At 53.3% G+C, this 115,343-nt stretch carries 106 protein-coding genes, 1 tRNA gene and 2 pseudogenes (2 of these 109 cut by a window edge); 40 read left to right on the forward strand and 69 right to left on the reverse strand.

The annotated features are described in order from the left end of the window. The 3 genes from aceE to ATG98_RS10515 form a co-directional block, all read left to right on the forward strand. Positions 1 to 1,842, forward strand: the 3' portion of a protein-coding gene (gene aceE, locus ATG98_RS10505; RefSeq protein ID WP_098422898.1) for a pyruvate dehydrogenase (acetyl-transferring), homodimeric type. It extends 825 nt beyond the left edge of the window; the window shows 1,842 of its 2,667 coding nt (coding positions 826-2,667); its start codon lies off the left edge, out of view; its stop codon occupies positions 1,840 to 1,842. Positions 1,843 to 1,855: 13 nt separating this feature from the next. Continuing rightward, positions 1,856 to 3,571: a dihydrolipoyllysine-residue acetyltransferase gene (gene aceF / locus ATG98_RS10510; RefSeq protein ID WP_098422900.1), complete on the forward strand. Its 1,716-nt coding sequence runs from the start codon at positions 1,856 to 1,858 to the stop codon at positions 3,569 to 3,571. 180 nt (positions 3,572 to 3,751) lie between these two features. Next, positions 3,752 to 4,273, forward strand: a complete 522-nt coding sequence (locus ATG98_RS10515; protein WP_098422902.1) for a DUF2478 domain-containing protein — start codon at positions 3,752 to 3,754, stop codon at positions 4,271 to 4,273. Between the two features lie 72 nt (positions 4,274 to 4,345). On the opposite strand, the gene ATG98_RS10520 is transcribed toward ATG98_RS10515, so the two are convergent. Further along, positions 4,346 to 5,563, reverse strand: coding sequence for a DcaP family trimeric outer membrane transporter (locus ATG98_RS10520; RefSeq protein ID WP_098422904.1), 1,218 nt, complete (start codon positions 5,561 to 5,563; stop codon positions 4,346 to 4,348). 265 nt (positions 5,564 to 5,828) lie between these two features. Here ATG98_RS10520 and ATG98_RS10525 point away from each other — a divergent pair, with 265 nt between their 5' ends. The 8 genes from ATG98_RS10525 to ATG98_RS10560 all read left to right on the forward strand — a co-directional run bounded on the left by ATG98_RS10525 (position 5,829) and on the right by ATG98_RS10560 (position 17,898). Then, a complete protein-coding gene (locus ATG98_RS10525; RefSeq protein ID WP_098422906.1) occupies positions 5,829 to 7,280 on the forward strand; it encodes an exonuclease domain-containing protein in 1,452 nt (483 codons plus the stop codon). 77 nt (positions 7,281 to 7,357) lie between these two features. Further along, positions 7,358 to 8,572, forward strand: a complete 1,215-nt coding sequence (locus ATG98_RS10530) for an aspartate aminotransferase family protein (protein WP_098422908.1) — start codon at positions 7,358 to 7,360, stop codon at positions 8,570 to 8,572. A 20-nt stretch (positions 8,573 to 8,592) separates the two neighbouring features. Beyond that, entirely contained in the window at positions 8,593 to 9,615 is a 1,023-nt protein-coding gene (locus ATG98_RS10535) for an arginine N-succinyltransferase (protein ID WP_098422910.1), read from the forward strand. 52 nt (positions 9,616 to 9,667) lie between these two features. Continuing rightward, entirely contained in the window at positions 9,668 to 10,741 is a 1,074-nt protein-coding gene (astA, locus tag ATG98_RS10540; RefSeq protein ID WP_098422912.1) for an arginine N-succinyltransferase, read from the forward strand. 33 nt (positions 10,742 to 10,774) lie between these two features. After that, entirely contained in the window at positions 10,775 to 12,250 is a 1,476-nt protein-coding gene (gene astD / locus ATG98_RS10545) for a succinylglutamate-semialdehyde dehydrogenase (RefSeq protein WP_098422914.1), read from the forward strand. Between the two features lie 64 nt (positions 12,251 to 12,314). Then, positions 12,315 to 13,658: an N-succinylarginine dihydrolase gene (astB, locus tag ATG98_RS10550; protein WP_098422916.1), complete on the forward strand. Its 1,344-nt coding sequence runs from the start codon at positions 12,315 to 12,317 to the stop codon at positions 13,656 to 13,658. A gap of 138 nt (positions 13,659 to 13,796) precedes the next feature. Next, positions 13,797 to 14,861: an efflux RND transporter periplasmic adaptor subunit gene (locus ATG98_RS10555; protein ID WP_098424423.1), complete on the forward strand. Its 1,065-nt coding sequence runs from the start codon at positions 13,797 to 13,799 to the stop codon at positions 14,859 to 14,861. A gap of 10 nt (positions 14,862 to 14,871) precedes the next feature. Then, positions 14,872 to 17,898 carry an efflux RND transporter permease subunit gene (locus ATG98_RS10560; protein WP_098424424.1) on the forward strand — a complete coding sequence of 1,009 codons (3,027 nt, stop codon included), beginning with the start codon at positions 14,872 to 14,874 and terminating at the stop codon, positions 17,896 to 17,898. A 38-nt stretch (positions 17,899 to 17,936) separates the two neighbouring features. Here the strand turns inward: ATG98_RS10560 and astE are convergent, their stop codons facing one another. The 5 genes from astE to ATG98_RS10585 form a co-directional block, all read right to left on the reverse strand. Beyond that, positions 17,937 to 18,992, reverse strand: a complete 1,056-nt coding sequence (gene astE, locus ATG98_RS10565) for a succinylglutamate desuccinylase (RefSeq protein WP_098422918.1) — start codon at positions 18,990 to 18,992, stop codon at positions 17,937 to 17,939. Between the two features lie 27 nt (positions 18,993 to 19,019). Then, positions 19,020 to 19,742: an ABC transporter permease gene (locus tag ATG98_RS10570; protein ID WP_098422920.1), complete on the reverse strand. Its 723-nt coding sequence runs from the start codon at positions 19,740 to 19,742 to the stop codon at positions 19,020 to 19,022. Between the two features lie 3 nt (positions 19,743 to 19,745). Then, complete coding sequence (locus ATG98_RS10575; protein WP_098421090.1) at positions 19,746 to 20,450, reverse strand: ABC transporter permease; 705 nt, start codon at positions 20,448 to 20,450, stop codon at positions 19,746 to 19,748. A gap of 51 nt (positions 20,451 to 20,501) precedes the next feature. After that, positions 20,502 to 21,251 (reverse strand): transporter substrate-binding domain-containing protein, encoded by a 750-nt coding sequence (locus tag ATG98_RS10580; protein ID WP_098422922.1) that lies wholly within the window; start codon positions 21,249 to 21,251, stop codon positions 20,502 to 20,504. Between the two features lie 142 nt (positions 21,252 to 21,393). Beyond that, positions 21,394 to 22,167 carry an ABC transporter ATP-binding protein gene (locus ATG98_RS10585; protein ID WP_098421092.1) on the reverse strand — a complete coding sequence of 258 codons (774 nt, stop codon included), beginning with the start codon at positions 22,165 to 22,167 and terminating at the stop codon, positions 21,394 to 21,396. A gap of 307 nt (positions 22,168 to 22,474) precedes the next feature. Between ATG98_RS10585 and ATG98_RS10590 the strand changes: the two genes are divergently transcribed. Continuing rightward, entirely contained in the window at positions 22,475 to 23,713 is a 1,239-nt protein-coding gene (locus tag ATG98_RS10590; RefSeq protein ID WP_098421093.1) for a multidrug effflux MFS transporter, read from the forward strand. A 107-nt stretch (positions 23,714 to 23,820) separates the two neighbouring features. On the opposite strand, the gene ATG98_RS10595 is transcribed toward ATG98_RS10590, so the two are convergent. Beyond that, a complete protein-coding gene (locus ATG98_RS10595; protein ID WP_098421094.1) occupies positions 23,821 to 24,078 on the reverse strand; it encodes a YdcH family protein in 258 nt (85 codons plus the stop codon). A gap of 133 nt (positions 24,079 to 24,211) precedes the next feature. Next, positions 24,212 to 25,414, reverse strand: coding sequence for a M24 family metallopeptidase (locus ATG98_RS10600; RefSeq protein WP_098422924.1), 1,203 nt, complete (start codon positions 25,412 to 25,414; stop codon positions 24,212 to 24,214). 203 nt (positions 25,415 to 25,617) lie between these two features. Here ATG98_RS10600 and ATG98_RS21850 point away from each other — a divergent pair, with 203 nt between their 5' ends. The 6 genes from ATG98_RS21850 (at position 25,618) to ATG98_RS10625 (ending at position 31,794) form a co-directional block, all read left to right on the forward strand. Then, positions 25,618 to 25,773: a hypothetical protein gene (locus ATG98_RS21850; protein ID WP_179888116.1), complete on the forward strand. Its 156-nt coding sequence runs from the start codon at positions 25,618 to 25,620 to the stop codon at positions 25,771 to 25,773. A gap of 115 nt (positions 25,774 to 25,888) precedes the next feature. Beyond that, positions 25,889 to 27,436 (forward strand): FAD-binding domain-containing protein, encoded by a 1,548-nt coding sequence (locus ATG98_RS10605; RefSeq protein WP_098422926.1) that lies wholly within the window; start codon positions 25,889 to 25,891, stop codon positions 27,434 to 27,436. A gap of 62 nt (positions 27,437 to 27,498) precedes the next feature. Beyond that, positions 27,499 to 28,704, forward strand: coding sequence for a chromate efflux transporter (chrA, locus tag ATG98_RS10610; RefSeq protein ID WP_098422928.1), 1,206 nt, complete (start codon positions 27,499 to 27,501; stop codon positions 28,702 to 28,704). An 88-nt stretch (positions 28,705 to 28,792) separates the two neighbouring features. Further along, entirely contained in the window at positions 28,793 to 29,221 is a 429-nt protein-coding gene (locus ATG98_RS10615) for a PAS domain-containing protein (RefSeq protein ID WP_098422930.1), read from the forward strand. Between the two features lie 165 nt (positions 29,222 to 29,386). Further along, positions 29,387 to 31,081, forward strand: coding sequence for a methyl-accepting chemotaxis protein (locus tag ATG98_RS10620; RefSeq protein ID WP_098422932.1), 1,695 nt, complete (start codon positions 29,387 to 29,389; stop codon positions 31,079 to 31,081). A gap of 83 nt (positions 31,082 to 31,164) precedes the next feature. Next, entirely contained in the window at positions 31,165 to 31,794 is a 630-nt protein-coding gene (locus ATG98_RS10625) for a shikimate kinase (RefSeq protein ID WP_098421099.1), read from the forward strand. A 10-nt stretch (positions 31,795 to 31,804) separates the two neighbouring features. On the opposite strand, the gene ATG98_RS10630 is transcribed toward ATG98_RS10625, so the two are convergent. From ATG98_RS10630 to hsdR, 10 genes and pseudogenes are all read right to left on the reverse strand, one after another. Next, positions 31,805 to 32,341 carry a shikimate kinase gene (locus ATG98_RS10630; RefSeq protein ID WP_098422934.1) on the reverse strand — a complete coding sequence of 179 codons (537 nt, stop codon included), beginning with the start codon at positions 32,339 to 32,341 and terminating at the stop codon, positions 31,805 to 31,807. 48 nt (positions 32,342 to 32,389) lie between these two features. Beyond that, positions 32,390 to 33,616: a serine/threonine transporter SstT gene (gene sstT / locus ATG98_RS10635; protein ID WP_098421815.1), complete on the reverse strand. Its 1,227-nt coding sequence runs from the start codon at positions 33,614 to 33,616 to the stop codon at positions 32,390 to 32,392. 119 nt (positions 33,617 to 33,735) lie between these two features. After that, positions 33,736 to 33,990, reverse strand: a complete 255-nt coding sequence (locus ATG98_RS10640; protein ID WP_098421101.1) for an Abi family protein — start codon at positions 33,988 to 33,990, stop codon at positions 33,736 to 33,738. Beyond that, a complete protein-coding gene (rhuM, locus tag ATG98_RS10645) occupies positions 33,983 to 34,996 on the reverse strand; it encodes a virulence protein RhuM/Fic/DOC family protein (RefSeq protein ID WP_098421102.1) in 1,014 nt (337 codons plus the stop codon). Before rhuM ends, ATG98_RS10640 begins: the two co-directional genes overlap by 8 nt. A 116-nt stretch (positions 34,997 to 35,112) precedes the next feature. Continuing rightward, a complete protein-coding gene (locus ATG98_RS10650) occupies positions 35,113 to 35,331 on the reverse strand; it encodes a DUF4268 domain-containing protein (RefSeq protein ID WP_143751186.1) in 219 nt (72 codons plus the stop codon). Between the two features lie 22 nt (positions 35,332 to 35,353). Continuing rightward, entirely contained in the window at positions 35,354 to 36,310 is a 957-nt protein-coding gene (locus ATG98_RS10655) for a restriction endonuclease (RefSeq protein WP_098421103.1), read from the reverse strand. 227 nt (positions 36,311 to 36,537) lie between these two features. Beyond that, entirely contained in the window at positions 36,538 to 37,554 is a 1,017-nt protein-coding gene (locus ATG98_RS10660; protein WP_098422936.1) for an Abi family protein, read from the reverse strand. A gap of 21 nt (positions 37,555 to 37,575) precedes the next feature. Then, the gene (locus tag ATG98_RS10665) at positions 37,576 to 39,339 is read right to left on the reverse strand and encodes a restriction endonuclease subunit S (RefSeq protein WP_098421105.1); all 1,764 of its coding nucleotides are present in this window, start codon (positions 39,337 to 39,339) and stop codon (positions 37,576 to 37,578) included. After that, positions 39,336 to 40,820: pseudogene (locus tag ATG98_RS10670) on the reverse strand (N-6 DNA methylase). Before ATG98_RS10670 ends, ATG98_RS10665 begins: the two are co-directional and overlap by 4 nt. A 52-nt stretch (positions 40,821 to 40,872) precedes the next feature. Continuing rightward, positions 40,873 to 43,286, reverse strand: a pseudogene (gene hsdR, locus ATG98_RS10675) (EcoAI/FtnUII family type I restriction enzme subunit R). 316 nt (positions 43,287 to 43,602) lie between these two features. On the opposite strand from hsdR, the gene ATG98_RS10680 reads away from it, so the two are divergent. After that, entirely contained in the window at positions 43,603 to 44,400 is a 798-nt protein-coding gene (locus tag ATG98_RS10680; protein WP_179888118.1) for an integrase arm-type DNA-binding domain-containing protein, read from the forward strand. Between the two features lie 9 nt (positions 44,401 to 44,409). Beyond that, a complete protein-coding gene (locus tag ATG98_RS10685) occupies positions 44,410 to 44,991 on the forward strand; it encodes a tyrosine-type recombinase/integrase (protein ID WP_098422940.1) in 582 nt (193 codons plus the stop codon). Positions 44,992 to 45,590: 599 nt separating this feature from the next. Here ATG98_RS10685 and ATG98_RS10690 read toward each other — a convergent pair. The 3 genes from ATG98_RS10690 to ATG98_RS10700 form a co-directional block, all read right to left on the reverse strand. Next, complete coding sequence (locus ATG98_RS10690) at positions 45,591 to 46,838, reverse strand: hypothetical protein (protein ID WP_098422942.1); 1,248 nt, start codon at positions 46,836 to 46,838, stop codon at positions 45,591 to 45,593. A gap of 41 nt (positions 46,839 to 46,879) precedes the next feature. Next, a complete protein-coding gene (locus tag ATG98_RS10695; protein WP_143751451.1) occupies positions 46,880 to 47,887 on the reverse strand; it encodes a hypothetical protein in 1,008 nt (335 codons plus the stop codon). Positions 47,888 to 48,328: 441 nt separating this feature from the next. After that, positions 48,329 to 48,814 (reverse strand): DUF2846 domain-containing protein, encoded by a 486-nt coding sequence (locus tag ATG98_RS10700; protein WP_098422946.1) that lies wholly within the window; start codon positions 48,812 to 48,814, stop codon positions 48,329 to 48,331. A gap of 516 nt (positions 48,815 to 49,330) precedes the next feature. Between ATG98_RS10700 and ATG98_RS10705 the strand changes: the two genes are divergently transcribed. Next, on the forward strand, positions 49,331 to 49,498 hold the full coding sequence (locus ATG98_RS10705; RefSeq protein WP_098422947.1) for a helix-turn-helix transcriptional regulator: 168 nt from the start codon (positions 49,331 to 49,333) through the stop codon (positions 49,496 to 49,498). 536 nt (positions 49,499 to 50,034) lie between these two features. Here the strand turns inward: ATG98_RS10705 and ATG98_RS10715 are convergent. The 4 genes from ATG98_RS10715 to ATG98_RS10730 all read right to left on the reverse strand — a co-directional run bounded on the left by ATG98_RS10715 (position 50,035) and on the right by ATG98_RS10730 (position 55,667). After that, on the reverse strand, positions 50,035 to 50,568 hold the full coding sequence (locus ATG98_RS10715) for a hypothetical protein (protein WP_143751457.1): 534 nt from the start codon (positions 50,566 to 50,568) through the stop codon (positions 50,035 to 50,037). A gap of 75 nt (positions 50,569 to 50,643) precedes the next feature. Further along, positions 50,644 to 51,426 carry a hypothetical protein gene (locus ATG98_RS10720; RefSeq protein ID WP_098422952.1) on the reverse strand — a complete coding sequence of 261 codons (783 nt, stop codon included), beginning with the start codon at positions 51,424 to 51,426 and terminating at the stop codon, positions 50,644 to 50,646. 346 nt (positions 51,427 to 51,772) lie between these two features. Then, the gene (locus ATG98_RS10725; RefSeq protein WP_098422954.1) at positions 51,773 to 52,498 is read right to left on the reverse strand and encodes a M48 family metallopeptidase; all 726 of its coding nucleotides are present in this window, start codon (positions 52,496 to 52,498) and stop codon (positions 51,773 to 51,775) included. Between the two features lie 4 nt (positions 52,499 to 52,502). Then, complete coding sequence (locus ATG98_RS10730; protein ID WP_098422956.1) at positions 52,503 to 55,667, reverse strand: type I restriction endonuclease subunit R; 3,165 nt, start codon at positions 55,665 to 55,667, stop codon at positions 52,503 to 52,505. Between the two features lie 363 nt (positions 55,668 to 56,030). On the opposite strand from ATG98_RS10730, the gene ATG98_RS10735 reads away from it, so the two are divergent. Continuing rightward, on the forward strand, positions 56,031 to 57,422 hold the full coding sequence (locus ATG98_RS10735; protein ID WP_098422957.1) for an IS4 family transposase: 1,392 nt from the start codon (positions 56,031 to 56,033) through the stop codon (positions 57,420 to 57,422). On the opposite strand, the gene ATG98_RS10740 is transcribed toward ATG98_RS10735, so the two are convergent. The 3 genes from ATG98_RS10740 to ATG98_RS10750 all read right to left on the reverse strand — a co-directional run bounded on the left by ATG98_RS10740 (position 57,344) and on the right by ATG98_RS10750 (position 61,693). Beyond that, complete coding sequence (locus tag ATG98_RS10740; protein ID WP_098422960.1) at positions 57,344 to 58,486, reverse strand: Fic family protein; 1,143 nt, start codon at positions 58,484 to 58,486, stop codon at positions 57,344 to 57,346. The two genes, ATG98_RS10735 and ATG98_RS10740, sit on opposite strands and share 79 nt — an antisense overlap. A gap of 161 nt (positions 58,487 to 58,647) precedes the next feature. Continuing rightward, entirely contained in the window at positions 58,648 to 59,958 is a 1,311-nt protein-coding gene (locus tag ATG98_RS10745; protein ID WP_098422962.1) for a restriction endonuclease subunit S, read from the reverse strand. Next, positions 59,951 to 61,693, reverse strand: a complete 1,743-nt coding sequence (locus ATG98_RS10750) for a type I restriction-modification system subunit M (RefSeq protein ID WP_098422964.1) — start codon at positions 61,691 to 61,693, stop codon at positions 59,951 to 59,953. The genes ATG98_RS10745 and ATG98_RS10750 overlap by 8 nt, the downstream gene beginning before the upstream one ends. 955 nt (positions 61,694 to 62,648) lie before the next feature. On the opposite strand from ATG98_RS10750, the gene ATG98_RS10755 reads away from it, so the two are divergent. Both ATG98_RS10755 and ATG98_RS10760 read left to right on the forward strand, forming a co-directional pair. Continuing rightward, positions 62,649 to 63,677 (forward strand): integrase domain-containing protein, encoded by a 1,029-nt coding sequence (locus ATG98_RS10755; RefSeq protein WP_098422965.1) that lies wholly within the window; start codon positions 62,649 to 62,651, stop codon positions 63,675 to 63,677. Between the two features lie 67 nt (positions 63,678 to 63,744). Then, positions 63,745 to 64,026 carry a hypothetical protein gene (locus ATG98_RS10760; protein ID WP_143751459.1) on the forward strand — a complete coding sequence of 94 codons (282 nt, stop codon included), beginning with the start codon at positions 63,745 to 63,747 and terminating at the stop codon, positions 64,024 to 64,026. 189 nt (positions 64,027 to 64,215) lie between these two features. Here ATG98_RS10760 and ATG98_RS10765 read toward each other — a convergent pair whose 3' ends face one another. The 3 genes from ATG98_RS10765 to ATG98_RS10775 form a co-directional block, all read right to left on the reverse strand. After that, complete coding sequence (locus tag ATG98_RS10765) at positions 64,216 to 64,434, reverse strand: MbcA/ParS/Xre antitoxin family protein (protein ID WP_098422967.1); 219 nt, start codon at positions 64,432 to 64,434, stop codon at positions 64,216 to 64,218. A gap of 116 nt (positions 64,435 to 64,550) precedes the next feature. Continuing rightward, complete coding sequence (locus ATG98_RS10770; RefSeq protein WP_098422968.1) at positions 64,551 to 64,766, reverse strand: hypothetical protein; 216 nt, start codon at positions 64,764 to 64,766, stop codon at positions 64,551 to 64,553. A gap of 11 nt (positions 64,767 to 64,777) precedes the next feature. Continuing rightward, positions 64,778 to 65,032, reverse strand: coding sequence for a hypothetical protein (locus ATG98_RS10775; RefSeq protein ID WP_098422970.1), 255 nt, complete (start codon positions 65,030 to 65,032; stop codon positions 64,778 to 64,780). Between the two features lie 1,151 nt (positions 65,033 to 66,183). Here ATG98_RS10775 and ATG98_RS10780 point away from each other — a divergent pair. Next, positions 66,184 to 67,467 carry a DUF3426 domain-containing protein gene (locus ATG98_RS10780; protein ID WP_228706091.1) on the forward strand — a complete coding sequence of 428 codons (1,284 nt, stop codon included), beginning with the start codon at positions 66,184 to 66,186 and terminating at the stop codon, positions 67,465 to 67,467. A gap of 378 nt (positions 67,468 to 67,845) precedes the next feature. Here ATG98_RS10780 and ATG98_RS21855 read toward each other — a convergent pair whose 3' ends face one another. Next, entirely contained in the window at positions 67,846 to 67,998 is a 153-nt protein-coding gene (locus ATG98_RS21855; RefSeq protein WP_179888120.1) for a hypothetical protein, read from the reverse strand. A gap of 835 nt (positions 67,999 to 68,833) precedes the next feature. Between ATG98_RS21855 and ATG98_RS10785 the strand changes: the two genes are divergently transcribed. Then, positions 68,834 to 69,691: a hypothetical protein gene (locus ATG98_RS10785; RefSeq protein WP_143751461.1), complete on the forward strand. Its 858-nt coding sequence runs from the start codon at positions 68,834 to 68,836 to the stop codon at positions 69,689 to 69,691. 20 nt (positions 69,692 to 69,711) lie between these two features. Continuing rightward, entirely contained in the window at positions 69,712 to 69,900 is a 189-nt protein-coding gene (locus ATG98_RS10790) for a hypothetical protein (protein ID WP_098422974.1), read from the forward strand. Positions 69,901 to 70,140: 240 nt separating this feature from the next. Here the strand turns inward: ATG98_RS10790 and ATG98_RS10795 are convergent, their stop codons facing one another. From ATG98_RS10795 to ATG98_RS10810, 5 genes are all read right to left on the reverse strand, one after another. Continuing rightward, positions 70,141 to 71,040, reverse strand: a complete 900-nt coding sequence (locus ATG98_RS10795) for a hypothetical protein (protein ID WP_098422975.1) — start codon at positions 71,038 to 71,040, stop codon at positions 70,141 to 70,143. Between the two features lie 151 nt (positions 71,041 to 71,191). Next, positions 71,192 to 71,839 (reverse strand): hypothetical protein, encoded by a 648-nt coding sequence (locus ATG98_RS10800; RefSeq protein ID WP_098422977.1) that lies wholly within the window; start codon positions 71,837 to 71,839, stop codon positions 71,192 to 71,194. Between the two features lie 962 nt (positions 71,840 to 72,801). Then, positions 72,802 to 73,014 (reverse strand): hypothetical protein, encoded by a 213-nt coding sequence (locus tag ATG98_RS21525; RefSeq protein ID WP_143751463.1) that lies wholly within the window; start codon positions 73,012 to 73,014, stop codon positions 72,802 to 72,804. A gap of 548 nt (positions 73,015 to 73,562) precedes the next feature. Continuing rightward, positions 73,563 to 73,895: a hypothetical protein gene (locus ATG98_RS10805; RefSeq protein ID WP_098422979.1), complete on the reverse strand. Its 333-nt coding sequence runs from the start codon at positions 73,893 to 73,895 to the stop codon at positions 73,563 to 73,565. A gap of 80 nt (positions 73,896 to 73,975) precedes the next feature. After that, on the reverse strand, positions 73,976 to 74,446 hold the full coding sequence (locus ATG98_RS10810; RefSeq protein ID WP_098422981.1) for a DUF2628 domain-containing protein: 471 nt from the start codon (positions 74,444 to 74,446) through the stop codon (positions 73,976 to 73,978). Between the two features lie 457 nt (positions 74,447 to 74,903). Here ATG98_RS10810 and ATG98_RS10815 point away from each other — a divergent pair, with 457 nt between their 5' ends. Together ATG98_RS10815 and ATG98_RS10820 are read left to right on the forward strand one after the other, a co-directional pair. Then, entirely contained in the window at positions 74,904 to 75,728 is an 825-nt protein-coding gene (locus ATG98_RS10815; RefSeq protein WP_098422983.1) for a hypothetical protein, read from the forward strand. 20 nt (positions 75,729 to 75,748) lie between these two features. Further along, positions 75,749 to 75,937, forward strand: a complete 189-nt coding sequence (locus ATG98_RS10820; protein WP_098422974.1) for a hypothetical protein — start codon at positions 75,749 to 75,751, stop codon at positions 75,935 to 75,937. Between the two features lie 157 nt (positions 75,938 to 76,094). Here ATG98_RS10820 and ATG98_RS10825 read toward each other — a convergent pair whose 3' ends face one another. From ATG98_RS10825 to ATG98_RS10890, 13 genes are all read right to left on the reverse strand, one after another. Continuing rightward, on the reverse strand, positions 76,095 to 76,565 hold the full coding sequence (locus ATG98_RS10825) for a hypothetical protein (RefSeq protein WP_098422985.1): 471 nt from the start codon (positions 76,563 to 76,565) through the stop codon (positions 76,095 to 76,097). Next, positions 76,562 to 76,870: a hypothetical protein gene (locus ATG98_RS10830; RefSeq protein ID WP_098422987.1), complete on the reverse strand. Its 309-nt coding sequence runs from the start codon at positions 76,868 to 76,870 to the stop codon at positions 76,562 to 76,564. Before ATG98_RS10830 ends, ATG98_RS10825 begins: the two co-directional genes overlap by 4 nt. A 449-nt stretch (positions 76,871 to 77,319) precedes the next feature. Further along, a complete protein-coding gene (locus ATG98_RS10835) occupies positions 77,320 to 77,874 on the reverse strand; it encodes an outer membrane beta-barrel protein (RefSeq protein WP_098422988.1) in 555 nt (184 codons plus the stop codon). 621 nt (positions 77,875 to 78,495) lie between these two features. After that, a complete protein-coding gene (locus tag ATG98_RS10840) occupies positions 78,496 to 78,705 on the reverse strand; it encodes a hypothetical protein (protein WP_098422990.1) in 210 nt (69 codons plus the stop codon). A 33-nt stretch (positions 78,706 to 78,738) separates the two neighbouring features. Next, positions 78,739 to 79,326, reverse strand: a complete 588-nt coding sequence (locus ATG98_RS10845; protein WP_098422992.1) for a hypothetical protein — start codon at positions 79,324 to 79,326, stop codon at positions 78,739 to 78,741. Then, complete coding sequence (locus ATG98_RS10850) at positions 79,326 to 81,575, reverse strand: hypothetical protein (RefSeq protein WP_098422994.1); 2,250 nt, start codon at positions 81,573 to 81,575, stop codon at positions 79,326 to 79,328. The genes ATG98_RS10845 and ATG98_RS10850 overlap by 1 nt, the downstream gene beginning before the upstream one ends. Continuing rightward, entirely contained in the window at positions 81,572 to 81,898 is a 327-nt protein-coding gene (locus ATG98_RS21990; protein ID WP_218925856.1) for a helix-turn-helix transcriptional regulator, read from the reverse strand. Before ATG98_RS21990 ends, ATG98_RS10850 begins: the two co-directional genes overlap by 4 nt. A 364-nt stretch (positions 81,899 to 82,262) precedes the next feature. Then, positions 82,263 to 82,919 (reverse strand): hypothetical protein, encoded by a 657-nt coding sequence (locus tag ATG98_RS10865; RefSeq protein ID WP_098422998.1) that lies wholly within the window; start codon positions 82,917 to 82,919, stop codon positions 82,263 to 82,265. A 2-nt stretch (positions 82,920 to 82,921) separates the two neighbouring features. Beyond that, the gene (locus ATG98_RS10870; protein ID WP_098423000.1) at positions 82,922 to 84,001 is read right to left on the reverse strand and encodes a tyrosine-type recombinase/integrase; all 1,080 of its coding nucleotides are present in this window, start codon (positions 83,999 to 84,001) and stop codon (positions 82,922 to 82,924) included. 431 nt (positions 84,002 to 84,432) lie between these two features. Continuing rightward, a tRNA-Phe gene (locus ATG98_RS10875) sits at positions 84,433 to 84,508 on the reverse strand. Positions 84,509 to 84,627: 119 nt separating this feature from the next. After that, positions 84,628 to 84,900 (reverse strand): oxidative damage protection protein, encoded by a 273-nt coding sequence (locus tag ATG98_RS10880; protein ID WP_098423002.1) that lies wholly within the window; start codon positions 84,898 to 84,900, stop codon positions 84,628 to 84,630. Between the two features lie 81 nt (positions 84,901 to 84,981). Then, the gene (gene mutY / locus ATG98_RS10885; RefSeq protein ID WP_098423004.1) at positions 84,982 to 86,043 is read right to left on the reverse strand and encodes an A/G-specific adenine glycosylase; all 1,062 of its coding nucleotides are present in this window, start codon (positions 86,041 to 86,043) and stop codon (positions 84,982 to 84,984) included. Continuing rightward, on the reverse strand, positions 86,043 to 88,169 hold the full coding sequence (locus tag ATG98_RS10890) for an AsmA family protein (RefSeq protein WP_098423006.1): 2,127 nt from the start codon (positions 88,167 to 88,169) through the stop codon (positions 86,043 to 86,045). The genes mutY and ATG98_RS10890 overlap by 1 nt, the downstream gene beginning before the upstream one ends. Before the next feature lie 187 nt (positions 88,170 to 88,356). Between ATG98_RS10890 and ATG98_RS10895 the strand changes: the two genes are divergently transcribed. The 5 genes from ATG98_RS10895 to hisF all read left to right on the forward strand — a co-directional run bounded on the left by ATG98_RS10895 (position 88,357) and on the right by hisF (position 91,825). After that, complete coding sequence (locus ATG98_RS10895) at positions 88,357 to 88,821, forward strand: SRPBCC family protein (protein ID WP_098421119.1); 465 nt, start codon at positions 88,357 to 88,359, stop codon at positions 88,819 to 88,821. 138 nt (positions 88,822 to 88,959) lie between these two features. Next, complete coding sequence (gene hisB, locus ATG98_RS10900) at positions 88,960 to 89,553, forward strand: imidazoleglycerol-phosphate dehydratase HisB (protein ID WP_098421120.1); 594 nt, start codon at positions 88,960 to 88,962, stop codon at positions 89,551 to 89,553. A 45-nt stretch (positions 89,554 to 89,598) separates the two neighbouring features. Further along, complete coding sequence (hisH, locus tag ATG98_RS10905; protein ID WP_098423008.1) at positions 89,599 to 90,237, forward strand: imidazole glycerol phosphate synthase subunit HisH; 639 nt, start codon at positions 89,599 to 89,601, stop codon at positions 90,235 to 90,237. Between the two features lie 28 nt (positions 90,238 to 90,265). Further along, complete coding sequence (gene hisA / locus ATG98_RS10910; protein WP_098421122.1) at positions 90,266 to 91,003, forward strand: 1-(5-phosphoribosyl)-5-[(5-phosphoribosylamino)methylideneamino]imidazole-4-carboxamide isomerase; 738 nt, start codon at positions 90,266 to 90,268, stop codon at positions 91,001 to 91,003. 48 nt (positions 91,004 to 91,051) lie between these two features. After that, positions 91,052 to 91,825: an imidazole glycerol phosphate synthase subunit HisF gene (hisF, locus tag ATG98_RS10915; RefSeq protein ID WP_098421123.1), complete on the forward strand. Its 774-nt coding sequence runs from the start codon at positions 91,052 to 91,054 to the stop codon at positions 91,823 to 91,825. 12 nt (positions 91,826 to 91,837) lie between these two features. Here the strand turns inward: hisF and ATG98_RS10920 are convergent, their stop codons facing one another. The 4 genes from ATG98_RS10920 to gpmM form a co-directional block, all read right to left on the reverse strand. After that, positions 91,838 to 92,695 (reverse strand): divergent polysaccharide deacetylase family protein, encoded by an 858-nt coding sequence (locus tag ATG98_RS10920; protein ID WP_179888122.1) that lies wholly within the window; start codon positions 92,693 to 92,695, stop codon positions 91,838 to 91,840. A gap of 36 nt (positions 92,696 to 92,731) precedes the next feature. Further along, positions 92,732 to 94,135 carry a S41 family peptidase gene (locus tag ATG98_RS10925; protein ID WP_098421124.1) on the reverse strand — a complete coding sequence of 468 codons (1,404 nt, stop codon included), beginning with the start codon at positions 94,133 to 94,135 and terminating at the stop codon, positions 92,732 to 92,734. A 78-nt stretch (positions 94,136 to 94,213) separates the two neighbouring features. Then, positions 94,214 to 95,407 carry a murein hydrolase activator EnvC family protein gene (locus ATG98_RS10930; protein ID WP_098423010.1) on the reverse strand — a complete coding sequence of 398 codons (1,194 nt, stop codon included), beginning with the start codon at positions 95,405 to 95,407 and terminating at the stop codon, positions 94,214 to 94,216. Between the two features lie 20 nt (positions 95,408 to 95,427). Continuing rightward, positions 95,428 to 96,975, reverse strand: coding sequence for a 2,3-bisphosphoglycerate-independent phosphoglycerate mutase (gene gpmM / locus ATG98_RS10935; RefSeq protein WP_098423012.1), 1,548 nt, complete (start codon positions 96,973 to 96,975; stop codon positions 95,428 to 95,430). A gap of 151 nt (positions 96,976 to 97,126) precedes the next feature. Between gpmM and ATG98_RS10940 the strand changes: the two genes are divergently transcribed. Further along, positions 97,127 to 97,543 (forward strand): rhodanese-like domain-containing protein, encoded by a 417-nt coding sequence (locus tag ATG98_RS10940; RefSeq protein WP_098421127.1) that lies wholly within the window; start codon positions 97,127 to 97,129, stop codon positions 97,541 to 97,543. Between the two features lie 85 nt (positions 97,544 to 97,628). Beyond that, a complete protein-coding gene (gene secB / locus ATG98_RS10945; protein ID WP_098421128.1) occupies positions 97,629 to 98,135 on the forward strand; it encodes a protein-export chaperone SecB in 507 nt (168 codons plus the stop codon). Positions 98,136 to 98,180: 45 nt separating this feature from the next. On the opposite strand, the gene trmL is transcribed toward secB, so the two are convergent. From trmL to ATG98_RS10960, 3 genes are all read right to left on the reverse strand, one after another. Beyond that, a complete protein-coding gene (gene trmL, locus ATG98_RS10950; protein ID WP_098421129.1) occupies positions 98,181 to 98,645 on the reverse strand; it encodes a tRNA (uridine(34)/cytosine(34)/5-carboxymethylaminomethyluridine(34)-2'-O)-methyltransferase TrmL in 465 nt (154 codons plus the stop codon). Positions 98,646 to 98,651: 6 nt separating this feature from the next. Further along, complete coding sequence (locus ATG98_RS10955; RefSeq protein ID WP_098421130.1) at positions 98,652 to 99,830, reverse strand: acetyl-CoA C-acetyltransferase; 1,179 nt, start codon at positions 99,828 to 99,830, stop codon at positions 98,652 to 98,654. A gap of 111 nt (positions 99,831 to 99,941) precedes the next feature. Then, positions 99,942 to 101,090 carry a multifunctional CCA tRNA nucleotidyl transferase/2'3'-cyclic phosphodiesterase/2'nucleotidase/phosphatase gene (locus tag ATG98_RS10960; RefSeq protein ID WP_228706092.1) on the reverse strand — a complete coding sequence of 383 codons (1,149 nt, stop codon included), beginning with the start codon at positions 101,088 to 101,090 and terminating at the stop codon, positions 99,942 to 99,944. 214 nt (positions 101,091 to 101,304) lie between these two features. On the opposite strand from ATG98_RS10960, the gene ATG98_RS10965 reads away from it, so the two are divergent. After that, complete coding sequence (locus ATG98_RS10965; protein ID WP_098423014.1) at positions 101,305 to 101,838, forward strand: LPP20 family lipoprotein; 534 nt, start codon at positions 101,305 to 101,307, stop codon at positions 101,836 to 101,838. 3 nt (positions 101,839 to 101,841) lie between these two features. Then, complete coding sequence (locus ATG98_RS10970) at positions 101,842 to 103,071, forward strand: flagellar assembly protein FlgT (protein ID WP_098423016.1); 1,230 nt, start codon at positions 101,842 to 101,844, stop codon at positions 103,069 to 103,071. A 6-nt stretch (positions 103,072 to 103,077) separates the two neighbouring features. On the opposite strand, the gene ATG98_RS10975 is transcribed toward ATG98_RS10970, so the two are convergent. From ATG98_RS10975 to yegQ, 8 genes are all read right to left on the reverse strand, one after another. Next, entirely contained in the window at positions 103,078 to 103,536 is a 459-nt protein-coding gene (locus tag ATG98_RS10975; protein WP_098421133.1) for a SufE family protein, read from the reverse strand. Then, positions 103,536 to 104,078, reverse strand: coding sequence for a putative Fe-S cluster assembly protein SufT (sufT, locus tag ATG98_RS10980; RefSeq protein WP_098421134.1), 543 nt, complete (start codon positions 104,076 to 104,078; stop codon positions 103,536 to 103,538). The genes ATG98_RS10975 and sufT overlap by 1 nt, the downstream gene beginning before the upstream one ends. 11 nt (positions 104,079 to 104,089) lie before the next feature. Further along, positions 104,090 to 104,443, reverse strand: coding sequence for a HesB/IscA family protein (locus tag ATG98_RS10985; protein WP_098423018.1), 354 nt, complete (start codon positions 104,441 to 104,443; stop codon positions 104,090 to 104,092). Positions 104,444 to 104,456: 13 nt separating this feature from the next. Then, on the reverse strand, positions 104,457 to 105,707 hold the full coding sequence (locus ATG98_RS10990) for an aminotransferase class V-fold PLP-dependent enzyme (protein WP_098423020.1): 1,251 nt from the start codon (positions 105,705 to 105,707) through the stop codon (positions 104,457 to 104,459). Positions 105,708 to 105,713: 6 nt separating this feature from the next. Beyond that, complete coding sequence (sufD, locus tag ATG98_RS10995; protein WP_098423022.1) at positions 105,714 to 107,015, reverse strand: Fe-S cluster assembly protein SufD; 1,302 nt, start codon at positions 107,013 to 107,015, stop codon at positions 105,714 to 105,716. Positions 107,016 to 107,030: 15 nt separating this feature from the next. After that, positions 107,031 to 107,795 carry a Fe-S cluster assembly ATPase SufC gene (sufC, locus tag ATG98_RS11000; RefSeq protein ID WP_098423024.1) on the reverse strand — a complete coding sequence of 255 codons (765 nt, stop codon included), beginning with the start codon at positions 107,793 to 107,795 and terminating at the stop codon, positions 107,031 to 107,033. Between the two features lie 63 nt (positions 107,796 to 107,858). Continuing rightward, positions 107,859 to 109,307 (reverse strand): Fe-S cluster assembly protein SufB, encoded by a 1,449-nt coding sequence (gene sufB, locus ATG98_RS11005; protein ID WP_098423026.1) that lies wholly within the window; start codon positions 109,305 to 109,307, stop codon positions 107,859 to 107,861. A gap of 223 nt (positions 109,308 to 109,530) precedes the next feature. Further along, positions 109,531 to 110,871 carry a tRNA 5-hydroxyuridine modification protein YegQ gene (yegQ, locus tag ATG98_RS11010; RefSeq protein WP_098423028.1) on the reverse strand — a complete coding sequence of 447 codons (1,341 nt, stop codon included), beginning with the start codon at positions 110,869 to 110,871 and terminating at the stop codon, positions 109,531 to 109,533. A gap of 215 nt (positions 110,872 to 111,086) precedes the next feature. Between yegQ and ATG98_RS11015 the strand changes: the two genes are divergently transcribed. After that, positions 111,087 to 111,440 (forward strand): helix-turn-helix transcriptional regulator, encoded by a 354-nt coding sequence (locus tag ATG98_RS11015; protein ID WP_098423030.1) that lies wholly within the window; start codon positions 111,087 to 111,089, stop codon positions 111,438 to 111,440. Positions 111,441 to 111,447: 7 nt separating this feature from the next. On the opposite strand, the gene ATG98_RS11020 is transcribed toward ATG98_RS11015, so the two are convergent. From ATG98_RS11020 to ATG98_RS11030, 3 genes are all read right to left on the reverse strand, one after another. After that, entirely contained in the window at positions 111,448 to 112,659 is a 1,212-nt protein-coding gene (locus tag ATG98_RS11020) for a beta-ketoacyl synthase N-terminal-like domain-containing protein (protein WP_098423032.1), read from the reverse strand. A gap of 11 nt (positions 112,660 to 112,670) precedes the next feature. Continuing rightward, a complete protein-coding gene (gene fabA, locus ATG98_RS11025) occupies positions 112,671 to 113,195 on the reverse strand; it encodes a bifunctional 3-hydroxydecanoyl-ACP dehydratase/trans-2-decenoyl-ACP isomerase (RefSeq protein WP_098423034.1) in 525 nt (174 codons plus the stop codon). A 102-nt stretch (positions 113,196 to 113,297) separates the two neighbouring features. Then, a complete protein-coding gene (locus ATG98_RS11030; protein ID WP_098423036.1) occupies positions 113,298 to 114,476 on the reverse strand; it encodes an NnrS family protein in 1,179 nt (392 codons plus the stop codon). 196 nt (positions 114,477 to 114,672) lie between these two features. On the opposite strand from ATG98_RS11030, the gene ATG98_RS11035 reads away from it, so the two are divergent. Then, positions 114,673 to 115,041: a SirB2 family protein gene (locus tag ATG98_RS11035; protein ID WP_179888288.1), complete on the forward strand. Its 369-nt coding sequence runs from the start codon at positions 114,673 to 114,675 to the stop codon at positions 115,039 to 115,041. Positions 115,042 to 115,056: 15 nt separating this feature from the next. On the opposite strand, the gene ATG98_RS11040 is transcribed toward ATG98_RS11035, so the two are convergent. Beyond that, positions 115,057 to 115,343, reverse strand: partial view of an MFS transporter gene (locus ATG98_RS11040; protein ID WP_098421145.1) — the end only. The gene runs 712 nt beyond the window's last position; 287 of the gene's 999 nt are visible here — the last part of the coding sequence; its start codon lies beyond the right edge, outside the window; its stop codon occupies positions 115,057 to 115,059.

A 115,343-nucleotide genomic window follows, 5' to 3' on the forward strand; every position in this document is an offset into this window, starting at 1 on the left:
GCCTCGTTCCGCGGTGCTGGCTGGAACGTAATCAAAGTGGTTTGGGGTCGCATGTGGGACCCGCTGTTTGAGCAAGACGAAGACGGCACCATGCAGCGCGCCATGGACGAAGTGGTTGACGGCGAACTGCAGGCTTTCACCAACGGTGGCCCGGCGGCAACCCGCAAGCAGTTTTTCGGCAAGTATCCGAAGCTGGCCAAGATGATTGAAAACTGGACCGACGACGACATTCAAACGCTCAATCGCGGCGGCCACGACCCGTACAAAGTGTATGCGGCTTACAAAAAAGCGGCAACCGAAGCCAATGGTAAGCCAACCGTTATTCTGGCCCACACCATCAAAGGTTATGGCTTTGGTGCCGCTGGCGAAGCCACCAACACCGCTCACTCTCTGAAAAAACTTGATGTGGAAACGCTTAAATCATTCCGTGACCGTTTCGCGATTCCGGTGAAAGACGAAGAGCTTGAAGGCGTGCCTTACTATCGCCCGGCGCCCGACAGCCCCGAGCTGGTGTACATGAAGAAGCGCCGGCAGGATCTGGGTGGTTTCCTTCCCAAGCGTCGTAAAGACAGCCAGCCTCTGCAGATTCCTAACCTGGACATCTTCAAGCAGGTGCTGGAAGGCTCCAACGGCCGTGAAATCTCCACCACCATGTCGTTCGTGCGCATTCTGAGCGCGTTGATAAAAGACAAGCGTGTGGGCAAGCGGGTTGTGCCGATTGTTCCTGATGAAGCCCGTACTTTTGGTATGGAAGGCATGTTCCGCCAGCTGGGTATTTATACCTCGGAAGGGCAGAAGTACGTGCCGCCGGATCGCGATCAGATCATGTATTACCGTGAAGACAAAAAGGGTCAGATTCTGCAGGAAGGCATCAACGAAAGCGGCGCCATGGCGGCCTGGATTGCGGCTGCTACATCGTACAGCAACAACAACTTTCCGCTGATTCCGTTCTACGCGTTTTATTCCATGTTCGGTTTCCAGCGCGTTGGCGGCCTGACTTGGGCAGCTGGCGACATTCAGGCTCGCGGCTTCCTGATTGGCGGCACCGCAGGGCGTACCACCCTGAACGGCGAGGGCTTGCAGCACCAAGACGGTGACAGCCATATTCTGGCCAACACCATTCCTAACTGCAAAGCCTACGATCCGGCTTACGCCTATGAAATGGCGGTGGTGATTCATCACGGCATGAAGGAAATGTACGAAAAGAACACCAACGTTTATTACTACATCACCATGGAGAACGAGAACTACGTTCAGCCAGCGATGCCGGAAGGGTGTGCAGATGGCATCATCAAGGGCATGTACAAGTTCAGTTCGGTGGAAGCAAAAGGTAAAGCCAAAACCAAGCTGCGGGTTCAGCTGCTGGGCTCCGGCGCTATCCTGAACGAAGTGAATGCCGCGGCCGAGCTGTTGAAAGACGATTGGGGCGTCAGCTCTGATGTGTGGAGTGTAACCAGCTTTAACGAACTGGCCCGCGACGGCCAGCACGTAGATCGCTGGAACCTGATGCACCCGGATGACAAAGGCCGCAAAGCCTACGTTACCCAGTGCCTGGAAAACCAGACGGGTCCGGTTGTGTCGTCTACCGACTACATCAAGCTGCACTCTGAACAGTTACGGGCGTTTATCCCTAAAACCTTCCTGACCCTGGGTACGGATGGCTTTGGCCGCAGCGACACTCGTGAAAAACTGCGTGATTTCTTTGAAGTTGATCGTTACCACGTTGCCGTAGCGGCGCTGTCTGCTTTGGCGAAAGACGGCGAGATCAAGCACGAGCAGGTTCTTGAAGCCATGCGCAAATACGGAATCGATCGCAACAAACCGAACCCGGCGCACCGCTAAGGAGGAGACCGCTATGAGCGAGCAAGAAATCAGGGTCCCCGATTTAGGCGGGGCAGATGAAGTTGAAGTGATTGAAATACTGATCAGCGCCGGTGACTCGGTGGCTGAAGAAGATCCGATTCTGACGGTTGAAACCGACAAAGCATCGGTCGAGTTGCCGTCACCGGGTGCGGGTAAGATCGTAAAGATCACCGTGAAAGTGGGCGACAAGATCAAAGAAGGCGACGTTGTCGGTATTCTTAGTTCAGACGGCGCGGGCAGTTCTGATGGTGCGAGTGATGACACTTCAGATGGCGCTTCAAATGAACACAGCGCGCCAGAGCCTGAGTCCAAAGCCCAGAGCGATGACGCACCGGCTAAGTCTGACGACAGCGCCAGCAAGCCGGCGCCGCGAAAAAAATCCGGCGGCACGCGCACAGAAATCGTAAAAGTGTCTGGCCTGGATGGTTTTGACAACATCCCGATTATTGAGCTTAACGTGTCTGAAGGCGACGACGTTGACGTCGAAAGCGCGCTGGTTACCGTGGAATCCGACAAGGCGACGATGGAAATTCCATCGCCCTTCGCCGGCAAAATTGGCAAGATTCTGGTCAAAGAAGGTGACAAGATTTCCGAAGGCGACGACCTGCTGGAAATGATCATCACCGACGATGGCGCAGATGACGGCGACGACGCCGACGATTCAGCCCCGGCTGATAGCAGCGATGCTGACAAGAAGCAGCCCGCCGCGCCCGAGCAGCCGGCTGCGGCTAGCGACAACAAGGCCAAGCCTGCAGAAACCGGCTCTGTGACTTATGAGGCGCCCGTCGCTGGCAGCAAAGTGCACGCTGGCCCGGCGGTTCGCAAGCTGGCCCGTGAACTGGGTGCAGACCTGGCTCGTGTGAAAGGCTCTGGCCCGAAAAGCCGTATTGTTAAAGACGACGTGCACGGTTACGTGAAGGCTCAGCTGCAGCAGGCACAGCAGGGCGCCGTAGTGCCTGGTGCCGGCACTAGCGGCATTCCTGGTGTGAAACTGCCAGACTTCAGCCAGTTTGGTGAGGTTGAGCGGGAAGGCATGTCACGCATGATGTCGGTTACGGCGCTGAATATGCACCGCAGCTGGCTGAACGTGCCACACGTCACCCAGTTCGAAGACGCCGACATCAGCGATATGGAAGATTTCCGTAAATCGTTGAAGGCGTTGGGCGAGAAGAAAGGCGTGAAAATGACGCCGCTGCCGTTCATGCTCAAAGCCTGTGCTGCGGCCTTGGCTGAACTGCCCCAGTTCAACGTAGCCCTGGATATGGACCGCAAAGAGGTTGTACACAAGAAGTACATCCACATCGGTATTGCGGTGGATACGCCCCACGGTTTGATGGTTCCAGTGATTCGCAATGTGGACCAGAAAGGCTTGTGGGAGCTGGCGGCAGAAAGCGCAGAACTGGCGGGCAAAGCCCGCGACAAGAAGCTGAAGCCGGCAGAAATGCAGGGCGCCTGTTTCACCATTACCAGCCTTGGCGGTATCGGTGGCACGGCCTTCACGCCGATTGTGAATACGCCGGAAGTGGCAATACTGGGTGTGTCCAAAGCGGCAATGAAGCCGGTTTGGGACGGCAAGGCTTTCCAGCCGCGGCTGATGCTGCCGTTGTCGTTGTCTTACGATCACCGTGCGGTGAACGGGGCAGACGCAGCGCGCTTTACTTCGGCGCTGGCTCGGTTAATGGGTGATATTCGTACCCTGTTGCTCTAAGCGAGAGTGAGGGGACCGGGTGCTTAACCGCTCCGGTCCCTGACATAAAGCAACCGCTTTGGCGGTGCAAGCCAGTACACTGGTGATACGTTGGGGCGCAGAGCAATCTGCGCCCCTTTTGTGTTTTACAACACAGGTGTTGTTGGTAGAAACACCTGTGAACGCCTCAGGACGGTTCCAATGGCACAACAACTTCAGCTGGCGGCGATTATTTATGACAACGACAGTCAGCCGGTAGACGCGCTGCTGCACAGTCTGGCGAATCATTACAACCGTAAAGGCATTCGCGTGGCGGGCCTGGCTATGGCGCTGAACGAGCAGGGCCTGCGCCGCGAGCCTATGGCGGTGCAAGATGTGGAAACCGGCACTGAATACTCTATAGCCCAGAATCTGGGTAAAGAATCGCAATCTTGCTGCCTGGATCCGTCTGGCTTGGCGGACGCAACGGGCGTTTTGCGCGAGGCACTGAATAATCCGCCCAGGCTCGCTATTGTGAACCGCTTCGGGCAGCAGGAAATTGACGGCAAGGGTTGTCGTGCAGAATTACTGCAATTGCTGGAAGCGGGGATACCGGTGCTGACCGTAGTGAAGCGAAAATTTTTGCTTCAGTGGCATGAATTCAACGGCGGTGCGGCGACCGATTTGGTGTTTTCGGAAAGCGAAGTTGAAGAGTGGTGCGACGGGGTGTTTGGTCTGGATTAGGATTTCGCGATCGCTAGAAACAGAAAACCCCGGCCGTAGCCGGGGTGATCGCAGAGCTAACTTCTAAAGAATTTAGAAGTTGTACTGAGCTAGGAACATCACGCGATTTGCATCGCCGTCGTTACCGCCTTGGGTTTCAGTTTTCAGGTTAGCGAACTCTACACCCATTTTGACATCTTTGATGGGCACCCACTGGTAGTTAATGAACATCGTGGAGTTGGTGTCTGTTGTGGTAGTCGCCAGGTTAGTGCTCGGCGCCACTGCGTCGTCCAGATCCACGGTGGCCATGCCATAGCCCAGATTTACAGAGCTTCCGTCACCCAGAGCAAGACTGGCGCCAATAGCGCCGCCGTATGCCTCAACGGTCTCGATATCACCATTTGCGTCGGTATACCCGTCATACTGGCCGAAGTTGCCACCAGCGCGATAGACGTAACCGGTAGCGCCATCAGAATAACCAACGGTGCCGTTAACCGAAAGCATATCGGTTATCATCACTTTGCCGGCTACAAATGCTGCGTAGCCGATTGCGTCGTCATCCGCAGCTGCAGTGTCGTAGGCAGTTTGTTTCGCCATGAGTGCAGCGGAGTAAGTTAGCCCGCCTTGCGAATCTTCAAGCCTTACGGTGAAGGCCGGTGTGCTGTCTTTAGTGCTGCCCGTGCTTACTGTTGGTGTGCTAGCAACAATTACGCCGGCGGAATTCATGGCAAATCCGGAAGCGGCAGCAGGAACATCACGGCCAATTCCGGCGCTCGACGGTTGCTCTACAGAGAAGGACAATGCACCTGTCGTATACCGAATTTGCTCGGTGCGGCCCTGGGTGCCGGCCGAACCCGGAATGCCATCGAAGTCCAAAGTGGAAGGGTTGCCAACGAAGCTGTTGAAGTTGGACCAGTTTCTACCGATCAGAACGCCGTTATACGAGCCGTAAGCGTGGCGAAGACGAGGTTCAAGGCTATCATTGTTGTCGAAGTCAAATTCAACAACCATCTTCACGCCTTGTGGCGTCATTACCTGAACGCCAAGACGGCTGGTATTCGCGTCCGCGCCAAAATGTCCATCAGCAGTCTTACTGCCGTCGGTTGTGATCTTTGAAAAGTTGCCGGCCTGACCGCCGTTGGCAATTTTTTCATCAAAATCATAAGTGGCTACTGCGCGAACAAAGCCATACACATTGGCTTCATACCCGTCAGTATCGATGGTAACGGCAGCGTGTGCTTGCGCAGCCATACCAAATACCGCCACGGCCGCCGTCGCACGGATAGCCATTCTCAATTTGTTGCTTTGCATTATTATTAACTCCACATGGTTATTGTTGTAAGACCCGCGCTTAACTTAGTTACCAAGCGTACATAATTCAATGACTATTTTTTGTTTGTTAGACTATTGTCTAGTTTTTGTAGGTGCTAGCTTTGGCTCCAAGGCCGCGTTTGAGGCCAGCAATAATGTTATTTCTATGTGCACCGCTGACTAAAATTGATGAAAACCGGCCTCAGTTGAGAGTGGGTGCACACAACTTGAAAGACCGGTGAATCCGTAAATAACTCGAGAGCCTATGTCCCAACCATCACAACACCTGAAAACCACCACCTTCGCCTTCCTGGATCTTGAAACCACCGGCGGCAGCGCGGCAACCGATCGCATCACCGAAATCGGCATCCAGTTCTGGCGAGCCGGTGAATCTGTGGGCCAGTGGCAAACCCTGGTCAACCCGCAAACCCGCATCTCACCCTTTATTGAGCAGCTGACCGGCATTTCCAATGCCATGGTGGCTGATGCGCCGCTGTTTTCGGACATTGCTGACGAGCTGGAGCAGCGCCTTGATGACGTGGTGTTTGTGGCCCATAACGCGCGCTTCGATTATGGTTTTGTGAAAGGTGAGTTTCGCCGGCTGGGGCGAATGTTTATGGGCAAGGTGTTGTGTACGGTGAAGCTGTCGCGCCGGCTATACCCGGAGTTTCGGCGCCATAATATGGATGCGCTGATTGAACGCCATGGTTTACAACAGGTGCAGCGCCATCGGGCTATGGGAGACGTTGCCGCCATGCTCGGATTTTTTGAGCATGCTTTGGCGCAGCAGGGCGAAGACACGTTGGAAACCGCCATAGTCGAGCTGTTGCAGCGGCCCAGCATTCCCTCCCATCTGCCATTAGATACCTTGCAGGACTTGCCTCGCGGGCCGGGTGTCTATCGGTTTTACGGTGAGAACGATGCACTGCTGTACGTGGGCAAAAGCACCAACATCGCGCAGCGGGTGGCCTCGCACTTTTCCGGCGACCACAATTCCACCCGTGGTGTACGAATTTCCGAAAGTCTGCGCCGTGTTGACTGGACCGAAACCGCCGGCGAACTGGGCGCGTTGTTGCTGGAACTGAAGCAGATTAAAGGCCTGAAGCCACTCTTTAACCGACGCTCGCGGGCGGCCAAGAATCTGGTGAGCATAGAGCTGACCACAAATGCCCAAGGGTACCTGCAGGCACAGCTGATTCGGGAAATAGACCCTGGCCGGTTAGATAACTATTACGGCTTGTTTCGCAGCAAGCGCGACGCCGAACGGGCGTTGGCCGGCATTGCGGCGAAAAACGAACTGTGCAATCGCCTGTTATGCCTGGAACCCAAGCACAGTGGCCCTTGTTTTCAGCGTGCGCTTGGCCGCTGCCAAGGTGCTTGCGAAGGCTTCGAGGACCCTCTGCGTTATAATTTGCGCATGCAAATTGCGTTTCACAGCCTGCGCCTGCAAACCTGGCCCTGGAAAGGGCCGGTGGCGATCATCGAGCGTAATGACATCAGCGATAAAACCGACGTGCTGGTGGTGTACAACTGGGTGCACGTTGCCACGGTGCACGATGACCATGAACTGGGCTCGCTGTCGCTGGGCGGCCAGGCGGTCAATTTTGATCTGGATTCCTATAAACTTCTGGCCAAAGCCCTGCTTGGCAAAGACAGCGGGCAATTCCGTATTCAACCGCTGCCGGCTTTGGCGCAGCCTGATGTTCTGATGCCGTAACCGGCGTAGTATTATTTCAGCCGTGTATTCGTGCTAACTTATGCGTTGATTAATCGAGAACATAATCGAGAGAACCCATGAACAAAGATCCTGTATCCCGCGAGTTGTTTGACCACGTTATGGTGCCTAATTACGCCCCCGGAACGATTGTGCCGGTGCGCGGGAAAGGGTCTCGAATATGGGATCAGGAAGGTCGCGAATTCATCGACCTGCAAGGCGGTATTGCGGTGAACTGCCTGGGCCATTCGCACCCGGGCCTGTTGAGCGCGTTGCAGGAGCAGAGCCAGAAAATCTGGCATCTGTCTAATGTGATGACCAACGAGCCCGCTTTGCGGCTGGCAAAAACCTTGTGTGATCACACCTTCGCCGAGCGTGTGTTTTTTGCCAACTCCGGCGCCGAAGCCAACGAAGCCGCCTTCAAGCTGGTGCGGCGTTACGCCTGGGAACACACCGGTGCTGAAAAACATGAAATCATCGCGTTCAAAAATGCGTTTCATGGCCGCACCCTGTTTACCGTTAGCGTAGGCGGTCAGCCCAAGTATCTGGAAGGGTTTGAACCCGCACCCGGTGGCATTCACCACGCCGAATTTAACGATCTGGAATCGGTAAAAAAACTGATCTCCAAAGAAAAAACCTGCGCGATTGTGGTTGAGCCCATTCAGGGTGAGGGCGGTGTAATGCCGGCCACCAAAGAGTTTTTGCAAGGCCTGCGGCAGTTGTGCGACGAGAACGACGCGCTGCTGGTGTTTGACGAAGTACAAAGCGGAGCGGGGCGCACCGGCTACGTCTTTGCCTATGAAATGTACGACGTAGTGCCAGACATTCTGACCAGCGCCAAAGGTTTGGGTGGCGGCTTCCCGGTAGCCGCTATGCTGGCCACCGCAAAAGCTGCGGCCAGCCTGTCGGTTGGCACACACGGCAGTACTTATGGTGGTAACGCGCTGGCCTGTGCCGTAGCGCAAAAAGTTATGGACACCATTACCCAGCCGGAAATTCTGAAAGGCGTAAAATTACGGTCTGATCACCTGCGCAAAGGCATGATGGACATCGGCGAGCGTTATGGCGTGTTCAGTGAAGTGCGCGGTGCCGGCTTGTTGCTGGGTTGCGTGTTAACCGAAAAATGGCAGGGCAGAGCAAAAGACTTTCTCAATGCCGGTCTGGACGAAGGTGTGATGGTATTAATAGCCGGTGCTAACGTGGTGCGCTTGGCGCCGTCTCTGATTATTCCGGAAGCCGATATAGACGAAGCCCTGAAGCGCTTTGAAGTTGCGGTACAGAAACTCACCGCCTAATCAAACAATGCGGAGGCCCTATGTGGTTGGTGCGCCCGGTAACAGTGGAAGATATCGAGCCCATACTGGTTTTCGCCGAGACGCATACGCGGGCGCTGCCATCTACGCTGCCCCATGAGCGTGAGGCGCTGGCGGGCCGGATAAAGTATTCCTGCGCAGCGTTTGCCGGTGAACACAGCGCTAAGCGCCCGGCTCGCTTTCTGTTTGTGCTGGAACAGGTCGACAGTCATGAAATAAAAGGCGTTGCCGGTATTGATGCCCGAGCCGGCAACGGCCAGCCTTTTTACAATTACCGCCGTGACGAGTTGATTCACGCCTCCCACGAGCTGGGTATTTCCCGGCGGGTGGAAGCACTCTACCCATCCCACGCCCTGACCGATTGCACTCTGCTGTGTTCTTTGGTGATCGCCGAGGAACTTCGCGGCACCCAGGCATTTGAGCTGCTTTCCCGCGCGCGTATGCTGTTTATAGCGGGCCATAGAGAGTGGTTTGCGGCGCGCACCGTAGTAGAGCTGCAAGGCATACAGCACAGCGACGGCAGTGTGCCATTCTGGGACAGCCTGGGCCGGCACTTTTTCAATATGGATTTTGCCAGCGCCGACGAGCATTCCGCGCAGCTGAGCAAAACGTTTATTGCCGAACTGATGCCGCCCAACCCCATTTACGTAACTCTGCTTAGCGAAGCCGCGCAGCAGGCTCTGGGCGAGGCCCATCCGGCAACGGTCGGCAATCTGGAGTTGTTAAAAAGAGAAGGCTTTGGTGCCGGCCACTACGTGGATATTTTTGACGGTGGCCCGGTGTTGGAAGCGCGCACCGACAGCCTGCACAGTATTGCGGCAAGCCGCCGCAAAATCCTTCGCGGCAGCGCCGATGCCGATGCCGATGGCCCGTTATGGTTATTGGCGGCGGGCGAAGGTCAAAGCTTTTGTTGCACGCTGACCCCGGCTGGGGAAATGCTGGACTCCGCCTTGAAAGTTCCGATAGACACCTGGCGCCGCCTGGGTGGCGACTCCGGCGACAGCGTGCGCGGATTGCCATTATGAACGCCTTTATGAGCGCCGCAATGAGTGCCCTTATTAATGGAGATCTGCGACCATGCTGCTGATACGCCCATTGGCTGATCGCGACCTTGATGCCCTGTACGCCATGGCGGAAAAGGCGGGCAAGGGTCTGACCTCGCTGCCGGCAGACCGTGGCCTGTTACAGAAGAAAATTGATCTGGCGGGAAACAGTTTTAACCAGCGTTGCGCCCCCGAGGCGGCGCTGTATCTGTTCGCTCTTGAAGACACCGCTACCGGCCAGGCGGTTGGAATAAGCGGTATACAGGCCAGAGTTGGCCGCGATGAGGTGTTTTACAACTATCGCCTGAGCGTTACCGTGAATGCCTCACGGGAGCTGGGGGTACACGTGCGAACGCCCACATTGCAACTGTCCAATGACATGACCGACGTCAGCGAAATTTGCTCGCTGTTGTTGGCGGACACCTACAAAGGCGGCGGTAACGGCCTGCTCCTGTCTCGCTGCCGATTTTTGTTTCTGGACGACTTCCGTAAACAGTTCTCTGAAAAAATCTTCGCAGAAATGCGAGGTGTGAGTGACGCCGAAGGCAATAACCCCCTGTGGGACGCTCTGGGCAGCAAGTTTTTTGATATGGCGTTCAGCGAAGCCGACCGCCTGTCGGGCATGGGTAATAAATCTTTTATTGCCGAGCTGATGCCAAAATATCCGATTTACCTGTCGATGCTGCCAAGCACTGCCCGCTCGGTGATTGGCTGCGTGCACGCCAATACGGCGCCGGCGTTGAATATGCTTCAGGCGGAGGGTTTTAACTTTAACGGGCTGGTGGATATTTTTGACGGCGGCCCGGTGGTGGAAACGTTTATCGACAATATCCGTACGGTGCGCGAAGCGGTTGAGCGCACGGTCACCGTTACTGACACACCGGTGGCAACCGATGTGCCTGTTACCGAGCGCGTTATTGTGGCTAACCGTTCGATGCGCCAGTTTCGAGCGACCACGCTTCCGCTTAACTGCGTAAACGCCGACACGATTGCGTTGCCGCAAGACGTTGCTACGGCACTTCAGGTTCAGGCCGGCGACACAGTGCGCCTGGCGCTTCTGAAAGACAGCGGCCCGCTGCCCATCCACTCATTGAAAGCCCCCCAATAGCGAACACACATTGTTTAAGTGAGGTGCAACACCATGATCAAACTGACAGGTAAACTGTTGATTGATGGCCTATGGCTAGTCGGTCACGGAGATGAATTTGAATCTCTGCACCCGGTAACGGACGAAACGATCTGGAACGGCAGCGCCGCTGGTATAGAAGACGTAGACGCAGCCGTGCGCGCCGCCCGCAAGAGTTTTCGCACGTGGCGCAACACCCGCTTTGATGAGCGCCTTGCCATTGTGAAAGCCTTTGGGCAATTGCTTGAAGCCAACAAAGAGGCCCTAACCACATTAATAGGCAGGGAAACCGGCAAGCCGCTGTGGGAGTCGCGCACCGAAGTTGCGGCGATGATCGGTAAAATCGGTATTTCAGAACAGGCCTACAACGAGCGTACCGGCACCCGTGAGTCTGAAGTGACCGCCGGCCATGCGGTGCTGCGCCACCGGCCCCACGGTGTGGTCGCGGTATTTGGCCCCTACAACTTCCCTGGGCATCTGCCTAACGGCCACATTGTGCCCGCTTTGCTGGCGGGTAATACGGTGATTTTCAAACCCAGCGAACTGACCCCGGCGGTGGCCGAACTCACGGTACGCCTGTGGCAAAACGCCGGCCTGCCAGACGGTGTGATCAATCTGGTGCAAGGCGCGGCCGCCACCGGGAAAGTACTGGCTGCACACCCGGGGCTGGATGGCCTGTTCTTTACCGGCAGTTCCGCCGTTGGCCATCGCTTGCACGAACAGCATGGCGGCCAGCCGGAGAAAATTCTGGCGCTGGAAATGGGCGGTAACAATCCTTTGATTGTGCAGGACGTAAGCAATGTAGACGCCGCCGTGCACCACACCATTCACTCGGCATTTATATCCGCCGGCCAGCGTTGCACCTGCGCCCGCCGCCTGCTGGTGCCAAAAGGCAGCAAAGGTGATCTGTTCCTTGAACGTTTGGTGAACGTAAGCAGCCGGCTGACGGTGGCGGAATTTGATGCCGAGCCCCAGCCCTTTATGGGTGCTGTCATCTCGCCCGCGGCTGCAGCGAAACTGCTGGCAGCTCAGGCGCAGATGGTCGAGCAGGGCGCAAAAAGTCTGCTAGAGATGAGGCAGCTTAAAGCCAATACCGGTCTGTTATCGCCGGGCATAATAGATGCCACGGGGTTGGAGTTAGCGGATGGCGAGCACTTTGGGCCGTTATTGACCGTATATCGTTATGCGAGCTTTGACGATGCCCTGGAGCTGGCCAATAACACCCGCTTTGGCTTGGCAGCGGGTATTTTGACGGACGATAAAAAGCTGTATCAGCGCCTGCTGGAAGAAACCCGGGCCGGCATTGTGAACTGGAATAAGCCGTTAACCGGCGCCAGCAGTGCAGCGCCCTTCGGTGGCATTGGAGCCAGTGGCAACCACCGCGCCAGCGCTTATTACGCAGCGGACTATTGCGCCTGGCCCATGGCGTCGCTGGAAGCCAACGCCAGCGAGCTGCCAGGCACTCTGGCACCGGGACTTAACTTCGACTGATCCGGGTAGCATATCCACGTTTATCCAAGGCCCGTTCAGGGCCATCTGCTATGGAATCTTGAAAATGGCAAATCATGCCGTAGAAGCCAACTTTGACGGGCTGGTGGGGCTCACTCACAACTATGCCGGGTTGTCCTGGGGCAACGTGGCATCGAAATCCAACGTCAGTGCGGTGTCTAATCCCAAAGAAGCCGCCCTGCAGGGGCTGGCAAAAATGAAGAAGCTGGCCGATCGGGGCTACGTGCAAGGGGTATTGCCGCCCCACGAGCGCCCGCACTTGCCAACTTTGCGTGCCCTGGGCTTTAGCGGCAGCGACGCAGACGTTCTTGCGCAGGTGCTAAAAAAGTCTCCGGAACTGCTGGCTGCGGTGTCCTCCGCTGCGGCCATGTGGACAGCGAATGCAGCCACGGTTTCGCCCAGCGCAGACACCCGCGACCGGCGGGTGCATTTCACCCCGGCCAATCTGGGCGCCAAGTTTCACCGCTCCATCGAGCACGTGGTCACCGGCCATGCTTTAAAGTCCATATTCAGCGATGAAAGCCATTTTGCCCACCACCCGGCACTGCCAGCGGTGAGCCATTTTGGTGACGAAGGCGCGGCTAACCACACCCGCTTGTGCAGCGAATACGGCGCTCCCGGAGTGGAGTTGTTCGTGTATGGCCAGCGTGCGCTAAACGATAAGGCGAAGGCGCCCAAGCGCTTTCCTGCGCGGCAGACCTTTGAGGCGTCACACGCCATTGCCCGGCTGCACAATTTGCGCGATGAAGGCGTGGTGTTTGCCCAGCAGAACCCAGAGGCGATTGACGCCGGGGTGTTCCACAACGACGTGATTGCGGTGGGTAACGGCAACACCCTGTTTTATCACGAGATGGCGTTTTTGAATGAAAACTCCACGCTCAACGAAATTCGTGAGCGCCTGACCGGATGTGAGCTGCAAGCGGTGCGGGTGAGCGGCAGTGAAGTGCCTCTGGCCGACGCGGTCTCGTCTTACCTGTTTAACAGCCAACTCCTTAACACCGACAACGGCATGTTGCTGGCGGTGCCGGGTGAGTGTCGCGAAGTGGCAAGCGTGAGCCAGTATCTGGACAAACTGGTGGCCAGCGGCGGACCGATTACCGCAGTGGAAGTGTTTGACGTAAAACAGTCTATGCGGAACGGCGGCGGGCCTGCCTGCCTGCGCTTGCGGGTAGTTCTGAATGATGAAGAGCGGGCGGCGATGCATCAGGGTGTAATTCTAACGGATGTTTTATACGATCGTTTGACTCTGTGGGTAGACGCCCATTATCGTGATAGGCTCAGCCAACAGGATCTGGCCGATCCCATGTTGCTGCAGGAAGTACAAAAAGCGCTGGACGAACTTACCGGCATTCTGGGCCTGGGGTCGATTTACGATTTTCAACGGGGATAAAAAATACCCATGGTGCGACCTTATTTGCGCATGGCGTTGCTGGTAGTTGCGGCTTTAACGGCTGTGGCGTGTTCAAAATCGTCAGAAGATAGCGGCGCTGCTGCGTCTGCAACAGCTTCAGGGCCGGCAGTTGTGCATGTGCGCACCGCGGCGGTTGAAGGCGGCGATGCTCGCGCGGTATCCCTGCGCTTTGCCGGCATAGTGCGTGCCAGCCAGCGTGCAACGCTGACCTTTCAGCTCAGCGGAACCCTTACTGAACGTAAGGTGGAGTTGGGCCAAACGGTAGAGGTCGGCGACGTGCTGGCGCGTATTTACAGCCCCGCCCTAGAACCGGCGCGGGATTCTGCCAGCGCTCGCCTGGATGAACTGACCACCAACTACCAACAGTCACAACGTGAATGGCAGCGCGCTAGCAGCCTTCGTGAACGCGGTGTGGTGTCGGAACAGGCGCTGGAACAGATCGCCGCCCGCCGCGACGGGCTCAGGGCCAGCGTTGCCACCGCCCGGGCATCGTTAGCCGAAGCCAGCAAAATGCTGGAAGAAAATACACTGAAAGCGCCATTTGGCGGCCGGGTAGAAGCCTTGTTGGTCGAGCAGAATGAATTTGTGGCCGCCGGTCAGCCGGTTATGCGATTGTCGTCGCCGAAAGGGCGGGAAGTGGAAGTGCGGGTGCCGGTGTATATGCTCAATCACGTTAGCTTGGGCGCGGAACTGCCGGTATGGTCGGTGCAAGACCGAAGCCAGGCCCCGGTGCAGGGCACCGTGGTTGAAATTGCCCAGGCCGGTGCCATTCGTGGCGAGCTGCAACCGCTGCTGGTGAACCTTCCGGCTAACACCCTGAATGCAGGTGTGCCGGTAGAAGTGGGTATTACCCCGCAAACCACCGCGGCCTTAACCGTGCCGCTGCTGGCGGTGATACGTGACGTAAACGCTACTGCCAGCCCTGCTTTTGATCCGACATCCGTCCTTCCCGCGCCCGTCGCCGGTGCCAGTCTGGGCACCAGTGTGTTTCTCGTGCGTGACGGTGTCGCCCGGCGCACGCCGGTCACGGTGTTGCGGATTTTGGGTGAGCGCGTGGCCATTCACGCAGAAATCCTGGTGGCGGGAGATCAGGTGGTGTACGCCGGTATGACCAAACTGGTGGACGGCGATACCGTGATTGAAGCGGCGCAAGCTGTGCGCACTCAGCCTGTAGAAGGATAGCAACGCCTTGATTACTCGCCGCCTGCTGAATTTTCAACGCCTGTTGGGCATGGCTATAACCATGCTGTGCCTGTTGGGCATTGCCGCCTTCAGCACCATGCCGCGTCAGGAAGACCCATCATTTCCCTACAGGGCGGGCCTGGTGTCGGTGGTTTATCCCGGTGCCAGCGCCGCGGATGTAGAGCGCCTGGTGCTGCAGCCGCTGACCGACGAACTGCGGCAAGTGGAGGAGCTGGATTTCAGCCAGGGCATTGCTCGCACCGGCGTGGCGCTGCTGACTTTGCGCCTGAAAGACACGATTTATGAAACCGATCCGGCGTGGGACCGGGTACGGCGGGCGATGGACCGGGCACGCCGGGATTTTCCTGACGATGTTGGGTTGATGACGCTGGACGACCGCGTGATTGATATTCCGGCGATTGTGCTGGCGGTGGCGGGGTCGCCCTCTGTGACAGAGCTGACGGCGGTGGCTGAGAGGCTAAAGCAGAACCTGGGTGACATCAGCGGCTTGTCCCGGGTTGAGCTGGACGGCGACAGCGATGAACAAATAACCCTGGCGCTGGACGACGCTGCGTTATTCCGCCTGGGCATTTCCCCCGCCCAAATGCTGGATACCCTGGCGCAGCGCAACCAGACCACGCCGGGTGGCTTTATAGTGGTCAACGGCCGCCGCCTGTCGATACTGCCCAACAGCGAATTTACCGATATTGAAGCCATACGTGCTACGCCCATTGAGCTGCCAGACGGCTCCCAGGTGCCGCTGGCGGCCGCGGTGGAGGTGTGGCGTGGGCCAGTGGAGCCGCGCCATCCAGAAACCTGGTATGACGGCGAGCGGGTGGTCACGCTGTCGCTGATCATGGAAGAAGACACCACCGATGCTATCCGCTTTGGCCAGCAGGTGCGGGAGCGACTGCAACAGATTGAGGGCGATTTTGCGCCCTATCAGATTCACGAGATGTTCTTTCAGCCAGACAAAGTTCAGGAGCGTTTAATCGGCCTGGCCTGGAGCCTTGTGCTGTCGGTGCTGATTATTGTAGCGGTGGTGTTCACTGGCATGGGCATACGCATGGGTTTGTTGGTGGCGTCCATTTTGCCGATGGTAGCGCTGATCAGCATTGGCCTATACGATCTTGGCGGTGGGGTGCTTCACCAGGTAGCCATTATCGGCATGGTGATTTCCTTGGGCATCCTGATTGATAACGCCATCGTAATTGTGGAAAACATTCAGGGCCATCTGGATGAAGGCATGCGCCGGCTGGATGCCCTACGCAAGGCGGTGGGTGAACTGGCAGGGCCTCTGGGCGCTTCAACCGGCACCACCATCGCGGCGTTTACACCCATGCTGTTGTCGAAAGGCGGTGCCGCCGACTTTACCCGTGGCGTGCCGGTGATGATCATGCTGACGTTGTCGGTCAGCTATCTGCTGGCCATATCCGCGGTGCCCCTGTTGGCGGCGCGATTCCTGAAGGCTCGCCGCGGCGCTCATGAAGACCGGTTGATCGGGCTTGCGCGTTTTCTGGGCGGGCTGGTGTTCCACCATCCCAAGCGCTTGGTGCTGGCAGGCTCGTTATTGGTGGTTGCCAGCCTGGGCATGACGCCGTTTATGGCCCAGCAGTTTTTCCCGAACGCTGACCGGCCGCGGGTGATTGTGGAAATGTATCTGCCCGAGGGTACCGATCAGGCCCAGACATCGGCGGTGGCTGCCCAGCTGGAACACGCGATTCGCAGCCAGCCGGCAGCGCTGGATATACAGCGCTTTGTCGGTTTTGCCGGCCCCAGCTTTTATTACAACCTGCAGCGATCACCCCAAGCGCCCAACCGCGGCCGGCTGGTGATACGCACGCCCACTCTGGCCGATACCACCGACATGATTCGCTGGGTGCGCACCTACGTGGATGAAAATCTGCCCGAGCTGGAGGTGGTGGTCGGTACTCTGGCCCAGGGGCCGCCGCGGGCAGCGCCGGTAGAGGTGCGGGTATACAACGCCAACGCGGAAGATCGCGCCCGTGCCACCGAGCAGGTATTCCGCGCCTTGCGGGCGACTGTTGGCACGGTAGACCTGCGCCACGATTTGGACATTGGCGTGCCGGGCGTTGAAATTAATGTGGACGACGCCACCGCGGCGCGTTTTGGTCTGACCCGTGCCGACGTGGCGAACAGTCTTTACGGCCAGAGTTTTGGCATAGTGGCGGAAACCTATCGCCAAGAAGACGACCCCATACCAATAGTGCTGCGCTCCCGCGAGGGCACGGCCATTTCTCTGGAACGATTGTTGTCGGTGAACATCTACAACAGCCAGGGTGACGCCATTCCGCTGGCGGCGCTGGCGTCGGTGGACACCCAATGGGAAGCGGCGGTAATGTATTCGCGCAATGGTGTGCCAATCAATACGGTTGCAGCAAATCTGGTCACCGGGTTCAGCTTTAGCCAGGCTTTGGACGGCATGAATCGTGCGCTGGAATCCGACCCTTTGCCGCCCGGTACGCGGCTGGAACTGGGCGGTGACGCAGAAGGTTCGGGCGACGCCAACAGCGCCCTGCTAACGGCTGCACCCATTGGTATTTTGCTGCTGTTATTCTTCCTGTTATTACAGTTTAATTCCTTCCGCCGGGTGGGCATTATTCTGCTGACCGTGCCGCTGGCCACGGTGGGCATATTCCCCGGGCTGGTGCTGAGCGGCTCACCTTTCGGTTTTCAGTCATTGTTGGGAGTGGTTGCGCTGGTGGGTATTGTGGTGAACAACGCTATTGTGCTGCTGGATGTGATGGATAGGGAGCTGGATAACGGCCACGACATTTTTAATGCCGTGCGCAAGGCCGTAGAACAACGCACCCGGCCCATTCTGCTGACCACCGCTACCACGGTGGCTGGCTTGCTGCCGCTGGCGTTCAGCAGCTCCACGCTCTGGCCACCCATGGCCTGGGCCATTATTTCCGGCTTGCTGGCGTCTACCGTGTTAACTCTGCTGATGATTCCTGCGGTCTGCTCGCTGCTGATCAAAGTGCCGGTCGCCGAACCGGACAATTCACCGGCCTGACCCGTTTTCCGGCTGGCTCTGTTGAACTTATGAAACGTTCAAACAGTCAGTCGGGACACCAGCAATCCCACACGCTGGCCAACCGGCACATCGCGGTTTGGAAACACAATGGCTTCGGGCTTCTCGCCCACGCAGTAGCGTTGATTGCTGTCTTTCCAAATCACGGTGCCCGGGGTGTATTCAGTGAAGTTGGCCACGTCATCCGGCACGTGAAACTGAAAACCCTCACCGCTGTTCAGAATTTCGTGAACCACCTGAAATATCGCCAGCTCTGGTTGCTCGCTTGCTGTGGGCCTGGAAGCTGGCGCTGGTAATCCGGCCAGGCGCCGTTCCAGTGCGTTATGAAACCCTTGAAAACGGCGCAGATCGTTCTGGCCGAAGGGTTTTACCTGGCCCAGCTCTACCGTGAAGCTTTGAGCTTTCAGCGCGGATGACGAAAATGAGGCAAAAGTGGTGCCGGCTTTGTGTTGCAGCAGCAGGGTGTGCACATCCGCTTCCAGCAAAAAGGCGCACTGCTCAGCCGGTACTTGGCGGCCGGCCACAAACGCATAGAGTGCGAACTTCTCCCGTTGGGAGGAGCGTATGGCGGTGTGCAGATCGTAGTGGCTCAACGCCAGGCCCTGTGCCTGCGTTTTCCCGGCGAAGGTCTGGCACAGCTGTTCCAGCTGCTGTGCCCGCCCGGCTTCCGGTGTTTCGCGGACTTCGTCACGCCGGTGTGCGCCGCTGAACAGTCGGTTCAGGTTGGCGTCAATAAAGCGTTTGCCCGTTACCATGGCCTGCGGGTTGCCCAGTATCAGCAGGGCGGGGCAGGCAGGTTGTAGGGCCCCACTAACCAGTTGGTTCACCAGCTGGTTCAGCACTTCGATAGGCGCGGTTTCATTGCCGTGAACACCGGCAGAAATTATCAACGCTTCCTTATGGTTGTTTTGCCGGCTTGCTGGCGGGCTGACCTGCAGAATGCCCGTGCCCAGTTGCACCAGTTCGCCGCCGCCGGGCAACCCATGGCGGCATTGGGGAAGGGTTTTACCGGCGTTTTCCAGGGTGTGGCTCAACCAGTCTTGTTTGCTAGTGAAAAATGCGCTGCTGGCGGTCATCGATTTCTCTTTGTCAGGAGTTCGTCGTCAGGAGTTCACCGGGCGCTGATGGCGTAGCAGGTGATTTTCCAGTTTGCGGAACACAAACACCAGTATAAACGTGAGCATCAGATAAATCAGCGCAACGAATATGAAGGCGTCAAAGGGCGCGTAGGTGCGTGCGTATATATTGCGCGCGGCGCCGGTCAAATCCATTAGGGTAACCACGCTGGCAATCGCGCTGGCGTGCAGCATGAAAATCACTTCGTTCGAGTAAGCCTGAACCGCACGGCGTGCCGCGTTGGGCAGAATAATGCGGCGCATACGCAGCATCCAGCTCATACCGTAGGCTTTGGCCGCTTCAATTTCACCCACCGGCGTGGCGATAATGGCACCGCGGATAATTTCGGTGGTGTAAGCGGCTGTGTTAAGGGTGAATGCCAACAGGGCCGGGTAGAAAGGCTCGCGGAAGATGAGCCACCAGAAAGTTTCCTGAATACCGGGAATCTGGGCAATGCCGTAGTAAATTATGTACAGCTGAATCAGCAGCGGTGTGCCGCGAAACAGGTAGGTGAACACCCAGATCGGGCCAGACACAAACGGATTGCGCACGGTGCGCAGAATGGCCAGGGGTAATGCAATGACAAGGCCGATCAACAGCGATAAAAATACCAGGTGCACGGTGGTTACCAAGCCATTCCAATATTCCAGCAGAGTCATGACGGTGAAGATATCGTTCTGGTTCAGCCACTGGCTGATAAAGTCTGGCATAAATCAGCTCCTCTGCACCACGCCAACATTGGCGCGAATGTCCAGCCACTTGATGAACAGCTCGGAAACCGCTGTCAGCGACAGATAAACAAAGGCCACGGGGATGAAAAAGTGAAACGGCATGCGCTCGGCTTTGGCGGCTTCCTCAGCCACTCGCACCATGTCGGTCAGGCCGATAATGGACACCAGAGCGGTGGTTTTCAGCAAAACCTGCCAGTTGTTGCCAATGCCGGGCAGGGCATGACGCAGCATTTGCGGAAAAATAATGCGGCGAAAGGTATGCCAGCGTGAAAACCCGTAAGCCCGGGCGGCTTCAATCTGGCCGGTGTCTACAGCCAGAAATGCACCGCGGAAGGTTTCGGTCATATAGGCACCAAAAATCAAGCCGATGGTGACCACGCCTGAAATAAACGGGTCGAATTGAAAAAAGAAGTCGATTTCGTAGGCTTCCCACAGCACATCAGACAGGCTGTTTACCGCCAGCTGGCCGCCGTAATAGAACAGCATCATCATCACTATGTCTGGGACGCCACGAATGCAGGTGGTGTAGGTGGTCGCTATGGCTCGCAATGGTCGGTTATCCGACAGCTTGGCAGAGGCTCCAAGCAGGCCGAGAATTAACGCAAGAGCCAGCGACAGGAACGCCAATTCCATGGTCACAAAAGCGCCTTTCAGAAGTTCAGGGCCGTAACCTTTCAGATCAAGCATGACATATTCCGGTAATCCGGGATGGCCAGAGCGGCCACCCCGAAGGCATGATTAAACCTTGATGTCGTAAGCGAAGTATTTCTTCATGATGGCATCGTAGGTGCCGTTTTCTTTGAGGGTGTCCAGCGCTTTGTTAACACGCTCGGCTAGCTCTGTGTCGCGCTTGCGCATGGCAACGCCTACGCCTTCACCCAGCTTCACTGACTCGCCAACTTCAATAAAACCGTCTTTGTTTTTGATGGTCTGCTCGCCCACCGGGTAGTCTACAAATACGGCGTCAAGGCGCTGGCCTTCCAGATCCAGAACCATGTCGTCAGCGGTGTTGTAACGCTTGATGTTTACAACGCCGGTCATGTTTTCAGTCACGAAGGTGTCCATGGTGGTACCGCGCTGCACGCCCACAGACTTGTCTTTCATGGCGTCCATGTCGGTTACGTCGATATCAAACCCTTCCGCCGCGAACCAGCCGCCCGGTGTGTTGTAGTAAGGCTTGGAGAAGAGTACGCGCTCGGCGCGCTCCGGGGTGACCGACATGGAAGACATGATGGCGTCAAACTTGCGCGCCAGCAGGCCGGGAATCATGCCGTCCCAGGCCTGGATAACAAACTCGCACTTGGCGTTCATTTCTTCGCACATGGCTGTGGCCAGCTCGACTTCGAAACCGGTCAGTTCGCCGTTTTCATCTTTGTATTCGAACGGTTCGTAGGGCACGTCGAAAGCAATGCGGATGCTGTCTTCGGCCTGTACCGAGCCGGTCAGCATGGCCAGCGCGCAGCTGGCAGCAATCAGAATTTTTTTCATGGGTGAACTCTCCAGTGGTGTTCCAGTAGTTTGCCTTTAGTGGCTTTTTTTTATCACTACGCCGCAAAGGGCGCGAATTACAGAAAACACGGTACAGAAGCACAATACAGAAAATGCAATACGGAAAATACGATAACACCGGTTATCCGAACTTGGGAGCCAGAAATTGCTGCATCCGCTCAGATTCCGGGTTGTCGAATACCTTCGTTGGCGAACCCTGTTCTTCAATCACGCCCTGATGCAGGAACAGCACCTTGGTTGAGACATCTTTGGCGAAGGCCATTTCGTGGGTAACCACAATCATGGTGCGGCCTTCTTCAGCCAGGCTCTGCATAACCCGCAACACTTCGCCCACCAGTTCCGGGTCCAACGCCGAGGTAGGCTCGTCAAACAGCATGACGTCTGGTTCCATCGCCAGGGCTCGTGCAATCGCGGCTCTTTGTTGCTGGCCACCAGACATCTGCGCCGGATAATAGTCCTTGCGCTCGTAAATGCCGACCTTGTGCAAATAGTTTTCAGCGCGCTCGATGGCTTCTTTCTTGGGTACCTTCAGCACGTGGATGGGCGCTTCAATAATGTTTTCCAGTACGGTCATGTGCGACCAAAGATTAAAGCCCTGGAAAACCATTGACAGTTTTGCGCGTATTAGTTCTACCTGGTGGTTGTCGGCGGGAATGCGTTCGCCTTTGCGATTCTGCGCAAAGCGAATGGGGTCGCCTTGCACAATAATTTCGCCGGACGTTGGCGTTTCCAGCAGGTTAATGCAGCGCAGAAAGGTGCTTTTGCCGGAACCTGAACTGCCAATCAGCGATACAACGTCGCCTTTTTGAGTTTCCAGCGAAATGCCTTTTAGCACTTCAAGCTTGTCGAAGGTTTTGCAAATATCCCTACAGATCAAGGGCGCTTGGTCCGCCATCGGTGGCTCCTGAGGCTATAAATCAAAGACGTCTTTTTTACGGACTGTGCCAGTGTAAATCAACACTTTTTATACGGTCTGGTTTGCCTTAATGCAAACACTTTAAGGGTACCCTCTAAAGCACTCTCTAACGGCAGTCTCTGGTTTCGCAATAGCGTGTTTTTGTGAGCATGCTACAATTTGCGGCTGCGCGTCCTTTGAATGCTTGATAGTTTGCCAAGCCGTGCTCTGTATCCAGGGCCCGGTTTTTACCGAAAATACTGACCAGTCCGCTTAAGGGCTGGCGCTACTGAAAAGGCAAATGTGCGTGTCGCAACTGCAATTGGCAATTTTATTGGGAATGACGGTGGCACTCGGGCCTCTGGCTTTAGACGCTTACCTGCCTGCGTTCCCGCAGATAGCCGCGGATTTGAACGTTGATCACACCGATATCGGGCTTACCCTGAGTGTTTATGTCGGGGCCTTGGGCCTTTCGCAGCTGGTGGGCGGGCCGCTGTCTGATCGCTACGGTCGCCAGATTGTGCTGCTGGGTGGCCTATTTGTGTTCGCCGTTGCCGCTGCTATGGTTGCGCAAGCGAGTAGCCTGAATGAAATGCTGGGCTGGCGACTGGTGCAGGGCATGGGCGGCGCCTTTTGCGCGGTGTCTGTGCCGGCCATTGTGCGCGACCAGTTTCACGGTAAAGACGCCGCCAGGCTGTTTGGTCTGATTGGCCTGATTATGTTTATAGCACCGGCGGCGGCGCCCACTCTGGGGGTAATTTTGTTGGCAGTGGCCGACTGGCCGGCAATATTTCTAATGCTGACGGGCTACGCGGTATTTTTAGCCGTTGTACTGAAGCTGCGCCTGTTCCGCCAACTGCCTGCCAAAGAGCGGGTAAAAACTCCGGTATCCACTTTGGTCACAAATTACAGCCTGGTGCTGCGGCATTGGGTAACCATGCGTTTTGTTGGCATACAAGCGTTGTGTTTCAGCGCTATGCTGGTGTTTATCACCCACGCATCGTTCATTTATCAGGAATGGTTTGGACTTTCTAATACTCTGTTTTCTGCGCTGTTTGCCGCCAATATTGTGTTAATGGCCAGCCTGAACATATTTAACCGCTATTTGCTAAGGCACTTCGAGGCGGTATCGATTCTGCGGGTATCGGTATTGTTGCAGTTCATCGCGTTGCTGGTGTTAGTGGCACTGGCCTGGGTTGGGGCTCCCTGGTGGGTCATTGCCGGCTGCATTGTGACGGCCGTGGGCTTTATGGGCTCCATCATTCCCAACAATATGGCCAACGCTCTGGAGTTTTTCCCGCACTTGGGTGGCACGGCTGCGGCGATGCTGGGCGCCACTCAATTCACCCTGGCCGGCGCCATCAGTGCGTTTTCTACCACGGTGGTGGAAGAGTCTTTGTTGAACGTAGTGATTGTGATGGCGGTGTGCTCAATGCTGGCGGCCATACTGGCATTCGGTGCGCCGCGGGCGGTTCGGCGCGAGGTGGCAAAAATTGAAGCTGCTGCCGATGCCGCTGTGTTGCCCGAGCCCGCAAACCAGAGCTAACGGCAGCCCGAACTCGATTACCGCCGGAATTGGCGTACCTGATCGACAGGGCGACAATACCGACGGTAATGACAGACGGGCTCAGTTCATATCAAGCCGCGTGAGACTCAGCTTGCGGAAGAGGCGTCATAATCCTTGATGATCGCGGAGAGTTGGTCTTTAAGGTTCAACCTCTTTTTCTTCTGAGTTTCCAGGTATTCATCGGATGTTTTTTCTACTTCGGTTTCAATACGATGCACTTCGTGCTGTAAATCGTGGTACTCCTCAAACAGCTTAGCGAAGTGCTGGTCAGACATTTTCAGCTTGTGGATTGTATCTTTGGATTCCGGAAATTCATGCAGAAGGTCGTGTTTTTCAATGGGCATTGAGAGACTCCGTTGATGTATTGAAACGCTTCTTCAGGTTCAGTGTACACCCCCTGAGGATGTGCTGCCTGATACCGGTCAGGAACACTGCAAGCTACTGGCACGAAGACAGAAACAGGGGCTTGGTGTGGCTTTACAGAAAGACTTCCTTGAGAGACAACGTATTTTTGGTGATGCGCTCGGCCCCGGTTGCTGTAATGCGGACCGTTTCGCTGAAACCGACGCCAAACTCACCCGGTTTGCGCAGGCAGATTGGAAGGTGAAACACCATGTTTTCTTCCAGAACCGCCTCGTTGTCGGTCGCTATGAACATCGAGCCGGCGACCCAGGATGGCGGAAACGACGCACCGACCGGATAGCCAAATACGCCGGAGAAAAACGCGCGGTCTACGATAGGCGCTAGCGCGGACTCGCCGGCGCGGGCTGCCGAGGCGAAGCTTGCCCCGGCGCGCGCGGCCGACATTACTGCTTCCAGAACTTCAAGACAGACCCCGTGAAATTCACGAATTTCGGCGGAAGCTTCGCCAACCACGGCGGTACGCATCATGGGCGCGGTGTAGCGTTTGCGAACCGCACCGAATTCGGTGAACACCACATCACCGCGTGCAACCTCATAACCCGCATGATTGGTATGAATGATGCCGCTGCGGGCGCCGGTCGTCACAATCGGTTGCATACTCATGAATTCGCTACCTGCCCCCAGCATGGAGCTGGCGCCGGCCCGGGCGATTTCATGGTCGACCACGCCCGCTTGTATCACGGCGGCAGCCGCGTCCAGGCCGGCGTTGGTAATGGCGGCGCTCTCGGCAAGATACGTCAGTTCGGCGGACGATTTAACCAGTCGAACACGATCGATCAGCGCGCCGAAATCGATAAATGTGGCGGTGTCTAGCGTGTTTTTGAGCGCCGAAAGCAGTCCCGGCCGAAAAGAGCCCGTCCAGGGGTTAAAGCCGATTCGGGGTGCTTTGCTGCCCGCCGTGCGGCGCACCTGAGCAGCCAGGTCGCTGGCCACTGTTTCGGGCGCCTGCCACGGATAGCCGATAACGTCGTCTACCCGGCTCAGATACACGGCAGGGCCCATCTCAATGGCTGGTACGAACAGCACGGTTCTATCAGACGCGACAAGCAGCACGCACTGAACCGAAACCTCGAAGGTTGTGTAGCCGGTCAGATAACACAGTTCGCTGGCTTCGGTCAGCAGTAACAGGTCAAGCCTGGCTTCGGCCATCTTCTGACGAACAGAGGCGAGCCTGGCTTCGTATTCGTCTGGTTTGAAGGCCAGTACCGGCTCGGGAAAGTGGTTTTGCAGTTTTTCGCGGTAGGTAAGGTAATCCATAAGATGATCGCTCGCCGTTGCGGAAGCCGGCCCTCATTAGTCGTTCATTCATGTCCAGTTTGCAAGAAAAAAGGGGTTTGGATTGCTATGGCAATTAATCTGACTCCGTAACAGGCTCATCGTAATAACCCATATGCCGCGCAACAACCGGAGGGTGTTATGATTAGGCTGTTAAACCAGAAACCGCCAATGGAGAAATAGCGATGGCGAAAAAGAAAGCACAGCCGACAAAACACAGCGCGGTTCAGCGCGAACTCAGAACCCCGAAGTACCAGATGCGGGTAGTGGAGAACAAACGTAAATACCGCCGCAGCCGTGACAAAACCACAAGGATGGAGGATTTTCGCAAGGCTGCCTGACAGGCTGTTTTACGAAAGTCCTCCGTTTCAACGTCCTTCGTTTCAGAGGCGAGACAGATCCATTTTCTGACCTGCCTTTGATTAGAGCAGAGTAACGCCTTACGGGAATTGATGGGTGCAGATATTTTGGCTTAAACGCAACCTGAGGCTTCAGGACTCAGAGCCTTTTTTTGAAAGCATGCGAGCCTTCCGCAAGAAGGGAAAAGTGCTCCCTCTTTACTGTCACGAGCCTGAGCTGGTTCAGCAGCCAGACGTGTCAAGGCAGCATCAGTTATTCATTCAGGAAACTCTTGAAGAGCTTGATCGCGATTTTCAGTCGATTGGAGGCAAGCTCCTTCAGGCTGTGGGCGAAACGGTAGATGTTCTTGATCGCATCCACCGCGTGCAGCCTCTAACCAAGATATGGACCCATCAGGAAACCACTCAAAACAGCCAGTTCCAGCGAGATAAAGCGGTTGCTGCCTGGTGTGCCGACCATGGCGTTGAACTGCTAGAGCTCGCGCAAAACGGGATTGCCAGAGGGTCGCAAAAGCCCGAGTTATTCCCGCCTTATTTTGCCTGCTCTGTGTCATCCAAACTTCGTGACCCTATTGGCACCGACCTAGCCGAGCGATTTGCGCCCCTGCCGTTTCCGTCCTGTGAGCCGAAGGGAATACCAAAAGCCGCTGGAACAGACAAACCGCTGAGGCAGAAGGGCGGGCGGTCACAAGCCATCAAAAATTTAAATCGATTCTTCACCGTTCCGTATTTAAAGCAATACCCGTTTCAGATATCCAGCCCGAATACGGCTTGGCAGGGCTGTTCGCGGATATCAACGTATCTGGCTTACGGTATTGTCTCGGACAGAGAGATATTCCAGGCTGTGGATCGAATTGTAACCGACGCGCACAGCCGGATGAACGCTGACCAGTTCGGTAAGTTTCAGGAAAACGCGCGTTTCTACTTGGATAGGTTGAGCTGGCGCCGGCAGTATATGCAAACATTTGAAGCCAGCCCCGAGCTGGAATTTCAGTGCATGCTTGCGCAGTTTAACGGTGTCCGCGAGGCAGATTACTCGGAAGGGCGCTCTTCAACGCATTCTCCAGGACAATCTGAACAACACTTCACAGCCTGGAAACAGGGGCTAACCGGGTTCCCCTATATTGATGCGGCGATGAGGTTCCTCAACCAAACCGGCTGGATTAACATGCGTCTGCGGGCAACCCTGGTCTCATTCGCCACTATGAATCTGTGGATACCCACCACCAAAGTGGCGGAATATCTGGCCACCGAGTTTCTGGATTACGAGCCAGGCATTCATCACGTTATTCATCAGATTATAGCGGGCACCACAGAATTCAACGAGCTTATGGTTTACGACCCGGTAAAACAGGGCAGGGACCATGATCTTGACGGGCATTTTATCCGCAAGTGGGTTCTGGAACTTGCGGATGTGCCCGGCAATGAACTTCATGACCTCGCTAAGACGGCGTTCAGGCTGTCGAAACACGCCGAAATTCTCGGTTATATGCCTTACCCGGAAGCCATTGTGGATCATCGGGCAACCGCAAAAAAAGCCAAAGACAGGGTAAGCGAGTTGCGGCGAAGCGATTCAGACCGCCAGAGAGCGTCCGTGGAGATGTCGAGCGAACAAAAACAGGATTTTCAGCAGTCACTGTTTTGAATCAGCAGTGACTGTTCGGAATAGGAAGAAAGTGGTCGGCTGGCCGCAACTGAGAGGGATTTATGAAAACAGACCTGCCCCGATATAGTAGAGCGCGCATTAGAGAGGTTTTTAGCGCCTTTCTACTATTGGGCCTGACTTCCTTTGGTGGTCCCATTGCCCATCTTGGCTACTTTCGTACTGAGTTTGTGGAACGCCGTCGCTGGCTTTCCGAACAGGCTTACGCCGACCTTGTCGCCCTGTGTCAGTTTTTACCAGGCCCAGCCAGCAGCCAGGTAGGTTTTGCTTTGGGCCTGATGCGTGCGGGCCCTTGGGGTGCAGCCGCGGCTTGGGCGGCCTTCACTCTGCCTTCGGCCTTTGTGTTGGTGCTGTTTGCTTTGGGCGCCGGGGTGCTTGATGGGCCCGTTAGCCAGGGCATCATTCACGGCTTGAAAGTCACAGCGGTGGCCATAGTCGCTCATGCGGTATGGGGAATGGCGCGCAATTTATGCCCTGACCGCCAGCGCGCCGGCATCGCTCTGGCAGCGGTGTTCACCGTGGTGTTGTTCGACGGCTCGCTGGGCCAAGTCACGGCCATAGTGATTGGCGCCTTAGCTGGCATGGTGCTGTGCCGGACTCAGGCCGACAACGATGCACCCGAGTTGCTGCTACCCGTTTCTGCCCGTACCGGCTTCCTGGCGGGGCTCGTCTTCGTTGTTTTGCTGGTGGGCCTGCCGCTACTGGCTTGGGTTAGCCCTTCCGCCACGGTGGCGGTGATGGATGCCTTTTATCGCGCTGGCGCCTTGGTGTTTGGCGGTGGTCACGTAGTGCTGCCGTTGCTGGAAGCCGAGGTGGTGCAATCTGGCTGGGTCGGGTCGAACGAATTTCTGGCTGGTTATGGTGCCGCTCAGGCCGTGCCCGGGCCGTTGTTCACGTTTGCCTCCTATCTGGGGGCAGTGATGACGCCGCTCGGCGGTAGCCTGTTCGGAGCCGCCCTGGCGTTGTTTATGATCTTTTTGCCCGGAATGCTGCTGTTGGTGGCGGTGCTGCCGCACTGGAATCGGTTTCGCCGTTGGGGTCGCGCGCGGGCACTGATGAGCGGTGCCAATGCAGCCGTGGTGGGCATTTTGGGCGCAGCGCTTTATCAGCCGGTGTGGACCAGCGCCATTCTGGGGCCCTACGAATTTGCTTTGGCACTGACCGGCTTTCTGCTTTTAAGCGTATGGAAATTACCGGCTTGGGCGGTGGTGATCATCTTGGCAAGCGGCGGCATTCTCATCACCATTTGATCCCAAATCCATAACACGCATCGTCTAACGCACATCGCCCGTTGCGTTCGTCTTCTAAAGCTCTCCTTTTGCATGAAGAGGCTATCTGATGGCATTTTTTGGTAAGAAAAAACGAGAACTGCAGGCTGCTCTCGACAAACTTGAGGCGGCCGAAAAGCGAATTATCGAGCTGGAGGCGGATTTCCAGGCCGTTGAAGAATCCTCGGCCGTTCTGGTGCTTACCCCGGATGGCCTGATTGACCGGGCCAGCGACGCATTCCTTGCGCTGCTGGGATACAAGGCTGAAGAGTTAACCGGGAAGCATCACCGAGTGCTTTGCGAGAGCGCCTATACCCGTAGCGAAGAATACATCGTGTTCTGGCGAAGTCTGGTTATTGGCGTTGCACAAAATGGGCGCTTTCTGAATCTTGATGCAAGTGGGCAGGGTGTTTGGCTGAAGGCGCGTTATCTGCCCGTAAGAATCAATAAAGGCATGGTCAGGCGCATTATTGTGGTGGTGGAGCCCGTTGAACAATAAAGCTTGTCTGGTTTGCCGTGTTCCGGTTTTCCCAGGTACAATTTCTATACAAAACGCGAAGTGTCCTCAGTGATAATTCAGGGGGTTATTCGGTACCATTGCGGTGCAATACCGCGGGCGGGAGTTTCCGCCTATTCCCTGACACACACAAAAGACCTACCAGCGATGAAAAATCTGACCATTCAGACGCGTGTGCTGTTGCTCGCACTTCTGCCTGTAATCGTACTTACCGCGTTTTTGACCACTTATAATCTGAATCAGGCCAGGGATATTGGCGACGGCGCGGTGGCGGATTTTTCCTCCGATATGGAGCTAAGCAAGCGTCAGGAATTGAAAAACTATATCGAGCTGGCACGCACCTCAATTGCCCATCTTTATAATCAGCCCGGTTCCGCTGAAGACCCTGACGTGCGTGAGCAAGCCTGGGAAATACTGCGTCAGCTGAGATTCAATGACTCCGGAAGCCCTGGTTACATTTTTGCCTACGACACCAGTGGCGTGAGCGTCATGCATGGCGTAAAGCCGGCGCTGGAAGGCAAGAATCTGTGGAACTTTCAGGACCCTAATGGCACCTACCTGATCCGCGAACTGGTAAAAGTGGCTTCTGACGGCGGTGGCTACGTTTCCTATGGATGGCAGAACGAAGCCACAGGCAAAGTGGCCCCGAAGCTGGGTTACGCAGAGATGCTACCGCAGTGGAATATCATGATTGGTACAGGGTTTTGGGTAGACGGTCTGGAAGAACAGGTCGCTGCCATGGATAGCAAAGTCGGGGATGCATTGGATAACGCTGTCATTGGTTCAGTGACGACCTCACTGATTGCGCTGGCTATTATCGTGCTTCTTGCCCTGGTTGTTGTCCGTAGCATTATCCGGCCACTGAAATCCGCAGTATCTGCAATGAACGGTATCGCCAGCGGCGACGGTGACTTGACCCGTCGACTGGACATAGAAGGCAAAGATGAATTGAGTCAGCTGGCAATCGCATTCAATAGCTTTGCGGATCAGGTGCATGGACTGGTTGAGCAGGTTCTCTCGTCGACCGGCACGTTGAACGAAGCCTCTGCAGAACTGAGTCAGGTAATGGAGGAGTCAACCCAGGGCGTGGAGCGTCAAAAATCCGAAAGTGACCAGGTGGCGACAGCCATGAACCAGATGACGGCGGCAGCACAGGAAGTGGCGAATAACGCCAGCGAAGCTTCTGATGCAGCGGACCGTGCCAACGTTCAGGTAGTGGACGCCCAGGGCCTGGTACATCAGACCATCGAGGTAATCGGCGGTTTGTCAGAGCAGGTTGCGGAAGGCGTTAAGGTTATAGAAAGGCTGGGCGCGGATTCGCGAAAAGTCGACACTGTTTTAGAAGTGATTCGTGCGATTGCCGATCAGACAAATCTGCTGGCCCTGAATGCGGCCATAGAGGCTGCGCGCGCCGGCGAAGCTGGTCGAGGCTTTGCAGTGGTCGCAGATGAAGTTCGCACACTGGCCAGCCGGACTCAAAAGAGTACCCAGGAAATTCAAGAAACAATTGAGCGGCTGCAAACCGGTGCCGGCAACGCCGTGAAGCTGATTGGTGCAATCAGTGAACGCAGTGAAGCGACCGTCGTGGAAACCCGTCAGGTGAATGAAGCGCTGAAGAGAATTAACCAGGCCGTTGGTACCATCAACGAGATGAACATCCAGATTGCCAGTGCCGCCGAGGAGCAAACCAGCGTCTCCGAGACCATTAATCAGAATGTTCACGAGATTGTGGCCATCACAGAGCAAACCGCCCAAGGAACTCGTAGGGCTGGAGCGGTCACACAACGGCTCAAGGCGCTGGCGGCAGATATGTCAGACCAGGTCAGCCGTTACCGCGTGTGAGTGGGAATGATAGTGAGAGTGAGTTAAAAATTAAGTGCTTCGCAAATGACATAGGTAGCGCTGCGTAGTAGGGATGAGGAACTTTGACACAAGACTTACTGTTTTCACTCAGCCAGTATCATCCTGTTGTGATTGAGGGAATGGGTGGCTACGACCCACGGGATCCCGGTCTTGTGGCAGCTGAGGTCTCAAAACAACTCCTGTCGTACTGGGGCCAAAAGCAGATACAAAAGCCAAAGCTCCTCATCACACAAGGTGACCCGCTGGAAGAGCGGGGTATTTCCGCAATTTCACCTTTGGTTGCTGCCCGATTTGGTTTGTCCCGCGGTCTTGTTTGTTTGGACGAGGAGATCGCTGAGTACCACTCGCCCAATGCTGACCGAGACAATGTGATCCTGGAGGTTAAATATTCCCAGCTGGTCGATGTGTTAAACCATAGCCGGCCAGGAACAATGGAACGTCTGGAAAGGGCGATCGATGATCGCATCAACAGAAAGAATCAAAAGCGTCAAGCGCTGGATGAAAACCCGCTAAAAGACTACTTTCGTGATTTTGCGTTGTTGCAGGAAGTGACTAAGGCCGCGTGCTCGCAATTGTGTAAGGGTATTACGGTTGCTCACACGTCCAGCAAAATCAGTGAGTTTTCGGTCACCGGTTTTTACACCGTCGGGCTTGAACTTGGGTTAGTTGATCCAGATGACATGGTGCCGTGACGTCAGCGACTTATTTGTTTGGGGCCGCCTGGTTTTTAATACTGCCCAGGCCGGTTATCAGAGCGTCGCAAACCTGATCGTGGTTCAGGGCATCGCCCCGAATCGTCAGATCGGCATAGCGGGAATACAGGGCGGACCGCTCCTCATAAAGCTCTAAAAGCGATTGGTCCGGCTTCTTTGAAATACCCCGCAAGCTATAGTCACCAATCCGTGCAAGCGCCGTATCCAGAGAGATGTTGAGGAAGACAACGGTGCCTCCGGTCTTGAGATGCCTCATGGCTGCGTCACTATAGACGGCGCTGCCACCGGTGCTGATGACGTGCTGTTGCACAGTCAAGTTCAACAGCACCTGCTCCTCGGCCTTCCGCAAAGCAACGTATCCATCCTGGTCAACGATCTGCTGAAGCGTACGGCCGGTTTCTTGCTGTATCAACAAATCGGTGTCGATAAAGCCCAGTCCGAGCCTCTTGGCAACCAGCACGCCCACCGTACTTTTACCGCTGCCGGGCATACCAACAAAAACGAGGTTCTGGGACTTTTCTAGCATGTCGTACACCCTGATTTGCGATACCGCTCAACCTTCAATCTTCAAAACTCATCCTTTTTTCCGTGCTTCTGCCCGTCGACAGGCTGCGGCGGTGAACAGCACGTCGGTGGAGGAGTTGAGGGCTGTTTCAGTAGAATCTTGCACCACGCTGATCACGAAGCCAATAGCGACCACCTGCATGGCAACTTCAATTGGCACTCCAAAAAGACTGGTTGCCAGCGGAATTAAAAGCAACGAGCCGCCGGCGACGCCTGAAACACCGCAAGCCGCCAGGGCCGAGACCACGCAAAGAATCAGCGCGGTGGGAAAATCAACCGGAATGCCAAGGGTATTTGCCGTCGCCAGGGTAATCACCGAAATGGTAATAGCGGCACCGGCCATGTTGATGGTTGCGCCCAGCGGAATAGAAATTGAGTAGGTGTCTGGATCCAGCTTCATGCGCTCACACAGCGCAAGATTGACGGGTATGTTAGCCGCCGAGCTGCGGGTAAAAAAAGCGGTGATAGCGCTGCCGCGCAAGCATTCGAACACCAGCGGGTAAGGGTTGCTGCGAATCTGCCAGAACACCAGTAGCGGATTCGTTACCAGCGCCACAAACACCATGCAGCCGACAATAACCCCTAGCAACTGGCCATACTCCAGCAGAGCACCCAGGCCTGCCTCTGCCAGCGTAGTGGCAACAAGCCCGAAAATCCCTATAGGCGCAAGCCGTATGACGCCACGAACAATGCCGGACACGGCGTCAGAAAGGTCGTTCAGGCCCTGGCGCGTGGCCTCGCTGGCGTTACGCAACATAAAACCAAGACCAATCGCCCATGCCAGAATGGCGATGAAGTTGGCTTCCATCAGCGCTGTGACAGGATTGGCGACGGCGCTGAGCAATAAATTTGTCAGAATTTCGCCAACACCCGAAGGCGGATTGCCAGTCACGCCCGTCAGGTCCAGGGTTAGCTCTGTGGGCATCAGAAAGCTGGCCACCACTGCAACCACGGCTGCGGCAAGCGTTCCTGTTATGTAAAGAATCAACACCCCGCGAATATGAGTGGGCTGGCCCTGTTTGTGTCCTGAAATGGCTGCAGCCACCAGAACAAAAACCAACACAGGCGCCACGGCTTTCAATGCCGAGACGAACAGCTGACCGAGAAGCGCAAAAGAGCCCGCAGCCTCTGGCGATATCATGACCAGAAGCACACCGGCAGCAATGCCGATAGCGATCTGAGAAACCAGACTCAGCCGCATCACAGATCGAAAAACAGAGCTTAAACCAGCAAGCATGAAAACCTCAGGGTGTGATTTTGAAAACGGATAATAATTTGGTCGGCGATCAGGGAAGTTGTCGAGCCGGCAGGTCGCCGCCACAGTAAACGCCTGGTAGCGTTATGGCAACGCAAAGTTTAGAAGCGTAAACGAGCTTTTGATTTGGCAAAACGATTCCGATCATCTGTAATTCCCATACCGCTTAAATTCAATTTTTTCGATGAATGCTGAACTGGAAACAGTTCCAGATATTTTTCACGCCGGAGATTCCGTGAACGGCTATGGTGCGCCACGAGGTTACGCAAATAACTCAGGCTGAACAGCCAGCTTTTGAATACCTGCCAGTCGTTCACGCCGTAACGGTTGGCTATGACCAGCTGATCTTCAGTCATAGTCCCCGGCGGGCTCCTTCAGCATTATGAAATGCTCAATCAGCCGGATCATCAGGGTTTTCTGATCCGGCAGGCTCTCAGCGACCAGAAGGGCCAACGCCACCAGGGTATTGTCATTGATAAGTTGTTCTACCGGCTTTGCCAGCAAGGACGCGTTGCGGCGCAGGTACCACAAAAACAAAAAAGAGCCGCAGCGCTTGTTGCCGTCGGCCAGCGGGTGGTTTTTAATCACGAAGTAAAGCAGGTGAGCGGCACGGGTGGCGATGTTCGGGTAGAAGAGTTCATCACCGAAGCCCTGTTCTATGGTGGCAAGTGCCGATGTCAGGCCATCCCCGCGTAGCTGGCCGAACAGTTCGGTGGCTTCGCCCTTGGCAATCAGTGTTCGCTTCAGCTCGCCAATGGCTTTCAGCGCTTCGTCCAGCTCCAGTGGCTGCATATCAAGCTGCTTTATACCTACTTCGGCCAGTTGCTGTTCGTCATAGCCTTGTAGCAGACTCCATGAACGAGCGTAGTCACTGATCACCCGGGCAACGGCTTCGCCTTCGGTGGACACCAGGCCTTGATTAGTCAGGGTGCGGCTTAGCAGATTAACGGCCTGCTCGAACTCTATGCCGCGTTCCGTGAGTCGGCGCTGGTTCAGGGTGTAGCCTTGCACCAGGTGATCTTTCAGTACCTGCGTGGCCCACTGCCGGAACTGAGTAGCGCGCTTTGAGCTGACCCTATAGCCAACGGATATTATGGCATCCAGGTTGTAGTGTGTGATGCTCCGGCGAACCTGTCGCTTGCCTTCCTGCCGAACTACCGAGAAATCCTCGGTAGTTGGAACTTCCTTCAGTTCACCCTCTTGATAGATGTTCTTCAGGTGCAAACCGACGTTATCCGCTGAGGTGTCGAACAGTGCTGCCATCTGGCTTTGATGAAGCCAAACCGTCTCCTGTTCCAGCGCCACTTCAAGCTGGGCTTGGCCATCGGTTGAGGTAAAAATCCGTATTTGTTGTTCAGTCATGACATCTCCTTGTCGTTTTACTCAAATAACACAGTATAGCGTGTACTTAGAGCCCGGCCAGACAGCTACTCCCGCTATTTCAGCGAACTACTGTAAACACCGGTCTAAAAGCGCTGCTATTTGCCGAATATCAACTGGTAACCCATACCGCTAATGCCCGAACCTGCGTTTAGCCAGTGATCTTTGGCGGGGTTGATGTTGTTAAACAGCGAACAGTTACTGCGGCCAAAAGCTTCTAATGTTTGTTCCCAAAATGCCAGTCGCAGAGTATGGCGGTTTTTCTGTTCGTGGCTGGCGTTCTTTTCTTCGGCTTCTTTGGCCATCATGCCGATCATGAAGCTTTGTCCAGCCCAGCAGCTAATGTGCTGACATTGTAACGCTGCACTGATATTCCCCCTCGCTGTAAGACGAGTCTGCAATCAAAACGTTTTCTCGGCATAGTGGACGGTTGGCAAAGTAATTGGCCGCTTCTTGCCTTGTCTGTGACTCTCTTCGATAAGGCTTGTTGGTTGGGTATTTGAATTTATGCCGTACAGAACCCATGCTGCCATTGCGGTGTTTTACCTCGGCTTTGATTCGTGGCTGAGTCAGGCCTAGGCCGTCTGGTGATGCCAGTACATCTACGCTTCGGTCTGGGCCTCGTGCCGATACCCGAGTCTGGTAGCCCATGGCCCGGAGCAAGGCGGCGGTAAGCTCTTCCATTTCCTCGGGATCAAGACTTTGGATCTTGTCTTTAATGAGTTCATGACCTTTTGACCTCACCTCCTCACGGAGCAAATCGAACTCAGCTTCGACGGAGGGTGTATCTGCTATTGGAGTGTGCTCAGAAACAGGTTTTCCGGCCAGTCTATCTTCTACTTCGTTGATGACGTCGGAAGATAGAGAAAAGAGCGTCAGAACGGAGCCCAAGCTATTACGCGCTGACTGTGAGAGCTGGTCTCGGGAAACGCGCCCTCGCCATTTGACCTTACGAATGCTCGCAAATTCGCCCACTAACTCCTGTTCGGAGCGAAACTCATACTGACCTTGGTCTTCCCCAACCAGATATTCACGGTATTCTTGACTATAGGTGACGAGCAGGTCGCCTTGTTGTATGTCGTCACGGAATTTGCGAATCATTGCGACGGCATTAGCGGTTCTGCCTGGCTTGGCGTTTCCGAAATGATGGATACAAGCCTCGCGCAGCGCTGCGGCGCTGGTGTACTGGCGAAGGTCACCCAGGTCGTTCCAGCCAATCCCCACGCACTTTGAGTCCTCGAAATCGTCGAAGTAGCGACCACTATTGCCGGCCCGAATCATCCATCCGTTTTTCATGTTTACTCCATTGCTCAGTGTTGGCACTTGATTGTTGGGCGTTCAATTAATAATATTGCGGCTAACACGACCCCTGCCTCTTGGTTCCGATTGGAGCTTACGCGGGGGTTATTTTTTGTGTTTTTGTATAACAACGGTTGTGAAATTTAACCCTCATGGTTAATATCGTTCCCAACACGGCCCCAATCTGTGGATCCGCTTTGGCGGTGAAACTGCTGCGGGGTTTTTTATTGCCTGCGTTTCGGGAAACAGTCCCAGCTTCTCCATTCTTCCGCTACGCCAAACGCTCCCCAGCCAATTCCCAATTGCTCGTTTTCTGGAAATTCTGCCAATAGTTCAGAGAAACGCTGCCACCAGCTAGAAGCGGGGTTGATGGCGTTGAGCAGCTTTTTGCAAATACAAAGGAGCAAGAACGGACGGGCAACAGTGTGTTCGTTGCCGGGTTCCCACGCTGCCTCAAAGCCGCGGACCATGCCTGTGGGCGGTTTCTGGGGCTGGTCGATAACGTTGCGGTTCCAGAGCCGGCTGTGGTGCGCGCAGACGTTGCGAAGGTAGCTGAGACTGCGCAGCCAAGAGGCCAGGGTCCGGCCATTCTGAACGCCATATTTTTCAGCAATAACATTTTGGTCTTCCGGGCGCATACCGGCATAGAGTTCTGACAATGTGTTGAAGTCCCACACCTCGCAGGCGATCCAGATGGGCAAAGGCAGGCCATATTTATTCTTGTTGTGTCTGATGAAGTCTTCTTTAGAACGAGAAACCTGGATGGCCTGTTTTTTCATCCAATCTACGTGCCGGGGTACGCCGGTTCTGCTATCAACTTCCTCGGCAAAACCAGCAAAAAGCAGATGTGGCTTCAAATAGGCGAACGGTTCGTACTTGCCGAGCGTGTGCGCAATGTCCACCCGCAGTGCGACCTCGATACGCTCAAGCGCATCCAGAACCAGCAGCCGCAGCCTCTTGTCGAAGACATATAGGTGAACCGCTGCTTCAAAAGACGAGCCCGGTTTGAAGCTGTCCAGAACGGTGCTCGTTTCCTTGGTCTTCTTTCCTCTTTTAATGCCTTTGCCAATAGGACAAAAAAGCCCGGAGCGCTCCCGAAAGGGGTGCCAGTAGCCGCTCAGGCGGTAATAACCGATGCGTTCAAGATACTCGAGAGCTTTCACTTCATCCGTGACGGCAAGGCCTCTCGCCTTTAACTGTTCGAGCTGTTCCGGGTAGCTCAACCATGGCTTTTCATACACGTAGAAATCATCCCTGTTTTGTCAGTTGAGTGCTTTTTCGACGACCGCCTCGGCCAATTGACAGCGGGTTTTGCTGGCTTGGTTCAGGCATTCCTTTAATCGGTCGCAGAGGGCCATGAGTTCATCGACTTTTTGGACGATGCGGTGTTGCTCTTTGGCAGGGCAAAGCGGCATCGGTGCAGCTTTAAGCTTGTCCTGCGAGATGTTCATCTGACTTTCCGCCATACCCGATTTAGCGCTTTCCAGATACCGAAAGGTTTCACCGGCATTCAGGCAAAGGCAAACAAACTGTTCAGAAAGCCCCGCTTCAACCAGGTGAAATCGGATGATTTTGTCAGAAATCATTAGCTTGGAACGGGTTTCTTTAACTACACAGGAAATTCCTACCCGATTTTTTGGGCCTGCGCGAGTTATGAGAATGTCTCCGCTACGTACTTCATACTGTTTCTTTGGAGCTTTGCTGGTGGGGAGCTTCTTATTCTCATGCTCCAAGTAACTCATTATTTGCACTGCCGTGGTCTTCAATACTCCCCAAGCAGCAGGCTCTGCTGGCTGAGGTGGGCACGCTGGGCTCCACCCTGCGTCCATCAGGCTGATCAATTCACCGAGGTTTACCCATGACCAGCTTCGAGGGATGCTGGGAAGGTTTGAACTATCCTGTTGGTGCAGTGCCTTGGGCAGTTTTATCTCCTTTGCCTGAATGCGGCGCTGCTTCTCAAGGCAAATTTTTTCAAGCAGTTCGGGAGTTGACTCGTCCCCAGCATCCTGCTCCACCAAACGCCCCATCACCGCCAGTTGCAAAATGGTCTGCTTGAGCTTGTCGATACTCTGTCCGGTAGTGAACAGGGTGTCGAAGTGGGCGGCGAGGCGGGCCCAGTTGTCGGCCAGTTCGGTGGCGTTTTTGGATTGGGTGAGGGTGCCGAGCAGGGTGTCCACGAGGGTTTCATGGGCTTCGAGCTGGTCGCTGGTTTGTTGCTCCAATCGGTCGCAGAGGGCCATGAGTTCATCGACTTTTTGGACGATGCGATGTTGTTCCCTCTCTGGCGGTAGCCCTATGACTGTCCCTATAATTTTTTCTCGAGATATATTGGGCTGCGCACCACCCGCACCCATAGCAATAAACCGGGGACGGTAGGTTTTAAGCAGTAACAGTAAGAATCGGTTGGAAATTTCTGACCATGAAGTACAGGCACATACAGCCTGATTAGTAGTGCCAGCGACTTCTAGGATTGATGCCTTTCCAATTGTTGCGCCGTACATGGCAATTAGTACGTCCCCAGGTGAGTTCATTCGCACAGACGTTTCTTTAACAGCTAATTTGGTAATGGACTCTTCCGATACGGCGATAAAGTCGTCAGCAAGCTCGCCAGATTTGAACCATGGAATTTGGCCGTTGTAGTATTGTGAGTTACCGCGCTTCGGCGTAGCCCCAGCACCCCAAATGCCGATGTCGTTTAATCTGCAGTATTCCCAGTTTTTTGGGATGGAGTATGGGTGTTCGGGGGCTTCAACTTTAGGAAGCTCTTTGGGATTTCTGAACTTTTTCGCTTTTACCTGGGTATTTTTTTCACTGCAGATACTATCAAGAAGCTCTAAGGCGGTTCCCTCATCGGGGGCTTGCTCAACGAGTTTGCCTTGAATTGCCAACTCCAAAATCAACTCTCGCAGTCTCTTAATTCCGGTCAGCTCAATCTTGCCGCTGCTTCCTCGGCCACGGGTAGATTTCTGGGTTACCGCACTTGTCCACAAATCCAAGTGCTCGGTAATCAGTTCCCGCGCACTCACGCCTCACCTCCGGCGTTCTTATCACTTAGGGCATCGGCCAAAATATCCCGCAGCTGGCCACGAATCCCCTGAATCTCGACCTGCTGCTGTTCGTACTTGGCGAGAAGTTCGTCCGGGTCATGATTGATCAGCTCACCCTGGTGCGGATTCTTGATGTCCAGGTTGTAGTTACGGGCTTTGATGTCGTCGATAGACACTTTCCACGCCTGCTCGGTTTCCTCACGGCTGGCAAAGCCTTCAGCCTCATCGCCCCACCAGTCGATTTCCGTCTGAAATTCCTCAAACCGCATGGGCTTGGTTTTGTTGTAGTTTTTCACGCCGTCCGGGTAGGGATGTTCGTAGTACCACACGTTTTCGGTGGGCTTGCCTTTGGTGAAGAACAGCAGATTGGTTTTGATGCCGGTGTAAGGGCTAAACACGCCATTAGGCAAGCGCACGATGGTGTGTAGGTTGCACTCGGTGAGCAGCTTTTCCTTGAGACGGGTTTTCATGCCTTCGCCGAACAGGAAACCGTCTGGTAGCACCACCGCAGCGCGGCCACTGTTGCGTAGCAGGTGGATAAACAGAGTCATAAACAGATCGGCGGTTTCCCGTGTACGGAAGGCGCTGGGGAAGTTGGTTTCTATGCCGTCTTCTTCCATGCCGCCAAAGGGCGGGTTGGCGATGATGACATCTACCCGTTCTTTTGGGCCCCAGCTAATCAGCGGACGGGCCAGGGTGTTGTCGTGCTTGATCTGGTCGGGGACTTCGATGCCGTGCAGTATCAGGTTGGTGGTTGCCAGCAGGTGGGGCAAGGGCTTTTTCTCGACGCCGATGATGGTTCTTTGAAGGGTCTGCTCATCCTGCGGCGTTTGCACATAGTGTGCTCGCTTGTGGTCGATGGTGCAGGTAAGGAAACCGCCGGTGCCGCATGCCGGGTCCATCACTTTCTCGTTCAGCTTTGGATCTACCCGATTCACCATGAACTGGGTAACCGCTCGGGGTGTATAAAATTCACCAGCGTTGCCCGCGCTTTGTAGGTCTTTTAGGATTTGTTCGTACATATCGCCAAGTTCGTGACGCTCGGCGGACTTGTTGAAATTCACGCCGCTCTGCAACTTGTTGATCACCTGGCGCATCAGCTGGCCGGATTTCATGTAGTTGTAGGCGTCTTCAAACACGTTGCGGATAACCACGCCACGGTAATCGTCGCCGGTGGGCTCCAGGTTTTGCAGGCCGGTGAACAGGGTGTTATCGATGAAGTTCTTCAGGTCGTCGCCGGTCATGCCTTCTGGGTCGGCGGCCCAGTTGCGCCAACGCAGTTGCTCTGGAATCGGAGATTTGTAGTTGTCTTAGAGAACGTCCCACTCCTGCTCGCGGTCGTCAAAAATCTTCAGGAACAGCATCCACACCAACTGGCCTATGCGCTGGGCATCGCCGTCTACGCCAACGTCTTTGCGCATGATGTCCTGAATGGATTTTATGGTGCTACTGATAGACATAGGTAATGCGTTCCTGAGATTTCAGAATTAGGGGGTCATGAAAGGCTGGTGGTTAGTCGATTTTCCGGTACAGCTCTTGTTCCAGACTTCTTACCGCTTCGGTGTAGCCAGGTTTGCCGCCGAAGGCATCAATCAGTTCCATCGGCGCGCCAATCTGGCTGAAGGGCGCGAGGGTGAGGATTTTAACATCCTCAATAGACTCAATGCCGGTATCGGTGTACTTCTGCAGCAGTGCGTCCAGAACCTGGCGGCTGGCACCTTGATATTGACTGAAGTAGTTGTTCTTGCGTACCTGTTCCGCGCGTTCTTTGCGGGTGAACGGTGGCTGGTCGTAAACGATGTGGCAGATCACATCGAACGGGTCTGGCTCGGCGCCCAGCTTCTTGCTGACGTCTTTTATCAGGTCGTCCCAGATAACGCCCTGTTCGGTCAGTTCGTCGATAATGACCTGCTTGCGGTCGGCCTGGTGCCAGCGGCGCAGAAAGTCGTTCAGCGAAGCGTACTGCTGCGGGTGAAGTCTCTCAGGCTTTCGGTGATGAGTTTGCCGTCTGGCCCCAGGTACTGGACTCGCTCGGCGATAACAGCCACTTCAACGTTACCGACCACGTATTTTATCCGCTTTGGCCTGCCGGTTTCTTCCTCTTCACCGCCAGAGGTGTTGCCGTCGTCGTTTTCCCAACCTGACTCTGGGTCTACTTCATAGCCTTCGGCGTCTTCAGAGCAGGGGTGTTCGTCGGGTTCTGAACCGTCGTCTGCTTCATCCGCGTCTGGATTAATTGGGTCGTCGGCTTTGGGCTGGTAAACATTTACCGGGTCGCCATCAAAATCGGGGTCGGCAAACAGTTCGGTGGCTTTTTTGAAGTCCAGAATGGTGAACCAGTGCTTGTTGTAGTCGTCGTTGATGCGGGTGCCGCGGCCGATGATTTGCTTGAACTCGGTCATGGACTGTATGCGCTGGTCCAGCACGATGAGTTTGCAGGTTTGGGCATCCACGCCGGTGGTCATCAGTTTGCTGGTGGTGGCAATAACGGGGTAGCGTTCTTCCGGGTTGATGAAGTTGTCGAGCTCGGCTTTGCCTTCCTGTTCATCGCCGGTAATGCGCATCACGTATTTGCGGTTTTCCTGCACCCGCTTCGGGTTCAGGTTCACCAGTGCTTGGCGCATGCGTTCGGCGTGGTCGATGTCTTCGCAGAACACGATGGTTTTTTGGAAGGGGTCAGAGCTTTCCAGAAATTCTGTGATTTTGCCAGCGACTACTTCGGTGCGCTTTACCAGCACCAGCTGGCGGTCGAAATCCTTCTGGTTGTAAATGCGGTCTTCTATCAGCTCGCCGTGCTTGTCGGTTTGGCCTTTGGATGGGCGCCAGCCTTGCAGGTCTTTGTCCAAGTCTACCCTCACCACTTTATACGGGGCTAGAAAGCCGTCTTCGATGCCTTGCTTGAGCGAATAGGTGTATACCGGCTCGCCGAAATAATCGATGTTGGAGACTTCTTTGGTTTCTTTTGGCGTGGCGGTCAGGCCGACGTGGGTGGCCGTTGAGAAGTAATCAAGAATCTGGCGCCAGGCGGAATCCACCGAGGCGCTGCCGCGATGGCACTCGTCGATCACGATAAGGTCGAAAAAGTCCGGCGAGAACTGTTTGTAGATATTTTGCTCTTCTTCGCTGCCGGTCACCGCTTGGTAAAGAGACAGGTAAATCTCGTAAGACGGGTCTACCGTGCGATTGGTGACCTTGGTCATCGCCTGGCCGAAGGGTTTGAAGTCGTTATTTTTGGTTTGGTCTACCAGAATGTTGCGGTCAGCCAGAAACAGGATGCGCTTCTTTTGTTTGGCCTTCCAAAGCCGCCAGATAATCTGGAAGGCGGTGAAGGTTTTGCCGGTGCCCGTGGCCATTACTAATAGAATGCGGTTCTGGCCTTTGGCTACGGCTTCGACAGTGCGGTTAACCGCCACGGTTTGATAATAGCGAGGTGTGCGCCCACTGCCGTCATCGTAGTAGGGCTGTTCCACGATTTTGCGCGCCTGGCCGCTAATGCCTTTGTACTGGCAATACAGATTCCACAGCGTTTCTGGCGAAGGGAACTCGCTCAGTTGCAGAGTTGTTTCGGTCTGGCCGAATAGCCCGGTGCGGTCGTGGAAGAGGAAGCCGTCGCCGTTGCTGCTGAACACGAAAGGTGCGTCTAGCGCATCGCTGTAAGCCAGCCCTTGCTGCATGCCGTCGCCGAGGTTGTGGTTATTGTCCTTGGCCTCGATGATGGCAATGGGCAGGTTCTTCTTGTAGCTGAGAACGTAATCCGCGCGGCGGCGTTTGCCCCGGGTGTGCAAGCGGCCCCGCACGATGATGCGGCCAGCGGTAAATGACACCTCTTCTCGCACTTGGCTCAACATATTCCAGCCGGCTTGTTCCAGGGCCGGGTTGATGAACTTGGTACAGATATCCCGCTCTGTGAGCTTTTTCTTATCCATGTGCTCGCCGCCTATACATCCCGTTTTCAACCGTATGGTTTTCCGCGGTTTTATGGCTTTAGAGTAGCTTATTTAGACGGGCTGCAGAAGGCTGGGCGGGTTGTTGGGCGTAGCTCAGAAACGAAAAAGCCCGCTGTTAGGCGGGCTAAATCGTTAAATAGTGGTGCCCGGAGGCGGCACCGATTTCGTGTCGCATGCTGTCTCGCGATGTCGCTAACTGTCTGATCTGTATTATGAAAACTTCCTGTAGCCTAAATTCCCTGTATCTTTCTGTCCTATCAGACCGCACCTAGTAGCGCGGTTAATGATGGGGCAGATGATGGGACAATCAGGTTTGGAGGATAGGAAAATGCCGAAATTGGCAGCGGAACTGGGAGCGCTTCAGGTGAAGCGGCTTTCTCACGGAACAGTTAAAAAAGCGAAGAACGGTAAAAAAGTTGGCGACCCGTGCACGACACTGCATGCAGTGGGTGGGGTCTCAGGATTGTGTCTGTATTGTCGCCCACCAACAAAGCCGACGTCGATAGGGGCACGCTCTTGGATATTGCGGACAGTTATTGGAGAGCACCGTGTCGATCTTGGGTTAGGGCCATATCCGGGGGTATCCCTGGCGAAGGCTAGAGATAAAGCGCGTGAAATTAAAGATAAAATCCGATTCGAGGGATATGACCCAATTGCAGCGCAAAGAGCTGCAAAGTCGCAGTTGATTGCTGATCAAGCAAAGCAACGGACTTTCGCCGATGTGGCACAGCAATATTTTGAGAAAAAATGCCTTGAATTTGGGGGGGTAAATCCAGAGAAGCAAGCGCGTCGACTTGAGCAACACCTTAAGGATTATTGCCTACCCTTCCTCGGAAGTATTCTTATGGCAGACCTCGAAACCAGGCATGTTGTGTCAGCACTCAACACGATCTGGTTAGAGAAAACACCCACCGCAGAACGCGTCCGAATTACTATCAACAACATATGTGAAATGGTTGAGAATGACGGGGTACTCCGGCATGGGCTAAATCCAGGGCGCTGGCGGGGTAATCTGGAATATTTTCTTGCATCACCGTCAGCTATTCACGAAGAAGAGCATCAGCCAACAGTAGGCTATAAGGCGCTACCTTGATTCTGGAAATTGTTACAGCAGCGCGACACAATTCCTGCAAGGGCCTTAGAGTTTCAAACGCTGACCGCTGCTCGTCCCGGTGAAGTACGCTTTGCTGAATGGGCGGAAATCGATTTCAAGGAGAAAATCTGGACTGTTCCCGGATGGAAAGTCAAAGGCCGGAAGGATAAGAAAAAGAGCCACAAAGTGCCCCTGACAAAACGGGCCATTGAGATTCTCAAGATGATGCCACGAGATGGCGGCGCTTATGTTTTTCCCGGATATCGTGGCAAAGAAACAATGAGTGAAAATGCCCTCAATTTGACCGTGAAAGAGATTCATCAGGCTGATATCAAGGCCGACGGGCTGGGGTTTGTAGACGTGGAATCCGGCAAAACGGGCACCGCCCATGGCATGCGGTCTGCCTTTAAAGATTTTTCTACTGAGGAGGTGAATGTTGATGACTATGTTTCTGAACTCGCGTTGTCGCATCTCGAAACATCGTCTGCTCGGTCCGCTTACAAGCGGGGTCAGTTGATACCCAAGCGGCGGAGGCTCATGAGCACCTTTGAGAAGTATGTTTCTGCATTTGTAAATTCGGAAAAGCTGTAAAAATTATGCCGATCCGCGGCTAATTGGCCGAAATAGTGAATTAGCTGTTTTGTGGCAAGGACATGACGAGTAAGACTTCACTTAAACTGATAGTGAAAAAAATCCACTGCGTATATGCAGAGTCAACTATCTGGTCCGGTCGGTTCCAGCCAAGTTTTTTCCGAAATGTGGTTGTTTGGCTACTGCTCACGGGATGCGAACTGCGCGTGAGATTTTCGCGATTAAGGAAGCCCGCGTCGATGACCATATTTTGATTGTTGCACTGTCGAGATTTGACACGTGATCAGCTAGGATTTTACGCAGGTGGGGTCAATTTCTTCCTTTGAAACGCCGGAAGTTGGTGATGAGCTTTGAAAAATACATCAGCGAGTTTGTCCACTCGAATACGCAGGTGGGCTAAAACTGGTTGGAATATGCCAGTCAATGGAAAAAGGCCAGCCACGCCTTTTAATGGCTTGGCTGGCTTTGGTAATTTACTTGTCATTAACACACTTCACAAAATTCATTATGGATTTCAGTTGTCAAAAAGCGATTTCGTAAAATCCACCATAACTGTACTACATTCTTCATGCATGCAGCTATGGCGGCATTGCAGCAATTTAGTATGCTAGAGAGATTAGGTCAGATATTCTCATGTACTTCTTTTTGCCAGTAATGCTTTTTTGCTCACCATCCAGTTCATAGGAGGTGGCTAGTCTATAGTCGATTTCAACCGGCTGGTGCGCTGATTTGGCCGACTTCAGGTATGCAATCTTACCTCTGGCAAAGGGGATTAAGCTGCTGAGTTGAAATTGTTTTTGAGCTTCAGGTGGTATGGTTTCAGGAGAAGTCCATGTTTTGGTATAAATTTTATCATTATGATAAAAGCTGAAGTTTTTTAAATATAAATATGAGTCGGATTTGTTTAAAAATACAACATCCCTCCCGTTGATTTCAATATCAATGGCGCTATCTCTTGCGAGTAGGTTTTTTGGATATAAATAAAAATCTTTTTTACTCAGTACTTCGATACTAACAGGTATCTCAAAATGGCCTTTGGAAGAATTAATTTCCATGTTTCCACATTTAATTTCTGTGTCAAAATATGGCGATATTGATGATGGACATGAAACTAAGAGTACTCTTTCAAAATTTTCCCCGCTGGTAGCAGCTAAGGATAAGCTATCTAGATAGCTTATGAGTTTTTTAGTATCGTGATATTCTTTCTTTATATGCCTATATTCAGTAGAAACGCCAATGTCGTGTGAGTCCAAGCTTGGGATTTCAAATCCAGTATTGTTGGCTATTTCTATATTGGAATGAATTATTTCTTTTAGTTCTTCAATATGCGAGATGTTCACGTCTGCTTCGAGAATTCGAAGTTTCGGGTTGTATTCAATCTCTTTTAAAAGCTTTTCATAAGCTTCTGCATAACTTTTTCCAAATGATTGCTCGTCAAACACTACCCTGGCAGGAGGCATCGTCGCCCATAGGCCGAATGTTAAGGTCGTCAGAACGGCCCAGGCTCCAGCTTGGCCAGCATCCATACCTGCGTCAACGCGAAATAATTTTTCTTCCGCAGAGCTGCATTGCTCCTCTTTCTTGGCTAAACCTGTCATACATCCTTCGGTGCGGGTGTCCCATAAGGGCCTATCGTTGCGAAGGCTCACCCAAGGGCCTTCATCCGGCACGTAACCCAAAGTGTAGGAGGTGAATTCATATCCATTTGGAGTCTGCTCTAATTTGGCATAAATCGACCCGTAAGATTCTTTTAGTTCACTTTGGAGCGTTGATTGCTTGATACTGTTCTTCGATGCGCAGCCAGATAGCGCCAATGTTGCTATTGCTAGAACAACTGTTTTTTTCATTTTCTCTGCCTTTTAGTGTGTTAATGGTGGCGGCCCAAGTTTCAAGGAATCGCAAGTGCGTCAATTTTTACTCTTAGATTGACGAATTCTTCGCGGCCGTTCGATACGAAGCCGTGAACAGCACCGTCGAAGAAAATCATCCCAGGATGAAATTCCTGACTCCCCCAAATCATCTGGGTATCGGAATAGATCGTTCTGAGAATGGACAGCCCAAGGGCGGTTTTTTCAATGTTATGCCTGACCGCGGGGTCTATCTTCGGTCCGCCTGGATTGGGCTCAAATTCGAGTTTCCCGTTTACGTCGTAGGTACCTTCCGAATAGAGCCTAACTTCCGCACTATTGCCTGGCAGGGTCTTCCATGCCACTGGAAAACCGATGAGAGATGAAATCGGGTCATCTTTAGGGACAGCGGTTGCTCCGCCCACGTCGATGGTCACCACAATGTCTTTGGGCCAATAAATGAATCGCTCGTCTGGCTTGTTTGCGGGTAACCGCAAAGTGTAGATGGAGTCAGGGTGGTTCTCGCAGCCTTGAGCGCATTCCAGCTTCGTACCTAGCGCCTCGGCAACTAACTCAAGTCGTTTCCGCAGGAGGACGCTGGTAGCAAGTCTTGCTTCTTTTACTGACCCGATTATCTGCCCCTCCACCTCCGCCGGGAGAAAGGCCTGACTGACATATTCCATACTCCCGTCACCAGAAATCAGTCCCAAAACGAGAATTGCCGCTCCCAGTCCAGCGCCCAGATCTGAGGATACTTTGCCTATAAATACATCCGACGCCATTGAGGTGTTGGTGGAATAGTCATGAACTCCCCACTGACGAACGTATTCGGTGTTCAGTACTTTTGACTCCAGCTTTGCACGAGTATCGCTGTCCGCAAGATAGCGGGCCAAGTAGCCCAGACGTAAATATTCATCCTGCGTCAGCTCCACTCTTTCATGATCAGGTGTCTTCCAGACATCTTTCAGCCAGGGTGGGGTCGCGCACCCATACAAGAGAACGCTGAGGAATACAGGGGCTAAAATCTTAAAGTTGCGGGCGGTAATCATTGTTTCTTGGTTTTCTCTGCAGAGACGTTGGGGCAAAAAGGTTGCGCCAAACACCATTTGGCGTTGGGTGAAAGGCGGCTTTTTTCCGGCGCCTTACCAGTTTGGTCCGGCAACCACACGCTGGCGCGAGGATGATATTAAGGAGTTTGAGGCCAGGTCTGCGACTCGTTCATGAGTCGCAGATGTATCAGACGCCACTCAAGCCAGGCAGAATATGCTCTTGGTACTAACTGGCACAGAGGGTAGGCCATCACTACCCACGCCACTTTCCGCAAAACTCTTGGGTGTACTGCAGTTTTAATAGCGGTACAAAGAATAGCCCCAGAATGGACAGTAAAGTTCAACGAACGCAGGGAATCATTCACACCCCGACACCGTATTCCAGCCGGCCTGCAAGTGTTGTTTCACTGCCTACAAGGCCGAACGGAAACACTAGGGCCGCTAATCTTCTGTCGCGCTTAAACGGACTAACGGGCTGATGCAGAGGTTCTGCTCTGTGATGTTAGCCATCGCTTCCTCTTTGCTGCGTTTTATAATTTTTGTTTCGCCGGGCACAACAAATCGCGAGATGGGTTTGTATTCGTAGAACTTCAGCTGCCCGGCCTCGGCCGTCAGCGTCAGCTCGTCTTCAAAGCCAAGCATGTCCGGATGGTCTGCCTCGATAAAATAACTACCCGGCTCCAGTTCAACTCGAACAAAGCAACGCGGGCTCGTGGTCACCGTGTGCTCGTTAATGTAAATATCAAGCGTAAACAATCCGAAATGAGAGTCGCGATCGCGGTAGAGGTACATCACCGCATGCGTTTCTAACGGCGCAAAAGATAATGCAACCGCACCTCCCTGCGACTCTTTGTCGAGGCTCTGAATGGTAGAACACCCATAGGTCGTTAACAGTACAAACGCCAACACAGCAGTTTTCTTCAGCATAAAAATACTCTATGGCTTGGTATCGTTGTTGGTGCTTTACAGCCAACAGGCTAATTGTTTGTTTACTACGGAAGTTGTGACGTAAAACAATACAGGCAATCCGGAGTGCTTTCTGTTTCATTGTGTTAATGGGCGGTCACATTCAGCGGGTAAAGCCAGACAATGCTCCGCACTTTTTGGGATTGACTGAAACTCAATGTGGCGCTAGCGAGGTGTCTGATGACCAGAAAACGACGATCTTTCACGCCAGAATTCAAACAGGAAGCCGCCTTCCTGTCTCAGTTGGGTCAGTATTACTTCGGCGGTGGGACACCATTGATGGCTGAGCTCAAAACGGGCGATGTTGCGCACACGTGAGTTCTTGAGATGACGTGCACTCGCGCATTTTAATAAAGATTGAAAAAAATGACCTGTTTTGGGCTAATCGCGGAAAATGATTAATTAGACGAGCCAAAAGGGGCTTCGATTTCGCTAATGTATCCGAACCAAATTAACTACTTCAGTGAGGTTTAAGATATGTATCACAACATTCGTGAAGTCGCCGAGCGCTTCGGCGTAGCTCCTTCCACCATTTGGCGTTGGGTGAAAGACGGCTTTTTTCCAAAACCCTACAAGTTTGGGCCGGCGACAACCCGTTGGCTTGAGGATGACATTAAGACCTTTGAGGAGAAATCTGCGACATAGAGATGATGCATGAACATGGCGGGGGCTGACTGGGTTGCAAATCACCGCTGCAGAATGACGACAATTTGGCCAAACACTGGCCTCGCCCTACTGGCTATAATATCTGTACTAGCCAAGGTGATCAAGAGACAGGTATGTATCAAAAAATTCGCGAAGTTTCGAAACGTTTCGATGTTGCCCCATGGACCATATGGCGCTGGGTAAATGACGGCTTTTTTCCAGCGCCCTATCGGTTCGGTCCGTCAACTATCCGCTGGTGCGAGGACGATATCAAGAAGTTTGAGGTCAGGTCTGCGACTCAGATGTGAGCCGCAGTTAGTAACGGAGAGGTTGTCACGCTGCTAGTTGTTTGGCAATTTGTCGCCACGACCCATTTGCAGACTTTCACCAACTTGCAAAAGTTTTTCACCATCCTCCGTTGGCATGAGGCCGAGGGATCCCACTGCCCTGCAAGCCAACTATTATTTGGTGGCAGAGTGTAATGTAAAGCCGCCCAAATTCAGGTGCGGCTCTTTGCAGGTTGAGTAAACTAGATATTATCGGAGCCTACTGCCATAGTTAAATAATCTATTATCTATATAGGTCAGTTCTAAGTCGGGCTTGGTTGGCATTAAAACTATGAAATAGACAAGGCGCCTTTCAACTTTATATTGATATTCGAGCATTCCGCGTTGTTGCGACAAATTTTTATATCCATTTTGTTTTGAAGCATATATCCATGAAAAAAGTGCTTGGTCGTTTTTTATGCAGTGTACGATGTTGTCATTATTTCTAGACGTGAGAGTTTGTCCTGCGTTGGCGAGGCAGTAATCTCTATAATCGTCGTTCCAATCATATATTTTTTCAGTCCTGTCATAATATATTTCGTAGGAATCTTCTTCCCGAACACCAGTTAGTTTTGCGATCGGTATTATTTCGTCCAGCAAAAACCCATGTTTAGCCATGGAGTATTCGATCACATTTTTTGAATCGTTTATGTTCGATAGAGAAGCGCATCCTCCTAGCGAAAGAACTAAAGTTAGGGTCATAATACTAGTGGTTGAATTTCTTAGTAGTGAAATGATGTTCACGGGCTTGTCCATTTTTTCAATTGGATTAAGGTTAGCAGTCAACGATATTAATAATTGATGCGGCGTACGGCATGGTTAAACATCAAAGTTACATTGAGCCCAGTCTTTTTTGTCAGCCCAAATAAGAGTATTAGTTTTTGAAACTAAATAATTTACTGTGCCGTTATACGAATAGAAAAAGAAACCTTCATTTTTTCTGGTTGCTTGACCTTTAACCAATATTTTTATTCTTTCATTAGCTATTTCTTCTACATATCCAAACCTGTTATCAAGGCTGCACACCTCTTGGCCCTTATATTTAATAGTGTTTGATCTATCGCTATATGTGGTCAACATATTTTCGTATCTGCTTTTTTCTAATAGGGCAAGCCTTTGTGCCTCTGCTCGCTCATTTATCTGTTTAATGCCATGTTGAACGGCGTCGATGACCTTAGCTGAGATAAAGAATCCTTTTTGACCTTCAACCATGGTTTTGCCTGTAAGGTGTCGGGCCTTGATCTTAACAGCCCAGTAATCTTTACTATGAAGGCAAGTAAATATCCCTGTTTTTTCATTAATGTTTTCTGGATTCCAATGGTAGACATTGCCCTTTTCCTCTTGAGAAAACGATCCACCATTAGTCAGCTCACAATATTTCTTTAATGTTTCATACGGAGCTTTTGCCTCATCTGTTGAGAATGGATTAATCTCTCCATCCAGAATAATGCTTACAAACCGCTCTTTTGAAAATTCCTGTTCAACCAACTCTTCTACAGTGTCATATTCAATGCTATGAGTACGTGAGAATAATGATGAGCAGCCAGAAATTGAAACCATTAACAGAAGAGCTAAAAGTGGCCTAAGGTTTTTTTTTCGCATTTTTAATCTTTCCATTTCAATAATTTTATTTTTCGCAAGGGTGTTAGCTGAACAGTAAATATGGTTTATTACGTGGCCCGAAGGGACTTAAATTTTTGTGATGGCGTTTCAAGCGTTTTTCTGCGAACTTTGTGTCGTCATTTAATTCATGTTGTGATAATACCCGATGGTGCAGCTGTTTCTATGTGATTTAAAAAAAAATTACAAATATTTTCAAGTTTCCACAATTTAAGATTTGACTTTTAGATATTGGCAGAATTGCGGAGATGCATGAAGAAGGGCGATTGAGGGCGCACTCGTGAGAGGTAGCTGAAAGAGGTTCTATATTTGATATGGAAACTGAAAACTACATCGCCAGGTTCGGAGCATTATCCCGCAACCACTCCCGACACTGTTGATACTCAGGCATCACCCGCGCCATTTCTTGCCAGAACTCCGGGGAATGGTCGTGGCGTATCAGGTGGCAGAGTTCATGAATCACGACGTAATCGACCATGCGGTTTGGTGCCAGCATAATCGTCCAATTAAATTCTAATGCGCCCTTGGCGGTGCAGCTGCCCCAGCGGGATTTGAATGACCGGATACTGACTCCAGCAGGTTCCACCCCAACCATCGGTGCAAAGCGTTCCACTTTTTTAGTGAGCTTGTGTTCTGCCTGCCGTTTGTACCAGCGTACAAGGGCGTTTCGAATCATGTGAGGCTGTTGAATGCCTTCAGGCATCGACACCACCAAACGCCCTTGCACAAGCTTCACTGGGGCAAAGTTACCGGACTCAACTTTTAGCCGGTAATTACGTCCTAGATAAGGGAAGGCTTCGCCGGATACAAATTGCTTGTCACTGATAGGCGCCTTTTCACGCTGTAAAGCAATTTTCTCTCTGATCCACTGGCGCTTGGCAACCAATAACTGGTCAATCTTGTCGATGCTGGTGGTGACCGGCACTACGATGGATACGGCACCTTCTTCCACCCTTATATCCGCCGACTTGCGGCGATGGGTGCGGATGACTTCGGCAATAAAGCCATTGCCATCTCGGTATTCAGAGTCGGAGCCTTTTGTCATGGTCATCATAGGTTCACTTGGCACCAAAACGGGTTTGCGCCAGCTCCATGAAACGATCCTGCACCACGGTCACAATGGCTTTGTCACCGTATGAGCAGTCTAGAACGGCGCGTTTGATTTCCTTCTTCATCCGCTTCACTTCATCCAGCTTGCTGAAGAAGTCCACAATCTGTGTCGCTTCATCGAACATGCTCACCAAGCCTTGGCTGGTCTGTTTGATTTCATCGTGAACCACTTCGCTGACGGTATTTTCTCCGCCATGCGCGGTCACTTCAGACATCAGTATGTTGTAGAAGGCGAACTCTGTATCGGTCAGTCCCAGATCGTCAGCGGCTTGTGTGCGGGCTGTATCAATGTTGTTGCGGAATTCCAGAAGCAACTCCGCCTGCTGCTCCCATTTGCCGTTGGTTTTTTCAATAATATCCCGCAGCCGCAGGCTCAGTGACCTGTAGTATTCAGGATCATCTTCGAGGTTAACGGTGATGTGGTGCTTGATGGCGCTTTCGATTTCGGAGGCGCGGGATTCCGGTGATTTGATCTGGTTCACCGCTTCGCGGAAGTTTGCAGCCATCAGATCAACAGGTGGAATTTTAGGATCTACCCCGGTGCTGACGATGTGTTCTTCCACCAGTTGTCGCACCTTTTCACCCACATCCTTAATGTTCAAGCCGGGATCGCGGTAACGGGTGCGGGCGGCATTTTGTATTCTGCCCCAGAACTTCAGGTCGGACACAAACGGCTTAGCAGCCACATCGGGAAGTACAACATCCATTTGCTTGGCGAAGCGTTTGAACGCCAGTTCAAATTGCTGGCGGATGTCTTCGTCTTTCAAAAATAAAACGTAGTCGTCAATGTCGTCACCTTTGACGCCGCTGAATACATTGGCAACACGGGTATGAGCGGCTTTGAGCTTGGGTATTTCGTCTTTCAGGGAGTGATAGGTGCCTTCCACATCTTCACTGCTGAAGTCTTTCAACGCATCGGCTAAATGGTCTGACAGCCCGTAATAATCCACCACAAAGCCCGCTTGCTTGCCTGTGTAGGTGCGGTTTACCCGCGCAATGGCTTGCATCAGGGTGTGGTCTTTCAGATTTCGGTCGATGTACATCACCTGTGCAATGGGCGCGTCAAATCCGGTCAGCAACATATCCTTAACAATCAAGAATGCCGTGGGGTTTTCTTTTTCCTTGTTGGTACCCAGCGGTTTTGTGAAGTTCTGAATCACCAGCTTTTGATGGGCTGCATTGGTATAGGGTGTAAAGATCGGTTCATCGTTGTGTTTGCCCGAAATGATCACTTCCGATGGGGGAGCACCCAAGTCATCCAGTGTTGTTTTGAATAGGGTCGCGGCATAGCGGCTGCCCACCACGATCATGGCTTTGAAGCCGTTCGGCTGGATGTGTTCACGGTAGTGTTTCAGCAGGTCGATACAGACCCAGCGGATACGGGCGGGTGCCTCACGTACCGCGCGTTCCACCCCGTATTTTTTCTTGATCTCGCGTTTGTCGTCGTCGCTGAAGTCACTGAAGTATTCTTCAAACAGCGCGTCGAGTGATGCTCCCACTACCTCCGTCTGTACTTGCCGACCTTCGTAGATGATGCGCACGGTGGCACCATCTTCAACGGCTTCGTTGATCTTGTACTGATCAATGTACCCGCCAAACGCCTGATCCATTTTTTGGCTTTTCAGCAGGGGTGTGCCGGTGAAGCCAATCTTGGGGGCGTTAGGTAGTGCGGCGTTAATAGTTGCCGCTAAGTTGCCGAACTGGGTGCGGTGGGCTTCATCCGCCAGCACAATGATTTTGTCACTGGGGTTCAGGTCTTTGAAATCGCCATCCGCTTCTGCATCCTGAAACTTTTGCACCATCGCGGTGACAATGTCGGATGATTCGCGGCTTAACAGAGTTTTCAATTCTGCAACGGAACCGGCGTTGTGTACTGTTTCGCTTTGGGCGTCGCGGAAGGTGTTGGACAGCTGTGAATCCAATTGGGTGCGATCAGTGATGAACACTAATTTGTATTGCTGCAACTCTGGGTCACGGCGCATCTTTACCGCCAGCATTACCATCGTCAGCGACTTTCCTGACCCTTGGGTATGCCAGACTACCCCAGATTTTTCTCTGCGATCAGAGCCGGTTCTAAGTCGATTGATGACCTTGTTCACGGCGCGGTATTGTTGGTAGCGCGCTACCTTTTTGACGAGGCGACCATCCACCGGTTCAAAGATGGTGAAGTTTTGAATCAGATCAAGAAAGTTCGCGCGATCAAACATGCCCGCCAACAAGCGCTGCTGGGGGGTGATTTCCGTTTGATTGTGAGCGTTACCGGCGACCTGTTGAGCCTGTGCCAAATACGCCGGTGATGGCACATCAGCCAGCATAACTACATTACTGCTAACAGGGAGTGGAGACGGTACCGCCATCGCCCGAATGTCGGCATCCGTGTATGGGTGTGCATCTTTCCAGTCGCTATAGTGTTCGGCGCGGGAGCTGATCGTACCGACCTTGGCTTGATCACGGCAGGTAGTCACCATCAGCTGATTATACCAAAACAGCTTTTGCGCCCCTTCGTCGGACTCTGGGTAACGAAGGTTGGCATAGCGGCGCAACTGGTTAATGCCTTCACCAACAGCGTCCGCCACGTAAGGCGATTTGCATTCAATCACCGCCAGCGGCAATCCGTTCACAAAGCAAACAATGTCGGGAATGATGTTCTGATTGACGCCTTCAATCTTGAATTGGCTGGTGCACAGAAAGTCGTTATTGGTTGGGTTGTCGAAGTCGATGATCTTGACCGTCTGCCCTTTACGCCCTTTACCTAAATCCTGCTCAACGGACAGGTAATTCACCAACAGCTGATAAATGCCGTGGTTGTATTCCATCAGAGCGGCATGATTCGGGTGAGTGATCTCACGCATGACCTTGCGTAGGTTTTCCTCACTGATCCATGGATTCAGCTTGTGCATGGCAGCTTTAAGACGATTGACCAGCACTACATCGCGGTAGTAATCACGCTCACTCGTTTGTGAGCCATTGACGGGCAACACCGGCGCAAGACTGGCACCGGGCAGAGCGCCTGCGGCTGGCGCTAGCGCCGAGCCAGATAGATAGCGCCAGCCCAATTTGATGAGTTGGTCAATGGCGGGCTGTTCGACCTTTTCGGTTTCGTCCTGGTACAACTTTGTCTCCCGCTAGTGTCTAAAAAGAACGTTAGGCAATGTGGAATCGGAAAGAGTAGCTCAAATGGAGATAGAGAAAGTCTTGTGTAACGGTTTCAGGGTATCCCTTACATAAGGGTTTTTCTATGTAAGGGATACGGTTCCTTCTTACAGAAGGCTGCCAATATCAGTCTGAGAACAGCTCCAAGTAACGAGGGAACATAAATACCCGGTTGCGTTGATACCCAGTGATTTCTGTCAGAATACTATCAGACACGAATGGCACTTACTTAACGCTAACTGATTGAGGTTAAAGGGAAAGGATGACTCAAGTGGTATGGTGAAGTTGCGAAACCATAACCAGCCACAAGGAGCCAGCCTTTCATGAATGATTCTAACGCCCGGGTGTCCCTCAAACAACGGTGCCAAGTCCACCAAGCGGCCCGACGGGCCGATGCGTTTACGTTCTTCAACCTGCTCACCGGCGATAAGTTGCTCGATACCGTAGAGTCGCTGTTGCCGCCGCATCGGGAACGGCTGTTTTCGCCAACAGAAACACTGGCCATGTTTTCGGCACAAGCCATGAGCGCTGATCGGTCTTGCCAGAAAGCGGTCGATGAGGCGTCGGTCAATCGACTGGTGACGGGCTTGCCCTCATGCAGCACAGCAACGGGTGGCTATTGCCGTGCGAGGCAGCGGCTTCCAGTGAGCATGGTCTCGACATTGACCCGTACCAGCGGTCACTTGATGGCGTCTCGATCGCCACTCCCCTGGCAGTGGCAGGGACGACGGGTCCGATTGGTCGATGGCACCACAGTGGCCATGCCAGACACACCCGCCAATCAGGCTGCGTATCCGCAACCTCGTAGCCAAAAACCCGGCCTGGGCTTCCCGCTATGCCGATTGGTGGGTTTGGTATGCCTGGCCAGTGGCGCTATCCTGGACGCTGCCATCGCGCGTTACCGAGGCAAGGGAACCGATGAGCAAACGCTTTTGCGAACCCTGTTGGGCAACCTGGATGCGGGTGACATCCTGCTCGGTGATGCCTTTTACCCCACTTATTTCTTGCTGTGCGAGTTACAGCAGCGCGGGGTGGATGGCGTCTTTCAGCAATACGGGGCACGCCGACGCAGCACGGATTTCAGCCATGGTCAGAAGCTGGGTAGCCGGGATCACCTCGTGGAACTGCAGAAGCCAAAGACTCGGCCTGACTGGATGAGTCAGTCCGAGTACGACAAGGCACCGACAAACCTCACAGTACGAGAGCTTAAGGTGGGTGGCAAAGTGCTGGTGACAACGCTCCTGACGCCCAAACAGGCACCCAAAAGGGCGCTGGATAAACTATTCCGCAGTCGCTGGCATGTTGAGTTGGACCTGCGGAACCTCAAAACGACTCTGGGCCTGGAGCAACTAAGCTGTAAAACACCTGATATGGCCATCAAAGAGCTTTGGGTCTATCTTCTGGCTCACAACCTGATCCGGTTGCTCATGGTTCAGGCTGCTCTGGCCGCCGGCCAATTACCCAGGGAACTCAGCTTCAAGCACTGCCTGCAACTCTGGCTGGCCTGGCAGGCTTGCTTTCAGTCAGCATGGTGCGTTGACCAACTCGACGAATTGTTCAGACTGATGAGCGAGCGTACGGTTGGAAACCGATCCGGACGGATTGAACCGCGCGCCGTCAAACGACGGCCGAAACCTTATAAACTACTGGTCCAGTCAAGATCCATCGCACGGGCGGAAGTGGCAACGCATGGGCACCCGAAGAAGCTTAAGTAAGTGCCATTCCTATCAGACACCATTTTTTTGAGCAGTGCAGATGCCGCCTGATGGCTTACGTCCAGTAACTTGGCTGCCTCATTCGCCGTGATAGCGGGTCGGCGGTAAAGGCTCCGCATCAATATCTGAACGTTCTCAGCCCGCTTACCGTAACTGAGGGTCAGTGCGTCTATCTCTTGCCTCAGCACTAGAATGCGTTCGAACGTTTCCTTGCCTTTGTTCGCCGTTTCAATGACGGCGCTCAAGAAAAAGCGCACCCAGTGCGTCACATCGTTGGACTGGCGTACCCGCGTCAGAGCGTCATAGTAGCTGCCACGATTGCGTTCAAAAAAGTGTGACAGATAAAGCGATGGCTTACGCAATAACCCTTTGTTGACAAGGTATAAGGTGATGAGCAGTCGGCCAATGCGACCATTGCCATCTAAAAATGGGTGAATCGTTTCGAACTGGTAGTGACTCAAAGCAATGCGAACTAATTCCGGCACATTGATGTTTTCGTTATGCCAGAACATCTCCAGATCACCCATCAACTCGGGCACTTCACTCTGGTGAGGTGGTATAAATGCCGCGTCGTTTAAGCCACTGCCGCCAATCCAGTTTTGACTGACACGAAACTCGCCTGGGGTCTTGTTCTCACCACGAACACCTTGCATCAGGATGGCGTGAGTATGCTTGAGTAACCGATTTGAAAGAGGCAAGCGGTCTAGCTCATCAATAGCTTCGTTGATCGCCTGGATATAATTTCTAACCTCGCCCCAGTCATCTCGCTTCTCCGGCGAAAGCTGCTCCGCCTCCAGCACCGCCTCGTCCATTTGCGTTTGGGTGCCTTCAATGCGCGATGAATTGTTGGCTTCCTTGGTGATGTGCATCTGAATAAACAAATCCACATCCGGCACAATGAGGGTGAATGCGTCCAACTCCGCCAGCGCCCTCGATGCCCGCTCCAACAACGTGTTGATGACTGGGTCTTCCCAATTCCATTCCTGATTGATAGGAATGGGCGCAAAGCTTTTATATTGATACTGTTGCACCCAGCTGCCAGCTTTGAAATCTTCAAATTTCATTGCGTTTTCCGTGGTTGTCTTGAATGTCCATGTCAGTCTTCCTGCGTCCCTTGTCTAAACTCTAATCCACGAACAGGTAGTTGACTAACATCTGGTCGATGGCGGGCTTTTCTACCTTTTCTTCTTCATCCAGAAACATAGCGTGATGGGTTGCCGGTTAATCAGGCGACCACTGACTCTCTTTGGTCGGTTTTGACGCGGACTTTGCCGGTTAAAAGGTCTTGCAATAGGGCCTTTTTTGTTTCGAGCAACAAGTATTTTTTTCTTTCGATATTTTCTATTTGCACATCAATTGATCGAATTGATGTGCCTATCACTACCTGCTCTTCATGGGACGGCATGGGAAACAAAAGTTTCTTGAACTCCGTTAATGATACCCGACGCCTAGTTCCTGTAATTTCAATTTTTTGTATCTGCTTTTTACCCATCGGGGAATTGAGCATATAGGATAAGTAGTTTGAATAAACTGAGGTTTTAGGTCTAATTCGAATGACATCCTGAGTTACGATTGACCTTTTATCGTCATCATAAACACCGGAACCGCATGGTGGATCACCCACCTTTGCGATAACCACATCACCCTTAACGACATTGCACGCGATAAGAGAGTCGGCTTTTTCCTCTGTTACGCAGACGGTAGAGACTCTCTTGTATTGAGAACGTTTTAAATCGCGCACATAAATTACAGGAACGCCCGAGTCAGTCAACTCAGAAGAAAGTAAGTCACTTCCAAATGGACCATTAACAAAAGAATTCTTTTCCTGAAGTGAGAACTTTTCCAAGGGCACGATATCCCACCCCACCGGTATCCGACCCACCGGAGAATCCTTGAATTCAGTGTGCGGAACGCCGCCCGACCCAATCCCTTTGGTCAATAACTCTTGCATCATGCCGGTTTTCAGGTCTTTCAGCTTATCGATCTGTGCACGTGTTTTTTCGATCACGTCATCAACGGATGACAGGATGGTGGTGATTTTTTGTTGTTCGGGGAGTGGGGGGCGATATAAACGAAGTCCACCGAGCTGTTCAAGGTTCAAGTTCACTTGAGCATTGCCTGCCTGCGAGTCGCTAATTTGCTTTGCTACGACAGGGCTTTCTATTGAATATCTGGCAAAATTTGGGAGTATTTCGTTGATACGAAGCCTAACTATACCCACTGCCTGATTTGTGTTTGCTGGTAAGTTCTGGGCATTGACTACAGCTGACCGCCCAATTGCACCCGCAATCGAAACTAAAAGGTCTCCAAGGTGGAGCTGGGATCGTTTCAAAGATTCATGGGTTTTGGCATCAATGAACTTCAAGTCACTTTCATCGATAAATCCACTTTTTAATATATTTTCTACGCGAATAAATTTAATGCCTGAATGCACATAGCCAGACCCATACGTTGTCGGCGTTGTGCCTTTCGTAACAATTGTGGATACATCCTTTAAGCTACACTCATTCCACCCATCAGGAACCGAATTACTCATAACCCAGCTCCTTCAGATAGCCCTTCATTGTACTTTCAGCTTCAATTATATGTGCGTCCAGTTCCTTCAGCGACACCCGATACTTGTCCCACCAGTGTTCGAGTTGGCTGATCACCTTGGCATCGACATCACCCGCCAATTCACGAATAGCTTCTTTGGAATCAATTTCGGGCTTGAACTCAAAGTACTCCCCACCAGATGAGGGTCCCCCATCCCGCCTCACAAACACCGTGGTCACATCAAAGTCTTCCAGTATTTCTTCGCGGATATACTCGCTTTCCACTTCGCGCACAGGGATACCACCGTGCAGAATGGCGCGTACATCAAAGATTTCTGGGGGCGGGCTGGTATCAGCGTAACGGCGAATGTTCAGGTTAAAATCATTTTCGGCAATGTCAGCCAATGCGACCACTTTTGAATAGCGTCTGATCTCGGCGTAATCGTCAAAGGTCTGAACGATCTTTTCAATATCTTGCGGACGTAACTTGTTCTGGTTTTTGCCTTCTTCGTATTCCAGTTCACTGTTGATGAACAGCACTCTACCCCTGCGTTTCGCTGGTTTATTCTTGTTGATGATCATCAGGCAAGCGGGAATGCCGGTGCCGTAGAAAAGTCCGGCAGGCAATCCAATCACCGCTTCTAACAGGTCATCATTCAAAATGCCCTGGCGTATCGCCTTTTCACTGGAACCACGGAACAGGACGCCGTGGGGCATGACCACGCCCATCATGCCTTCTGCGTTCAAGCTGGCGATCATGTGTTGAACGAACGCCAGATCACCGGAGTCTTTCGGTGGGGTGCCATAAGGGAAGCGACCGTATGAATCAGCATCGGCTTCTTCTTTGCCCCACTTCTTCAAGCTAAAAGGCGGGTTGGCGATGACCCGATCAAAGGTCATCAGCTCACCAGCTTGGGTGTGTTGCGGATTGCCCAAGGTGTCGCCTTTGCGAATGTCGGCACTGTAGACACCGTGCAAGAACATGTTCATCTTGCAGATTGCCCAGGTGTTCAGGTTCATCTCCTGACCGAACAGCGATAGGTTGGACGGGTTCTCACCGTTACTGGCAAGGTAGTTGCGGGTTTGTACCAGCATGCCACCAGAGCCTGCGGTGGGGTCGTAAATGCGCATGCCTGCTTGGGGTTTGAGCAACGATACCAACAGTTGCACCACTTCAGACGGTGTATAGAATTCACCTCCTTTTTTGCCGGCGCTGTCGGCAAACATTTTGATCAGATATTCGTAAGCGGTGCCCAACAAATCGGGACGTTCAAAGTCGGCATTGCGCAACCGGTAGCGACTGAAGTGGCTCAGCAAATCGCGGAGTTTTTTGTCGGACAGCTTGTTCTTTATGTTGAAGTCGATGGACACCAGCACGCCTTCCAATGAGGCGTTGTACTCTTCGATTGCTTCTGTGGCTTTATTCAACTCCGCGCCAATGTCGTGCTTCAGGTCTTTGATGGCATCCCAACGGGCAACGGGTGGAATGTAAAAGGTCTTATCGTATTCGTCTTCATCGTCCGCCAGCTCACGGGCTTGAGCGTCAGTTTTACCCTTGCCAATGTAATAATGAGCAACCTCTTCTTTGGCTTCGTCAAACGCATCGGACAGGCGCTTCAGGAACATCATGCCGAAGATGTAGTCTTTGAACTCGGAAGCGTCCATGTTGCCGCGCAAGATGTCGGCAGTTTCCCATAGGAAGGATTCAAGCTGTTGCAGTGTAATGTTGTGGCTCATTGCATTCCTTTTTACTGCGTGAATAGCTGTGGTAACGGCGGCTGGCGGTCATTCAGATTTTTCTACGCTACCGGAGCAGGGCTTGAGTGTAGCCACGTCAGACTTTCACGGCAATTTGGTATTTGGGGGTTAACGCGGAAAACCAGCGTTTACACAGCTTGATATAGAGTCACTCTGCGGTAAAATTAGGGTTCATTTTTCGACTAGGCAAGACGCAGTTCGAATCTCGACGTGGTAACTGGCTACGCAAACAAACAGTACCTTTGTCCTGCTTTCGTCAGGGCAATTTTAAAGATCTTCCTGACCGCCATTACAGAAAGCGGCAGACACTGTCTCCGCGCCTATCATACCGCCAGTTACATCTGGCACAGCACACTAAACCGCCAGTCACATCTGGCACCGCACACTAAATCGCCAGTTTTTCTGGCACCGCACTGCAACGCCATGCTCACCTTTCTACCAGCCTATGCTGTGTTTACCTAATGAGATGGCAATTTAGAATAGGACTGAAAAAGCTTTTTTTTCAAATACTTATAGTCCTTAAACGATAACCGGAAACTGCGGAAAAGGCTTACGTTAACCCCGCAACCGAGCAGCATGGAACGCTACCAGCGTTAATCATCGTTGGTTGCTCACCTAAACCGGTCATCCCAATGCCTTCGGGCCCTCCCACCTTGCGATTGTCACGCTGATTTCGTTGACGCCGCTCCTCGTCCGCCTGGTCGATTCTCGACTGGAGCCGGTTCACGGCTTCGCGATGGTGAAGAAACAGTGCTGTGTACAGCAGCACGATGGATGCTCCCACCAGTCAAGCTCGACGCTTGGCGTTTCACACTTAATGTGACCTACGGGGCGGAGCATCAGCGCGGGAGTCTGCTCCGCCTCGGAGGTCACAGGGAGCTTACATGACTTGCCGCGCACATCTGTACGTCAATTTAATCACTAGGAAACAAACATGAGTAACAAACAAGTATCAAAGGGGCGACGGTCGTCCCCGAAGAAGAACCCGAATTGTCAGGAAAATTATGGCAAGGGGCGTAGCCTGGGCTATGCCGCCAACGTTGCCCTCGATGACTTTTACACTCGGGCATCGCACTTCAACACCCGTGCTACACACAAGCAGCGTATCAAGACGTTCGTGAAGTTCTGCAAAAAAGCGAGCGTGCGTGACGTTCGGGATATCGACAAGCCTTTTATTTTGCAGTTCGGCGCCTATGTCAAAGATCGGCTCAAAAGAAAGCACAAATGGCCGGATGGGAGCGTTGATAAGCAAATTAGCATCGCTTACGCACACAACCTGATCAGCACGGTCAATATCACGATGCGAGCTTTCAGAGAAGATGACGCGCTGAAAATCTCGGGACGAGACGTGCTTGGTGTGTGTCGAAAATCGATCCGCACAAAGCCAATCCAGGCTGATGTTGTTGACATGCAACACGCGGCGAATCAAGCCATCGCAAAAGGGCTTGAGCGTGGCGCAGCTGTGATGAGGCTGAATCGAGCATTTGGCATGCGAGTTCGAGAAGCCATTTTGCAAGATCTGGATCGAATGATGTTCGAGATGCAAACCACCGGCGAAGCGGGCATTCTTGAGGGTTGCAAAGGCGGCAGGAAGAGTACAGATCGGACAATTAAGGCCAGCGAATTTCGGCTTGAAGCACTCGCTTACGCAATCGAGGTTCGACCGAAGGGGTCACGCAACCTGCTGTCTGAAACCGACACAGTGAAGAAATTTCTGCTGCGCGAGCTGAACCCGTGTCGGATTCTGCTGAAGCGTTCGGGTGTTCCGACTTTTCACGAACTTAGAGCAGGATTTGCCCAGGACATTTATGAAGAGATTCTCGATGGCCCTAGCCCGCTGAGAGAGCCAATCCGCGACAAGATCATGGACAGGATTGCTCGTGCTGAGGTGGCCCGTCAGCTTGGCCATGGCCGGTCTGGTGTCGCAGGTGCTTACGTCGGAGGTACGCGTCATGCAGCTTAGTGGGGTCGTGGCTCGGATAGACTTTGGAGATCTGACGCCGACGGAGCGCAACCGGTACATCAATCGGATGAATACAATCGTCGGCGTCATCGAGGAGCGCTTTCCTCATGTGAAGCGTCCAGAGCAGATCAAGCTGAAGTGCGCGCAGTATGTTCGTAATGTCTGGCTGCCGGCACATTCGTCCTCCGAGCGTACAAAAGAAGAACATATGCGTGCTCTGGGGCTTCTTGTAAGGGCTTTGGGAAGGAATGAGCACTGGCTGGGCGCATTGGGGATTCATAGCTGCCTCAAAAAAGGAGGTCGGCCGACTCAAATTAAAATTCGACAATCCAGGAAGTATTATCGGTAATAGAAAATGAGTTTTTCTGGCTGTGCCGAGCTTGAACCTTTGGTGAGCAAGAACCTGCCACCGACAATATTTATGTACATTCCGCCAGCAAATTTGGGAGAGGAGGGTGTTCTTCCACCTTACATTCTCGACCATGGAAAATCGTTCCTGTTTGTAACAGCGAACGAAAATTAGCCTGTGCCTCAGCTTCTATGTCCAAACACCGTGCTCTAGGCGCCCTATGATATCGAGTAACATGCGGATATCCTCCGGTGAGTCCAAGTGATCGTTTGGCTTTCGGTATCCAAAAGCGCGAAGCGGGCGGTTTAGCCAGGCATTTGCTGCCTCGTCGTCGTCTTCAAAAAGCCCGCAGGCCGCAATAATTAGCGCAGTCTGCAGCTCTTCAAGCGTTTTTTGTGAATGGCTCATTTTAAGACTCCACCGGGCACGCGCAGGCTTAGTTGTACGGCGAGCTGTAGCGACTGATAATGATGCAGCGCCATCCAACCTCGCCGTTAACGTCGAGGTTGGATGGCGGGCTTCAGTCAGTGGATCGTATGGGCGGTTTGCAGCAGGAAATTCCCGCCGGTATTGAAGTCCATCACCGCGTGAATACGGTGGGGGTCCTCTGAGTTTCGATACAGCTCCAGAGTTATCCAGTCCTCGCCACGCCGCATTTGCGCGTTGAAGATCACCTCTTCACAATCGAATTGCTGTGAAAGCGTTGCTGCGAGCTGCTGTGCTTGGGTCAGAAATTTCATGGTAGCTCCCACTAAAACCAGTTGTTTTTCTTGATGTCGCCAAGCTGGTCCGCCGCCGATCTTGGAGGAGGAGACTGCTGAATGGACGACCCTGAGTTGTCGGTGTCATCGTCCAGGTGATCCATCGTTTCGGTAATCGTCGCAATGCTGCCGTCCGAGCAGCACAGCTCCAGCGTCACTCTTGCACCTTTGAAGTGATCGATTGTCCACGCAATGATGAGTGCGTCCCGAAGCAGGTCGCTGATGTAGCTGCATTGGTTTTTCATATTTATATTCCTTAGAACAAGAGGGTTTGGTTTTGACCGGTCAAGTTCTAAGTTACACGAATTCTCCGTTTGACCTAATGACTGGCCTGGAGCGGTGGAACGTGCTTGAATGAAGAGGTAAAACAGATGGTTACGGAAGTTTTGGTATTACAGGAAAAGCAGGGTTAAAAAAACTAAAGGATTACGGCTCAGTAACAATTGAGCGTTTTCTAAACAATCAGGGGATGTGGGGACTAATGATGGGACAACACTCGTAATCCCTCTAAGTTATTGATTAGAGGGAAAGAGTGGTGCCCGGAGGCGGAATCGAACCACCGACACGAGGATTTTCAAACCCATATAAGCCAATCTTAGCAACAGCCTACAACATTAAATAACAACAAAAACAGCGTTTTATGAATTTTCTATATTGTGCTCTGTTGTCTATTCTCGTCATTTTTTGCGGCTTAGTGTCCCGCCAGTGTCCCACGGTTGCAAGCCGATCCGCCAGCCGGTAATCGTGAGCCTGGGTCACTTATGCCGGCGATACGGAACAATCCCGCAACGGTGACGATGTTGTGAAATGTTAACAGGTAGGCGCGGGTGCTGCCGTTTTGAACCCCAACAAACCCCAACATGCGATACACCCAATCGCCGCCGGCAAACTGGCATCAGCAACAGCATGTTTTGACAGGGTACCGAGCCACCCACTCGCACGCGGGTAAACTCTCAGGCGTTGCGGCTCTGCGCTCCCGTGTAGGCACACAGGGACTGGCTTACAAGGTTGTCAGTGATAACGTACAGACTTTGTAGGCGGTGACTTATGGGCGTTGTAGGCGCTGGCTTACGCGGTCGCGCTTTTACGGGCTGGTCGTTATGCCCAACTTTGGCGGGGTCACTACAAAACTTTCGTAGTTCAGCAACGGCGTTAGAGTACCTTTCGGCTTTCAGGTCTTCGCGATTGCCATTTGAAATTCTGATAAGCTCTTTCTAGCCTCCGCATCTTCGGCGGCTGCCCCTTCTTTGGGAAGGTGTGCACCGGCGGCGGCTTATGCGGGGGCTCTATCTCCTCTGCCTTATCCTAATCTTTATCAGTGCCCTTGGCTGCCCTCCTCAAGGTACCGCTTAGCTTTGCGTTATTTTTTCATTTTCATAAAGCAATTGAGGCGCAAATGATCAAAAACGAGAATTATCAAGGACCAATGGCTTTTTTTCGTAAGCACTTGAACGGTGATTACTCCTTGGGGCGCTCATATTGGTTAAATACATTTCTTGTTTTATTATTTGCTCCGGCGCTTGGCCTCATATTAGCCCCGCTTCTCCAAGACCTACCCGCGCGGTATTCCTCGGCGGCAGTTCTTGCCCTTACTGTGCTTGGGTTACTCGCTTGGGTATGGGCGATAAGTGGAACCTGGGCCTCAGCCAACAAACATGTTCAGCGAGGAGGGAAAGGGGGTTGGGCTAGTGCCGCAAAGCTAATGATTGTTCTGGGCATCATCCGAACAGTTGGTGATGTTGGCATCATGAGTGAGGGTCTCGGCGAACACTGGCGCGTAGCTTTGGGGGGGCAACTTGGCCCCCAATACACAATCCAAGTGAGTGCCGATGGGAAATCAGTTGTCTTTAAGGGTGGAATTAATGACGGTGCTGCCGAAGCTTTGACAAAGGCACTTGATATCGCCCCCGCGGTTAATAACGTTGTTTTTAGTTCGATGGGCGGTTGGGTTCGTGAGGGAAATCTTGTAGCAAACATTATCTCGCAACGTAAACTTTCCACATATGTTGAAGGCGAGTGTACTTCTGCATGCACCATTGCCTTCTTGGCCGGACGAGACCGCGTTGTAGGTCCCGACTCACTCATCGGATTTCACCAATTTAAGTCCGTGGGTGAAACTGGTGGCGATGCAGGCGATCAAGCGATGGCAAGCGCCGTGTACGAGCGAGCCGGAGTTTCGAGAGAGTTCATAAATAGGATCGTAACTACCCCTTCTGATCAGGTTTGGTATCCAGATCATAATGAACTCTTGGCTGCAAATGTTATCACTCGAGAGAGTACCAACGGCGAAATTACATCTCGTGCGACGCGTCTGCGCACCCAAGACGCTGCTGGCTGTGAACTCAGCCCATTGACCGCCATTGACCGGATTCAAATTCGAAAACTGGTGGTTCGTACGGCCCCTGAAGATCGCAATTCCTTAATTGTGGATGCTGTTATCCTCAACGAGGCGGAATTTGAGCAGCCGTTTCCCGCCATTGGTCTGACCTTCTCCAATCTGAATGGTGATGTGGTCGCACAAAGTCTCTTTACGCCGGCAGAATACCTCGCCGGAGAAGCCTTGAACTTATCCGCTATGCCACCCGAAACGCCTATTCGAATTGTGATCACCATTCGGGATCCCGGGCGTGATGCGGTGACCTACAACATCAAATTTCAGCCTTGTCCGCATTGCCTGTGAACACATACCGGGTTCTAGTCGCGGCTTGCTGGCGGGCTCTCTGGGCCGTTCTGCCTGTTATGGCCTGTATGCAGGGTGTGCGAAAGTTTCGCAGACCTACGGACGTGTACTGCGCGGAAAATCTCACGGGCGTGTATGCGATGGGTAGCTTAGAGATACAAGTTTTTACAAGTAGCTGTGGGCTCACGGGCGCGTGTGCGTTGGGTAGCGTTTTCAGGATCGAAACTCCCTGAATTTTCAGGGTATCTCTGCTAGCGGGCTTTTACGTCAGTGGCGGAAATGGCCAACTTCCCCCATTGGGGGAACACTGCTCACTTTTCGGCATCTTCACCGGGGATTTGGTTTTCAGGTTTTATCAGGTTCAGATGTCAACAAATGTCAACATGCCAGTTCGTACCACAGCCGCGTACCAGCTTGAAATCTTGCCGCCATTTGCCATATTCCAGCGGGCAAAATACTAACATTTACCAACAGGGCTTCACCTGAGCAAACCTGAGCATTCGCTGGCGGGAAGTGATTGATTTCACTCATAACCCAACTCTGGGGAGTATTACGAGACTTTCGTAGTACCTTCATTCAGCCGGTTTTTCGGCTCAGTACAAGCTCCATCCATGCGCAGGTGGGTAAACCGATGTAATCGAATTACCACAGACGGTGGAAATCGCTCCATTCACTCGCTCGCGGGGTTGTCGCGGTACTCCACCAACGGCGGAGAACATACAAGCTCCACCTACGCGCACGCGGGCAAACCTGGCTTTTGAAATGTTAAGTTTTGTCAAGTTCTGAGCCACCTACGAGTCCGCTCGATAACATCAAGGATTCACTAAAAGATGACTCATATCCGCGTCATCAAGCGATCCTGAATGGCTTCCTGAACCTTGACATTTACCAGCATCCGAGCCACCTGGGTCTTCACTCGCACGCACGTACTGCGCCGAAAATCCCAGTGCCTTTTTATAGTCGGGAAATCTAACCTGATCCATCCATGCGCTCGCGGGCAAACTATTACAGTAATTACGATAATTACGATTGGCCTACCCGGCAAACCTTAGGAGATCCGGCTCCCCATTATTCGGGATCCATGCGCACGTGGCCAAACCTGGCTTTTGCAATAGCAGGTTTTGACAGGTTTTGCTTCATCCATGCGCACGTACTGCGCTGGAATGCTGACCATTGCTAGCATCCCCGCGATGCCTTGAGCCGCACCCACGCGGAAGGGTGTTGGCATAAGCGGCTGCGGCTTCTTGTGGCGTCATCGTTTGGGTGATAGTTTCGATGAATGAGCCGTCTTTGCCGGATAGCTCGATGGCTTGCTGACTTTTGCCGTAGGCCTACGCTGACACATCGAGAGTGCGAGCTTCTACAAATGGCATCGATGCTTGTTATTTCGGAGGATAAAAATATGGGATGGGAAGTGCTCTTGGGTGGAATGATTGCCGTATGGAAAAGGTTTGAAAAATTCGTAGCGGGGTTGTTATTCACCACTATAGTTGGATTCCCCATATTATGTTTCGCCGAAGTGGAGTATGTCCCATACCCTGTTGAGAAAACGGGCAGAGTTCAAGATGAGCCACACATCAGGATTTTTGGGGAAATAAAAAAAGGAGATGACAAGAAAGTTCAGACCATTATTGACCTTTATAGAGGTCAGATGATTCGCAAGTTTGGGATTATGCCTGTGACCCTTGATTCTCATGGAGGGGATGTTGATACCGCGATGCAGATAGGGGCCAAGCTAAGAAATGCGTACGCGTGGACAATGGTTGATATGAATGACGAATGTAGCTCTGCATGCGTATTCATCTTGGCTTCTGGTGTTAGGCGGGATGTTTTCTCTGGAGGAAAAATTGGACTACATCGCCCGAGATTCGATCAAGAATATTTTGCAGGTTTGAGCAGGGTCGAATCTGAATTTCTCTATGGCTCGCTCCTTGATGGGTTGAGGTCTTATATTTTAGCCATGGGTGTCTCAGAAAAAGTTATCGATGACATGGTTAAAACACCTAGCTGGAAAATCGATTATCGAGACAGAGAGTATGCTGAAACTGTCGGTTTAGTTGGTGATGACCCATCATTTCATGAGTGGCAGCGGGCGCAAGATGTGAAGGAATACGGTGAGAAGCATATGAAAATGCAAGACCTATGGGTCGAATGCTACAACTCTGGCATCGTATCGTATGCTATTTGTGACCGCCTTTATAAGAACCATGAACTGACCGAATGATTAGGACCCTGGAGAAAGCTATGAGTGAGTATAACCTTGATTTTGCTCAAGCCATGGCAGAGGCGGAAGAAGCGGAGTGGCGCGAAGCTGTGCAGTCATTCAGACAAGCGGCAGCCCTGAAAATCCGCAGGACATCGGAAAGCACGTTCATGTATCCGCCAATAGCGGCAAGCATCCGACACCAGCAAACGCAGGGCCTCAGTCCATAGGTAGGTTTCAGGCAAACCGGCGTTTTTGGCGGAAAAGGAAACAGTTTCGAAAACCGCCAAGAGCGCTGCACCCACGCGCGCACGGGCAGGCATGTTAACAAAACACAACATTCAGGAAGCTGTTCGCTGCACCCACGCCCACGCACGTATTGCGCAGAAAACTGCACCCCCGTGCAGGGTGTTGTGGGGGCTGAGGGTTAGATACCCTCGGCTACCCGATTAGGCCAGGTTAAACCACGACTAGTTTCCATACATACGCTTGTAGCAGGCACCGTAAGGATGAGTCTCAAGGGCACTAGAAAAACATTCAGAATCAACCTTACCATTCGGCTCTGTGCACCGCTCCTTGATCAAGGACATAAAATTTCTTTGTAAACCCGGTCCTGACTCACCACATGCTCGAATAAGTTTTAATGTCTGTTCTTCCTGTCGGATAAGGTCGGTGCCTTTAAGCCTAAAAAAGGAAAGATCGGCGTCAGTAAGATACCTAATGTCTGAGGAAGGCACTGCCCACATGGCGTCAATGAATGAGGGGTGAATATTGGCACCCCTAAAAAAGGTGCTCAACTGCTCATAAAGCCCTTCGTAAGCCGCTTGAAGACTTTCATATCCCATGCGTTCAAACTCCCCTGGCAAGAATCGCGGACGATGAATGCCGACACGGCCAATGACTGTCCTCTGGAATCCGGCTGCCAATATTAAGGTACATGAAGAGAGGCACTGTTTGCGTTGCCCGACAAACGTACCCATTTGATAAAGTGGGGAGTCTGAGTCACGCATCTCCGCTGCAATCGCTAAAGCTGCAGATACGCTTCCCCCAGGGCTGTCGAGATTTATAGAAAACGGACGGTCAATTTCTGAATTAGAACGATAAAACGACGAAAGGGAGTCCAAGCGTCCAATGTCATCAATAGTAATAGTGCCCGAAATCTCAATGGAGTGAACACACCCTGCATTATCGTACCCCACCTCCCTCAAGAAATCTGCTGAGCGCAAATACAATTTTAATGGCATTTTGAACTCACACCACGGCTTATTAGCTATGACGTTCACAAAGCGCCATGTTGCTGCGGATGCATCCGATACTGCTATGATCAGAACAAGGAAAATCGAAGACCTAATAAAAATCTGCCAATTCATTTTGGCTCTCTCCTTAAAGCGCGGTCGATCAAAGTACACCGTGGCAACAACAGATACCGCAATTTATAAGCAAGTCTAACGCTGCCAGCACGCGCGGCTTTTTAGTGGAGGCGAAGCCGCAACGAAAAAGATGTCTCCGTGACTGGCTTCGTTATGCACTTCTGCCAATGTATGGGGAGACAGGGTCACAGATTGTCACTTCGTTCTTTTTCATCTCGTAGTAATCACAGACCTTAGTAATGCTGTCTTCGTATTTTTCTTGGATGCGCGACAAGATTCTCGGATGCCGACTCAGAACACTTGTTAGCGCTCGGCCTCCATTGAAAAATTTGAGCGGATATTCGGTGCCGACGACGTATAGGTACTTTTTCTTGTGGGTTTCATGCTCTGCCAGGTCAAAAAAGTCCTTGAAGATGCCATTCTGACGAATGGACTCTGGACCGCCCTGCCAATCAATGAACTTGTATTCGGCGACGCGTATGTTTGTCTCAAGGTCAAACTGCCGTCCTGTGTTTCCTGCACCCAAGGAGACATTTTCTACCTTTTCCCCAGGCTCAATGATGCCGGAGAGAGAGCGAAGGATGCCAGCGGCGTGGATAATGACGTTGATTTGACCCGCAACTCGCTTTACGGCTACGGCGGAATCCATGAAAGAATCGTCGATTCCACTAGCCGCGCAGAAGCCCTCGACGTCCTCGACTCCGGCGCCGATGATGCGGCTTTCAATATCCGAGAGACTCCCGGTGAGCGACTCTCCTTGAAATGCTTCGAGAGCGCGAAGTGCCTTATCGATGGTCATTTCTTACCTTGTGCATAAGGCGAAAACGAAGCGGCGCGTCTCACGCGTCCGGCTTCCGTGACTTGTGTACGCCCAGCATGGGCATGAACTAATGGGGTGAAAGTCCCCTGTGGGAAGATCACCGTTCAGCCGGTTTTACCCGATTGAACGCTAACCACTAGCGAATGGCAAGGGCCAGCTTGATAGTGGTAGGTGATTTCGGGGCTTTCGGGTTTTTTGCGCACTACGAAACTTTCGTAGTGACAAACCAGGGCCGTGCCCATTGCGTACACGACTGCGGCAAAAGTCACCACGGATTGTGGCCCTTTTTATCGTCGGGAAGTTTGGGGCATTTCTAAAATAGAGCTAAATAGAAATGAGCTATCTGGTTTCAACTTTCTTCAACTCCTGACGGGCTGACGGCGCTCTGGTGGGCCTCCCAATACGCCCGGCGCAAGTCTGCCCTCCTCGTTGCAATACCGGCCTTGTGGGGCGCGACAAGCGGTGCAGGCCACAACGTGATTCATCATGGCCTCGTGCGCTGGCTTCGATGCCTGTGCGCTCTCTAGGTGGCTCTGCGGTGGTTCGGTGGCCTTGGCTGGCGGTGGCGTCCTGACTGATTCGGCGCGGCGGATTCGTTTCAGGTTTTATCAGGTTCAAATGCTGACTATTGCTAACATGCCAGTTCGTACCAGAGCCGCGTACCAGCCCTAACCTTAGCATTTCTTAGCATTCGGCGTTCGTACCAACAGTTCGTACCAGCTTGAAATCTTGCCGCCATTTGCCATATTCCATCGGGCAAAATACCAACATTTACCAACAGGGCTTCACCTGAGCAAACCTAGCTTCCTGAATGTATAGTTTTGTAAAGTTCTGTGACTGCCACGCGCACGCGGGCAAACCTGTCAAAACCTGTAATTGCTAAAGCCGTTGCACCCACGAGCCCGCTGGCTGGAATGCTGCTCGATAACATCAAGATTGCATCAAGGATTCACTAAAAGATGACGCGGATCTGCGTCTTCACCAAAGCGCACGTGGGCTGGAATGCTGACCATCACTGCATCCGCGATGCCTTGGGCCGTCCACCAGATGATGGGCATACTCACGGTACGGCGGGTGGCGCTGCCCGATTCCCTACTTTTCCCTACCCACAGAGGCACCTTCTTGTTGCGCTCACGTGCAAGAGGGCTGGCCAATCTTTGATTTTTTAAGGTTCTCGGCCCCAGGCATCATCCACTCGCCCACGCGTGTATTGCGCAGAAAACTGCACCCCCGTGCAGGGTGTTGTGGGGGCTGGGGGTTAGATGCCCTCGGGTACCCGATTATGCGCGGTTTTGTAGTTCATTAATTATTCCTTCGACACTTTTTATTCCTTGTTCTTCTCCGTTTATTAATTCGAATAACCAACTTTCAATGGTAGCAGCTGCTGCCCATGAAGGATTGCTGTATGAATTAGCTCCGTTTTGTATTGCTTTGTGTCTTTCATTAGTCGCTTCATTGACTAATAGTACAAGTGTTTTTTTTCTATCATCTTCTTGTAGTAATTTTGACGCTTCGATTCTAGGCTTGTATGCCTTTATTGTTTTTGTATTTCAGATTTAGCTTTTGATTTGAACCAATCAGAGGTCTTCTTCTTTATTTTATGTAGCTCCCTTACGTTGTTGCTCATTTCTTGTTCTCCTTGAAACGCATAACGCCCAGTTATTTGTCGAGACTGCCCCGAATATTGATATGAACACGCACCCTAAACAATAGCCCAATCTTTTGGTAGGATTTTATCTTCTATCATGGCTTGCTGTATTTTTCCTGCAAACATGCCCATTTCTTCTCGTTTCATTTGCCCATCTTGATAGGATTTATATACTTCTTTTGCATCCATGTAACTATTGAACTTTATATTGCCAAACCAACCTGGTTTATAAATATTGACGAAGCCACAAGACCGGCAGTAAATTAGATGCATCTGTAGTCCATCATCATCGTTTGGGCCAAATGCCCATACTAATTTGCTTCTTCCTTCATCCTTAGCATGAACACTATCGACCACCCCGCAGTGATGGCACTTCTTATTGGACATTGTTGTCTCTCCTTTTACGCATAACGTAAAAGTAAGGGGCTGCGCGCTTTTGCGCAGTCCCGCTTGACTGCCGGGTTAGGCTAATGACGCGCAAACATGGGTATGAGAATGGCGGCGAGAATGCCAATGACCGGCAACCCACCAAACACCCAAATAACCCAGGTTTGAACACCGCCCTTGTAGCGAAGATATTCCAGTAGTTTAGGTTCATCTTTCACGGTGAGTTGTGCAGCAGCAATCTTTTTCTTGATGTTGTTGTGATACAGCGAATCGGCATAAATCGTGAACGCGATCCACGGCACAAATAATACGATGGCAGAGAGTCCCGGAGAGCCAGCCTTCTCGAATATATTCGACAAGAATATGATGCCCAAGAATGCGAAAAACCATCCGTACATTTTTCGATAGAGTGCCCAGACTCCACCACAAAGGAAGGCCGGCCAATTCCAGCTTGCTTTCAGGCCGGACCCTAGCCGGTCAAATTGCTCGAACTTTGTGAGGTAGTAGATGCGATTTTTGTCGCCAAGGATTGTTTCATACAGATTTTGCATATTTGCTCCCTTCGTAAAAGCCTAACGCCCAGCTGTGCGGAGAGCGAGCGAAGCGAGTGATTCCGACACCAGCTGTTTGTGTCCGCCCAGCATGGGCATGAACTAATGGGGTGAAAGTCCCCTGTGGGAAGATCACCGTTCAGCCGGTTTTACCCGATTGAACGCTAACCACTAGCGAATGGCAAGGGCCAGCTTGATAGTGGTAGGTGATTTTGGGGCTTTCGGGTTTTTTGCGCACTACGCACGCGTGAGCGAATTTTAACCGTTCGCAAGGGGTTGGCATAGGCGGCTGCGGCTTCTTGTGGCGTCATCGTTTGGGTGATAGTTTCGATGGATGAGCCGTCTTTGCCGGATAGCTCGATGGCCTGCTGACTTTTGCCATAGGCCTACGCTGACACATCGGGAGTGCGAGCTTCTACAAATGGCATCGATGCTTGTTATTTAGGAGGAGAAAAATATGGGATGGGAAGTGCTCTTGGGTGGAATGACTGCCGTATCCTTGAGAAGGTTTGAAAAATTCGTAGCGGGGTTGTTATTCACCACTATAGTTGGATTCCCCATACTATGTTTCGCCGAAGTGGTGTATGTCCCATACCCTGTTGAGAAAACGGGCAGAGTTCAAGATGAGCCACACATCAGAATTTTTGGGGAAATAAAAAAAGAAGATGACAAGAAAGTTCAGACCATTATTGACCTTTATAGAGGTCAGATGATTCGCAAGTCTAGGATGATGCCTGTGACCCTTGATTCTCATGGCGGGGATGTTGATACCGCGATGCAGATAGGGGCCAAGCTAAGAAATGCGTACGCGTGGACAATGGTTGATATGAATGACGAATGTAGCTCTGCATGCGTATTCATCTTGGCTTCTGGTGTTAGGCGGGATGTTTTCTCTGGAGGAAAAATTGGACTACATCGCCCGAGATTCGATCAAGAATATTTTGCAGGTTTGAGCAGGGGCGAATCTGAATTTCTCTATGGCTCGCTCCTTGATGGGTTGAGGTCTTATATTTTAGCCATGGGTGTCTCAGAAAAAGTTATCGATGACATGGTTAAAACACCTAGCTGGAAAATCGATTATCGAGACAGAGAGTATGCTGAAACTGTCGGTTTAGTTGGTGATGACCCATCATTTCATGAGTGGCAGCGGGCGCAAGATGTGAAGGAATACGGTGAGAAGCATATGAAAATGCAAGACCTATGGGTCGAATGCTACAACTCTGGCATCGTATCGTATGCTATTTGTGACCGCCTTTATAAGAACCATGAACTGACCGAATGATTAGGACCCTGGAGAAAGCTATGAGTGAGTATAACCTTGATTTTGCTCAAGCCATGGCAGAGGCGGAAGAAGCGGAGTGGCGCGAAGCTGTGCAGTCATTCAGACAAGCGGCAGCCCTGAAAATCCGCAGGACATCGGAAAGCACGTTCATGTATCCGCCAATAGCGGCAAGCATCCGACACCAGCAAACGCAGGGCCTTAGTCCATAGGTAGGTTTCAGGCAAACCGGCGTTTTTGGCGGAAAAGGAAACAGTTTCGAAAACCGCCAAGAGCGCTGCACCCACGCCCACGCGCGTATTGCGCAGAAAACTGCACCCCCGTGCAGGGTGTTGTGGGGGCTGGGGTTAGATACCCTCGGGCACCCGATTATACGCCACAGTCTGATTGTTTGACAGTGGTTGTAAATAGCTCGTTGCCATCAGCATCTGAATAAACATTTACAATTTTAGCGCCGTGCTTGAGATATATTTGGTTGAGTTTATTGCTGCAAATTGAGTTAGCTAATTGTTGCTGCATTAATCCTGGCATATATTGTTTTGCGTCTTGTGTAGATACCTCCGTCATGTCGCTGATTATTTTTTCCCAGCCTGGAGTGAGCACATGCTTATAGATTTTTGCTTTAGTTGATTTGACATACATGACACTTGTAATTGTGTCCAGTTTGTCTTTTTTGATGGGAAGTTGCTCGTGCTCATGGGCAATGAACTGCTGCATGACATTATCTAGACCATGTTTTTGTATCAGGGCTTCGATTGCTTGAAGCTTTTCATTTTCATCTGATGCATAGCCAATAATGGGGCATAAGATGAAGAGTAAAATAAAAAAGTACCTAATCATGATTTGGCTCGATTTTTGATCATTACAATTGGGGCGATAATTAACAGCGAATAGATTAGCATTCCAATAACCAATAGAGCAGCTTCAGTTAGCTCGATACTTCTATCAGGGGCATCAAAACTTGAGTAGCTCCACATGCCAGCTGCAACCCCAACTGCTGAATAAATTGCTATACGCATGTATTTATTTGCGCCAGCATTTTTGAAGAATGGGCCTGCGATATATGCAATAACTAGAGCAGCAAGAAATATTGGTGCTGAATTAACGATGGAGCTTTCAATAACGAAGGCTAAAACTGGAGGCATAATGTGTCCTTAATTCGCATAACGCTGAGATAAGCGGTGGCTAAAAGCCGTCCGGTGGACGGCCATCAGGCCGGGAACGAACTTGATTGACTGGTGTACGCCCAGCATGGGCATGAACTAATGGGGTGAAAGTCCCCTGTGGGAAGATCACCGTTCAGCCGATTTTACCCGATTGAACGCTAACCACTAGCGAATGGCAAGGGCCAGCTTGATAGTGGTAGGTGATTTCGGGGCTTTCGGGCAATCTGACAATAGTGTTCATGGTCTGGGCTCCACCTCATTTCATCGCCTTTTTATATTCGGGAAACTCCATCAGCCGAAAAATCGGCAGCTTGGCCGGCTTCCCCCTTTTACGGTATCTCGAAATCATCAAAGTCCCAATTCGGGACGAACTAGGCTGTGACTTATCAATGCAGACAGTTCGGGAGTTCTTCCGGAATTCAAGCTGCTCAGAACCGAGCAGAAAGCCCGAGCCCACCAGAAGCAACAGTTACGTCCACGCCACCACCGCCAAAGTCTTCGTAATCACTTGCATCACGGAAGTTGACCCAGAACTCAAGAGAAACAGGGTTCCAGTTATAGCCGATTCCACCACCTAACATCAGGCCGCTGAAGTCGAACTCCTCATCGTAACCGCTGTACTTGTACTCAAGTGTCTCGCTGAAGAATCCCACCGAGCCATATGCCTTGAAGCCTGTTGTTGCGAGGCCCGTTCCTGCAATCAGGCTGCCCTCGACTGCAGTCAGGTCGAGATTTGAATCATCTTCGTGACTTTGATTAGCGTAGGCTAGGCGGAATCCAACGTTATCGTTTACCGCCCCTGTTCCGAACAGAGCAAAGCCTGAAAAATCATCAGACTCGGTGCCGTAACCGGTATCAGCACGAATCACGGTGGCAAATGATGCAATACCAACAGAAAACTTTTTCTCCTCTGCGGGCTCATCTGCAAAAACTGGTGTGGAGGAAACGGCAAGGGCCGCAATCATTGCTACTTTTTTGAACATGGATACATCCTTTTAATGCACAGTATTGATTGGCTAGCGATCACTATGTGTTTTATCTGAGGTCTTCTTGCCTCTTATAAGTGGGTACCGATAGAGGAATGACATCCTCCGAAAACTTCACTTGCATGGCAGTCACCTAGTCAATAAAACTGGTGCGGTCAAGAAACATAAAGCATAGCACAGCGGCGCGAGTTTACGAGCGTCCGGCGGCCATCGGCCGAGTACTGCTGCGATTGGTGTACGCCCAGCATGGGCATGAACTAATGGGGTGAAAGTCCCCTGTGGGAAGATCACCGTTCAGCCGGTTTTACCCGATTGAACGCTAACCACTAGCGAATGGCAAGGGCCAGCTTGATAGTGGTAGGTGGTTTCGGGGCTTTCGGGCAATCTGACAATAGTGTTCATGGTCTGGGCTCCACCTCATTTCATGGGCTTTTTATAGTCGGGAAATATCATCAGACACAAAAAAACCGGCAACTTGGCCGGCTCCCCCTTTACGGTTACTCGAAATCATCAAAGTCCTTCGCGTAAAGATGCGCAAAAATTATCATTGGCTGGCGGTGTAGCTAACGTGTGCAAAAATCATCAGCTTCACGTGCGCGCGATACCTGTTAAGAAATTCTAATCAGCCTCGCGCGCGTCACTGCTCCGAAAACCCTCCGACTGGCATCGTCTAAGCTCACGCTCTACCGCAAGGCGGACGAACTCGGAGCGGTTCCGGTGACAGTGATAGCCGGACTTCATCAAGGCATCAATGGCGTTCACGGTATCGGTTTCCACTGAAACGATTAACCTGGCGGGATTGCGGAACTTGCGCGGGTTACTGCTCATGGTTTTCCCTCTCTGGTAACAGGCTTTTTGGTTTCAAGTTTTATCAACTCCTGGCGGGCTGGTGGCGCTCTGGTGAGCCTCCAAGTAAACCCGGCGCAAGTCTGCCCCCTCGTTGCAATACCGGCCCTGTGGGGCACGGCAAGCGGTGCAGCCCGTAACGTGGTTCATCATGGCTTCGTGCGCTGGCTTCCATGCCTGTGCGCTCTCTATGTAGCTCTGCGGTGGTTCGGTGGCCTTGGCTGGCGGTGGCTCTGTGTGAATGGGCAGCTTTCCATCAGTCCGCATCAGTCGAAAGTAGTCCAGCATATAGGCCCGGCTGTTTGCCTCATCGGCGATGTCCTGAATGTCGTCTTCACATAGCAGGGCGTATAGGTGGTCAGGATTGGCGCGAAGCATTACGGCAATCTCCATCAGCATGGCATCAGGGTTTTGCCAGCTCCGCTCGTTGGCAGGTGGAATTCTTCGCTCCTGTCTTAACTCTGTGATCAATTCCTGTTTGTGCTGAATAATCCAGTTTTCGATTTCAGGAGTGATTGAGATCTCGGGCCAGACTGCGATTTGGTCGCCAGTAAGATTATCAGCATCCAGGCCATGTAGGTGCAAGTAGTCGATAGCGCCCATCAGAACACCCTCCTTTTTTCGGAGTTTTGGTCTTCACCTAAAGAAACTCTCTGATATGAAGTCGTGGAAGTCGTCATGTCGTGCTGATTTTCGGATTCGTGCACGACTTGACGACATTGACGACTTTGTTCTGAAGACTTTCTTTGACCAACGCACCATTTTACCGTTGAGCCAATCTTTCCGAGACATTTACACTCGATTCCAAGCTGTCGGAGCGCAGGAGCAGCCCTTCGCATTGCATCGCCTAATCCTTTTGGAGATCTAGGCCAGGAATCACAACCACGCGGCTTATAATCCTCCAATACATTCAGCCAGTGTTTTGCTGATTGCTCTTCGATCCGGTCCGGGTTTGTTTCTGCCCACTCTCTGATTGCACTTGCTACGGGGCTGGCGTCGAGAGTTCGTTCTAGTCCGTCCTGGCGGGCTGTGTTGAATTGCTCAAGGAAGATCTCCGGCGGCTGCCCCATCGCCTTAGCAACGGCCATTCCCAGATAGGCAAACTCTACAAGGCGCGGGCGCTGATCCGCCGGTAAACTCATCTCCGGCAGATATTCCAGAGCCTTTGCCGCAATGTCTAACAATCCGCCGATAATGGTTGCCCGGTTCTTTTCATACTCAGCGTCGAGCGTGTTCTTTGGGCAAGCGTTGGTAATAACCGGCAGTTCGATACTGATTGCTCGTGATACAGCGTCCTGTTGGGTGATTGCAGCCACAATTCCGTTCAGGATTATCGGACGTTTCAGGGTAATAACGACTTCGTCACAGTCGCTGTAAAGCTTGCGCTTGGCGAATCCGCCTCCAGTGGAGATGACGCAAAAAGCATCCTGAATAGGCGCGGGCAGGTGGCTAATGTTTTCAAGACTAATAAAGTGATTGGTGCCGCCGGTAACGTAGAGATCTTCAGCAGACTTGGGAGCCGCTCTCAGGTCAGCGGCGTTTGGATCAATGAGCCTTCGGAGAGCTGTCTGGCTGGTGGATTTCGCACATCCTTGTTCACCGAACATTTCCAGAGTCGGAAAAGGTGTATCTGTGCGTAGGCACTCCACCAGCCAGGCAACAACCAAAATCTGTTGACTGGGCGTTACGTTGGCAATCTTCCATAACGGTCTAATATCGCCACCAGGAACGGGACGCGGCAATGCCTGCGAGCTGTCAGACCGGCTGAACATGACAGGCGCATCTTGAATCGACCATTTGCCAGGCATCAGGCAGATGGTGCTGCTTCGTCCCGGCTCTGCCAGATCCAGATAATGATTACCGGAGATACTGGCCACACGAATATAGACCGGGCGGTATTCCTGCATAGCAATGCCTTCAAGCGTCATTCTGGCTTCACGCAACGACTGATCCCGTACAGCCTTTTCGTTTTGCTCATAGAATGCCGCAGTAAGCCAGTTTCTGAATGCTCTGCCAGTCAGCGGTCGAACTTCTCCGGTGTCCATGTGTCGGGCATAGGCCGTATTGTTTTCATCGTGGAAAAGCTCATTGAAGGTCTGGACGAACGATACTATTTTGTCTGATTGCGCCTGCTTTTCTTCGTCAGCTTCTTCCTTTGATTCAGGTTGCGGCTTTACTGCGGTAATCATGCCTTCCTGAAATTCAGCAAGAACAGCCTCAGTTCCAGATTTCTGATAAACGTCACTCCAATCCTTTGCAGACTGCGGACACGTCCAGGAACAACCGGATTTCTCTCCGGCTCGCTTGCCGGCTTCGTCCCTGTCCACAGCTACCAGAATGCGCGGATTTAACGGCTGTATAGCTTCCGCAATGCTGCGTACGTTGTTTTCTCCGACGCCACACGCAACCGGCAGGTCCGTTGCTTCATGTAGCCGGTAGCCATCCGCCAGCCCAGCGCAAACGATAAGGCGACCTTCCATGCTCATCAGCTCGGAAGGGTGAAAGCCAATAGGCGTGAACGTGCCTGATACCTTTCCGCCTTTCGTCGTGAATTTATCGTTTGGTTTTGAATCCCCGCCTATGCTGATCCGCTCCGATAAGATCCGCTCACCACCGTGAGCGATCCCGGCAACGTCCAGCAGTTCACGGAACACGACAAGCCTGCGAAAGGTGCCTAACTTGATCGGACGGATTTCTACCTTACATTTGCAAACGGTTTGCAGGTCAGCCAGGTCTATTTCCTTGCGATCTAGGTAAGGGTGAGGGGCGGTGCTATACTCAGCGTGTGTGATTTCCTTTGCGCCCCCGCTTTGCTCGCCAGCTTCGGGGGCGTTTTCGTTTGTGGCCCTCATGCTGTCACCTCGCTTTGCTTTGCATCTAGCCATGCATCAAGTTGTGATCGGGTCCAGCCGACACAGCGGGGTGATATGCGGATTTTGCGGGGGAAGTCTGCGTCAGTTTCTGAAAGGTTGTGCAGCTTGGTTCTGCCAATGCCCAGATATCGGCAGGCATCAGCCATATGCGATAGCAGGGCATCCATGTTTGCAGGCTCTATGCCTGCATTCAGCAGGGCGGCGCGTATGGCGTCTATGCGTTCAGCGTATCCGCCAGCGGTGGTGGTGTTATAATCGTGCTGTGTATAGTGTCTTGCTGTGGTGGCGGGCGCTTTTTTCATTGTGTAGTTCTCCCGCTGATTTGGGCTGCGTGTCCCTGCTTTATCCCCTCCATAAATTCCGAACGATCAAACAGCAGCTTGCGGCCAAACCGGTAGACTCCTGGCAGTTCGTGCCCCTTGGTAAACAGTAGGTGACGAACGCCCCCGGAAGTAATGGCAGGCTCAGCCCCGCATAACTGTTGCAGGGTCATTAGCGTAGGCCTGCTGTTGGCTGCGCTGGTGGGTTCGTAATTCGTTTGGGTTTGTGTTGCGTCGGTCATGTTCGTGCTCTCTTGTTTCAAGAATTGCCGTGGTTGGCTGAGAGCATGAAAACAGAGAGCGAAATGGGCGGGTTCGAATTCGATTATAACGTAACCGAATTCGATTAACTTTTGGATTCGGGGGGCGTTGCTGAGTAGGCTGCTTTGAGGTGTTTGCTGATAGTTTCGGAGTCAACGGTTAGGCCCGCTTGCTCTAAGTCTGCGGATATAGAACCTGCCTTCTTACCAGTGGCAGAATTGCGAGTTTGGCTAGGATCGTATTTGTATTTCTTGATTGCCATGCCAAGGATGATGCGATAAAGCGAATTAACTTCCTTCGTGAACAGGTGCTTCGGGACATTTTGGGGCGCGCTGCTGTCGTGCAAAGTTGCTTGGTTGGTTAGCCCTAATGTGCTTGCTAACCAGTCAGGTGATGCGTAATGACTGCGCTCTAGAAAGTGTTTTAAATCTTTTGCTTTGACTGTCGCATTCTCTAAAGGGTTTGGAATATTCTTCTCGTATCCTTCAACAGCAAGACCTTCGATATACCAGTGCGCCAGAAGCTCCCAGGACTTATCCCCCTTGAGTGCCGCATTGCACTCAAACTTGCGGGATATATTTAAGTACATGGGGTTGCTGACCGGACTGGACAAAAGGTTGCTACGGACGTATTCAGCAGATGGGTATGGAATGACTTTGCCATTTTTTTTCCCTAAGCCATAAAGCAGCATGCAAAGCTGTATCTCTTTCATTTCGAGCTGATGTTCAAGGTTCATCGTCATAATTAATCCTCGAAAACGGCTTTGGCCATTCGCTCTACAACGGCGGCTTTGTGGTCTTGCGTCAGGTGGCTATAGCGTTGAACCATGGCCAATGTCTTATGGCCTAGAATGTCGGCTATCTCCCGCAGTCCGGCCCCGTTCATGGCAAGGTAGCTGGCGGCGGTGTGGCGTAGGTCGTGGAACCTGAAGTCTGAAAGCTCAGCCCGTTTTAGTGCGGTCATCCATGCGCGTTGAAAGTCGAGGGGCTTGTTTTTCGTCTTGTCGGTTCTGCCGGGGAATACGGGGGCGGTTGAATCCAGGGGGCGAACCTTTGCCCATTCCTGCATGGCATTAAGTGCAGGCCCGGCCAGCGGTGCGGCCCGCGTTTCTCCGTTTTTGGTGTCTACAAAAATGACGCGGTTTCGCTTTAGGTCAACGTCCCGCCAGCGTAGCCCGGATAGTTCACCACGGCGGCCCCCGGTCGTGATTGCCAGCAACACTAGCGTTTTCAGTTCTGGGGTGTCTGTTGCTTGGTCGCAGGCAGCCAACAATCTGTTGCGTTCGTCAGTGCTTAAAAACCGTGTGCGGCCCCGTGACTCTCTACCCCGGCGAACCTTTCGGCATGGGTTGTCTGTAATCCATTCCCAATCATCGGAAGCGGCTTTCATTACCGGGCTTAGTGAAGCCAGGTAGCGGTTAACGGTTGCATCGCTGCGGGGCTTTTCGGTTTTGCCCGATTTGTAGGGGGTGGCCTTTAGAGTGTCCCGGCATTCGGTGAGTAGTGCGGGCGTTATATCGCTGATTGCAGTTGCGCCGATCTTGCCGCGCCACCACTTCAAGTGAACCCGGCGGGGGTTCTGGTCTTTCAGGTCGGGCAGAATGTCCCGGCTGTAACGGTCGATAGCTTCCGCCAGCGTTTTGCCCTTGCCAGCGGTCGAATGAAAATACCGGCCCTCTCTGATTGCCGCTTCGGTCTGGGTTGCCCATCGCTTGGCATCGGTCAGTCGGTCAAAAGTTGCCGTTTCAGATTGGCGGCCTTTGAGGCGGATTTTTACCCGGTAGGTTGTCCCGTTCTGAGTCGTACGTTTTTCTATCGTGGCCATGCTTTGCCCTCCAATTGAGTGAAGGGCGCAAGGTGATATGATGGTGTTGCCATTGGCTGAACCTCCCTAATAGGTTTTGCTGGTGGTTGCCGGGCTGGTGTTGACGCACTGGCCCGGCTCCCCTTCACTGTAAACCGCAACACGACACAAAAGCAACCATGGGATAGATAGTCCCTAGGTAACAGCGTTTAACACTTTGAAAATAATGAGTGTTGCCTTTTATTTTTGTGCGCGCGGGACACTAACGGGACAGCTAGAAGCAAAATGCTGTCTGTTTGGAGTGTCCCGGCGGGACAGTGAACGGTTTTTGAATACAGGAAAGGGGGGTGGAACTGTTGTGAGGTTTTGCGGCTCAGTGTCCCGCAAGCGTCCCATTTGAAGCCCAGAAACGAAGAAGCCCGCAATTAAGCGGGCTAAGTCGTTGAATCTAATGGTGCCCGGAGGCGGAATCGAACCACCGACACGAGGATTTTCAATCCTCTGCTCTACCGACTGAGCTATCCGGGCATGTTGCAATACTGTGCTGCAACGGGGCGCTATTAAACCGGTTTGGCCGCACTGAGTCAAGAGGGCTTTTGAAAATTTGTTAAAGTTTTCAGTGCTGCTTGTTGGGCTGGACCAATGGGCTATTTTTCCGGCGGTACATAGCCTTCGGCTTTGTCGAAGGGTTCGTTATTAAAGAAGCGTTCCATCTGTGCCTGCAGGTATTTGCGGGTGTTCGGGTCCATCAGGCTCAGGTGCTTTTCATTAATCAGCATGGTTTGCTGGCTTTGCCATTCTTCCCATGCCGCTTTGGAGATGTTGTCGTAGATGTCCTGGCCGCGGGCGCCGGGCATGGGCGGGTTGTCCAGACCTTCCATTTCTTTCTGATGTTTACGGCAGAAAACGTTACGGCTCATGGGGGCTCCTGTGGGTATTTTGGGATGTGTCGAGGAAAATCAGATTTTACGCATTATATCAGCAATAAGGCTGCCGGGTTGCTACAGCAGCGTGGTCTGTTCGGGGTCTGTCAGCAGTGTGCGTATGGGCGCAGGCAAGCCAAGGCTCAATGCCTGATCACGATGCAGCCAGCGGTGATTGTCGTCGGCAACGCGGCTCTGGGGTTCGGCGCTCATTCGTGCCGGCTGAATGTGTAGGTGGTAATGGCTGAAGGTGTGCCGAAATCCGCTGATACGCTGTGGGTCACCACAGCTTAGGCCCAGTTGCTGTTCGCAGGCCTGCTGCAGTTCGTCTTCGCCCAATGCCGGGTCAAGCTCTGGCAGGCTCCATAGGCCGCCCCAAATGCCGCTGGGTGGTCGTCGCTGAAGTAGTATGCGGCCGTCGCTGTCTTCCAGTATCAGCATCCAGGTGGTTTTTTCGGGCTTGGCTTTTTTCGGTTTCGAGCTGGGGTACAGTGTGGTTTCACCGTTGGCATAGGCCAGGCAGTTTTGCTGCACCGGGCAGCGTTCGCAGCCTGGGCGGCTGCGGGTACATACCAGTGCGCCCAGGTCCATAATGGCTTGGGTATAGTCGCGAATACGCTCGTTGGGCGTGTGCTGTTCGGCGAATTGCCAGAGTTTCTGTTGTACCGCAGTTTGCCCCGGCCAGCCGGCTACAGCGTGGTAGCGCGCAAGTACCCGCTTGACGTTACCGTCCAGTATGGCGGCTTTAATATCCCAGGATTGCGCCAGAATGGCGGCGGCGGTTGAACGGCCGATGCCGCTCAGTGCTTCCAGTTGTTGCTGGTCGCGAGGGAATTCGCCGTTGTGTTCCTGCACCACGGCTTGTGCGGCCTTTTGTAGATTACGGGCGCGGGCGTAATAACCCAGGCCGGACCAGTGGCTGAGCACGTCGTCTGTTGGTGCTGACGCAAGCGAGTGAACGTCTGGAAAGCGCTGCATAAACGCCTGGTAGTAAGGTATAACCGTGGCTACCTGGGTTTGTTGCAGCATAATTTCCGATACCCACACTCGGTATGCGGTGCGATTGTGGTGCCACGGCAGGTTGTGCCTGCCGTGTTCATCAAACCAGTTCAACAGGGCTGGGGCAAAGCTGTCAGGCATCAGTTAAAGAAGCCTTTTAGCGCGTCTTTTATTTTGTCTTCTGCTTTGGCCTTGGCTGCGTTTTTGGCGATGTCTTGCAGGCTGTCGCGGAAGCGCGAACCGTCGAAGGAGCAGAGCCCTGCTGGGTCATCGCTAAGGTTGCCGCGGCACTCAAGGGGTATAACCACGTTTCTCACAGTGTCGGTTACCCGGCAGGCTGGGTCACGGTGGATTTCACCCACAATACGCAGGCCGAGTTCGTAGTCCACAAGGGTTTGCTGCATATCCACGCTGCCTTGGCCTTCCAGCTGCATGCCGGCAAGCGATGCCAGCAGCTCTGTGTTGTTCAGGGTGTTGCCGTTAATGTCCAGGGTGCCGCGCATGTCATTAAACGGTGTGGTAGTTCCCCAGTCGGTCGTACCCAGGGTTTCCTGATTGACCAGTGCAATGCCCTGGCATGCCAGGCGGGTCAGGTTCATGCGGCGGAACTCGCCTTCCGCCAGGTTAAAGGTAATTTTGCCATCGGCGTTACCACGCAATGCGGCCATGGTGTTGCCGGTGGATTTGGCGTTTATTTTGAGGTTTGCTCCGCCAGAGAGCATGTCTACTTCCGCCAGGTCGTTGAGTAGCGGCAGTGTTTGTACGTCTGTTACGTCGGTATTGATGCCCCATTTCGGAGTGTCGGAGCGGGCATCGATGCTGGCATTGGCGTTAAAGCTGCCGTAGTAGAGTTTGCCGCTGAAGTCATCGATTTCCAGCACGCCGTTTTTGGCCAGGGTGCTGGCTTTTATCTCATTAATCTGGAGATTGCTGACGGTTAGCTTGTTCAGTCCCAAATCAATGTCTAATAACAGCGCGCGCAGGGTGTCCAGGGGCAGCAATTGCGAGTCCGGGTCTGCTTGGGCTGCCGCAGTGCCAGAACCAGAGCCAGAATTAGAGCCAGTGCCGCTTTCAGTCGCCGGGGTGCCCGATGGTGGCGGCAGGTAGCGATCGACATTTAGCTCGTCACCGGTGAGGCGAAAAACAAGCTCGGAGTTAGTCAGGTTATAGCTGCCAGAGCCGTTGAAGGTGGTGTCGTCTAGCTTTAAGGTCAGATCAGTTAGCTCCGGCTTGCCCGCGGCTCCGCCAATGTTGGTGTTGAAGGCCAGAGCAGTGAGCACGTCGCCGTCACTGGTTTCAATAGTGGGTTGGCCCAGGTTCTCCAGCAGTTTTTTCAGTGAAAATTCGTTGATGGCGATGTTACCCGCCAATTTTGGCTTGTCGCCAAAGCCTTCTACAGTCAGATTGGTGTTGGCGCTTAGGTTGGCAAAGCTGAAGCTGATATCTTTCAGATTCGCGGTTGCGTTAGCCAGGTTGGCGGCCAGTGATCCGCTGATTTTAGCGGTGATGGTTTTACCGGCGAATGCTTCGCCTTTTATGTCGAAACTTGCGTCCAGGCCCGATGCGCTAAATGTATCTAATGCCTGGTTGGCCGACAGGCGGGCTGCAATGCTGCCTTCTACGCTCATTTGCGGCTCGGCGGTTTCTACCCGGAAGCTGATGTCTAACGGAAACTCGGAACCCAGAGTGATGTCGCTGGCGCCCAAAGTGAAATCTTCCAGGGTGATTTCCTGGCCGGTGGTGGCGTCTGTGTAACGCACCCGGGCGTTGGCGATTTCGACGTTGCTGACGTTGAAGTTCAGCGGTTCCGCGGAGCCTTCACTCGCTGCCGCTGTTGTGTCCGGAGCCGGTTCACTGGGGGCCGCTTGCTGCGCGTCTTTCTCCGGCATTATGCGGGTCCAGTTAGCCTGGCCTTCTTTGTTAACGCTCAGATGCGCGTCCAGGCCGTCCAGTACAAAGTTATTCACCTGAGGCGACATGGCGACCAGTGACCAGAAATCGATCTCTGCGACTAAACGATCGAGCGCAATGAAGCGTTCGCCGTCGAGTTTGGCTTCAACGTTGTTCAGCTCCAGGCCGATGGGAATGAACGACCAGCTGATGTCGCCGTCTAGAACCAGGTCGAGATTGGTTTGCTTTTCTACGGCCTGCTCAATTTGCGGCTTGTAGGTGTTGGGATCAATCACCAACATGGCGACGACTATTGCCGCTACGGCCAGTAAAATCAGTGCCACAATAGTAATGAGCAGGTAACGTAGTGCTTTCATTGGGTGTGTCCTGTTCGTTCAGATCAATGTGCGATTTATCAAAGGATAACGCAGGGTTAGCAAATTAACAGCGTGAGTGTATGACAATGCCGTAGTGTTAGGCCAAAATACCGCCGTATTTCTGTGACGATCGTAATCTCTAATAATGAGAACAAGAGTCTCTAATAATGACAACAAGGAGTTGGCAATGGCCATAAACGTATCAATAGAACTCAGCCGCGAGCTGGAAATTGATGGCAGTTACGATGAAGTGTTTGACCTGCTGGCGGATGTGCCCCGGTCTGTCAGTCACTTTCCGAAAGTGCATAAGTTGACTGATCTGGGCGATAACAGCTACCTCTGGGAAATGGAGAAGGTAGGCGTTGACAAGTACTCCATCCAAACGGCTTACGCCTGCCATTATGTGTCAGACCGCGATGCCGGCACTATTCGCTGGGAGCCTGTTGCGGGCCAGGGCAATGGCGTGGTGAACGGGTCTTGGGTTATTACCGCCAAGGGCGATACCATGTCCACCCTGAAGTTTAAAACCAATGCAAAATTAACGCTACCGCTGCCGAGCCTGCTGAAACTGGCCATCAGCCCGATTATCAAGCACGAGTTCAACTCGCTGGTAGACCAGTACATGCGCAATCTGAAGAAAGTGTTTGCATAGCGCAGGGTAATGGTTGCGATAAATCCACCGGCAGGACTCCGGTACGAATAAGCGGTATACTTGGCGCAATTATTCATTGGCGTCTCTGAAGCCGAAAATTTTTTAAAACTATTTTAAACAGTCAGTTACGGAGTTCACATGGTCGAACGCAAGGCTCGGGTTGAACGCAATACCCTTGAAACCCAGATCAGTGTTGAAGTAAATCTTGATGGTACCGGTAAAACTAACTTCCAGACCGGTGTGCCATTTTTGGACCACATGATGGACCAGATTGCCCGCCACGGCATGGTAGATCTAGATGTGGTGTGTGATGGCGACCTGCATATCGACGACCACCACACCGTAGAAGATGTGGGCATTACCATGGGCCAGGCGTTCGCTAAAGCAGTGGGCGACAAAAAAGGCATCCGCCGCTACGGCCACGCCTACGTGCCACTGGACGAAGCTTTGTCGCGGGTAGTGCTGGACCTGTCCGGTCGCCCCGGCCTGCACATGGATGTTCCTTTCACCCGGGCAACCGTGGGTGGCTTTGATGTAGACCTGTTCGCCGAGTTTTTTCAGGGCTTTGTGAACCATGCGCTGATTACCCTGCATATCGACAACCTGAAGGGCAAAAATACCCATCACCAAATTGAAACGGTGTTCAAAGCATTTGGCCGCGCGCTGCGCATGGCCGTTGAGCTTGACGACCGCATGGCCGGTATTATGCCCTCCACCAAAGGCACCCTCTGATCCGAGGCGCCCTAGACTGTTCCCAGCTGCTGGACTGATGAATTTATGAAAACCGTTGCCATCATTGATTACGGCATGGGCAACCTGCATTCCGTGAGCAAAGCCGTAGAACACGTAGCCCCGGATACCCGGGTGCTGGTGACCGACAACGCCGACCTTATCCGCAGCGCCGACCGGGTGATATTCCCCGGTGTGGGCGCCATTCGCGATTGCATGGCGGAAATCCGTCGGCTGGGCGTGGACGAACTGGTGAAAGAAGTCTCCCGCGATCGCCCTCTGCTGGGTGTGTGCGTAGGCATGCAGGCGCTGATGTCCCACAGCGAAGAAAACGGCGGTGTTGACTGCATTGACGTATTCCCCGCCCAGATCCGTTTTTTTGGCCACAAGCTGAAGGAAAACGGCGCACGTTTGAAAGTGCCGCACATGGGCTGGAACCAGGTGCAGCAGGTACAAGATCACCCCATGTGGCACAAAATCGCTGACGATGAGCGCTTTTACTTTGTGCACAGTTATTACGCCGAAGCCGAGGGTAACGCCGACATAGCCGGCCGCACCCGTTACGGTGTCGACCTTGCAGCGGCTGTGGCTAAAGGCAATATTTTTGCGGTGCAGTTCCATCCGGAAAAGAGTGCTGATGCAGGCCTGCAACTGCTTAAGAACTTTGTGAACTGGTCCGGAAAATAATTTAAAAATATCTTGGAAAAAAACCATTATGCTGATTATCCCCGCTATCGATCTGAAAGACGGTAAATGCGTTCGCCTGCGTCAGGGCCGGATGGACGATTCCACAGTGTTCGGCGGCGATCCGGTTGATATGGCAACCCGCTGGGTAGATGCCGGCGCAAGGCGTCTTCACTTGGTGGATTTGAACGGCGCGTTCGCCGGTGAGCCGGTCAACGGTGAAATTGTGAAGGCTATCGCGCGCAAGTATCCGGACTTACCGATTCAGATTGGTGGTGGTATCCGCTCCGCAGAAATTATTGAAACCTACCTGCAGGCCGGTGTGCAGTGGGTGATCATTGGCACCAAAGCGGTGAAAGAACCAGAATTTGTGACCGAAATGTGCAAACGTTTCCCCGGCCATATTATTGTGGGCCTGGACGCCAAAGACGGCCGCGTGGCCACCGACGGCTGGGCTGAAGTGTCTGAGATTATGGCAACCGATCTGGCCCGGCGTTTTGCGAACGACGGCGTAGACTCCATTGTGTACACCGACATTGCCCGCGACGGCATGATGCAGGGCGTGAACGTAGAAGCCACCGCGGCGCTGGCTAAGGCCTGTGGCATACCGGTGATTGCCTCTGGTGGCGTGACCAATATGGACGACTTGAAGCGCCTGGGCGCTGTGGCCGATCAGGGTATTCTGGGCGCCATTACCGGCCGTGCGATTTACGAAGGTACTCTGGATGTAGCCGAAGCTCAGGCTTACTGCGACAGCCTGAACGCTTGATTTTTGATCTTCTGACACTGTGACTTTCTGACTGAACGGAGCATTTCCATGGCACTGGCCAAGCGCATTATTCCCTGTCTGGATGTAGACAAGGGCAGGGTAGTGAAAGGCGTGAACTTTGTGGATATCCGCGACGCTGGCGACCCGGTGGAAGTAGCTCGCCGTTACAATGAGCAGGGCGCTGATGAGATCACCTTTTTGGATATTACCGCCAGTCACGAAAGCCGTGACACCACTTATGAAACCGTAGAGCGCATGGCGGCAGAGGTGTTTATTCCCTTAACCGTCGGCGGCGGTGTGCGCACGGTGGAAGACATTCGCAAACTGCTGAATGCCGGTGCCGATAAGGTGGCCATCAATACCGCGGCGGTGTTTGATTCCGAATTTGTAAGAACCGCGGCCGAGCGCTTTGGCAGCCAATGTATTGTTGTAGCGATTGATGCCAAGCGGGTGAGCGTCGAGGGCGAAGAGCCCAGGTGGGAGATTTTTACCCACGGTGGCCGCAAGCCAACGGGTTTGGACGCGGTGGAATGGGCGCAAAAGATGGTGGCCTTGGGAGCCGGTGAATTGCTACTAACCAGTATGGACCGCGACGGCACAAAAATTGGCTTTGACCTGGGCCTGACCCGCGCCGTTAGCGATGCGGTAACGGTGCCGGTGATTGCGTCTGGCGGGGTAGGTGGCCTACAGCACCTGGCCGATGGCGTAACCATCGGTGGCGCGGATGCGGTGCTGGCGGCCTCGATATTTCACTTCGGCGAGCACACCATTCCGGAAGCTAAAGCGTTTATGAAAGCCCAGGGAATTGAAGTGAGGGACTAGCCCGCCAGACAATTACAATCGGGCAGCGCTGCTGTCCGATTCTGGTTTTTTCGCATAAGCAGGCACTATGGCCTGCTTTTTCTCGTTTGCAAACATGGTTTTGTTGCTGTTGCGAATAGCCCAGACGCCGCTGATAGTTGCTACGGCAATGCCTTGTTCGTCCAGCAGAGGCAAGTGTTTTTCCAGATAGTCTACGGTGACTTTGTGGGGGTGGGCGATAGCGATGGCCGTGCCCTGTTGCCGCGCACGTTGAATCAACAGTTTGAATTGTCGGTCAACAAACTCTTCGGTTTGTTCGTGGTCCAGAAACACATCGCGGGTAAGGCTGGGAATGCTGTGCGCGCGGGCGACATCGCCGGCTATAGAGCTTGCGATAGTGCGGCTGTCAACGAAGTACAGCGGGTAGCGGCCCAGTTCTGTCATCACCCAGTCCATAGGCTGCAGGCGTTGCGTTAGCAGACTGCCCAGATGGTTATTCACGCCCTGAACGTGGGGCACCGACTGCAAAGCCCGTCGCAATGTGCGGGTAAGGTGGACCTGGTCCATATCTTCGGTCAGGCCGCCGGGCCCCAGGCCGAAATGCTGGGTGTTGGCCATGGGCGCGTGCAGCATGATTTCCTTATTCAGGCTGTGTGACAGTTTGGCCAGTTCTACGGTATGGCGGCGGTAGGGCAGAAACGACAGGGTGATTGGCTGCTCCAGCCGTGCCAGGCGCTCCCCTTCAGTACGGTTGTGGCCCATGTCATCAATGATGATGGCAATGGTGGGTGGCGGCCCGGCCAACACTGCATGGCTGACCATGCTGCTGGCCAGGCCCAGAAGCATGGTCAGCAGCATGCCAGCCGACGTGTTCGACCGCTGCGGATTCACAAACTGAACCTTGGAAAGTGCCTCACGGAAAGCAACTTATTGCTGAGCACTGGACGTGCCGGCGCGGCTGATGATGTTCAGCCCTTTAAGCAGATTCAGCGCTGAGCGCAACTGGTAGTCACGATTCAGAACCGCTTCAGCGGATTCCTTGGTGTTATCACTTACATCCTTAGCGCTCTCATCCTGAGCTGCGTTTTTACGGTTTTCGGCTTCGTTCTTGCCTTCCAGGTGGCCGCTTAAATCAGCTTCTGTAAACATCGGCTGGCTCTCCAGTTCTTTCAGCTCTGCCGGTTTTACTTCGATATCCGGCTTGATGCCGGTGGCCTGAATGGAGCGGCCGTCCGGTGTGTAGTAACGGGCTGTGGTCATTTTTATGGCGTGGGTTTCATCCAGTGGAATCACGGTTTGCACGCTGCCTTTGCCAAATGACTGGGTGCCCATCACTACGGCGCGGCGATGGTCCTGCAAGGCGCCCGCTACGATTTCTGATGCAGACGCGGAACCGCCGTTAATCAGGACCACCATTGGCGTATCGGCCAGTATGTCGCCTTTTGTGGCGCTGAAACGCAGGCGTGAGCTCTGTATGCGTCCTTCGGTGTAGACCACAAGGCCTTCGTTCAGCACAGCGTCTACGGTGTCAACGGCGGCCTGCAGAACGCCGCCCGGGTTGTTGCGTACATCCAGAATTACGCCTTTGAGTGCACCGCCGGCGTCTTTTTTCAGTGCCGTCAGGGCGTCGCGGAACTGGCTGCCGGTTTCGGCCTGGAACTGGGTAATGCGTACATAGCCGTAACCGTCATCCAGCATGCGGGATTTCACGCTGGTGACCTTGATGATGGCGCGCTCTACCGGAATGACCAGCGGCCCTGTTTCGCCGTCGCGAATGATCGTCAGTTGCAGAATACTGCCAGGTTCGCCGCGCATCAGCTCTACCGCGTCTTGCAGAGACATGCCTTTTACCGGTTGCTCACCCAGTTTTATGATCACGTCGCCAGTCCGCACACCGGCCTTTTGCGCCGGAGTGTCGTCTATGGGAGTGATGACCTTAACAAAGCCGTTTTCCATGCCTACTTCGATGCCCAGGCCACCAAAGGCACCGCTGGTGCTTTCTTCCAGGTCTTCGTAATCTTTTGGTGCCAGATAGGCTGAATGCGGGTCTAGCTCTGACAGCATGCCTTTAATGGCGCTTTCAAGCAGTTGGCTGTCAGTGACTTCTTCCACGTAAGCGTCTTTGATGCGACTGAAAACGGCGGTAAATTTACGCAGGTCGTCCAGCGGTAGCTGCTCGCGTTCTGCAGGTATGTCAATGCCCGCGTGAGGATCGGCTATGGTGTTGGTCGGCGTCTGCTGGGCGAAAGCCCAACCGGAAGCGGCAAAACAGGAGGCCATAACAAGGGCCTGCATCGGTAAAGCATGAAGAGTGCGTTGGGCAAGTTTCATTCACTTATCCTGTATTTATGCCGCTAGTTGGCGGGTTGCCGCTAATTCGCCACAGTATGGCGGGAGCGCTGGCGTTTGTCAGCTCTTGCCGGGTTTGGCCGGTTGCCCGGCCAGCCAGCGTGACGGATTATCGGGCTTGCCGTTGTGGCGTATTTCAAAATACAGCGCGGTTTTGTCGGTGCCGCCGGTCTGGCCGGCCTGAGCAATGGCCTCGCCGGCATCTACCCAGTCCCCGGTCGTGGTGTAAAGGCTGCTGGCATGGCCGTATAAAGTCATATAACCATCGCCGTGGTCAATAATGGTTAGTAGCCCAAAGCCACGCAACCAATTGGCGAATACAACACGACCGTAGTGAATGGCGTGGACTTCGGCGCCTGTGTCGGTGTGCATTAGCAGGCCGTTACGGCGTAGTTTGCCTTCGGCATAGGTTTCGCCAAAGCGGCTGGCTACGGTTCCGGCAGCGGGCCAGGGCATTTTTTTGCGCAGTTTCGCAAAGGGCTGGTTGGCATTTGGCGCAGGTATGCTGGTAATGGCCTGTTGCACTTCCTTTAACAGGGCCTCAAGGCGCTTTTGATCGGCGGCCAGTTCGTCGCGTTCGCTGCGGCGCTGGCCGATGTCTGCGTTCAAGCTTGCCAGTGTCTGTTCGCGCTGTTTACGGGTTTGCGCCAGTTTCTGCTGGCGTTGCTCGACATCGGCCTCGGTGGCGGCCAGTCTGGCGCGGGTATTCTGCATTTGCGTGCGGGTTTGGTTCAGCTCTGCCAGGCTGGCCTGAAAAGTCTGTACTTGGCCAACTGTGTAATTGCCCAGGTATTCGTAATAGGTGAGGGTGCGGGCAATATTGTTGGGGTCGGTTTCGTTGAGCAGCACTTTCAAGGCGCTGGCGTCGCCTTCCATCCAAGCCTGGCGCAGCAGTTTCTTCAACTGCTCGCGCTGGCCGTTAAGGATAAGAGTCAACTGCTGTTGCTGGGTTTCCAGTTCTGCCAGCTGTGTTTGCTGGCTGGTGGCCTGCTGCTTCAGGTCGCGAGATTCTCGGGTCAGGTCACTGATGCTGCGTTCCAGACCGGTCAGCTGTTGTTGCAGTTGCGAGCGGTCTTTCTCCGCTTTGGTCAACCACTGATTAATGGCGCCAATCTGCTTTTTCAGCTTTTCAACCTGGGCCGGAGTTACCTGTTGAGAAGCTGCTTGCTGTGCGGCTACCGGGGCTGCGCTGGCAAAAGCCAGCACCAGTAACATGGGTAGCAGCACAGGTAAAACCAGTAGCGCGCGCAACATGGTAGCTTGTCCGTTTACAGTCAACCGATCTCAGCCAGGCTGTGGCCTGTCATTTCGTTGGGCTGAGCCACGCCCATTAGTGCTAGCAGCGTAGGCGCCACATCGCTCAGGGCACCACCGTCGTTCAACATTATCTGTTTTGGGCCGGTGTATACCAGGGGCACAGGGCCAATGGTGTGGGCGGTGTGTACCTGGCCGGATACCGGGTCTTGCATCTGCTCGCAGTTGCCGTGGTCAGCGGTTATCAGGCCTTCGCCACCCACGTCCGCAAGTGCTTCTACAACGCGCTTTACGCAGGCGTCCAGGCATTCGGCCGCTTTGATGGCAGCGTCCAGCTTGCCCGTGTGGCCAACCATGTCGCCGTTGGCGTAGTTACAGATCACCAGGTCGTATTTGCCGCTTTTAATGGCTTCAACCAGTTTGTCTGTCACTTCCGGAGCGCTCATTTCCGGCTTCAGGTCATAGGTGGCAACGTCTGGGGAGGGCACTAGAATGCGGTCTTCCCCGGTAAACGGCTCTTCGCGGCCGCCGTTGAAAAAGAAAGTAACGTGGGCGTATTTTTCGGTTTCCGAAATTCGCAGCTGGGTTTTGCCAGCGTTGGCCAGGTATTCGCCCAGGCAGTTAACGAGCTTTGCTGGCGGATAGGCGCAGCTGGCTTTTATATCGGCGGCGTATTCGGTGAGCATGACAAAGTCGGCCAGCTGGGGCACTTTTTTGCGTTTGAAGCCGTCAAAATCAGCGTCAACAAAGGTGCGCGTCAGCTCGCGGGCACGGTCTGCGCGGAAGTTCATAAACAACACGGCGTCGCCATCGTTAATGGTGGCAGTGGTGTCACCTTCGGCCTGAATGCGGGTTGGTTTTACAAACTCGTCATTTTCGTCGCGTTCGTAAGCCTGCTCCAGAGCGGCTACCGCGTCATCGCAGGCGTATTCAGCTTCACCCAGAGCCATCACATTGTAGGCTGCTTCTACGCGGTCCCAGCGGTTGTCGCGGTCCATGGCAAAGTAACGCCCGGTCACGCTTGCAATGCGAGCAACGCCAAGTGCGGCGATGCTGGCCGTGGCTTCTTCCAATGACGCTTTGGCGCTGCGCGGAGGCATGTCGCGACCATCCAGAATGGCGTGCAGGTAAACGGCTTTAGCGCCGCGGGCTGCGGCTATTTCTGCCGCGGCAAGAATGTGGCTTTCATGGCTGTGGACGCCGCCTGGCGACAGCAGGCCAATCAGGTGAACGGCTTTGCCCTGGCTTACAGCGGCATCGATAGCTTTGCACAGGGCCGGGTTTTTCTGGAAACCGCCGTCTTCCAGGTCTTTGTCGATGCGGGTCAGGTTCTGGTATACAACGCGACCGGCGCCAAGATTCATGTGACCGACTTCGGAATTGCCCATTTGCCCGCTGGGCAAGCCTACAAACATGCCGGAGGTGTTAATCAGCGTTTTCGGGTTGTTTTGCCACAGACTATCCCAGAACGGTGTATTGGCGTTGCTGATGGCATTATCTTCGGCGGGGTCGCGGTGGCCCCAGCCGTCAAGAATGATGAGTGCCGTTGGCGTGCGAGTCGCTGTCATAACGTGCTCCGGTTGTTGGCAGTGTGTTGTTGTTGATAAGAGTGAGACTCAAGATTCTAACCGCTTTCATTTACCCATGCCATGCTGGTTGCCTTCTGCGCAGGGCCGCGGGTGTGTATAATCTTGCCAAATTATTTTGCAGGGTGTTTTCATGGATCGCTTGTTTGAATTTGTTGTTAACCATTACATTCTGGTGTCGGTATTCGTTGCCTTGCTGCTGGCGCTGCTGGCGCTGGAAACCCGCCGCGGTGGCGCTAAAATTTCCGCCCAAGGCGCTGTGAGCCTTATTAACCGGGACGAAGCGGTGGTGGTGGATATCCGTGATCGCAAAGAATTTAACGAAGGGCGCATCACCGGCTCGATGAATATCCCGTTGAGCGCGCTGAAAGGCCGTAGCAGTGAGCTGTCGAAGCACAAAGAAAAGCAGCTGATTGTGGTCGACAAGATGGGGCAGCATTCTGCTATGGCCGTCAAACAGCTGAATACTGATGGTTTTGCTAATGTGGTTCGCCTCAGCGGCGGCATTGCCGACTGGAAGGCCAGTAATTTGCCGCTGGTAAAGAAATAACGAAGGGTTGTGTCGCCGCCCAGCGCTACAGCACGCCGCTTAATTTACGGGCAACCTAGCCCAGACAGATAATAAAGGACTGAACATGGCTGAGAATTCGCAAGCTGCAGCAGGCAATGAAAACCAGAACCAACCACAATTCGCCATGCAGCGCATTTACGTAAAAGATCTTTCTTTCGAATCCCCCAACGCCCCGACGGTGTTTCAGGAGCAGTGGAAGCCGCAGGTCAATCTTGACCTGAACACAGGGCATTCCAAAGTCAGCGATAATCAGTACGAAGTTGTGCTGTCGTTGACAGTAACGGCAAAGATTGAAGAGAAAGTCGCTTATATTGTTGAAATCCAACAGGCCGGCGTTTTTCTGGTAAACGGTGTGGATCCTCAGCAATTGGGCCACATGTTGGGCGCCTACTGCCCGACCATTCTGTTCCCTTACGCCCGCGAAGCCATTGATAATCTGGTAAGTCGTGGTAGCTTTCCGGCACTGATGCTGGCGCCGGTTAACTTCGACGCGATTTATGCCCAGGCACTTCAGCGCAAGCAAGAAGAAGCAAAGGCTGCAGAAGCCACCAGTGAGCCCAAAACTCACTGACTTTCTGGGCGAGCAAGAAAAACCCGGCTTAAGAGCCGGGTTTTTTTATTCAGAACCGCAAAATTCCAATTGCCGCCAGGCTTCATAAACCACCAGCGCGACGGTATTCGACAGGTTCAGGCTGCGGCTGTGAGCGCACATGGGCACTCTCAGACGGTGGCCATCGGCTAGGGCATCGCGAACCGGTGCGGGCAAGCCGCGGGTTTCCGGCCCGAACATCAGGTAGTCACCGTCCTGGTAACTGACCTCATGATAGTAGTGACTGCCTTTGGTAGTCAGCCCGAACAGCCGTTGCGGCTGCTCGGATTTTAAAAACGCCGGGTAACTTTCGTGCACTTTTACACTGGCGTATTCGCTGTAATCCAGCCCGGCCCGGCGCATCTGTTTGTCTTCCAGAGTAAACCCCAGTGGTTCAATCAGATGCAGCTTACAACCAGTGTTGGCGCAGAGCCGGATAATATTCCCGGTATTCGGGGGAATTTCCGGCTCGTACAGCACGACATTCAGCATATTAGATTAACGCTCAACCGCAAGCGCCACACCCATGCCACCGCCGATGCACAGTGTTGCCAAGCCTTTTTTGGCATCTTGACGCACCATTTCGTGCAACAGGCTGACCAGAATACGGCAGCCGGAGGCGCCGATCGGGTGGCCCATCGCAATAGCGCCGCCGTTCACGTTAACCTTGGCAACGTCCCAACCCATATCGCGGTTGACCGCAATAGCCTGGGCCGCGAAGGCTTCGTTGGCTTCAATCAGGTCCAGATCGCTAACGTCCCAGCCCGCCAATTTCAGGCAGCGCTGGCTGGCCGGAATCGGGCCAGTGCCCATAATAGTGGGGTCTACGCCGGCGCTGGACTGGGCTTTGATGGTGACAAGTACGGTCAAGCCCAGTTCTTTGGCTTTTTCAGCGCTGCACACCATAACGGCGGCTGCGCCATCGTTGATGGTCGAGGAGTTAGCGGCGGTGACTGTGCCGTCTTTTTTGAACGCAGGGCGCAGTTTGGACAGGCCTTCGGCGGTCGTGCCGTCACGCGGGCCTTCGTCTTTAGCGACAATAATCGGGTCGCCTTTACGCTGGGGAATCGAAACCGGCACGATTTCGCCGTCAAAGCGACCGGCTTCTTGTGCTGCTATGGCTTTTTGCTGAGACGCAGCTGCGAATTGATCCTGCTCTTCACGGCTGATGCCGTATTTTTCAACGATATTTTCGGTGGTTATGCCCATGTGGTAGTCGTTGAACGCGTCCCACAGACCGTCATTGACCATGGTGTCTACCAACGCCCAATTGCCCATACGCTGACCATTACGGCTGTTGGGGAGAACGTGGGGCGCCTGGCTCATGCTTTCCTGGCCACCGGCAATGACGATTTCTGCGTCGCCGTTGCGGATAGACTGTACCGCCATGTGAACGGCTTTCAGGCCGGAACCGCAAACCTTATTGATGGTCATAGCCGGCACAGTCGCCGGCAGCCCGGCGTTAATAGCTGCCTGGCGCGCTGGATTCTGGCCGCAGCCCGCGGTGAGCACCTGGCCCATAACAACTTCGCTGACTTGGTCACCGGCAATACCGGTTTCTTCCATCAGCGCTTTAATGACAGCCGTTCCAAGCTGGTCAGCGCGCAGGGTTGATAATCCCCCACCAAAACCGCCAACCGCCGTCCGCTTGGCGGCAACAATGACAACATCACGCATGAGCATTCTCCATTTTTAGCATGCGGGCGACAGATTTGCCGCGCCTAGGTGAAACTGTTCACAGTGTAGCCCTTTGACTGGCGAGCACCAACCGCTTAGTGCGCGACGGATTTAATGCTTTTGTATGACATTGCGGATGGCCTCCAGCCTGCACTGGTCCATAGCCTGACCCAGTTCCGGCCCACGGTAACCTCGGGCCAGTAAGGTTTTGGCTTGCACGCCCGCAGCCGCCTGCGCCGAATCTGCAAGCTGTTGCAGGGCGAGCTGCTGTAAACGCAGGTCGGGGCCGTTTTGAAGAGGCAAGGTAACGCGTAACAGTTGCAGCGCTTCTTGCAGGCGCTCGGGCCGGCGCCAGGCGTCCGCGGCGTTAAGCGCTTCCAGCAGCTGCTCGGGCAGGTCATTTTGGTTGTCAGTGTTGTTCATGCAGGATGAGCCGCGGAGAGTGCCGGCCAGGGTGGCAAGCTCTTGGCAAGCTTTTGGAGCCTTAAGCAAAGCCACTCGGTTACTGGTCTGTGCACTTGAAAGCGGCAGTAACAACGCGGCAACTCGTTGTGCTGTGTTGGCGTCGGGTAAGTTTTGATGTAATTGCTGCAGGGCGTTCAGGGCCTGCTGGCGTACTGGCTGCGCGGCAAATTCCGGCAGTAGTTCAATCAGCGCGCCACAACTGTGCAGCACATCAAAAAACGTCACCGGAGAAGCCTCGTGCAAGGCGCGCTGAAGCTCTTGCCATACCCGCTCAGGCACCAGGTGGCCGACTTCGCCGGCGTCGGTCATGGCCTGCATCAATTGCAGAGTGTCGGGATGGACTTCGAAACCTTCGGGCGCGAAGCGGGCGGCAAAACGTGCGGTGCGCAGAATGCGCAGAGGGTCTTCTGCAAAAGCTTCGGAAACGTGGCGCAACAGACGGTCTTGAAGATCCTGCCGACCGCCGAAAGGGTCAATAATCTCGCCGCTTTCGGCCTGCGCCATGGCATTAACAGTCAGATCACGGCGTTTCAGGTCTTCTTCGAGGGTTACGTCGGGTGCGCTGTACACCGTGAACCCGTGGTAGCCATGGCCTTGCTTGCGCTCGGTGCGCGCCAGCGCGTACTCCTCGTGGGTATGGGGGTGCAGGAACACCGGGAAATCAGCGCCCACCTGGCGAAAACCTTGTGCTAGCAAGGCTTCGGGCGTAGCGCCCACCACCACCCAGTCGCGGTCTTTAACTGGCAGGCCCAGCAGTTGATCGCGCACTGCGCCGCCAACCAGGTAGATGTCCATAAAGGTCCCCATAATATCGAGAAGTTGTGGCGCAGATTAGGCCAGAAGCCGCTGCCACACAAGCCGCTGCCGGTTACGCCGGCGCGGCGGTCTTTTGCCGTTTACACTGGGGATATTTAAGCGTTTGCGTAAAAATGCAAGTTGAGTCAGTGTCTTGCATAACCTGGCCCGATTCTTTCATATAACAGCCAAACCGCATTTTCGGAGATTAGTAATGACACTTCGCGTTATATCCGCGTTACTGGTGCTGTTGATGACGACAGCTTGCGCGCCCACGGGACAGCACGGCCGCAACGCAGACGCTAACCGCTTCGCGCCGATTACCCTGCGGGTTAGCGGCTATGGCACCTATGAAGACGCCACAAAAGACCGGTTGGACACGCGCAAGCGCCTGATGGCGCGCAGGGCCTCCCAGCTTGATGCCTATCGCAATCTGGCGGAACGGGTTTACGATACGGTGGTTTACGGCGGTGCGACGGTGAACGATTTTGTGCTGCAGAACGATGATTTTCGAGCCTACGTTGACAGCTATTTGCGCGGTATGAAAACCGTATCTGTGAACGAACACAGTGACGGCGTTGTGGAAACGGTCGTCGAATTGAAACTGGAGCCACGCTTTCGCCAGTGCGTTGCAAGTGTGCCCGACACCCAGGTTGCCCGTTATTGCTCGTTACCCTTACCCCGCGAAAATGACAGTGCCGGCGATGTTCGCAGCGGCAACACCGATTCTCTTTACTACCTGGATTAAGCGATGACTGCTTGCTACCGAAGGTTACAGCAATGTATTTCAATCGCCGCTGCCTGTGCTCTGGCACTGATTTTTGCCAGCCAGCCGCTGCTGGCCGCAGTTGTTGAGGGCGTAGGCCATGCCAGCATTCACAATGGTGATATTGATAGCGCCCGCGCCCTGGCACGGCAGGCGGCTATGCGCGATATGGCACTGCAATACGACGCCCGCATCAGTAACAGCGACACGGTTGAAAATGGTGTACTAATCAGTTCGCGCTTGCGCGTTACCAGCGATGTCAGCGCCCGCAATGTGCAGGTGGTGGATGAGTTTCGCAGCGGCCAGCTGTTGCGGCTGACCCTGCGCGCAGAAATGACCGCCCAGCAAAGCAGTTGCGGTAAAGGTGCGGCGTCCACGTTAAAAAAGCGCGTGGCGATTACCGGGTTTCCATTGTTGTACCCTGACCACGCCCGCGTTGGGCGCCTGGATGATGCTGGTGAAATGCTGCCGCAACAGTTACAGGCCCGTTTGCGTAACGCCGGCAGCGTGCAGGTTCTTTCGGCAACAAGCTTGAGGATGTATGACGATTTGTTGAACGCACCCACAGCCCAGCAGGACGACAATCGGCTGACCAACGTACGCCAGCTGGCGCGGGAGCTGGGTGCTCAGTTTGTGGTCAGCGGGGTTATACGGGATCTGGACGTGGCTGACCCTGCGGCCTGGAATACGTCGGTACTCGGCAAATTGAAGCGTAGCGTGAGAGCAGTAGATCAGAGTCGACGCTTTATTGCGGATATGGTGATTTATGATGGTTTTAGTGGGGCGCCGGTGTACCAGCAGCGCTTCAGTGCCCGCGCGCAATGGAACGCTGGCCCTGGCAGCGCCAAGGGCTTTGCTTCCGCCGGTTTCGAGCAAACCGACTATGGTCAGGCAGTAGCGCAGGTGATGGATGACATGGCCCAATCCGTGACGGATGCGCTGAACTGCCAACCGTTTATGACCCGCATCAGCCGTGTTGACGGTGACCTTGCCACTATTGAATCGGGTGCTACCTCCGGATTGCGGCCGTCAGCAACGCTGCAGGTATACCGAAGTGCACAACACTTTGAAGCTCTGGACGTAACGCCGGAGCTGAGTGAAACCGGCGTCAGCATCACACTCAACAACGTTCACCCGGAATTCGCCTCCGGCAAGCTGTCGGCCCATGGTGGCCAAACCAATATCCAGCAGGACGATATTGCCGTGGTGTGGTAGCGCAGGTTATGCGGCTTGTTTAGACGCGACATCACGGATTTTGCTGATCATCGAACGCAGACCGTTTCCGCGAGTCGGGGAAATATGGCGGAATAAATCCAGGCGTTCAAACAGCTCATCAATGTCTATGGCCAGAAGTTCACGGGGTTCGTGATTGTTCAGCGCCACCAGGATGATCGCCGCTAGCCCACGCACAATAATGGCATCAGAATCGATTAGCAGAAACAGCTTGCCGCTGGCTTCATCATAATGATGAGTCAGCCATACCTGGCTCTGGCAGCCGTGCACGTAATTCTGTTCGTTGCGTTCGGAATCCGGAAACGGCGGTAGCTGTTTGCCCAGGTCGATAATGAACGCGTAGCGATCTTCCCAGTCGTCCAAAAGCTCGAAGGCCTCAAACACGTCTTCCATTGTGGTGCTGGTACCCAGCGGATTTTTCGTGAAATCGGTTGCGCTGGTGGTCATTACAACATCCCCAGTTCCAGTTTGGCTTCGTCGGTCAGCATGTCGCTGGTCCAGGGCGGGTCAAAGGTCAGGTCTACCGTGACTTTATCAACGTTGGGCACGTGTTCCAATTTGGTTTTCACATCCTCGGTAATCACCGGGCCCATACCACAACCTGCGGCGGTAAGAGTCATGGTGATGTGAATGTGGTTACCGTGCTCTGGTTCTTGCTCGATGGAGCAGTTGTAGATTAGCCCCAGCTCTACCACGTTGACCGGAATCTCCGGGTCATAACAGTTACGCAGGGCTTCCCACATCTGGTTTTCGTTTACCGTACCGTCTTCCGGAGTATCAAAATTACTGACCAGTGGCTGTTTGCCCAAAGCGTCGGCGTCGTGGCCTTCAATGCGTGCCAAATTGCCATTAACGGCCACTGTAAAGGTTCCGCCCAATGACTGGGTAATGGTTACGAAGGTATCCGAAGGAATCATGATTTCCGTTCCGGAGGGAACCAGGCGGGCTTCCACTTTTCGTTTGGTCAGTACAACTTCCCGTTCTTGCATCTGTTACTCCGTCATACCACTGTAAAGCTTTCGCCGCAGCCACATTCTGCGGTGGCGTTGGGGTTGCGAAACTCAAAGGTGGAGTTTACGCCTTCGGTAACAAAATCAATTTCAATACCGTTCACCAGTGGCATGTGTTCGTCTTTTACAAACAGGTCTACACCGTCGATATGAAATATCTGGTCATCGCTGCCGGACTCTTCCACCCACTGGGTTTCGTACTTAAAGCCGGAACATCCGCTCTTTTTGATGGCAAGACGAATGCCAAGCGCTTCGGGCCTTTTGTCCAACTGCTTGCGGACGTGTTTAATCGCACTGGGGGTCATGGTGACCGCAATCGTTGGGGTGAATACTTGGGCTGTCATAATTTCACCTCCATCAGGTAAACAAACGCTGTATTTTTTGTAGGGCGGCAAACAATTGCTCTACTTCTTCCAGAGTATTGTAGAACGCAAACGAGGCCCGCGCTGTACCAGGAAGCCCGTAATACTCCATCAGCGGCATGGCACAATGATGGCCGGTACGAATGGCAATGCCCTGCTGATCTAGCAGAGTACCGATATCACTGGGGTGCAGACCGTCAATTTTAAAGGATATCAGCGGCACTTTGTTGCGCGCGGTGCCAATCACGGTCATACCCGGCACGCTAGCCACCAGCTCGTTGGCGCGCTGGAGCAGAGCGTTTTCGGCCGCTTCCATTGCGTTGCGATCCAGGGTAGCCAAATAATCAATAGCGGCGCCCAGGCCCACGGCTTCGGCAATGGCCGGGGTGCCGGCTTCAAATTTGTAAGGCAGGGTGTTGTAAGTAGTGCCGGCAAAGCTCACCCGTTCAATCATTTCGCCGCCGCCCTGCCAGGGTGGCATAGCTTCCAGCAACTCGGCTTTGCCATAAAGCACGCCAATACCGGTGGGGCCAAACAGCTTATGGGCCGAGAACACGTAAAAGTCGCAATCCAGCGCCTGCACATCGGGCTGGAAGTGGCCCACGGCCTGGGCGCCATCGACCAGGGTGATTACGCCCTGTGCTTTGGCTTTGGCTACCATGTCAGCCACCGGGTTCACCGTGCCTAACGCATTGGACACGTGGGTGATGGCCAGAATGCGGGTGCGCTCACTCAACAGTGAGTGAAACGAGTCCATGTCCAGCTCGCCTTCCGGCGTTACATCAATCGGCAGTACCTTGGCACCGGTGCGCTCTGCCAGCATCTGCCAGGGCACGATGTTGGCGTGGTGCTCCATCTGGCTCAGCAAAATTTCGTCGCCCGGTTTAAGCAGCGGAGCCAAGCCGTTGGCCACCAGGTTGATGGCTTCGGTGGTGCCGCGGGTCCAGATAATTTCCCGTGCGCTGGGCGCATTTAAAAACTGCTGGACCTTCTTGCGCGCGCCTTCAAAGGCGGTAGTGGCACGGTCAGCCAGGGTGTGGACGCCCCGGTGAACGTTGGAGTGCATTTCCCGATAATAGCTGTCCATGGCCTGCAACACCGCTTCCGGGCGTTGTGATGAAGCGCCGTTGTCCAGATACACCAGCGGTTTGCCGTTTACCTGTTGCGACAGTATGGGAAAATCCCGGCGTACCGCGTGTACGTCAAACAGCGGTTGGGTGGTTTTGGCCACGGACAAAGTGCTCATAACCGGTTATACCTCTTGGAATGCCTGGTCGAAGAACTGGTTCAGTCCGGTGTTGGCGGTGTCACGCACCTGCTCCACCGGAATCTGGGCCACCAGTTCATTGATAAACGCCATGGTCAGCAGAACTTTTGCATCGCGGGGGCTAAGGCCACGGGACACCAGATAAAATATGGATTCGTTATCAAGCTGGCCGATGGTCGCGCCGTGGGCGCACTTTACGTCGTCGGCGTAAATTTCCAGTTCTGGCTTGGTGTCGATTTCCGCACCGTTGGTGAGCAGCAGATTTTTGTTGCTCATGTTGGCGTTGGATTTTTGCGCATCCTGATGGATGTGTATACGGCCGTTAAAAATAGCGTGGGATTTATCTGCTGCAATGTTGCGATAGCTTTCCTCGCTGTTGCAGTGGGCCGCAATGTGTTCAATGGTGGTGTGATTGTCGTAATGCTGGGTACCTTGGGTAACCACCACGCCATTGAGTTTACACTCGGCACCTTCGCCTTCAAGGCGAACGTGCAGGTCGTGGCGGCGCAAGGTGCCACCAAAGCCAACGCTGTGGCTTGCAAAACGCGAGTTGCGCTGCTGGCGCACGCCGGTGGTGCCCATGTGCTGCACATTCTGACCTTCGGTATTCAGGCGCACACTGGTGATATTGGCTCCATCGCCCAGGCTGAACTCGGTGGCGGTGTTGACCATCACCGGGCTCTCGCCGCTGGAAACATAGTCTTCCACCAGGGTGAGCTGGCTGTTGCTGCCTGCGGCTACCAGAATACAAGGAAAGGCAGACCCGCTGTGGCTGGCGCTGGTGTGATGAATTACAAACAGCGGTTGGTCCAGCACGGTGCCGGGCTGCAGTTGGATCAGCAGGCCGTCTTCAAAGCGCGCAGCATTCAGCAGCGACAGGTTTATCGAACCGTGTTTTGCTGGCTGATCGCTGATGGATTTGCCCAGCAGGTCAGCGGCAAGCTCGGCGTCGTCGCCGTCCAAATCACTGAAGCGCTGTATGCTTAGGCCTTCCAGCGCTGGGTAGTTGCTGGCTTCGGGGCGCACAACGCCGTTCACCAGTACCACAGTGTAACCCTGAATGTCGGCCTCGGCGCCGGCACTGGCGCTCAGTGGCAAAGAACTGGCCATTTCATCGGTCAGTTTCAGATGCTTGGCCGAGTACTTCCAGTTTTCAGTTTTGCGCGTGGGCAGCAGCAAATCCGTCAGAGCGCTGGCTCTGTTAGCGCGCAGCGCCAGCAGTGGCTCGGGCAGAGCTTCACCCGCCGACTGCAGAAAGGCGCTGGAAAGCGTAGATGCAGATTTCATGTCGCGACCTCCCGATCAGTGGCTGGCAGTTGTGTTGTCTTTAACGCCGAGCCAGCCGTAGCCTTTCGCTTCCAGTTCCAGGGCCAGTTCGCGATCGCCTGATTTGATGATTTTGCCATCGACCAACACGTGTACGTAATCTGGAACTATGTGGTCCAGAAGGCGCTGATAATGGGTAATCATCAGAATGGCGCGATCCGGTGCACGTAAGGCGTTCACGCCGTCGGAAACCACTTTCAGGGCGTCTATATCTAGGCCAGAGTCAGTTTCGTCAAGAATGGCGAGTTTTGGCTGCAGCAGCAGCGCCTGCATAATTTCGTTACGCTTCTTTTCGCCGCCAGAGAAGCCTTCGTTCACGCCGCGCTTGAGAAAGGCGGGGTCCAGGTCGACCTGTTTGGAGACCTCTTTGGCCAGCTTCATGAATTCAGCGGCGTTCATGTCGTCTTTGCCTTGGTGCTTGCGCATGGCGTTAACGGCGGTGCGCAGGAACTGGAGGTTGCTGACGCCGGGAATTTCAACCGGGTATTGGAACGCCAGAAAAACGCCTTCGCGGGCACGCATTTCGGTGGGCAGGTCAAGCAGGTTGTCGCCGTTGAGGGTAACTTCACCTTCGGTGACTTCAAATGCTTCATTGCCTGCCAGCACCTGCGACAGGGTACTTTTGCCGGAGCCGTTGGGGCCCATGATGGCGTGAACTTCGCCGGCTTTTATTTCCAGGTTGATGCCTTTGAGAATCTGTTTGCCATCAACGGAGGCGTGCAGGTTTTTGATGCTCAGCATGTGTGATTTCTCTCTTTTAAGCTTTTGAATTCGTTTTAATCAAATTTTGGGCTTTTATAAAGCTTAACCGACCGAGCCTTCCAGGCTGACTTCCAGCAGTTTGCCGGCTTCTACCGCAAACTCCATGGGCAGCTCTTTGAAGACTTCTTTACAGAAGCCGTTAACGATCATGGATACGGCCTGTTCCGCGTTGATACCGCGCTGGCGGCAGAGGAACATCTGTTCGTCGCTGACTTTTGACGTGGTCGCCTCGTGTTCCACGATAGCCGACTTATTCTTGCTTTCTATATACGGGAAAGTGTGGGCGCCGCAGCGGTCACCAATCAGCAGGGAGTCGCACTGGGTGAAGTTTCGTGCACCTTCGGCTCCCGGGTTGAACTTGATCAAGCCGCGGTAGGTGTTTGAGCTTCGACCGGCAGAAATGCCCTTGGAAATCACCGTGCTTCGGGTATTTTTACCCAGGTGAATCATTTTTGTGCCGGTGTCGGCCTGCTGGTAGTTGTGGGTCAGCGCGACCGAGTAAAATTCACCGACGCTGTTGTCACCACGCAGTACGCAGCTAGGATATTTCCAGGTGACCGCTGAACCGGTTTCGACTTGGGTCCAGGATACTTTGGAGTTGTCACCGATGCAGGCGGCGCGTTTTGTGACGAAGTTGAAGATGCCGCCTTTGCCGTTTTCGTCGCCCGGGTACCAGTTCTGTACCGTGGAGTATTTGATCTGGGCGTCTTTTAGTAGCACCAGTTCGACGACTGCAGCGTGCAGCTGGTTTTCATCGCGCATGGGCGCGGTGCAGCCTTCCAGATAGCTAACATAACTGCCTTCGTCGGCAATGATCAAGGTGCGCTCGAACTGGCCGGTGTTGGCAGCATTAATGCGGAAGTAGGTCGACAATTCCATCGGGCAGCGCACACCTTTGGGAATGTACACAAAGGAGCCGTCGGAGAATACCGCCGAATTTAGCGCAGCAAAATAGTTGTCAGCGGCGGGAACCACGCTGCCCAGATACTTTTTCACCAGTTCCGGGTATTTCTGAACCGCTTCTGAAATCGGGCAGAAGATAACGCCGGCTTTTTCCAGTGGTTCTTTAAAAGTGGTGACTACAGAGACGGAGTCGAAGACCGCATCTACTGCAACGCCGGCTAGTTTGGCCCTTTCGTGCAGCGGAATACCCAGTTTTTCATAGGTGCGCAGCAGCTCAGGATCGACTTCGTCGAGGCTCTGAAGCATATCTTCCGGGCGTTTGGGCGCGGAATAATAGGAAATTTCGTTGTATTTTACCTTTGGGTAATCAACGTGAGCCCAGTCTGGCTCTTCCATTTCGAGCCAGCGACGATAGGCTTTCAGGCGCCACTCCAGCATGAAGTCTGGCTCTTGCTTGAGTTCAGAAAGACGGCGAATTACGTCTTCATTGAGGCCCGGCTCAAAGGTGTCTGACTCAATCTCGGTTACGAACCCGTGTTCGTAGTCCCGTTTGATGAGTTCTCTTACCTCTTTGTCTGTGGTCGCCATGATCGTCGCTCCGTGTTCTTTTATCGTGGGCTGTGATGCCCTTTAGTTTGCCAGCAACCGCGAAGGTTGCAGGGCTGATCTGTTGCTTGCTGACGCTAATTGTACAATACCAGAGTAATTTAGTCAGGTATTAAATCGAGGAAAACCCATTAAAGCCGCAAACCATCTTTAAAGCGGTTTGCGCGTCTGGGTTACGGTCAGTGCGCGCTATTATACGTGCAGTTTAGCTTTGTGTGCCATTCGGTAGGATGCGTGTCAGGTAGCTGTGAACAAGCTGCGCGGGAGCGTTTTGAGGCACGGGAATACGTACAATGTAGCCGCTGCCAGGGGCGCAATCCATGGCGCCTCCATTGAGATTTTCCATAGCAGGCAGGGTGAATCGCAGGTTGCCGCTGGGGGTGACCAGTTCCAGCGGGTCACCGATGGAGAATTTATTTTTTACAGTGATGGTAAGCCACTGGTCGTTGGCGTCGGCGATGGCGCCCACCACCTGCTGGCTGCCGAGATAGGACGAGCCCTGCTCGTAGCTCTGATATTCTTGGGGCAGGTGGCGGCGCAGGAACCCTTCGGTGTAACCGCGGTTCGACAGGGCTTCGAGCTCGTCCATCAGGCTCATGTCAAAAGGCTTGCCTTGCACAGCTTCGTCAATGGCCCGGCGGTAGGCCTGGGTAGTGCGTGCTACGTAGTAGGTGCTTTTGGTGCGGCCTTCAATTTTCAGTGAGTGCACGCCCATTTCGCACAGGGCGGCCACGTGCTGAACCGCGCGCAGATCGCGGGAATTCATGATGTAGGTGCCGTGTTCGTCCTCATAAGCGGGAATTAAGCTGCCGGGACGGTTGGGTTCTTCCAGCAGAATTTCTCTGGGCTCTATCTCCCTGGGTAAAGCCTCCTGCACAGGGTTGTCAGAAGAGCAGGCGATCAGGTCGCCCGTTTGATCGTGACTGTGTGCCACCGGTTTGTAGTTCCAGCGACAGGCGTTGGTGCAGGCTCCCTGATTGGCATCGCGGTGGTTCATATAGCCCGACAGCAGGCAGCGGCCGGAGTAAGCCATGCACAGAGCGCCGTGTACAAACACCTCCAGTTCCATCTGCGGCACCCGCTCGCGAATCTCGCGAATTTCGTTCAGTGCCAGTTCCCGTGACAGAATCACCCGGCTGATGCCCTGGCTGTGCCAGAATTCTACTGTTGCCCAGTTTACCGCGTTGGCCTGGACAGACAGGTGTATAGGCTGGTCTGGCCACTGCTTTTTTACCAGCATGATTAAACCTGGGTCGGACATGATAAGCGCATCGGGTTTTTGCTCTATTACCGGCGCCAGATCTTTCAGATAGGAACGAACCTTGTCATTGTGGGGTGCAATGTTAGAGACCAGATAGAACTGCTTGCCCAGACTGTGAGCGCGCTCGATACCAGCGCCCAGGTCGGCTGCGTTCTTGAAACTGTTGTTGCGAACCCGCAGTGAATAGCGTGGCTGGCCGGCATAAACCGCATCGGCGCCATAGGCAAAGGCGGTTTCAAGGTGCTCGGGGGTGCCGGCGGGCGCAAGCAGTTCAGGGGTATTCATAACGGGCTCCGGGATGAATATGTGGAGGATAGGGCGCTTGTCAAGCGTAGCGAGCGCACTATTGTGCCCGAGCCAATCAGAATTTCAGTTGACCTCGCTCAAGGGTATTATGGATTAATTTCAGCTAACATCTGTACGCTGAATGCTTTGATGGTTTATCTTTCACCACCGAATTTTTAAAAGATGACAATAAATTCTGAGTCGGGAGGGGTTTCATGGCTGTAAACGGGCAGCAGCAGGCTGCGCGGGCATCTTTGAGTATCCGCGTGCGTGTTTTGATTGACGGCCAGCTGGCCAGAGGAAAGGTAGGTGTAGAGGTGGTTGCGTCGCAGCTGCACATGAGCCGCTATACCTTGCATAAAAAATTGAAAGCGGAAGGGCTGACCTTCGCACGTATATTGGAGGACGTTCGCCGCAAGCAGGCGCTGGCTTACATGCAGGATAAAACCAAGCCGCTGGTAGAAATTGCCGAACAGCTTGGGTTTTCAGAACTGAGTGCATTCAGCCGGGCGTTCAAGCGCTGGATGGGCTCGTCGCCGGCTGAATACCGCTCGGTCAGGTTTTCCTGAATCGAGCTTAGAACTTTTTAAACACCAGGCTGCCGTTGGTGCCGCCAAAGCCGAAACTGTTGCTCATCACATATTCCAGGTTCTGGTTTTCGCGCACTTCGCGCACGACCGGGTAACCTTCTGCGCCTTCATCCAGATTTTCGATGTTGGCAGATGGGCAAATAAAGCTTTCACGCTGCATGATCAGGCTGTAAATGGCTTCGTGCACGCCTGCCGCGCCCAGAGCGTGGCCGCTCAGTGCTTTGGTAGAACTCAGCGGCGGAATGCGGTCACCAAAGGCCTGCTTGATAGCTTTCAGCTCGGTGATGTCGCCGGCCGGTGTGCTGGTGCCGTGGGTGTTGATGTAGCTGATGTCGCCGTCGATGTTTTTCATCGCCTGCTGCATGCAGCGTACTGCACCCTCGCCGCTGGGGGCGACCATATCGGCGCCATCAGAGGTTGCGCCAAAGCCGACGATTTCCGCCAGAATGTTGGCGCCGCGGGCTTGTGCGTGCTCCAGAGCTTCCAGTACCAAGGTGCCGCCGCCGCCAGAAATCACGAAACCGTCACGGTTAGCATCGTAGGTGCGCGACGCTTTTTCCGGGGTGTCATTGTACTTGGTGGACAGCGCGCCCATGGCGTCGAACAACATGCTCAGGCTCCAGTGGATGTCGTCGCCACCGCCGGCCAGCATCACGTCCTGGCGGCCCATGGCAATCAGGTCCGCCGCGTGGCCAATTGCGTGGGTACTGGTGGCGCAGGCCGACGTAATGCCGTAGTTAACACCGGTAATGCCGAACGCCGTTGCAATGCTGGCATTGATAGAGCTGCCCATGGTGCGTGGTACCCGGTAAGGGCCAACCCGGCGAATGCCTTTTGCTCGATGGGTGTCGATGGCGTCCATCAGCTCCACGGTAGATGCGCCGCCGGTGCCGAAAATGGCCCCGGTGGTGTTGGCGCGGATTTGCTCGTCGGTCAGGCCGGACTGGGCCAGGGCTTCTACCGTAGACAGGTGGGCGTAGCCGGAAGCCGGACACATGAAGCGCCACAGCTTGCGGTCAATCAATTCTGGAAGATTCAGGTTGATCTGACCGCAAATCTGGCTGCGTAGGCCGTTATCACGGGCTTCTTCGCTGAAGCCGATACCGGACTTCACTTCCCGCAGTGATTTGGTTACAGCCTTTATATCGGTTCCAAGGCTGGACACAATGCCCATCCCGGTGATTACAACGCGACGCATGTCAGTCACTCCTAAAAATTGTCGGTGGAGGTGAACAGGCCTACCCGCAGGTCTTTGGCCGTATAAATTTCCTTACCGTCCACTTCCATGCGGCCATCGGCGATAGCCATAGTCAGCTTGCGCTTGATAAGGCGCTTGAAATCAAGATGGTAAGTGACTTTTTTGGCATTAGGAAGAACCTGGCCAAAGAATTTCACTTCACCGGAACCTAGCGCGCGGCCTTTGCCCCGGCCACCGGTCCAGGCCAGGTAGAAACCGAGCAGCTGCCACATGGCGTCAAGGCCCAGGCACCCCGGCATAACGGGATCGCTGTCGAAGTGCACTTTGAAGAACCACAGGTCCGGATTGATATCCAGCTCTGCGGTCAGGCCGCCTTTGGCGTACAGCCCGCCTTCGCTCCCAATGTGGGTGATGCGGTCGAACATCAGCATTTCATCAATGGGCAGGCGCATACCAGCGCCCTTGAACAATTCACCGTGACCGCAGTCGATCAGGTCTTGTTTGCTAAACGTGTTGGGGTAGGGGTTGGAATCCATAGTGCCGGTGTCTCTTTCGCAAGATGATTTCCTATAACTTTAGCTCGAAATTCGCCTGATGCTATTGACCATTAGTGGATAATTACAAAATTTGCGCAATGTTTACCCGATTTTACCGTCTGGCCGTGGGCTAGCCAATATGTGGGTGTAGCGCCACAGAAAGACACCAAAGGCGATCAGCCATAGCAGAGTGCTGACGCCAATACCGGCGTGCCAGCCCAGAATATTGAAGGCCGTCAGCACCCGTGCCACCGCGGCCAGCTGGATTAATACAAAGGCGGTTACCATGCCCCGTGGCAGCACCAGCGGCCGGCCGGTGTGGCCCAGGGTTACCCGTGCTATAACCCCAAATATCAGGCAGCCAATGGCGCCAGCACCCGCAGCGTGGGCCCAGGCGTTTGAAGGCCATTCCAATAACAGATGGCCCGCCAACAGAACCAGCGCCACCGGCACCCACAGAATCGACAGGTGTAACACCCATAACAGCGGTTCTTTATGGGTCAGCCAACCTTTCCAATTGTAAAGCCGCACCAGCATAATACCAGCGGCAACGATGGCCATCACTCCAGCAAGGGTGCGCCAGCCGCTCACCAGTGTTGCCAGCAGCACAATCATCGCAAATACGCTGGCCATATCCAGTTTGGCTGAATTTTTCACCAGCGTAGGGCTCAGTCCCTGGCGGCCTAGATAACCGCTGGTGAAGGCCGGTGTGATACGCCCGCCAACAATGCTGATCAGGGCCAGGCCCATCAGCAGCGCACCGTAGCTGTAAACTGGATCAAGACGGGTAACGAAGCCGATTTGCATCAGCCATAAAAGACCCAGTACCACCAATATCATCAGTTGGCGTTTCTGCCGCGCGTGCCAGACACGCCAGCCCGCATCGAGCATTACTAACGGCAGAAAGGCCAGGTTCACACCCTGAACCAGCCAAACCGGAAGATCACCGCCAAATGCCAGCAACAGCCGGCCAGCAAGCCATACGCCCCATAATAGAACCAGGCGCAGCCCATGAATTCGATCGGTTTGGGTCCAGGTGCACACGGCCGTTAGCAAAAAGCCGGCAATAGCGGCGGTCAGAAACCCGAACAGCATTTCGTGCTGGTGCCATAGCACCCCGGGCAGGGCTAGTGGCAGTTGTAGGGTGCCTGTTGCCTGGAGTACCCATACCGGCAACACAACAACAACCAGCAGGGCCATAGACAGAAAGAAAATGCGAAAAGGGTAACCGAACAACTGACCGATACTGGCGCCGTCGGCGGATGGTGTCGGAATCGCCATGAGGATCTCCGTTAATAGTGGTATTTTATGTATATGTTAAAGGAAGGCCCGTTCAAATGACATACCCGGATGGGAGTAGTGTGCGTACAATAACGTTTTTATCGTCGCGCCTTGGCCCTTGGATTTGGGCCGAGAGAGACTATTTTGCGCGGTTTATAATCAACTTCATTGAAATCAAGGAACCCCGCCCGTGTACATGACTTTAAAAAGCATTCACATGCTCACCGCGTATCTCACAGTGACGCTTTTCGCACTGCGTCTGCTGATGGACACCGTGGGCCGCCCTGGTTGGCGGCAAACGCCTTTGCGCTGGATTCCCCACGCTAACGACACGGTGCTGCTGGTCAGCGCTATCAGCCTAGTGTTTGTAACGCCGTGGATGCCGTTAGTGCACGGCTGGTTAACAGCCAAGATAATCTTGCTGGTGGGTTACATCATAGCCGGGATGTTCGCTTTAAAAGTCAGTGTTGATAAGCGCGCACGCATCGTCGCAGCGGTGCTTGCGCTGGTGCAGATAGCCGCGATATTCCACTTGGCGACTGCCAAGCCGATACTCTTCTCCTAACGCTGTTCGGGGTTTTTAACGGCCGCTGAATAATTCCGGAAGGTCGGCGGATTCTGCCGCGTTGGCCGACTCTTTGCACTCGGCACTGCGAATGGCCAGGTGCATGCGCAGCAGTGTGAGCAGCGCCAGAGCAAACAACAGCATGAAGCTGGTTTGCCAGACGCCGGTTATATCACTGATGGCGGCGAATGCCAGTAGCATCGGGCCGGCAAGAATGGCTCCGGCCATCGTGAGTATGGCGGCTGCCGTGTTTACTTTGTGGGGATGGTGCTGGGAGTAGTACTGAGAATAGTACCGTGGTA

It is taken from the genome of Marinobacter sp. LV10R520-4 (assembly GCF_002563815.1).
GTDB lineage: Bacteria > Pseudomonadota > Gammaproteobacteria > Pseudomonadales > Oleiphilaceae > Marinobacter.

Coding starts and splice junctions, on each gene's coding strand:
- ATG98_RS10930 (WP_098423010.1), bottom strand. CDS start 95,407: ATGTTGCGCGCGCTACTGGTTTTACCTGTGCTGCTACCCATGTTACTG.
- rhuM (WP_098421102.1), bottom strand. CDS start 34,996: ATGACTGAACAACAAATACGGATTTTTACCTCAACCGATGGCCAAGCC.
- ATG98_RS10760 (WP_143751459.1), top strand. CDS start 63,745: ATGAATACAATCGTCGGCGTCATCGAGGAGCGCTTTCCTCATGTGAAG.
- hisF (WP_098421123.1), top strand. CDS start 91,052: ATGGCACTGGCCAAGCGCATTATTCCCTGTCTGGATGTAGACAAGGGC.
- ATG98_RS10690 (WP_098422942.1), bottom strand. CDS start 46,838: ATGAAAAAAACAGTTGTTCTAGCAATAGCAACATTGGCGCTATCTGGC.
- ATG98_RS10640 (WP_098421101.1), bottom strand. CDS start 33,990: ATGACTGAAGATCAGCTGGTCATAGCCAACCGTTACGGCGTGAACGAC.
- ATG98_RS10595 (WP_098421094.1), bottom strand. CDS start 24,078: ATGCCCATTGAAAAACACGACCTTCTGCATGAATTTCCGGAATCCAAA.
- astB (WP_098422916.1), top strand. CDS start 12,315: ATGGCAAATCATGCCGTAGAAGCCAACTTTGACGGGCTGGTGGGGCTC.
- ATG98_RS10695 (WP_143751451.1), bottom strand. CDS start 47,887: ATGATTACCGCCCGCAACTTTAAGATTTTAGCCCCTGTATTCCTCAGC.
- hisA (WP_098421122.1), top strand. CDS start 90,266: ATGCTGATTATCCCCGCTATCGATCTGAAAGACGGTAAATGCGTTCGC.
- sufT (WP_098421134.1), bottom strand. CDS start 104,078: ATGCAAGAACGGGAAGTTGTACTGACCAAACGAAAAGTGGAAGCCCGC.
- ATG98_RS10850 (WP_098422994.1), bottom strand. CDS start 81,575: ATGAGGGCCACAAACGAAAACGCCCCCGAAGCTGGCGAGCAAAGCGGG.
- ATG98_RS10630 (WP_098422934.1), bottom strand. CDS start 32,341: ATGCTAGAAAAGTCCCAGAACCTCGTTTTTGTTGGTATGCCCGGCAGC.
- hisB (WP_098421120.1), top strand. CDS start 88,960: ATGGTCGAACGCAAGGCTCGGGTTGAACGCAATACCCTTGAAACCCAG.
- trmL (WP_098421129.1), bottom strand. CDS start 98,645: ATGCTGAATGTCGTGCTGTACGAGCCGGAAATTCCCCCGAATACCGGG.
- astA (WP_098422912.1), top strand. CDS start 9,668: ATGCTGCTGATACGCCCATTGGCTGATCGCGACCTTGATGCCCTGTAC.
- mutY (WP_098423004.1), bottom strand. CDS start 86,043: ATGCCTGACAGCTTTGCCCCAGCCCTGTTGAACTGGTTTGATGAACAC.
- ATG98_RS10650 (WP_143751186.1), bottom strand. CDS start 35,331: ATGATCGGCATGATGGCCAAAGAAGCCGAAGAAAAGAACGCCAGCCAC.
- ATG98_RS10570 (WP_098422920.1), bottom strand. CDS start 19,742: ATGCCAGACTTTATCAGCCAGTGGCTGAACCAGAACGATATCTTCACC.
- ATG98_RS10740 (WP_098422960.1), bottom strand. CDS start 58,486: ATGAAATTTGAAGATTTCAAAGCTGGCAGCTGGGTGCAACAGTATCAA.
- ATG98_RS10840 (WP_098422990.1), bottom strand. CDS start 78,705: ATGAGCAGTAACCCGCGCAAGTTCCGCAATCCCGCCAGGTTAATCGTT.
- ATG98_RS10705 (WP_098422947.1), top strand. CDS start 49,331: ATGTATCACAACATTCGTGAAGTCGCCGAGCGCTTCGGCGTAGCTCCT.
- chrA (WP_098422928.1), top strand. CDS start 27,499: ATGAAAACAGACCTGCCCCGATATAGTAGAGCGCGCATTAGAGAGGTT.
- ATG98_RS10870 (WP_098423000.1), bottom strand. CDS start 84,001: ATGGCCACGATAGAAAAACGTACGACTCAGAACGGGACAACCTACCGG.
- secB (WP_098421128.1), top strand. CDS start 97,629: ATGGCTGAGAATTCGCAAGCTGCAGCAGGCAATGAAAACCAGAACCAA.
- ATG98_RS10535 (WP_098422910.1), top strand. CDS start 8,593: ATGTGGTTGGTGCGCCCGGTAACAGTGGAAGATATCGAGCCCATACTG.
- ATG98_RS10600 (WP_098422924.1), bottom strand. CDS start 25,414: ATGGATTACCTTACCTACCGCGAAAAACTGCAAAACCACTTTCCCGAG.
- ATG98_RS10615 (WP_098422930.1), top strand. CDS start 28,793: ATGGCATTTTTTGGTAAGAAAAAACGAGAACTGCAGGCTGCTCTCGAC.
- ATG98_RS10845 (WP_098422992.1), bottom strand. CDS start 79,326: ATGGGCGCTATCGACTACTTGCACCTACATGGCCTGGATGCTGATAAT.
- ATG98_RS10965 (WP_098423014.1), top strand. CDS start 101,305: ATGACACTTCGCGTTATATCCGCGTTACTGGTGCTGTTGATGACGACA.
- ATG98_RS10655 (WP_098421103.1), bottom strand. CDS start 36,310: ATGAAAAACGGATGGATGATTCGGGCCGGCAATAGTGGTCGCTACTTC.
- ATG98_RS10990 (WP_098423020.1), bottom strand. CDS start 105,707: ATGAGCACTTTGTCCGTGGCCAAAACCACCCAACCGCTGTTTGACGTA.
- ATG98_RS11015 (WP_098423030.1), top strand. CDS start 111,087: ATGGCTGTAAACGGGCAGCAGCAGGCTGCGCGGGCATCTTTGAGTATC.
- ATG98_RS10580 (WP_098422922.1), bottom strand. CDS start 21,251: ATGAAAAAAATTCTGATTGCTGCCAGCTGCGCGCTGGCCATGCTGACC.
- ATG98_RS10800 (WP_098422977.1), bottom strand. CDS start 71,839: ATGACCATCGATAAGGCACTTCGCGCTCTCGAAGCATTTCAAGGAGAG.
- ATG98_RS10780 (WP_228706091.1), top strand. CDS start 66,184: ATGATCAAAAACGAGAATTATCAAGGACCAATGGCTTTTTTTCGTAAG.
- astE (WP_098422918.1), bottom strand. CDS start 18,992: ATGACCGCCAGCAGCGCATTTTTCACTAGCAAACAAGACTGGTTGAGC.
- ATG98_RS10775 (WP_098422970.1), bottom strand. CDS start 65,032: ATGAAAAACCAATGCAGCTACATCAGCGACCTGCTTCGGGACGCACTC.
- ATG98_RS10700 (WP_098422946.1), bottom strand. CDS start 48,814: ATGCTGAAGAAAACTGCTGTGTTGGCGTTTGTACTGTTAACGACCTAT.
- ATG98_RS10835 (WP_098422988.1), bottom strand. CDS start 77,874: ATGTTCAAAAAAGTAGCAATGATTGCGGCCCTTGCCGTTTCCTCCACA.
- ATG98_RS10865 (WP_098422998.1), bottom strand. CDS start 82,919: ATGACGATGAACCTTGAACATCAGCTCGAAATGAAAGAGATACAGCTT.
- ATG98_RS10750 (WP_098422964.1), bottom strand. CDS start 61,693: ATGAGCCACAACATTACACTGCAACAGCTTGAATCCTTCCTATGGGAA.
- ATG98_RS10765 (WP_098422967.1), bottom strand. CDS start 64,434: ATGAGCCATTCACAAAAAACGCTTGAAGAGCTGCAGACTGCGCTAATT.
- ATG98_RS10985 (WP_098423018.1), bottom strand. CDS start 104,443: ATGACAGCCCAAGTATTCACCCCAACGATTGCGGTCACCATGACCCCC.
- ATG98_RS10515 (WP_098422902.1), top strand. CDS start 3,752: ATGGCACAACAACTTCAGCTGGCGGCGATTATTTATGACAACGACAGT.
- ATG98_RS10805 (WP_098422979.1), bottom strand. CDS start 73,895: ATGTCCAATAAGAAGTGCCATCACTGCGGGGTGGTCGATAGTGTTCAT.
- sufC (WP_098423024.1), bottom strand. CDS start 107,795: ATGCTGAGCATCAAAAACCTGCACGCCTCCGTTGATGGCAAACAGATT.
- ATG98_RS10790 (WP_098422974.1), top strand. CDS start 69,712: ATGAGTGAGTATAACCTTGATTTTGCTCAAGCCATGGCAGAGGCGGAA.
- ATG98_RS21990 (WP_218925856.1), bottom strand. CDS start 81,898: ATGAAAAAAGCGCCCGCCACCACAGCAAGACACTATACACAGCACGAT.
- ATG98_RS10585 (WP_098421092.1), bottom strand. CDS start 22,167: ATGGCGGACCAAGCGCCCTTGATCTGTAGGGATATTTGCAAAACCTTC.
- ATG98_RS10755 (WP_098422965.1), top strand. CDS start 62,649: ATGAGTAACAAACAAGTATCAAAGGGGCGACGGTCGTCCCCGAAGAAG.
- ATG98_RS10680 (WP_179888118.1), top strand. CDS start 43,603: ATGATGGGACAATCAGGTTTGGAGGATAGGAAAATGCCGAAATTGGCA.
- aceF (WP_098422900.1), top strand. CDS start 1,856: ATGAGCGAGCAAGAAATCAGGGTCCCCGATTTAGGCGGGGCAGATGAA.
- ATG98_RS10970 (WP_098423016.1), top strand. CDS start 101,842: ATGACTGCTTGCTACCGAAGGTTACAGCAATGTATTTCAATCGCCGCT.
- ATG98_RS10520 (WP_098422904.1), bottom strand. CDS start 5,563: ATGCAAAGCAACAAATTGAGAATGGCTATCCGTGCGACGGCGGCCGTG.
- ATG98_RS10925 (WP_098421124.1), bottom strand. CDS start 94,135: ATGAAACTTGCCCAACGCACTCTTCATGCTTTACCGATGCAGGCCCTT.
- sufB (WP_098423026.1), bottom strand. CDS start 109,307: ATGGCGACCACAGACAAAGAGGTAAGAGAACTCATCAAACGGGACTAC.
- ATG98_RS10575 (WP_098421090.1), bottom strand. CDS start 20,450: ATGCTTGATCTGAAAGGTTACGGCCCTGAACTTCTGAAAGGCGCTTTT.
- sstT (WP_098421815.1), bottom strand. CDS start 33,616: ATGCTTGCTGGTTTAAGCTCTGTTTTTCGATCTGTGATGCGGCTGAGT.
- ATG98_RS10895 (WP_098421119.1), top strand. CDS start 88,357: ATGGCCATAAACGTATCAATAGAACTCAGCCGCGAGCTGGAAATTGAT.
- ATG98_RS10815 (WP_098422983.1), top strand. CDS start 74,904: ATGGGATGGGAAGTGCTCTTGGGTGGAATGACTGCCGTATCCTTGAGA.
- hisH (WP_098423008.1), top strand. CDS start 89,599: ATGAAAACCGTTGCCATCATTGATTACGGCATGGGCAACCTGCATTCC.
- ATG98_RS10825 (WP_098422985.1), bottom strand. CDS start 76,565: ATGATTAGGTACTTTTTTATTTTACTCTTCATCTTATGCCCCATTATT.
- ATG98_RS10890 (WP_098423006.1), bottom strand. CDS start 88,169: ATGAAAGCACTACGTTACCTGCTCATTACTATTGTGGCACTGATTTTA.
- ATG98_RS10735 (WP_098422957.1), top strand. CDS start 56,031: ATGAATGATTCTAACGCCCGGGTGTCCCTCAAACAACGGTGCCAAGTC.
- ATG98_RS10810 (WP_098422981.1), bottom strand. CDS start 74,446: ATGCAAAATCTGTATGAAACAATCCTTGGCGACAAAAATCGCATCTAC.
- ATG98_RS10530 (WP_098422908.1), top strand. CDS start 7,358: ATGAACAAAGATCCTGTATCCCGCGAGTTGTTTGACCACGTTATGGTG.
- ATG98_RS10880 (WP_098423002.1), bottom strand. CDS start 84,900: ATGAGCCGTAACGTTTTCTGCCGTAAACATCAGAAAGAAATGGAAGGT.
- yegQ (WP_098423028.1), bottom strand. CDS start 110,871: ATGAATACCCCTGAACTGCTTGCGCCCGCCGGCACCCCCGAGCACCTT.
- ATG98_RS10725 (WP_098422954.1), bottom strand. CDS start 52,498: ATGATGACCATGACAAAAGGCTCCGACTCTGAATACCGAGATGGCAAT.
- ATG98_RS10975 (WP_098421133.1), bottom strand. CDS start 103,536: ATGACCACCAGCGCAACCGATTTCACGAAAAATCCGCTGGGTACCAGC.
- astD (WP_098422914.1), top strand. CDS start 10,775: ATGATCAAACTGACAGGTAAACTGTTGATTGATGGCCTATGGCTAGTC.
- ATG98_RS21855 (WP_179888120.1), bottom strand. CDS start 67,998: ATGAGTGAAATCAATCACTTCCCGCCAGCGAATGCTCAGGTTTGCTCA.
- ATG98_RS11035 (WP_179888288.1), top strand. CDS start 114,673: ATGACTTTAAAAAGCATTCACATGCTCACCGCGTATCTCACAGTGACG.
- sufD (WP_098423022.1), bottom strand. CDS start 107,015: ATGAAATCTGCATCTACGCTTTCCAGCGCCTTTCTGCAGTCGGCGGGT.
- ATG98_RS11030 (WP_098423036.1), bottom strand. CDS start 114,476: ATGGCGATTCCGACACCATCCGCCGACGGCGCCAGTATCGGTCAGTTG.
- ATG98_RS10960 (WP_228706092.1), bottom strand. CDS start 101,090: ATGGACATCTACCTGGTTGGCGGCGCAGTGCGCGATCAACTGCTGGGC.
- ATG98_RS10785 (WP_143751461.1), top strand. CDS start 68,834: ATGGCATCGATGCTTGTTATTTCGGAGGATAAAAATATGGGATGGGAA.
- ATG98_RS10820 (WP_098422974.1), top strand. CDS start 75,749: ATGAGTGAGTATAACCTTGATTTTGCTCAAGCCATGGCAGAGGCGGAA.
- ATG98_RS10720 (WP_098422952.1), bottom strand. CDS start 51,426: ATGCGAAAAAAAAACCTTAGGCCACTTTTAGCTCTTCTGTTAATGGTT.
- ATG98_RS10830 (WP_098422987.1), bottom strand. CDS start 76,870: ATGCCTCCAGTTTTAGCCTTCGTTATTGAAAGCTCCATCGTTAATTCA.
- ATG98_RS10955 (WP_098421130.1), bottom strand. CDS start 99,830: ATGCGTGATGTTGTCATTGTTGCCGCCAAGCGGACGGCGGTTGGCGGT.
- ATG98_RS10795 (WP_098422975.1), bottom strand. CDS start 71,040: ATGAATTGGCAGATTTTTATTAGGTCTTCGATTTTCCTTGTTCTGATC.
- ATG98_RS11020 (WP_098423032.1), bottom strand. CDS start 112,659: ATGCGTCGCGTTGTAATCACCGGGATGGGCATTGTGTCCAGCCTTGGA.
- ATG98_RS10525 (WP_098422906.1), top strand. CDS start 5,829: ATGTCCCAACCATCACAACACCTGAAAACCACCACCTTCGCCTTCCTG.
- ATG98_RS10620 (WP_098422932.1), top strand. CDS start 29,387: ATGAAAAATCTGACCATTCAGACGCGTGTGCTGTTGCTCGCACTTCTG.
- ATG98_RS10745 (WP_098422962.1), bottom strand. CDS start 59,958: ATGAGTAATTCGGTTCCTGATGGGTGGAATGAGTGTAGCTTAAAGGAT.
- gpmM (WP_098423012.1), bottom strand. CDS start 96,975: ATGACAGCGACTCGCACGCCAACGGCACTCATCATTCTTGACGGCTGG.
- ATG98_RS10770 (WP_098422968.1), bottom strand. CDS start 64,766: ATGAAATTTCTGACCCAAGCACAGCAGCTCGCAGCAACGCTTTCACAG.
- ATG98_RS10940 (WP_098421127.1), top strand. CDS start 97,127: ATGGATCGCTTGTTTGAATTTGTTGTTAACCATTACATTCTGGTGTCG.
- fabA (WP_098423034.1), bottom strand. CDS start 113,195: ATGGATTCCAACCCCTACCCCAACACGTTTAGCAAACAAGACCTGATC.
- ATG98_RS21850 (WP_179888116.1), top strand. CDS start 25,618: ATGGCGAAAAAGAAAGCACAGCCGACAAAACACAGCGCGGTTCAGCGC.